This is a genomic window from Escherichia sp. Lx600-2 (genome assembly GCF_036662595.1).
GTDB classification, from domain to species: Bacteria; Pseudomonadota; Gammaproteobacteria; order Enterobacterales; family Enterobacteriaceae; genus Escherichia; species Escherichia coli.
Genome location: NZ_JAYQWM010000004.1, coordinates 1 through 115,343, shown reverse-complemented (window position 1 = coordinate 115,343; position 115,343 = coordinate 1). Strand labels below are relative to the sequence as shown.

107 protein-coding genes, 2 tRNA genes and 1 rRNA gene (1 of these 110 running past the window's edge) are annotated in these 115,343 nt (G+C 51.5%); 47 read left to right on the top strand and 63 right to left on the bottom strand.

Features of this window, described 5'->3' with window-relative positions; translation table 11 throughout:
- Together OQV04_RS02605 and ubiT are read right to left on the bottom strand one after the other, a co-directional pair.
- A protein-coding gene (locus OQV04_RS02605; RefSeq protein WP_032281653.1) for a GNAT family N-acetyltransferase crosses the window boundary here: on the bottom strand, nt 1–215 show its beginning. It extends 289 nt beyond the left edge of the window; 215 of the gene's 504 nt are visible here — the first part of the coding sequence; the start codon lies at nt 213–215; the stop codon falls past the left edge of the window.
- On the bottom strand, nt 209–733 hold the full coding sequence (gene ubiT / locus OQV04_RS02600; protein WP_001295552.1) for a ubiquinone anaerobic biosynthesis accessory factor UbiT: 525 nt from the start codon (nt 731–733) through the stop codon (nt 209–211). The genes OQV04_RS02605 and ubiT overlap by 7 nt, the downstream gene beginning before the upstream one ends.
- Nucleotides 734–941: 208 nt before the next feature.
- Between ubiT and ubiU the strand changes: the two genes are divergently transcribed.
- The 3 genes from ubiU (at nt 942) to OQV04_RS02585 (ending at nt 3,912) form a co-directional block, all read left to right on the top strand.
- Nucleotides 942–1,937 carry a ubiquinone anaerobic biosynthesis protein UbiU gene (gene ubiU / locus OQV04_RS02595; RefSeq protein ID WP_000421305.1) on the top strand — a complete coding sequence of 332 codons (996 nt, stop codon included), beginning with the start codon at nt 942–944 and terminating at the stop codon, nt 1,935–1,937.
- An 8-nt stretch (nt 1,938–1,945) separates the two neighbouring features.
- A complete protein-coding gene (locus OQV04_RS02590; protein ID WP_001297426.1) occupies nt 1,946–2,824 on the top strand; it encodes a U32 family peptidase in 879 nt (292 codons plus the stop codon).
- Between the two features lie 80 nt (nt 2,825–2,904).
- A complete protein-coding gene (locus tag OQV04_RS02585; protein WP_000130380.1) occupies nt 2,905–3,912 on the top strand; it encodes a luciferase-like monooxygenase in 1,008 nt (335 codons plus the stop codon).
- Between the two features lie 116 nt (nt 3,913–4,028).
- Here OQV04_RS02585 and mtr read toward each other — a convergent pair whose 3' ends face one another.
- The 12 genes from mtr to OQV04_RS02525 form a co-directional block, all read right to left on the bottom strand.
- Nucleotides 4,029–5,273 carry a tryptophan permease gene (gene mtr / locus OQV04_RS02580; RefSeq protein WP_000224350.1) on the bottom strand — a complete coding sequence of 415 codons (1,245 nt, stop codon included), beginning with the start codon at nt 5,271–5,273 and terminating at the stop codon, nt 4,029–4,031.
- A gap of 153 nt (nt 5,274–5,426) precedes the next feature.
- On the bottom strand, nt 5,427–7,316 hold the full coding sequence (deaD, locus tag OQV04_RS02575; RefSeq protein WP_001301504.1) for an ATP-dependent RNA helicase DeaD: 1,890 nt from the start codon (nt 7,314–7,316) through the stop codon (nt 5,427–5,429).
- Complete coding sequence (gene yrbN / locus OQV04_RS02570) at nt 7,309–7,389, bottom strand: protein YrbN (protein ID WP_010723222.1); 81 nt, start codon at nt 7,387–7,389, stop codon at nt 7,309–7,311. The genes deaD and yrbN overlap by 8 nt, the downstream gene beginning before the upstream one ends.
- Before the next feature lie 106 nt (nt 7,390–7,495).
- Nucleotides 7,496–8,380 carry a lipoprotein NlpI gene (gene nlpI, locus OQV04_RS02565; protein ID WP_000802080.1) on the bottom strand — a complete coding sequence of 295 codons (885 nt, stop codon included), beginning with the start codon at nt 8,378–8,380 and terminating at the stop codon, nt 7,496–7,498.
- A gap of 108 nt (nt 8,381–8,488) precedes the next feature.
- On the bottom strand, nt 8,489–10,624 hold the full coding sequence (gene pnp, locus OQV04_RS02560; RefSeq protein ID WP_001298330.1) for a polyribonucleotide nucleotidyltransferase: 2,136 nt from the start codon (nt 10,622–10,624) through the stop codon (nt 8,489–8,491).
- A 246-nt stretch (nt 10,625–10,870) separates the two neighbouring features.
- On the bottom strand, nt 10,871–11,140 hold the full coding sequence (rpsO, locus tag OQV04_RS02555; protein ID WP_000059466.1) for a 30S ribosomal protein S15: 270 nt from the start codon (nt 11,138–11,140) through the stop codon (nt 10,871–10,873).
- 148 nt (nt 11,141–11,288) lie between these two features.
- Nucleotides 11,289–12,233, bottom strand: coding sequence for a tRNA pseudouridine(55) synthase TruB (gene truB / locus OQV04_RS02550; RefSeq protein ID WP_032281656.1), 945 nt, complete (start codon nt 12,231–12,233; stop codon nt 11,289–11,291).
- Complete coding sequence (gene rbfA, locus OQV04_RS02545) at nt 12,233–12,634, bottom strand: 30S ribosome-binding factor RbfA (RefSeq protein ID WP_001040205.1); 402 nt, start codon at nt 12,632–12,634, stop codon at nt 12,233–12,235. The genes truB and rbfA overlap by 1 nt, the downstream gene beginning before the upstream one ends.
- A 163-nt stretch (nt 12,635–12,797) precedes the next feature.
- A complete protein-coding gene (infB, locus tag OQV04_RS02540) occupies nt 12,798–15,470 on the bottom strand; it encodes a translation initiation factor IF-2 (protein WP_000133044.1) in 2,673 nt (890 codons plus the stop codon).
- A gap of 24 nt (nt 15,471–15,494) precedes the next feature.
- Nucleotides 15,495–16,982 carry a transcription termination factor NusA gene (gene nusA, locus OQV04_RS02535; protein ID WP_001031057.1) on the bottom strand — a complete coding sequence of 496 codons (1,488 nt, stop codon included), beginning with the start codon at nt 16,980–16,982 and terminating at the stop codon, nt 15,495–15,497.
- Nucleotides 16,983–17,009: 27 nt separating this feature from the next.
- Entirely contained in the window at nt 17,010–17,462 is a 453-nt protein-coding gene (gene rimP / locus OQV04_RS02530; RefSeq protein ID WP_001300397.1) for a ribosome maturation factor RimP, read from the bottom strand.
- A gap of 206 nt (nt 17,463–17,668) precedes the next feature.
- A tRNA-Met gene (locus tag OQV04_RS02525) sits at nt 17,669–17,745 on the bottom strand.
- 347 nt (nt 17,746–18,092) lie between these two features.
- On the opposite strand from OQV04_RS02525, the gene argG reads away from it, so the two are divergent.
- Nucleotides 18,093–19,436, top strand: a complete 1,344-nt coding sequence (gene argG, locus OQV04_RS02520) for an argininosuccinate synthase (RefSeq protein ID WP_000207683.1) — start codon at nt 18,093–18,095, stop codon at nt 19,434–19,436.
- A gap of 7 nt (nt 19,437–19,443) precedes the next feature.
- Here argG and OQV04_RS02515 read toward each other — a convergent pair whose 3' ends face one another.
- From OQV04_RS02515 to rlmE, 7 genes are all read right to left on the bottom strand, one after another.
- Nucleotides 19,444–21,069 (bottom strand): phosphoethanolamine transferase, encoded by a 1,626-nt coding sequence (locus tag OQV04_RS02515; RefSeq protein WP_077628339.1) that lies wholly within the window; start codon nt 21,067–21,069, stop codon nt 19,444–19,446.
- 458 nt (nt 21,070–21,527) lie between these two features.
- Nucleotides 21,528–21,614: transfer RNA gene (locus OQV04_RS02510), tRNA-Leu, on the bottom strand.
- A gap of 14 nt (nt 21,615–21,628) precedes the next feature.
- On the bottom strand, nt 21,629–21,961 hold the full coding sequence (secG, locus tag OQV04_RS02505) for a preprotein translocase subunit SecG (RefSeq protein WP_001295556.1): 333 nt from the start codon (nt 21,959–21,961) through the stop codon (nt 21,629–21,631).
- A gap of 227 nt (nt 21,962–22,188) precedes the next feature.
- The gene (gene glmM, locus OQV04_RS02500; protein ID WP_032281658.1) at nt 22,189–23,526 is read right to left on the bottom strand and encodes a phosphoglucosamine mutase; all 1,338 of its coding nucleotides are present in this window, start codon (nt 23,524–23,526) and stop codon (nt 22,189–22,191) included.
- The gene (gene folP / locus OQV04_RS02495) at nt 23,519–24,367 is read right to left on the bottom strand and encodes a dihydropteroate synthase (protein WP_000764731.1); all 849 of its coding nucleotides are present in this window, start codon (nt 24,365–24,367) and stop codon (nt 23,519–23,521) included. Before folP ends, glmM begins: the two co-directional genes overlap by 8 nt.
- 89 nt (nt 24,368–24,456) lie before the next feature.
- On the bottom strand, nt 24,457–26,391 hold the full coding sequence (ftsH, locus tag OQV04_RS02490; RefSeq protein ID WP_001107467.1) for an ATP-dependent zinc metalloprotease FtsH: 1,935 nt from the start codon (nt 26,389–26,391) through the stop codon (nt 24,457–24,459).
- Nucleotides 26,392–26,490: 99 nt separating this feature from the next.
- The gene (gene rlmE / locus OQV04_RS02485) at nt 26,491–27,120 is read right to left on the bottom strand and encodes a 23S rRNA (uridine(2552)-2'-O)-methyltransferase RlmE (protein WP_000145975.1); all 630 of its coding nucleotides are present in this window, start codon (nt 27,118–27,120) and stop codon (nt 26,491–26,493) included.
- 125 nt (nt 27,121–27,245) lie between these two features.
- Here rlmE and yhbY point away from each other — a divergent pair, with 125 nt between their 5' ends.
- Entirely contained in the window at nt 27,246–27,539 is a 294-nt protein-coding gene (gene yhbY, locus OQV04_RS02480; protein ID WP_001054420.1) for a ribosome assembly RNA-binding protein YhbY, read from the top strand.
- Nucleotides 27,540–27,694: 155 nt separating this feature from the next.
- Here the strand turns inward: yhbY and greA are convergent, their stop codons facing one another.
- Complete coding sequence (gene greA / locus OQV04_RS02475; protein ID WP_001148001.1) at nt 27,695–28,171, bottom strand: transcription elongation factor GreA; 477 nt, start codon at nt 28,169–28,171, stop codon at nt 27,695–27,697.
- Between the two features lie 247 nt (nt 28,172–28,418).
- On the opposite strand from greA, the gene dacB reads away from it, so the two are divergent.
- On the top strand, nt 28,419–29,852 hold the full coding sequence (gene dacB, locus OQV04_RS02470) for a serine-type D-Ala-D-Ala carboxypeptidase (protein WP_032281659.1): 1,434 nt from the start codon (nt 28,419–28,421) through the stop codon (nt 29,850–29,852).
- Nucleotides 29,853–29,891: 39 nt separating this feature from the next.
- On the opposite strand, the gene cgtA is transcribed toward dacB, so the two are convergent.
- The 4 genes from cgtA to rplU form a co-directional block, all read right to left on the bottom strand.
- Nucleotides 29,892–31,064, bottom strand: a complete 1,173-nt coding sequence (cgtA, locus tag OQV04_RS02465) for an Obg family GTPase CgtA (protein ID WP_000673561.1) — start codon at nt 31,062–31,064, stop codon at nt 29,892–29,894.
- Between the two features lie 15 nt (nt 31,065–31,079).
- The gene (locus tag OQV04_RS02460) at nt 31,080–32,045 is read right to left on the bottom strand and encodes a DMT family transporter (RefSeq protein WP_000813037.1); all 966 of its coding nucleotides are present in this window, start codon (nt 32,043–32,045) and stop codon (nt 31,080–31,082) included.
- Nucleotides 32,046–32,171: 126 nt separating this feature from the next.
- A complete protein-coding gene (gene rpmA, locus OQV04_RS02455) occupies nt 32,172–32,429 on the bottom strand; it encodes a 50S ribosomal protein L27 (RefSeq protein ID WP_000940595.1) in 258 nt (85 codons plus the stop codon).
- Nucleotides 32,430–32,449: 20 nt separating this feature from the next.
- A complete protein-coding gene (gene rplU / locus OQV04_RS02450; RefSeq protein WP_000271401.1) occupies nt 32,450–32,761 on the bottom strand; it encodes a 50S ribosomal protein L21 in 312 nt (103 codons plus the stop codon).
- A gap of 258 nt (nt 32,762–33,019) precedes the next feature.
- Here rplU and ispB point away from each other — a divergent pair, with 258 nt between their 5' ends.
- Together ispB and sfsB are read left to right on the top strand one after the other, a co-directional pair.
- Nucleotides 33,020–33,991, top strand: a complete 972-nt coding sequence (ispB, locus tag OQV04_RS02445; RefSeq protein ID WP_001047336.1) for an octaprenyl diphosphate synthase — start codon at nt 33,020–33,022, stop codon at nt 33,989–33,991.
- 227 nt (nt 33,992–34,218) lie between these two features.
- Complete coding sequence (gene sfsB, locus OQV04_RS02440) at nt 34,219–34,497, top strand: DNA-binding transcriptional regulator SfsB (protein ID WP_032281660.1); 279 nt, start codon at nt 34,219–34,221, stop codon at nt 34,495–34,497.
- A gap of 47 nt (nt 34,498–34,544) precedes the next feature.
- Here sfsB and murA read toward each other — a convergent pair whose 3' ends face one another.
- The 7 genes from murA to mlaF form a co-directional block, all read right to left on the bottom strand.
- On the bottom strand, nt 34,545–35,804 hold the full coding sequence (gene murA / locus OQV04_RS02435) for a UDP-N-acetylglucosamine 1-carboxyvinyltransferase (protein WP_032281661.1): 1,260 nt from the start codon (nt 35,802–35,804) through the stop codon (nt 34,545–34,547).
- A 54-nt stretch (nt 35,805–35,858) separates the two neighbouring features.
- Nucleotides 35,859–36,113, bottom strand: coding sequence for a BolA family iron metabolism protein IbaG (ibaG, locus tag OQV04_RS02430; RefSeq protein ID WP_000429656.1), 255 nt, complete (start codon nt 36,111–36,113; stop codon nt 35,859–35,861).
- Between the two features lie 159 nt (nt 36,114–36,272).
- Nucleotides 36,273–36,566, bottom strand: coding sequence for a lipid asymmetry maintenance protein MlaB (gene mlaB / locus OQV04_RS02425; RefSeq protein WP_000004488.1), 294 nt, complete (start codon nt 36,564–36,566; stop codon nt 36,273–36,275).
- On the bottom strand, nt 36,566–37,201 hold the full coding sequence (gene mlaC / locus OQV04_RS02420) for a phospholipid-binding protein MlaC (RefSeq protein WP_000476484.1): 636 nt from the start codon (nt 37,199–37,201) through the stop codon (nt 36,566–36,568). Before mlaC ends, mlaB begins: the two co-directional genes overlap by 1 nt.
- An 18-nt stretch (nt 37,202–37,219) precedes the next feature.
- The gene (mlaD, locus tag OQV04_RS02415) at nt 37,220–37,771 is read right to left on the bottom strand and encodes an outer membrane lipid asymmetry maintenance protein MlaD (RefSeq protein ID WP_001296448.1); all 552 of its coding nucleotides are present in this window, start codon (nt 37,769–37,771) and stop codon (nt 37,220–37,222) included.
- A gap of 4 nt (nt 37,772–37,775) precedes the next feature.
- On the bottom strand, nt 37,776–38,558 hold the full coding sequence (gene mlaE / locus OQV04_RS02410) for a lipid asymmetry maintenance ABC transporter permease subunit MlaE (RefSeq protein WP_000925795.1): 783 nt from the start codon (nt 38,556–38,558) through the stop codon (nt 37,776–37,778).
- Nucleotides 38,559–38,565: 7 nt separating this feature from the next.
- The gene (gene mlaF, locus OQV04_RS02405; RefSeq protein ID WP_000438244.1) at nt 38,566–39,375 is read right to left on the bottom strand and encodes a phospholipid ABC transporter ATP-binding protein MlaF; all 810 of its coding nucleotides are present in this window, start codon (nt 39,373–39,375) and stop codon (nt 38,566–38,568) included.
- Between the two features lie 209 nt (nt 39,376–39,584).
- Here mlaF and OQV04_RS02400 point away from each other — a divergent pair, with 209 nt between their 5' ends.
- From OQV04_RS02400 to yrbL, 12 genes are all read left to right on the top strand, one after another.
- Nucleotides 39,585–40,562, top strand: a complete 978-nt coding sequence (locus OQV04_RS02400) for a calcium/sodium antiporter (protein ID WP_000922872.1) — start codon at nt 39,585–39,587, stop codon at nt 40,560–40,562.
- A 13-nt stretch (nt 40,563–40,575) separates the two neighbouring features.
- Nucleotides 40,576–41,562, top strand: coding sequence for an arabinose-5-phosphate isomerase KdsD (kdsD, locus tag OQV04_RS02395; RefSeq protein WP_032281662.1), 987 nt, complete (start codon nt 40,576–40,578; stop codon nt 41,560–41,562).
- A 20-nt stretch (nt 41,563–41,582) separates the two neighbouring features.
- Complete coding sequence (gene kdsC, locus OQV04_RS02390; RefSeq protein WP_000030005.1) at nt 41,583–42,149, top strand: 3-deoxy-manno-octulosonate-8-phosphatase KdsC; 567 nt, start codon at nt 41,583–41,585, stop codon at nt 42,147–42,149.
- The gene (gene lptC, locus OQV04_RS02385) at nt 42,146–42,721 is read left to right on the top strand and encodes an LPS export ABC transporter periplasmic protein LptC (RefSeq protein ID WP_000030537.1); all 576 of its coding nucleotides are present in this window, start codon (nt 42,146–42,148) and stop codon (nt 42,719–42,721) included. The genes kdsC and lptC overlap by 4 nt, the downstream gene beginning before the upstream one ends.
- Nucleotides 42,690–43,247 carry a lipopolysaccharide ABC transporter substrate-binding protein LptA gene (gene lptA / locus OQV04_RS02380; protein ID WP_000669785.1) on the top strand — a complete coding sequence of 186 codons (558 nt, stop codon included), beginning with the start codon at nt 42,690–42,692 and terminating at the stop codon, nt 43,245–43,247. Before lptC ends, lptA begins: the two co-directional genes overlap by 32 nt.
- A 6-nt stretch (nt 43,248–43,253) precedes the next feature.
- Complete coding sequence (lptB, locus tag OQV04_RS02375; RefSeq protein WP_000224099.1) at nt 43,254–43,979, top strand: LPS export ABC transporter ATP-binding protein; 726 nt, start codon at nt 43,254–43,256, stop codon at nt 43,977–43,979.
- Between the two features lie 47 nt (nt 43,980–44,026).
- On the top strand, nt 44,027–45,460 hold the full coding sequence (gene rpoN / locus OQV04_RS02370; RefSeq protein WP_000809051.1) for an RNA polymerase factor sigma-54: 1,434 nt from the start codon (nt 44,027–44,029) through the stop codon (nt 45,458–45,460).
- 22 nt (nt 45,461–45,482) lie between these two features.
- A complete protein-coding gene (gene hpf, locus OQV04_RS02365) occupies nt 45,483–45,770 on the top strand; it encodes a ribosome hibernation promoting factor (protein ID WP_001176599.1) in 288 nt (95 codons plus the stop codon).
- Nucleotides 45,771–45,887: 117 nt separating this feature from the next.
- Nucleotides 45,888–46,379, top strand: coding sequence for a PTS IIA-like nitrogen regulatory protein PtsN (gene ptsN / locus OQV04_RS02360; RefSeq protein WP_000183676.1), 492 nt, complete (start codon nt 45,888–45,890; stop codon nt 46,377–46,379).
- A gap of 45 nt (nt 46,380–46,424) precedes the next feature.
- On the top strand, nt 46,425–47,279 hold the full coding sequence (gene rapZ / locus OQV04_RS02355; RefSeq protein ID WP_000243741.1) for an RNase adapter RapZ: 855 nt from the start codon (nt 46,425–46,427) through the stop codon (nt 47,277–47,279).
- Nucleotides 47,276–47,548, top strand: a complete 273-nt coding sequence (npr, locus tag OQV04_RS02350; protein WP_000216791.1) for a PTS phosphocarrier protein NPr — start codon at nt 47,276–47,278, stop codon at nt 47,546–47,548. The genes rapZ and npr overlap by 4 nt, the downstream gene beginning before the upstream one ends.
- Before the next feature lie 212 nt (nt 47,549–47,760).
- Nucleotides 47,761–48,393 (top strand): PhoP regulatory network protein YrbL, encoded by a 633-nt coding sequence (yrbL, locus tag OQV04_RS02345; RefSeq protein WP_000620410.1) that lies wholly within the window; start codon nt 47,761–47,763, stop codon nt 48,391–48,393.
- On the opposite strand, the gene mtgA is transcribed toward yrbL, so the two are convergent.
- From mtgA to OQV04_RS02325, 4 genes are all read right to left on the bottom strand, one after another.
- On the bottom strand, nt 48,390–49,118 hold the full coding sequence (gene mtgA, locus OQV04_RS02340) for a monofunctional biosynthetic peptidoglycan transglycosylase (RefSeq protein ID WP_000047087.1): 729 nt from the start codon (nt 49,116–49,118) through the stop codon (nt 48,390–48,392). The two genes, yrbL and mtgA, sit on opposite strands and share 4 nt — an antisense overlap.
- Complete coding sequence (gene elbB / locus OQV04_RS02335; protein ID WP_001308080.1) at nt 49,115–49,768, bottom strand: isoprenoid biosynthesis glyoxalase ElbB; 654 nt, start codon at nt 49,766–49,768, stop codon at nt 49,115–49,117. The genes mtgA and elbB overlap by 4 nt, the downstream gene beginning before the upstream one ends.
- A 229-nt stretch (nt 49,769–49,997) precedes the next feature.
- Nucleotides 49,998–52,334 (bottom strand): aerobic respiration two-component sensor histidine kinase ArcB, encoded by a 2,337-nt coding sequence (arcB, locus tag OQV04_RS02330; RefSeq protein ID WP_000809774.1) that lies wholly within the window; start codon nt 52,332–52,334, stop codon nt 49,998–50,000.
- A 95-nt stretch (nt 52,335–52,429) separates the two neighbouring features.
- Complete coding sequence (locus OQV04_RS02325) at nt 52,430–53,359, bottom strand: TIGR01212 family radical SAM protein (protein WP_001362189.1); 930 nt, start codon at nt 53,357–53,359, stop codon at nt 52,430–52,432.
- A 674-nt stretch (nt 53,360–54,033) separates the two neighbouring features.
- Between OQV04_RS02325 and gltB the strand changes: the two genes are divergently transcribed.
- The 3 genes from gltB (at nt 54,034) to OQV04_RS02310 (ending at nt 61,236) form a co-directional block, all read left to right on the top strand.
- Complete coding sequence (gltB, locus tag OQV04_RS02320; RefSeq protein ID WP_032281679.1) at nt 54,034–58,494, top strand: glutamate synthase large subunit; 4,461 nt, start codon at nt 54,034–54,036, stop codon at nt 58,492–58,494.
- A gap of 12 nt (nt 58,495–58,506) precedes the next feature.
- Nucleotides 58,507–59,925 carry a glutamate synthase subunit GltD gene (gene gltD / locus OQV04_RS02315; protein WP_032281665.1) on the top strand — a complete coding sequence of 473 codons (1,419 nt, stop codon included), beginning with the start codon at nt 58,507–58,509 and terminating at the stop codon, nt 59,923–59,925.
- A 183-nt stretch (nt 59,926–60,108) separates the two neighbouring features.
- Nucleotides 60,109–61,236, top strand: a complete 1,128-nt coding sequence (locus tag OQV04_RS02310) for a PDDEXK nuclease domain-containing protein (protein WP_032281666.1) — start codon at nt 60,109–60,111, stop codon at nt 61,234–61,236.
- Between the two features lie 59 nt (nt 61,237–61,295).
- On the opposite strand, the gene nanQ is transcribed toward OQV04_RS02310, so the two are convergent.
- The 6 genes from nanQ to nanR all read right to left on the bottom strand — a co-directional run bounded on the left by nanQ (nt 61,296) and on the right by nanR (nt 66,771).
- Nucleotides 61,296–61,760, bottom strand: a complete 465-nt coding sequence (gene nanQ, locus OQV04_RS02305) for an N-acetylneuraminate anomerase (RefSeq protein WP_032281668.1) — start codon at nt 61,758–61,760, stop codon at nt 61,296–61,298.
- The gene (gene nanK / locus OQV04_RS02300; protein WP_000209064.1) at nt 61,757–62,632 is read right to left on the bottom strand and encodes an N-acetylmannosamine kinase; all 876 of its coding nucleotides are present in this window, start codon (nt 62,630–62,632) and stop codon (nt 61,757–61,759) included. Before nanK ends, nanQ begins: the two co-directional genes overlap by 4 nt.
- Nucleotides 62,629–63,318, bottom strand: coding sequence for an N-acetylmannosamine-6-phosphate 2-epimerase (locus tag OQV04_RS02295; RefSeq protein ID WP_001308081.1), 690 nt, complete (start codon nt 63,316–63,318; stop codon nt 62,629–62,631). The genes nanK and OQV04_RS02295 overlap by 4 nt, the downstream gene beginning before the upstream one ends.
- A gap of 47 nt (nt 63,319–63,365) precedes the next feature.
- On the bottom strand, nt 63,366–64,856 hold the full coding sequence (gene nanT / locus OQV04_RS02290) for a sialic acid transporter NanT (protein WP_000108458.1): 1,491 nt from the start codon (nt 64,854–64,856) through the stop codon (nt 63,366–63,368).
- A gap of 108 nt (nt 64,857–64,964) precedes the next feature.
- On the bottom strand, nt 64,965–65,858 hold the full coding sequence (nanA, locus tag OQV04_RS02285) for an N-acetylneuraminate lyase (RefSeq protein WP_000224714.1): 894 nt from the start codon (nt 65,856–65,858) through the stop codon (nt 64,965–64,967).
- A gap of 121 nt (nt 65,859–65,979) precedes the next feature.
- Nucleotides 65,980–66,771, bottom strand: coding sequence for a transcriptional regulator NanR (nanR, locus tag OQV04_RS02280; RefSeq protein ID WP_000523845.1), 792 nt, complete (start codon nt 66,769–66,771; stop codon nt 65,980–65,982).
- Nucleotides 66,772–67,150: 379 nt separating this feature from the next.
- On the opposite strand from nanR, the gene dcuC reads away from it, so the two are divergent.
- Nucleotides 67,151–68,518 carry an anaerobic C4-dicarboxylate transporter DcuC gene (dcuC, locus tag OQV04_RS02275; RefSeq protein WP_032281669.1) on the top strand — a complete coding sequence of 456 codons (1,368 nt, stop codon included), beginning with the start codon at nt 67,151–67,153 and terminating at the stop codon, nt 68,516–68,518.
- A 41-nt stretch (nt 68,519–68,559) separates the two neighbouring features.
- On the opposite strand, the gene sspB is transcribed toward dcuC, so the two are convergent.
- The 5 genes from sspB to zapE form a co-directional block, all read right to left on the bottom strand.
- Nucleotides 68,560–69,057 (bottom strand): ClpXP protease specificity-enhancing factor, encoded by a 498-nt coding sequence (sspB, locus tag OQV04_RS02270; RefSeq protein WP_000366129.1) that lies wholly within the window; start codon nt 69,055–69,057, stop codon nt 68,560–68,562.
- A gap of 5 nt (nt 69,058–69,062) precedes the next feature.
- Nucleotides 69,063–69,701, bottom strand: coding sequence for a stringent starvation protein SspA (gene sspA, locus OQV04_RS02265; RefSeq protein ID WP_000257293.1), 639 nt, complete (start codon nt 69,699–69,701; stop codon nt 69,063–69,065).
- 394 nt (nt 69,702–70,095) lie between these two features.
- Complete coding sequence (rpsI, locus tag OQV04_RS02260) at nt 70,096–70,488, bottom strand: 30S ribosomal protein S9 (protein WP_000829818.1); 393 nt, start codon at nt 70,486–70,488, stop codon at nt 70,096–70,098.
- 15 nt (nt 70,489–70,503) lie between these two features.
- Complete coding sequence (gene rplM / locus OQV04_RS02255; RefSeq protein WP_000847559.1) at nt 70,504–70,932, bottom strand: 50S ribosomal protein L13; 429 nt, start codon at nt 70,930–70,932, stop codon at nt 70,504–70,506.
- A gap of 218 nt (nt 70,933–71,150) precedes the next feature.
- Nucleotides 71,151–72,278: a cell division protein ZapE gene (zapE, locus tag OQV04_RS02250; protein WP_001192334.1), complete on the bottom strand. Its 1,128-nt coding sequence runs from the start codon at nt 72,276–72,278 to the stop codon at nt 71,151–71,153.
- Nucleotides 72,279–72,471: 193 nt separating this feature from the next.
- On the opposite strand from zapE, the gene zapG reads away from it, so the two are divergent.
- The 3 genes from zapG (at nt 72,472) to degS (ending at nt 75,548) form a co-directional block, all read left to right on the top strand.
- Nucleotides 72,472–72,870, top strand: coding sequence for a Z-ring associated protein ZapG (gene zapG / locus OQV04_RS02245; RefSeq protein WP_001295270.1), 399 nt, complete (start codon nt 72,472–72,474; stop codon nt 72,868–72,870).
- Between the two features lie 153 nt (nt 72,871–73,023).
- Nucleotides 73,024–74,391, top strand: coding sequence for a serine endoprotease DegQ (gene degQ / locus OQV04_RS02240; RefSeq protein ID WP_032281670.1), 1,368 nt, complete (start codon nt 73,024–73,026; stop codon nt 74,389–74,391).
- 89 nt (nt 74,392–74,480) lie between these two features.
- The gene (gene degS / locus OQV04_RS02235) at nt 74,481–75,548 is read left to right on the top strand and encodes an outer membrane-stress sensor serine endopeptidase DegS (protein WP_113813103.1); all 1,068 of its coding nucleotides are present in this window, start codon (nt 74,481–74,483) and stop codon (nt 75,546–75,548) included.
- Nucleotides 75,549–75,610: 62 nt separating this feature from the next.
- On the opposite strand, the gene mdh is transcribed toward degS, so the two are convergent.
- A complete protein-coding gene (gene mdh, locus OQV04_RS02230) occupies nt 75,611–76,549 on the bottom strand; it encodes a malate dehydrogenase (protein WP_001295272.1) in 939 nt (312 codons plus the stop codon).
- A gap of 434 nt (nt 76,550–76,983) precedes the next feature.
- On the opposite strand from mdh, the gene argR reads away from it, so the two are divergent.
- The gene (argR, locus tag OQV04_RS02225) at nt 76,984–77,454 is read left to right on the top strand and encodes a transcriptional regulator ArgR (RefSeq protein WP_001257846.1); all 471 of its coding nucleotides are present in this window, start codon (nt 76,984–76,986) and stop codon (nt 77,452–77,454) included.
- Between the two features lie 364 nt (nt 77,455–77,818).
- A complete protein-coding gene (gene yhcN / locus OQV04_RS02220; protein ID WP_000695690.1) occupies nt 77,819–78,082 on the top strand; it encodes a peroxide/acid stress response protein YhcN in 264 nt (87 codons plus the stop codon).
- A gap of 55 nt (nt 78,083–78,137) precedes the next feature.
- On the opposite strand, the gene OQV04_RS02215 is transcribed toward yhcN, so the two are convergent.
- From OQV04_RS02215 to aaeX, 4 genes are all read right to left on the bottom strand, one after another.
- Complete coding sequence (locus OQV04_RS02215; protein WP_001029005.1) at nt 78,138–78,410, bottom strand: barstar family protein; 273 nt, start codon at nt 78,408–78,410, stop codon at nt 78,138–78,140.
- Nucleotides 78,411–78,501: 91 nt separating this feature from the next.
- Complete coding sequence (gene aaeB / locus OQV04_RS02210) at nt 78,502–80,469, bottom strand: p-hydroxybenzoic acid efflux pump subunit AaeB (RefSeq protein WP_000510962.1); 1,968 nt, start codon at nt 80,467–80,469, stop codon at nt 78,502–78,504.
- 5 nt (nt 80,470–80,474) lie between these two features.
- On the bottom strand, nt 80,475–81,407 hold the full coding sequence (gene aaeA / locus OQV04_RS02205; RefSeq protein WP_000854033.1) for a p-hydroxybenzoic acid efflux pump subunit AaeA: 933 nt from the start codon (nt 81,405–81,407) through the stop codon (nt 80,475–80,477).
- Nucleotides 81,408–81,414: 7 nt separating this feature from the next.
- Nucleotides 81,415–81,618, bottom strand: a complete 204-nt coding sequence (aaeX, locus tag OQV04_RS02200; RefSeq protein ID WP_000051841.1) for a p-hydroxybenzoic acid efflux pump operon protein AaeX — start codon at nt 81,616–81,618, stop codon at nt 81,415–81,417.
- 182 nt (nt 81,619–81,800) lie between these two features.
- Here aaeX and aaeR point away from each other — a divergent pair, with 182 nt between their 5' ends.
- Nucleotides 81,801–82,730, top strand: coding sequence for an HTH-type transcriptional activator AaeR (gene aaeR, locus OQV04_RS02195; RefSeq protein ID WP_000440317.1), 930 nt, complete (start codon nt 81,801–81,803; stop codon nt 82,728–82,730).
- Nucleotides 82,731–82,863: 133 nt separating this feature from the next.
- On the opposite strand, the gene tldD is transcribed toward aaeR, so the two are convergent.
- The 8 genes from tldD to csrD form a co-directional block, all read right to left on the bottom strand.
- A complete protein-coding gene (gene tldD / locus OQV04_RS02190; RefSeq protein ID WP_332641593.1) occupies nt 82,864–84,309 on the bottom strand; it encodes a metalloprotease TldD in 1,446 nt (481 codons plus the stop codon).
- A gap of 155 nt (nt 84,310–84,464) precedes the next feature.
- Nucleotides 84,465–88,265: an AsmA2 domain-containing protein YhdP gene (yhdP, locus tag OQV04_RS02185; RefSeq protein ID WP_099145049.1), complete on the bottom strand. Its 3,801-nt coding sequence runs from the start codon at nt 88,263–88,265 to the stop codon at nt 84,465–84,467.
- 67 nt (nt 88,266–88,332) lie between these two features.
- Entirely contained in the window at nt 88,333–89,802 is a 1,470-nt protein-coding gene (gene rng / locus OQV04_RS02180; protein ID WP_000123197.1) for a ribonuclease G, read from the bottom strand.
- Nucleotides 89,792–90,385, bottom strand: a complete 594-nt coding sequence (gene yhdE, locus OQV04_RS02175; RefSeq protein WP_032281673.1) for a nucleoside triphosphate pyrophosphatase YhdE — start codon at nt 90,383–90,385, stop codon at nt 89,792–89,794. The genes rng and yhdE overlap by 11 nt, the downstream gene beginning before the upstream one ends.
- Before the next feature lie 8 nt (nt 90,386–90,393).
- Nucleotides 90,394–90,882 (bottom strand): rod shape-determining protein MreD, encoded by a 489-nt coding sequence (gene mreD, locus OQV04_RS02170; protein WP_000179409.1) that lies wholly within the window; start codon nt 90,880–90,882, stop codon nt 90,394–90,396.
- Entirely contained in the window at nt 90,882–91,985 is a 1,104-nt protein-coding gene (gene mreC / locus OQV04_RS02165; RefSeq protein ID WP_000802516.1) for a rod shape-determining protein MreC, read from the bottom strand. The genes mreD and mreC overlap by 1 nt, the downstream gene beginning before the upstream one ends.
- Nucleotides 91,986–92,050: 65 nt before the next feature.
- Entirely contained in the window at nt 92,051–93,094 is a 1,044-nt protein-coding gene (gene mreB / locus OQV04_RS02160; RefSeq protein ID WP_000913396.1) for a rod shape-determining protein MreB, read from the bottom strand.
- Between the two features lie 304 nt (nt 93,095–93,398).
- On the bottom strand, nt 93,399–95,339 hold the full coding sequence (csrD, locus tag OQV04_RS02155) for an RNase E specificity factor CsrD (RefSeq protein ID WP_001241419.1): 1,941 nt from the start codon (nt 95,337–95,339) through the stop codon (nt 93,399–93,401).
- 151 nt (nt 95,340–95,490) lie between these two features.
- Between csrD and acuI the strand changes: the two genes are divergently transcribed.
- The 10 genes from acuI (at nt 95,491) to OQV04_RS02105 (ending at nt 104,807) form a co-directional block, all read left to right on the top strand.
- Nucleotides 95,491–96,465, top strand: coding sequence for an acrylyl-CoA reductase (NADPH) (gene acuI / locus OQV04_RS02150; RefSeq protein ID WP_032281674.1), 975 nt, complete (start codon nt 95,491–95,493; stop codon nt 96,463–96,465).
- A gap of 977 nt (nt 96,466–97,442) precedes the next feature.
- The gene (gene accB / locus OQV04_RS02145) at nt 97,443–97,913 is read left to right on the top strand and encodes an acetyl-CoA carboxylase biotin carboxyl carrier protein (protein ID WP_000354622.1); all 471 of its coding nucleotides are present in this window, start codon (nt 97,443–97,445) and stop codon (nt 97,911–97,913) included.
- Between the two features lie 10 nt (nt 97,914–97,923).
- Complete coding sequence (accC, locus tag OQV04_RS02140; protein ID WP_000884639.1) at nt 97,924–99,273, top strand: acetyl-CoA carboxylase biotin carboxylase subunit; 1,350 nt, start codon at nt 97,924–97,926, stop codon at nt 99,271–99,273.
- A gap of 108 nt (nt 99,274–99,381) precedes the next feature.
- Nucleotides 99,382–99,624, top strand: a complete 243-nt coding sequence (locus tag OQV04_RS02135; protein WP_000381170.1) for a YhdT family protein — start codon at nt 99,382–99,384, stop codon at nt 99,622–99,624.
- On the top strand, nt 99,614–101,065 hold the full coding sequence (gene panF / locus OQV04_RS02130; RefSeq protein ID WP_032281675.1) for a sodium/pantothenate symporter: 1,452 nt from the start codon (nt 99,614–99,616) through the stop codon (nt 101,063–101,065). Before OQV04_RS02135 ends, panF begins: the two co-directional genes overlap by 11 nt.
- Before the next feature lie 11 nt (nt 101,066–101,076).
- Nucleotides 101,077–101,958: a 50S ribosomal protein L11 methyltransferase gene (gene prmA / locus OQV04_RS02125; protein WP_001145821.1), complete on the top strand. Its 882-nt coding sequence runs from the start codon at nt 101,077–101,079 to the stop codon at nt 101,956–101,958.
- A 328-nt stretch (nt 101,959–102,286) separates the two neighbouring features.
- Complete coding sequence (gene dusB / locus OQV04_RS02120) at nt 102,287–103,252, top strand: tRNA dihydrouridine synthase DusB (protein ID WP_001219652.1); 966 nt, start codon at nt 102,287–102,289, stop codon at nt 103,250–103,252.
- A 25-nt stretch (nt 103,253–103,277) separates the two neighbouring features.
- Nucleotides 103,278–103,574: a DNA-binding transcriptional regulator Fis gene (gene fis / locus OQV04_RS02115; RefSeq protein ID WP_000462905.1), complete on the top strand. Its 297-nt coding sequence runs from the start codon at nt 103,278–103,280 to the stop codon at nt 103,572–103,574.
- 85 nt (nt 103,575–103,659) lie between these two features.
- Complete coding sequence (gene yhdJ / locus OQV04_RS02110) at nt 103,660–104,544, top strand: adenine-specific DNA-methyltransferase (RefSeq protein WP_045177481.1); 885 nt, start codon at nt 103,660–103,662, stop codon at nt 104,542–104,544.
- 83 nt (nt 104,545–104,627) lie between these two features.
- Nucleotides 104,628–104,807 (top strand): DUF2556 family protein, encoded by a 180-nt coding sequence (locus OQV04_RS02105; protein ID WP_001295275.1) that lies wholly within the window; start codon nt 104,628–104,630, stop codon nt 104,805–104,807.
- A gap of 2 nt (nt 104,808–104,809) precedes the next feature.
- On the opposite strand, the gene acrS is transcribed toward OQV04_RS02105, so the two are convergent.
- Nucleotides 104,810–105,472, bottom strand: a complete 663-nt coding sequence (acrS, locus tag OQV04_RS02100) for a multidrug efflux transporter transcriptional repressor AcrS (protein ID WP_001603879.1) — start codon at nt 105,470–105,472, stop codon at nt 104,810–104,812.
- A gap of 398 nt (nt 105,473–105,870) precedes the next feature.
- Here acrS and acrE point away from each other — a divergent pair, with 398 nt between their 5' ends.
- From acrE to OQV04_RS02065, 7 genes are all read left to right on the top strand, one after another.
- Nucleotides 105,871–107,028 (top strand): multidrug efflux RND transporter periplasmic adaptor subunit AcrE, encoded by a 1,158-nt coding sequence (gene acrE / locus OQV04_RS02095; protein ID WP_000160336.1) that lies wholly within the window; start codon nt 105,871–105,873, stop codon nt 107,026–107,028.
- An 11-nt stretch (nt 107,029–107,039) separates the two neighbouring features.
- A complete protein-coding gene (acrF, locus tag OQV04_RS02090) occupies nt 107,040–110,144 on the top strand; it encodes a multidrug efflux RND transporter permease subunit AcrF (RefSeq protein ID WP_032281677.1) in 3,105 nt (1,034 codons plus the stop codon).
- Nucleotides 110,145–110,396: 252 nt separating this feature from the next.
- A complete protein-coding gene (locus tag OQV04_RS02085; protein WP_000825639.1) occupies nt 110,397–110,618 on the top strand; it encodes a membrane protein in 222 nt (73 codons plus the stop codon).
- A 430-nt stretch (nt 110,619–111,048) separates the two neighbouring features.
- On the top strand, nt 111,049–112,074 hold the full coding sequence (locus tag OQV04_RS02080) for an amino acid ABC transporter substrate-binding protein (RefSeq protein WP_000738568.1): 1,026 nt from the start codon (nt 111,049–111,051) through the stop codon (nt 112,072–112,074).
- A gap of 67 nt (nt 112,075–112,141) precedes the next feature.
- Complete coding sequence (locus OQV04_RS02075; protein ID WP_332641592.1) at nt 112,142–113,323, top strand: amino acid ABC transporter permease; 1,182 nt, start codon at nt 112,142–112,144, stop codon at nt 113,321–113,323.
- A 9-nt stretch (nt 113,324–113,332) separates the two neighbouring features.
- Nucleotides 113,333–114,436, top strand: a complete 1,104-nt coding sequence (locus OQV04_RS02070; RefSeq protein ID WP_101969534.1) for an amino acid ABC transporter permease — start codon at nt 113,333–113,335, stop codon at nt 114,434–114,436.
- A 7-nt stretch (nt 114,437–114,443) separates the two neighbouring features.
- Complete coding sequence (locus OQV04_RS02065) at nt 114,444–115,202, top strand: amino acid ABC transporter ATP-binding protein (RefSeq protein WP_000078338.1); 759 nt, start codon at nt 114,444–114,446, stop codon at nt 115,200–115,202.
- 62 nt (nt 115,203–115,264) lie between these two features.
- On the opposite strand, the gene rrf is transcribed toward OQV04_RS02065, so the two are convergent.
- Nucleotides 115,265–115,343, bottom strand: a 5S ribosomal RNA gene (gene rrf, locus OQV04_RS24990); the annotation flags it as partial.

Below are 115,343 nucleotides of genomic sequence, written 5' to 3'. Positions count from 1 at the left end.
ACCCATTGCAGGTCTTCGCCCTGCACATCAACCGGGCTAAATGCCACATAGCCAATGACCTGACCTTCGTCATCTGTCGCCACCAGCCCCAGCGTCAGAAAGCCATCTTCACGCAGATCGTGAACCAGCTTCGCTTCCGCATCACTTTCGAATGAACGACGCAGCAGGGCATCAATACCCGGGGCATCAATGGGAATTTCTACTCGAATTAGCATGGTTCACCTACCGATGTCTGTTTGGTTTCAGGCGCGGTTTTCATTCCCGCCTCAACAAAATCCGCCAGTTGCAGCAGCATCATGCGTAAGGCTTTCGGCATTTGCTCCAGTTCAATGGCGTCCATCAGGTTTTTCACATACAGCCCCAGCTCCGTATCGCCTTCAATCACCAGCCGACGCTGGAAGAAGAGCGTATCCGGATCCTGTTTACGCGCCGCAATCATCAGCAGATCGCTGGCGTCGGCACTAAAACTCACATCAGCTTGCGCGTTCTGGCTGACCACCAGTTTGCCATTCACCACCGAGGTAAACCATTGCAGGTCAATATCACGCACATGAATACTTAACCAGCGGCCTTCAAGAAACTCCAGCTCGCCATCATCCAGCGCCTGACGGAATTGCCAGCTTAAGACCTGCTCAAGAACCTGGCGTTTTAGCGCAAATGGCGTCAGTTTTACCGGTACACTCAACAGAGATGGCCCCAAATGCACAATACGGGAACGCAGTTTATCCAACACGAGTTTTACTCCCTGTTTCAACAATCATCCTATTTTGCCATATCAGAAAAATAACATAGCGGTATAAATCAACAATTCCATATGAAATTGCTGCTACCACCAATACAACTTTAACTGCCTTAAATCAAAAATTGTCGCAGCAAGGTTAACTAAAATCCCAGTTCGTTAACATTTTTGCGTTTTGATAGCGCAACCTTCAGGAAAAATTATGGAGCTGCTCTGCCCTGCCGGAAATCTCCCGGCGCTTAAGGCGGCCATCGAAAACGGCGCAGATGCTGTTTATATCGGGCTAAAAGATGATACCAATGCCCGTCACTTCGCCGGCCTTAACTTTACCGAGAAAAAATTGCAGGAAGCGGTGAGTTTTGTCCATCAACATCGCCGCAAACTTCACATCGCGATTAACACTTTTGCGCATCCGGACGGTTACGCCCGCTGGCAGCGCGCCGTGGATATGGCGGCGCAGCTGGGTGCCGACGCGCTGATCCTCGCCGACCTCGCCATGCTAGAGTACGCCGCCGAGCGTTACCCGCATATTGAGCGTCATGTGTCAGTGCAGGCTTCGGCGACCAATGAAGAGGCGATTAACTTTTATCATCGCCATTTTGACGTTGCTCGCGTGGTGCTGCCGCGCGTGTTGTCGATTCATCAGGTGAAACAACTGGCACGGGTCACACCTGTACCACTGGAAGTCTTTGCTTTCGGCAGCCTGTGCATTATGTCGGAAGGTCGTTGCTATCTGTCGTCGTATCTGACGGGTGAGTCGCCCAACACCGTAGGCGCGTGTTCTCCGGCCCGTTTCGTGCGCTGGCAACAAACGCCGCAGGGGCTGGAATCCCGCCTGAACGAAGTGCTGATCGACCGTTATCAGGACGGCGAAAACGCAGGTTATCCGACGTTGTGTAAAGGGCGTTATCTGGTGGACGGCGAGCGCTATCACGCGCTGGAAGAACCAACCAGTCTCAATACCCTGGAACTGCTGCCGGAGTTAATGGCGGCGAATATCGCTTCGGTGAAAATTGAAGGCCGCCAGCGTAGCCCGGCGTATGTCAGCCAGGTGGCGAAAGTCTGGCGTCAGGCTATCGACCGTTGTAAGGCCGATCCGCAAAACTTCGTACCGCAAAGCGCGTGGATGGAGACGCTCGGGTCGATGTCCGAAGGCACGCAAACCACCCTTGGCGCGTATCACCGTAAATGGCAGTGAGAAGAGCAATGAAATATTCCTTAGGGCCAGTGCTGTGGTACTGGCCAAAAGAGACGCTGGAAGATTTTTATCAGCAGGCCGCCACCAGCAGCGCCGACGTGATTTATCTTGGCGAAGCGGTATGCAGCAAGCGCCGGGCAACCAAAGTTGGCGACTGGCTGGAGATGGCAAAATCGCTCGCCGGAAGTGGTAAGCAGATAGTGCTCTCCACGCTGGCGCTGGTGCAGGCATCATCTGAACTGGGCGAACTGAAACGCTATGTTGAGAACGGTGAGTTTCTGATTGAAGCCAGCGATCTCGGCGTGGTGAATATGTGCGCTGAACGCAAACTGCCGTTCGTCGCCGGACACGCGCTGAACTGCTATAACGCGGTGACGCTGAAAATATTGCTCAAACAGGGCATGATGCGCTGGTGTATGCCAGTGGAGCTTTCCCGCGACTGGCTGGTGAATCTGCTTAATCAGTGCGATGAGCTGGGCATTCGTAACCAGTTTGAAGTGGAAGTCCTGAGCTACGGTCATCTGCCGCTGGCCTACTCCGCCCGCTGCTTTACCGCGCGTTCGGAAGACCGCCCGAAAGATGAGTGTGAAACCTGCTGCATTAAGTATCCGAACGGGCGCAACGTGCTGTCGCAGGAAAACCAACAAGTGTTTGTACTCAATGGCATTCAGACCATGAGCGGCTACGTTTACAACCTCGGTAACGAGCTGGCATCCATGCAGGGCCTGGTTGATGTGGTCCGCCTGTCACCGCAGGGTACTGACACTTTCGCGATGCTCGACGCCTTCCGCGCTAATGAAAATGGCGCTGCACCACTGCCGTTGACGGCGAACAGCGACTGTAACGGCTACTGGCGGCGGCTGGCAGGACTGGAGCTGCAAGCCTAAGTAAATAGCTCACTTTGTTAACAACTTTAACTACTCTTTAATGCAGTATTAAAGATTAATCGGTAACAAAGTGAGCTGTTATGACTGATAAAACCATTGCGTTTTCGCTACTCGATCTGGCCCCCATTCCCGAAGGTTCTTCAGCGCGAGAAGCATTCTCCCACTCTCTCGATCTCGCCCGTCTGGCTGAAAAGCGCGGCTATCATCGCTACTGGCTGGCAGAACACCACAATATGACTGGCATTGCCAGTGCTGCCACGTCGGTATTGATTGGCTATCTGGCGGCGAATACCACCACGCTGCATCTGGGGTCTGGCGGCGTGATGTTGCCTAACCACTCACCGTTGGTCATTGCAGAACAGTTCGGCACGCTCAATACACTCTATCCGGGGCGAATCGATTTGGGGCTGGGTCGTGCTCCGGGTAGTGACCAGCGAACCATGATGGCGCTACGTCGTCATATGAGCGGCGATATTGATAATTTCCCCCGCGATGTCGCGGAGCTGGTGGACTGGTTTGACGCCCGCGATCCTAATCCGCATGTGCGCCCGGTACCAGGCTATGGCGAGAAAATACCGGTGTGGTTGTTAGGCTCCAGCCTTTACAGCGCGCAACTGGCGGCGCAGCTTGGTCTGCCGTTTGCGTTTGCCTCACACTTCGCGCCGGATATGTTGTTCCAGGCGCTGCATCTTTATCGCAGCAACTTCAAACCGTCGGCACGACTGGAAAAACCATACGCAATGGTGTGCATCAATATTATCGCTGCCGACAGCAACCGCGACGCTGAATTTCTGTTTACCTCAATGCAGCAAGCCTTTGTGAAGCTGCGCCGTGGCGAAACCGGGCAACTGCCGCCGCCGATTCAAAATATGGATCAGTTCTGGTCACCGTCTGAGCAGTATGGCGTGCAACAGGCGCTGAGTATGTCGCTGGTGGGCGATAAAGCGAAAGTGCGTCATGGTTTGCAGTCGATCCTGCGCGAAACCGACGCCGATGAGATTATGGTTAACGGGCAGATTTTCGACCACCAGGCGCGCCTGCATTCGTTTGAGCTGGCGATGGATGTTAAGGAAGAGTTGTTGGGATAGTGTGTCTTAACGCGGGAAGCCTTATCCGAGCTGGCAACGCTATCCTACGTAGGCCTGATAAGCGAAGCGCATCAGGCATTGTGTAGGCAGCAGAAATGTCGGATAAGGCCCGCTGATTACTGATACACCGGCAGCAAATTAAAGCTCGATAAGATATGGACCAGTGCGTTGCCGACGCCAAACACCAGAATCAGCGCAATCATCGGCTTGCCACCCCAGACGCGGAATTTCGGGCTGCCAAAGCGTTTACGCGATGCACGGGCTAACAGCGCCGGAACAATTGCCGCCCAGATGGTAGCCGCTAAACCAGCATAACCAATGGCGTACAGGAATCCGTTCGGGAACAACAGCCCCCCCACAACTGGCGGGGCAAAGGTCAGCAATGCCGTTTTAAAGCGGCCCACAGCCGAGTCGTCGAAACCAAACAGATCTGCCAGATAGTCAAACAAACCCAGCGTTACGCCGAGGAACGAACTCGCTACCGCAAAGTTTGAGAACACGACCAGCAGCAGATCCAGACTACGGCTGTTCAGTACGCCGCTTAACGCCTGTACCAGCACATCAATATTACCGCCCTTCTCTGCAATACCGATAAACTCCGGACGCGGGATGTTACCCATCGTCGCCAGCAACCAGATGGTATACAGCGCCAGCGCCATCAGCGTACCGTACACCAGGCATTTCACGATGGTTTTCGGATCTTTGCCGTAATACTTCATCAGGCTTGGCACGTTACCGTGATAACCAAACGATGCCAGACAGAACGGCAGGGTCATCAACAGATACGGTGCATAAGACGCATTGCTTTCGGCGACGTTGAACAATGTCGCAGGCTGCACATGTCCCAGCAGGCTACCAAAGGTGAGGAAGAAGGTAATGACTTTCGCCCCCAGCACAATCGCTGTCATGCGACTGACGGCTTTAGTGCTCAACCACACCACAAACGCTACCAGCAATGCAAAACCAAAACCCGCCGCCCGTGCCGGGACGTTTAGTGACATCTCTGCGAAGGTGTGATGCAGAATCGAACCACTGGCAGAAATATAGGCATAGGTCAGGATATAGAGCACAAAGGCAATGGAAATGCCGTTGACCACGTTCCAGCCTTTGCCCAGCAAATCTTTGGTGATGGTGTCAAAACTCGAACCGATTCTGTAATTCAGGTTAGCTTCCAGAATCATCAAGCCGGAATGCAGCATACAGAACCAGGTAAAGATCAGCGCCGCCATTGACCAGAAAAACCACGCCCCGGACATGACCACTGGCAGAGAAAACATCCCTGCGCCAATAATGGTGCCGCCGATAATCACCACGCCGCCAAGCAGCGACGGTGACGTTTGGGTGGTGGTTAGTGTTGCCATGAGGGCTTCTCTCCAGTGAAAAATAGTGCGACTGCGTTGTTATGTATTGCACTGTACCAGTACACGAGTACAAAAGACAGAAAAAAAGCCCCGATGGTTCAAATCGGGGCTGTATATATTATTTTACAGACTGTGTTCGCTGTTCAGCGATGATTACGCATCACCACCGAAACGACGACGACCGGTAGAGTCATCACGACGCGGAGCGCGGCCTTCACGACGTTCGCCGCTAAAACGACGACCATCACCACGACCACCTTCACGGCGTTCACCGCTGAAGTTACGACCACCTTCACGACGCTCGCCACTGAAACCACGACCACCGCCACGACGCTCTCCGCCAGTATGCGGCTGTGCATCGCCCAGTAATTGCATATTCATCGGCTTGTTCAGAATGCGAGTACGTGTAAAGTGTTGCAGCACTTCACCCGGCATACCTTTCGGCAGTTCGATGGTGGAGTGAGAAGCAAACAGCTTAATGTTACCGATGTAACGGCTGCTGATGTCGCCTTCGTTAGCAATCGCACCAACGATATGACGAACTTCAACACCATCATCGCGGCCCACTTCAATACGGTACAACTGCATATCGCCAACATCACGACGTTCACGACGCGGACGATCTTCACGGTCGCCACGCGGACCACGGTCGTTACGATCGCGCGGACCACGGTCATCACGGTCACGGAATTCACGTTTCGGACGCATCGGCGCATCTGGCGGTACGATCAGAGTACGTTCACCCTGTGCCATTTTCAGCAGTGCCGCAGCCAGAGTTTCGAGATCCAGCTCTTCACCTTCTGCAGTCGGCTGAATTTTGCTCAGCAGTGCGCGGTATTGATCCAGATCGCTGCTTTCCAGCTGCTGCTGTACTTTAGCGGCGAATTTTTCCAGACGGCGTTTGCCCAGCAGTTCTGCGTTCGGCAGTTCTACTTCCGGAATAGTCAGCTTCATAGTACGTTCAATGTTGCGCAGCAGACGACGCTCGCGGTTCTCAACGAACAACAGCGCGCGGCCAGCACGACCCGCACGACCGGTACGACCGATACGGTGAACGTAAGACTCAGAATCCATCGGGATATCGTAGTTAACCACCAGGCTGATACGCTCAACGTCCAGGCCACGGGCTGCAACGTCGGTCGCAATCAGGATGTCCAGACGACCATCTTTCAGGCGTTCCAGTGTCTGCTCACGCAGCGCCTGGTTCATGTCACCGTTCAGCGCGGCGCTGTTGTAGCCGTTACGCTCAAGAGCTTCAGCCACTTCCAGAGTCGCATTTTTGGTACGAACGAAGATAATCGCCGCATCAAAATCTTCCGCTTCCAGGAAACGTACCAGTGCTTCGTTTTTACGCATACCCCAGACAGTCCAGTAGCTCTGGCTGATGTCAGGACGGGTAGTCACGCTGGACTGAATGCGCACTTCCTGCGGCTCTTTCATAAAGCGGCGGGTAATGCGACGAATCGCTTCCGGCATGGTTGCAGAGAACAGAGCGGTCTGATGACCTTCCGGGATCTGCGCCATAATAGTTTCAACGTCTTCGATGAAGCCCATGCGCAGCATTTCGTCAGCTTCATCCAGAACCAGACCGCTCAGTTTAGAGAGGTCCAGAGTGCCACGTTTCAGGTGGTCCAGCAGACGGCCCGGAGTACCGACAACGATCTGCGGCCCCTGACGCAGGGCGCGTAATTGCACGTCATAACGCTGGCCGCCGTACAGGGCAACCACATTTACGCCGCGCATGTGTTTAGAGAAATCCGTCATTGCTTCAGCAACCTGTACCGCCAGTTCGCGGGTCGGTGCCAGCACCAGAATCTGTGGTGCTTTCAGCTCAGGATCAAGATTTTGCAGCAGAGGTAAAGAGAATGCTGCAGTTTTTCCGCTCCCCGTCTGGGCCATACCCAGAACGTCGCGGCCATTCAGCAGATGTGGAATACACTCTGCCTGAATTGGAGATGGTTTTTCGTAACCCAGATCGTTAAGGGCTTCAAGGATAGGAGCCTTCAGGCCCAGATCTGCAAAAGTGGTTTCGAATTCAGCCATGTAGTACGTGTGCCTCAAAATTAATGGCGGCCAGTCTACATAACTCATCATGAAATTGATCAGCAATTTTCATTGAAAAGTGTGAACCGGCTCAAAGTAGGTGTATTAACGAACAACAACGCCCTCACCCGTTAAGGTGATGGCAATCAAAAAAGATTACGGGCTGATGTGTACGTCAGCTATTGCTGGTCCGATTCTGCCAGGTCATCTTGGTCCTGGCCCAGGAGCGATAATTCCAACAATGCGTATCGGTGCTCAACAAAGTTATGAACGTTGTTGGCAACCGCCAGTTTGAACAGTGCCGTGGCGCTGTCCAAATCCCCCAGACTTAGGTAGTACTTACCTAAATAGAAGTTGGTTTCACTGAGATGCTCAGCGAGCGAGGTGTTATCCGTTGCGTCCGCCTTGAGCCTTTCCATTAACGTTTGTTCGCTAATGTTGCCCAGGTAGAACTCGACAATGTTCCATCCCCACTGTTCCTTATCCGATTTTTCGAAGTGCTGTTTCAACACTTCTTTAGCCTGCTTCTCATCGAGCTTCTGCTCGGCGAGATAAAGCCACAGACTACGGAAAGGATCATTGGGATCGTCTTGATAAAACGCCAGCAGATCATCTTGCGCTAACTTGTCACGACCGCCGTAATATAATGCGATCCCGCGATTCAAGTGCGCGTAGTTGTAAGTTGGATCAAGCTCAAGTACAGAATCAAACGCTTCATAGGCAGCATCAAAATTGCCTGCCTGCGTTAAATATATGCCTAAGTAATTGAATACTTCAGGCATATCCGGTCGGATTGCCAGCGCTTGCGAAAAATCGTTACGCGCTAATGCCCTCAGACCGAGACTATCATACAACACTCCGCGCTCATATAAAAGCTGTGCGCGTTCGTCATCGGTTAAAGCCCGACTGGCAAGGATTTGTTCCATACGTGCCAGAATCACTTCCTGCTGTAAAGTCGGTTGCAATGGTACCGCGAGGACTTCACTTTTACGCCAGGAAGTATTACTGCATCCTGCAAGCGTAAGTGCTGTCGCAACGAAACACCAGCGCAAAAAAGGCTTCATTTCCCACTCCCGAAGACCACGGTTGAATGAACGTCCTGTTCCCGGTTGCTAACAAGGCGTCCTGCCCGGTTAAAAACCCCCCGCCGCAGCGGAGGGCAAATGGCAACCTTACTCGCCCTGTTCAGCAGCCGGAGCTTCCGGTGCTGCAGCAGGTTGAGACTGCTCAGTCGCTTCTTTAATGCTCAGACGGATACGGCCCTGGCGATCAACTTCCAGAACTTTCACCGGTACTTCCTGACCCATCTGCAGGTAATCGGTCACTTTCTCAACGCGTTTGTCAGCGATTTGAGAGATGTGTACCAAACCTTCTTTACCGCCGCCGATGGCAACAAATGCGCCAAAGTCAACGATACGGGTCACTTTACCATTGTAGACGCGGCCCACTTCGATTTCTGCAGTGATCTCTTCGATACGACGAATAGCGTGTTTCGCTTTCTCGCCGTCGGTCGCTGCGATCTTCACAGTACCGTCATCTTCGATTTCGATGGTGGTGCCGGTTTCTTCGGTCAGGGCACGGATAACAGAGCCGCCTTTACCGATAACATCTTTGATCTTGTCCGGGTTGATCTTGATGGTATGGATACGCGGTGCGAACTCAGAGATATCGCCACGCGGCGCGTTGATCGCCTGTTCCATTACACCCAGGATGTGCAGACGCGCACCTTTAGCCTGGTTCAGTGCAACCTGCATGATCTCTTTGGTGATACCTTCAATTTTGATATCCATCTGCAATGCAGAGATACCGTCGCGGGAACCCGCAACTTTGAAGTCCATATCGCCCAGGTGATCTTCGTCGCCCAAAATGTCAGACAGTACAACGTAGTTGTCGCCTTCTTTCACCAGACCCATTGCGATACCCGCAACGGCAGCTTTGATCGGCACACCTGCGTCCATCAGCGCCAGAGACGCGCCGCACACGGAAGCCATAGAAGAGGAACCGTTGGATTCAGTGATTTCAGACACAACACGTACGGTGTACGGGAATTTGTCCATATCTGGCATGACTGCCAGCACACCGCGCTTCGCCAGACGACCGTGACCAATTTCACGACGCTTCGGAGAACCGACCATGCCGGTTTCGCCTACGGAGTACGGAGGGAAGTTGTAGTGGAACAGGAAGGTGTCGGTACGTTCGCCCATCAGTTCATCAAGAACCTGTGCGTCACGAGCGGTACCCAGCGTTGCAGTAACCAGTGCCTGCGTTTCACCGCGGGTGAACAGCGCAGAACCGTGAGTACGCGGCAGCACGCCAGTACGCACATCCAGACCACGGATCATATCTTTTTCACGACCGTCGATACGCGGTTCGCCTGCCAGTACGCGGCTACGAACAACGTTTTTCTCGATCGCGTGCAGAATCTCACCCAGTTCGTTTTCGTCCAGGGTTTCGTCTTCAGCAAGCAGCGTTGCGATGGTTTCAGATTTGATGACATCAACCTGCGCATAACGCTCTTGTTTGTCGGTGATGCGGTAAGCATCGCTCAGACGAGCTTCAGCCAGTGCAGCAACGCGCGCGTTCAGCGCTTCGTTTACCGGCTCCGGCTGCCAGTCCCAACGCGGTTTACCGGCTTCTTTCACCAGTTCATTGATGTTCTGAATAACAACCTGCTGTTGTTCATGACCGAACACTACTGCGCCCAGCATCTGGTCTTCGCTCAGCAGTTCAGCTTCAGATTCAACCATCAGTACAGCGGCTTCAGTACCCGCAACAACCAGATCCAGTTTGCTCTCTTTCAGCTCGTCCTGAGTCGGGTTCAGTACGTACTGGTCATTGATGTAACCTACGCGGGCAGCACCAATCGGACCATTGAACGGAATACCAGACAGAGACAGTGCTGCGGAAGCACCAATCATCGCGACGATATCCGGGTTAACTTGCGGGTTAACAGAAACCACGGTGGCGATAACCTGAACTTCGTTGACGAAGCCTTCCGGGAACAGCGGGCGAATCGGGCGGTCAATCAGACGCGCGATCAGGGTTTCGCCTTCGCTTGGGCGGCCTTCACGACGGAAGAAGCTACCCGGGATACGACCAGCAGCGTAGGTACGCTCCTGATAGTTAACGGTCAGTGGGAAGAAATCCTGACCTGGTTTGGCTTTTTTCTGGCCAACAACGGTAACAAATACCGCGGTGTCATCCATGCTAACCATAACAGCGGCAGTAGCCTGACGAGCCATCATGCCGGTTTCCAGAGTCACGGTGTGTTGGCCGTACTGGAATTTACGAACGATCGGATTAAGCAATGTAATATCCTTTCTCTTTCTTAGACAGTACCTTACGGCACTGGTGTTAATACCCGATCTTCTGCGCATCCTCGCGACTAATGACAACCCTAACCCAGCCCAATGTGGGTAAAGCCTCTCATTAGCCGCGCGAACCTCTGCAACGGAAGATCATTCATAGCAACAATACATTAGTTTCCAGTGAATTGCTGCCGTCAGCTTGAAAAAAGGGGCCACTCAGGCCCCCTTTTCTGAAACTCGCAAGAATTAGCGACGCAGACCCAGGCGCTCGATGAGCTGGGTGTAACGTGCTACGTCTTTACGTTTCAGGTAGTCGAGCAGTTTACGACGCTGAGAAACCATGCGCAGCAGACCACGACGGCTGTGGTGATCTTTTTTGTGCTCTGCAAAGTGGCCCTGCAGGTGGTTGATCTGTGCAGTCAGCAGTGCTACCTGAACTTCGGTAGAACCGGTGTCGTTTGCGTCACGACCAAACTCAGAAACGATTTTAGCTGTTGCTTCAGTACTTAGAGACATTTTAAAACTCCAAAGTATATAGAATGAAAGGACGCCGATCTCTAATTCAGCGATCCCAGTGTACGTTACGCAAAGTGTTAAACAATTTACGCGACGTTAAGCGGCAGTATTCTACTCGTAGCGACCTGTTATCGCAAGACGGTTAACATTACGCCGGGTATTCAACCACCAGACGACGAGGCGCAACGCGGCCTTCATCGTCAATTTCGCCCATACCGATAAACTTGCCGTTCTCACCTTCCGTAACGCGAACCAGTCCTTCCAGCGGCGCGCCAGATGTACGAACCGGGTTACCATTTTTGAAGTAAACAGAAGACATTAACGGAAGATTCACCACCGTGTAGTCCGAAGCTGGACTGTCCATTGGCATCAGTAATGGATCAAGTAACTCCGCAGCCGGAATATCCTGCTGTTCGGCTTGTTCGACCAGTTCACGCAGATGTTCCAGGGTCACCATCCGTTCAACCGGATATTTACTTACCGCCAGACGACGCAGGTAAATAACATGCGCGCCACAACCGAGTTTTTCACCCAGGTCATCAATGATGGTGCGGATATAAGTGCCTTTTGAGCAGTGAATTTCCAGCTCCAACTCATTGCCTTCATGGCGAATAAACAGCAATTCATAAACGGTAATTGGACGCGCTTCACGCGGAACTTCAATGCCCTGACGCGCATATTCGTACAGTTTTTTGCCCTGGTATTTCAGTGCTGAATACATCGATGGGATCTGTTCGATATCGCCACGGAAAGTATCCAGTGCCGCCGCCAGTTGTTCTGCACTAAAGGTTACCGGACGCTCTTCAACGATTTGTCCGTCGGCGTCAGAAGTATCGGTACGCTGTCCAAGACGCGCAATAACCCGATAGCGTTTGTCGGAGTCCAGCAGATACTGGGAAAACTTCGTCGCTTCCCCGAGGCAAATCGGCAACATGCCGGTCGCCAGCGGGTCCAGCGCACCGGTATGCCCGGCACGGTTGGCGTTATAAATCCGTTTCACTTTTTGCAGCGCATCGTTGCTGGACATACCCTGAGGTTTATCCAGCAACAAAACGCCGTTAATGTCGCGACCGCGACGACGAGGACGACTCATTAGTCCTCCTTGCTGTCGTCCGGGTTAACACGACGTTCTTCGTCATGTTTGACCACGCTGGTCACCAGGTTTGACATGCGCATCCCTTCAACCAGAGAGTTGTCGTAGAAGAAGGTCAGTTCCGGCACGATACGCAGGCGCATCGCTTTCCCCAGCAGGCTGCGGATGAAACCAGAAGCTTCTTGCAACGCTTTGATGCCCGCTTTAACCGCGTCTTCATCTTTGTCGTTGAGGAACGTCACATATACTTTGGCATACGCCAGGTCGCGAGACATTTCGACACCGGAAACGGTGGTCATCATGCCCAAGCGAGGATCTTTAATTTCACGCTGCAGGATGAGAGCGATCTCTTTTTGCATTTCCTGCGCTACGCGCTGCGGGCGACCAAATTCTTTCGCCATAATAAATTCTCCTGACAAAAAAGGGGCTGTTAGCCCCTTTTTAAAATTAATTTCAGGTGGAAGGGCTGTTCACGTTGGCCTGATAAGACGCGCCAGCGTCACATCAGGCAATCCATGCCGGATGCGACGTAAACGCCTTATCCCGCATGGAACCCTAAAAACCTTAAGCGATGGTACGTTGGATCTCGATGATTTCGAATACTTCGATCACATCGCCAGTGCGGACGTCGTTGTAGTTCTTAACGCCGATACCACATTCCATACCGTTACGGACTTCGTTAACGTCATCTTTGAAGCGGCGCAGGGACTCCAGCTCGCCTTCATAGATAACCACGTTGTCACGCAGAACGCGGATCGGGTTGTGACGTTTAACCACACCTTCGGTAACCATACAGCCTGCGATGGCACCAAATTTCGGCGATTTGAACACGTCACGAACTTCCGCCAGACCGATAATCTGCTGTTTCAGTTCCGGAGACAGCATACCGCTCATCGCCGCTTTCACTTCGTCAATCAGGTTATAGATGACGGAGTAGTAACGCAGATCCAGGCTTTCCGCTTCAATCACTTTACGTGCAGAGGCATCAGCACGTACGTTAAAGCCAACCAGGATGGCGTTGGACGCCGCAGCCAGGGTGGCGTCGGTTTCGGTGATACCACCTACGCCAGAACCGATGATCTTCACTTTAACTTCGTCAGTAGACAGTTTCAGCAAGGAGTCGGAGATCGCTTCGACAGAACCCTGTACGTCTGCCTTGAGGACGATATTCACTTCGTGAACTTCGCCTTCGGTCATGTTGGCGAACATGTTCTCGAGTTTAGATTTCTGCTGACGCGCCAGTTTAACTTCGCGGAATTTACCCTGACGATAGAGTGCAACTTCACGCGCTTTCTTCTCGTCACGTACAACGGTAACTTCATCACCCGCAGCCGGAACACCGGACAAGCCGAGGATTTCCACCGGAATGGACGGACCCGCTTCCAGCACTTCCTGACCCAGTTCGTTACGCATCGCACGAACACGACCGTATTCGAAGCCACACAGAACGATATCGCCCTTGTGCAGAGTACCTTCACGTACCAGAACGGTAGCAACCGGACCACGACCTTTATCGAGGAAGGATTCGATAACCGCACCGCTCGCCATACCTTTACGTACCGCTTTCAGCTCCAGAACTTCCGCCTGCAGCAGGATAGCGTCCAGCAGTTCATCGATACCGGTACCCGCTTTCGCAGATACGTGTACGAACTGGCTTTCACCGCCCCACTCTTCCGGCAGGATGCCGTACTGGGAGAGTTCGTTCTTAACGCGATCCGGATCGGCTTCTGGTTTATCGATCTTGTTCACTGCAACCACCACCGGTACCTGCGCCGCTTTCGCGTGCTGGATTGCTTCGATGGTCTGCGGCATTACGCCGTCGTCGGCAGCAACAACCAGGACTACGATGTCAGTTGCCTGCGCACCACGTGCACGCATTGAAGTAAACGCGGCGTGCCCCGGGGTGTCCAGGAAGGTGATCATGCCGTTTTCAGTTTCAACGTGGTATGCACCAATGTGCTGGGTAATGCCGCCCGCTTCGCCAGAGGCCACTTTCGTTGAGCGAATGTAGTCCAGCAGAGAGGTTTTACCGTGGTCAACGTGACCCATGATGGTCACAACCGGCGCGCGCGGTTCAGCCGCAGCACCCGTGTCACGGTCGCTCATTACCGCCTCTTCCAGCTCGTTTTCACGACGCAGGATAACTTTGTGGCCCATCTCTTCAGCAACCAGCTGTGCGGTTTCCTGATCGATAACCTGGTTGATGGTTGCCATTGCGCCCAGTTTCATCATCGCTTTGATGACCTGAGAGCCTTTAACCGCCATCTTGTTCGCCAGTTCGCCAACGGTGATAGTTTCGCCGATCACAACGTCACGGTTAACGGCCTGAGCAGGCTTCTGGAAGCCTTGCTGCAGCGAAGAACCTTTACGTTTTCCGCCCTTACCGCCACGTACTGCTGCGCGTGCTTCTTCACGATCAGCTTTTGATTCAGCGTGTTTGTTGCCTTTCTTCGGACGCGCTGCTTTCGCGTTACGACCACGGCCACGGCCGCCTTCGACTTCACGATCGCTTTCGTCTTCTGCCTGGCGAGCATGTTGAGAAGTAGTGACGTGATAATCGCTGGAATCTTCAGTCGGTTCCGCGTTATCAGTCCATTTGTTTTCTTCCGCCATACGACGTGCTTCTTCAGCAACGCGACGTGCTTCTTCTTCGAGTTTACGACGCGCTTCTTCTTCGGCTTTACGCTTGAGCTCTGCAGCTTCCTGCTCACGGCGGGCTTTTTCAGCCTGGGCGTTTTTAGTCATATCGTCTTGTTGATTGCTCACTTTGTCTTTTTCCGCAGCTTCACGTTTCGCTTGTTCAGCAGCTTCACGCTTAGCTTGTTCTGCGGCCTCACGTTCAGCTTTTTGTTGCGCCTCGCGTTTAGCCGATTCTTCTGCCTCACGACGGGCTTGCTCTTCCGCTTCACGCTGCGCTTGCTCTTCCGCTGCAAGGCGTTCAGCCTCTTGCGGATCGCGTTTCACAAAGGTGCGTTTCTTGCGGACTTCGATTTGTACCGATTTGCTTTTTCCACCGGTACCAGGAATGTTAAGGGTGCTGCGTGTTTTACGTTGCAGCGTCAATTTGTCCGGGCCTGAATTTTTCTGATTCAGGTGGTCAATCAAAGTCTGTTTCTCTTGTGCAGACACAGAGTCGTCAGCAGACTTCCGGATACCTGCATCAGCAAATTGCTGTACCAGGCGTTCCACGGAGGTCTGTCGCTCTGCGGCCAGCGTTTTAATCGTTACATCTGTCATGCTGTTCCTTCCTGCTACAGTTTATTACGCTTCGTCACCGAACCAGCAAATATTACGGGCAGCCATAATCAGTGCTCCGGCTTTTTCGTCGGTCAACCCTTCGATATCAGCCAGATCATCAATGCCCTGTTCGGCGAGATCTTCCAGCGTACAAACGCCACGGGCGGCCAGTTTGAATGCCAAATCACGATCTACCCCTTCAAGGTTCAGCAGATCGTCAGCCGGTTTGTTATCACCGAGGCTTTCTTCCTGGGCCTGTGCAATGGTGGCCAGTGCATTTTTAGCACGCTCGCGCAGTGCTTCAACGGTCGGCTCATCAAGGCCTTCGATTTCCAACAGCTCTTTCATCGGCACATAGGCCAGTTCTTCCAGCGTCGAGAAACCTTCTTCTACCAGAACAGTCGCGAAGTCTTCGTCGATGTCGAGATATTTGGTGAAGGTGTCGATCGCTGCGTGCGCTTCCGCCTGATGCTTAGCCTGCAGGTCGTCAACGGTCATTACGTTGAGTTCCCAACCGCTCAGCTGCGAAGCCAGACGCACGTTCTGACCGTTACGGCCAATCGCCTGTGCCAGGTTACCGGCTTCAACGGCGATATCCATGGTGTGTTTATCTTCATCCACCACGATAGAAGCAACGTCTGCCGGTGCCATTGCGTTAATCACGAACTGCGCCGGGTTATCATCCCACAGGACGATATCGATACGCTCGCCGCCCAGTTCAGTAGAAACCGCCTGAACACGCGCGCCACGCATACCTACGCAAGCACCTACCGGATCGATACGTTTATCGTTGGTTTTCACCGCGATTTTCGCACGAGAACCCGGGTCGCGAGCCGCTGCTTTAATTTCAATCACTTCTTCGCCGATTTCTGGCACTTCAATACGGAACAGTTCGATCAGCATTTCCGGCTTGGAACGAGTGACGAACAGTTGCGCGCCACGCGCTTCCGGGCGAACGGAATAAAGCACGCCACGAACGCGGTCGCCAGGGCGGAAGTTTTCACGCGGCAGCATATCTTCGCGCAGGATCACGGCTTCAGCGTTGTTGCCCAGATCCAGAGAGATGTTGTCGCGGTTTACTTTTTTCACCACGCCGGTGATGATTTCACCTTCGTGTTCACGGAACTGATCAACCACCATCGCACGTTCGGCTTCACGCACTTTCTGCACGATAACCTGTTTTGCCGTCTGGGTGGTGATACGGTCAAAGGTAACAGACTCAATCTGATCTTCAACGTAATCGCCCAGGTTCAGGCTTTCATCTTCATAACGTGCGGCTTCAAGGGTGATTTCCTTGGTCGGCTGGGTGACTTCATCAACAACTAACCAGCGACGGAAGGTGTCAAAATCACCGCTTTTGCGATCGATCTGTACGCGGACGTCGATCTCTTGTTCATATTTTTTCTTTGTTGCTGTCGCCAGCGCGCTTTCCAATGCTTCGAAAATCTTCTCGCGAGGTAGCGCCTTTTCATTGGATACGGCTTCAACTACAGCCAAAATTTCTTTGTTCATCGCGGGCTTTTCACCTCATCCAGACTATTAAAAGTGGGGAACCAGGTTCGCCTTCTGGATATTACTCAGCGCGAACACTTCATCTTTACCTTCGACGGTAACTGTGATCATTTCACCGTCTACCGCTTTGATAACGCCCTGCCATTTACGACGGTTTTGTACCGCCATACGGAGAACCAGAGTCACCTCTTCTCCGACAAAACGGGCGTAGTGTTCAGCCGTGAACAGTGGGCGATCGAGACCCGGTGAGGAGACTTCCAGGTTATAAGCAACGGTGATGGGATCTTCAACATCCAGCACAGCACTTACCTGGTGGCTCACATCAGCACAATCATCAACATTGATGCCATCTTCACTATCAATATAGATGCGCAGTGTGGATGTGCGACCGCGAATAAATTCGATGCCAACCAGTTCAAAACCCAGGGCCTCAACTGGCGCAGTAATCATCTCTGTTAATTTTTGCTCTAATGTGGACAAGCCCACCCCCAAGACATAAAAAAAGGGCCTAAAGCCCAGTTATTCTGTAGTCAGATAACAAAAAACCCCGATAAATCGGGGCTTTATATAACTGAACCCTATAACCGCAACTGCGGTCTGGAGCACTTTCCAGAAGGATTTTTTCAAATCCCACTACGAAGGCCGAAGTCTTCACAGTATATTTGAAAAAGAACTCTAAGGGAAAGTGGTTGCGGGGGCCGGATTTGAACCGACGACCTTCGGGTTATGAGCCCGACGAGCTACCAGGCTGCTCCACCCCGCGCCTGAAACGTGGCAAATTCTACTCGTTTTGGGTAAAAAATGCAAATACTGCTGGGATTTGGTGTACCGAGACGGGACGTAAAATCTGCAGGCATTATAGTGATCCATGCCACATTTTGTCAACGTTTATTGCTAATCACGTGAATGAATATCCAGTTCACTTTCATTTGTTGAATACTTTTGCCTTCTCCTGCTCTCCCTTAAGCGCATTATTTTACAAAAAACACACTAAACTCTTCCTGTCTCCGATAAAAGATGATTAAATGAAAACTCATTTATTTTGCATAAAAATTCAGTGAGAGCGGAAATCCAGGCTCATCATCAGTTAATTAAGCAGGGTGTTATTTTATGACGACGATTCTCAAGCATCTCCCGGTAGGTCAACGTATTGGTATCGCTTTTTCCGGCGGTCTGGACACCAGTGCCGCACTGCTGTGGATGCGACAAAAGGGAGCGGTTCCTTATGCATATACTGCAAACCTGGGCCAGCCAGACGAAGAGGATTATGATGCGATCCCTCGTCGTGCCATGGAATACGGCGCGGAGAACGCACGTCTGATCGACTGCCGCAAACAACTGGTGGCCGAAGGTATTGCCGCTATTCAGTGTGGCGCATTTCATAACACCACCGGTGGCCTGACCTATTTCAACACGACGCCGCTGGGCCGCGCCGTGACTGGCACCATGCTGGTTGCTGCTATGAAAGAAGATGGCGTGAATATCTGGGGTGACGGCAGCACCTATAAAGGAAACGATATCGAACGTTTCTATCGTTACGGTCTGCTGACCAATGCTGAACTGCAGATTTACAAACCGTGGCTTGATACTGACTTTATTGATGAACTGGGCGGCCGTCATGAGATGTCTGAATTTATGATTGCCTGCGGTTTCGACTACAAAATGTCTGTCGAAAAAGCCTACTCCACAGACTCCAACATGCTTGGTGCAACGCATGAAGCGAAGGATCTGGAATACCTCAACTCCAGCGTCAAAATCGTCAACCCGATTATGGGCGTGAAGTTCTGGGATGAGAGCGTGAAGATCCCGGCAGAAGAAGTCACAGTACGCTTTGAGCAAGGTCATCCGGTGGCGCTGAACGGTAAAACCTTTAGCGACGACGTAGAAATGATGCTGGAAGCTAACCGCATCGGCGGTCGTCACGGCCTGGGCATGAGCGACCAGATTGAAAACCGTATCATCGAAGCGAAAAGCCGTGGTATTTACGAGGCTCCGGGGATGGCGCTGCTGCACATTGCGTATGAACGTCTGCTTACCGGTATTCACAACGAAGACACCATTGAACAGTATCATGCACATGGTCGTCAGTTGGGCCGTCTGCTGTACCAGGGACGTTGGTTTGATTCCCAGGCGCTGATGCTGCGTGACTCTCTGCAACGCTGGGTTGCCAGCCAGATCACTGGTGAAGTTACCCTGGAGCTGCGCCGTGGGAACGATTATTCAATCCTGAATACCGTCTCAGAGAACCTGACCTACAAGCCAGAGCGTCTGACGATGGAAAAAGGCGACTCGGTGTTCTCGCCAGATGATCGTATTGGTCAATTGACCATGCGTAATCTGGATATCACTGATACCCGAGAGAAACTTTTTGGTTATGCCAAAACTGGCCTGCTCTCCTCCTCTGCCACTTCAGGCGTGCCGCAGGTGGAGAATCTGGAAAACAAAGGCCAGTAATTCGACATCAACCCTGCCCTTCAGGGGTGGGGTTACCTTGCTTATCCTCTGTAAACTCCTTTCTGAGCATCACATAATCGAAAACATCATGGTTTGCATCCACAACCCGTGAGTCTCCTTTATAGTGTGCAATCACTTCCTCAAGCGTTTGCGGCTGTTCCGGCTTTGTTACCCCCATCCACGCATTAATAAGGTAATTATTGTAAGCTGTAGAAAAGATGTTGTTTTCCGTTGTGCGATCCACACCATCCCCAAGAACGGGGCTATACCAGATAAACATCGGAACATGATATGCCTGCTGGCTGGCCTCCCTGCCTCCATGAAAATAGACGTTCTTCTTCGTAGGGTCACGTTCCAGGCCGTGGTCGGCAAAATACATGACCGAGGCGCGGCGATCTTTTAATAATTCAAAAACCTGACCTAGCAAACTATCTGTGTAATGAATGGAGTTGTCATAGCAGGCATCCTGATCGTCCTGCGGTTGAAACACGGCGCTGGATTGCGGATAGGCGCTACAAGCCGGTTCATGGCTTCCATTTAAATGAAGAACAATCAGTTTCTTTTGCTGTGTATTTTGCTGTAATGCTTGCGATAAATGCGGCAACAACAATTCATCAAATCCTCTGACATAAACTGTTTCCATGGCGCGCATGGCGATACTGGTAACTGCTGTACCATTCTGCCGAAAAGCGGATTGCGAACTTAGCCAGAAAGTCTGAAATCCTGCTTGATTAGCCATATTAATAATGTTGTCGGGGTAATTATGAATGTCATGGCTCAAAACAGAATCAGCAGTTAAAGAAAGGGGAACCGACAGCGCAGTGTAAGGTGCACCGCTTATTGCTTGATTAAACAGTTTGATCTGTTTTCTTTGTGCTTCGATTTGCGGTGTCGTAGAGCGTGTATATCCATACAAAGACATATTGTCGACACGTACAGACTCCCCCACAATCAACACGTAGGTATCAATACCTGTATCCCTGACTGATAATTGAAAATACGGCACTGTGTTTGCAATTGAGAGTAATCTTTGATGCTCTTTCGCTGCTAAAGCAAAATAATTGAGATTGAAAAACGGCGTATAGGTAGCAAATCGCGACGCTAGTATATATGGACTGAACGCATTTTTATTTTTGGCATCTTTATAAGCAAATTGACAAGCGGAAAATAAACTTCCCGAAATGACAATCAGCAATAATATTCCTGTCACTTTTTTTGTCGGCAAGGAAACATCATATTTTATTATTACAGCCAAAAAAAGAAGGGATAAAAAGGCAAAAGCACATAGATAAGGGCTATACATTCCCAGCATTTTGACAACTTCATCCGGATCACTCTGCAGCACACTAATCGCAAATCCATCATTGAAAGTTGTACCAAAGGTACACCATGAATAGAGGCTAATACTCATGTCTGCCGCAGTCAGTAACACAAATGGTGCGGCAACAAGCAGGCGAAGCGGAAGGGATGATATACGTTTAACAACCAGGATGGTCAGAACGAAGAACAGCAATCGCTGAACCATATGCGCTCCGGAAGAGGCGACTAAGTTCGTAATACCAAAAACAATAACACTAAGATACAACAACCAATGAGATTTAAAACTTCTAGCAAATTTGTTGAATACTGTCATCCAGAAATCCAAGTTCACAACCAATATAAACAATTATCAACAATGTGCAATTTTATATCAGACATGTTTTTCAACTCTGATCCATATCAGAACGAAACACTGTTAGTTTTTTCTTTTTAAATGATGCGGCCATTGCGTTCTCAGTAATTAAATAACATTATCAATGCGTCTCTAAACATTACGCAGAACGTAGCCATCAGTAGTTATACTGACAGGAGCAGGATGGTTTATCGAGAAGTAAACATATCCGTATTCGTACCGGAACTGGAGTTGACACAATAAAGTGCCAATTATGTCAGCAGTAGGGAAAAGTTTATAACGAAGGCGTACCGGCAACATCGTTTCAAGGTACCAGCTACGAGTAAAGCAACTGGACGAGATACAGATACCTGACAACCATTCCTCAGACCAGGACCAAAACGAAAAAAGACGCTTTTCAGCGTCTCTTTTCTGGAATTTGGTACCGAGGACGGGACTTGAACCCGTAAGCCCTATTGGGCACTACCACCTCAAGGTAGCGTGTCTACCAATTCCACCACCTCGGCACGGAAACTACTTTTTAGTTCGGGATATCGCTGGTCGGCTTAGCCGGAGCAGCTGGCTGAGTTTGTTCGGTTTTCGCCGGCGCACTCAGGTTTTCCCATTCGCTACCTTTATTGGTTTTGTTGCTATTGATGTTACCCAGCACCAGACTGATGATGAAGAATAACGTTGCCAGCAGCGCCGTCATGCGGGTCATGAAGTTACCAGAACCACTTGAACCAAACAGCGTAGCGGAAGCGCCTGCTCCGAAGGAGGCTCCCATATCAGCGCCTTTACCTTGCTGCAGCATGATCAGACCAACAAGGCCAATTGCCACAATAAGGAAAACTACCAAAAGAGCTTCGTACATAATCAACCTGTTCCTTGCGGAGTTGCCGCGTACCAATGCTTCAACCAATAAAGCGGGAGTTTTTAATCTTTCCCACTGAAGCGGGTGTGAATACTAACCAAAGCGAATGACCTTCGCAAGGGCAATTTTATCGCATTGTATCAACTGCGGAAAAAAACAGCAAAACCGATGTGTTCGCCGAGAAAAAAGGCGACAATCGCCGCCTTTTTAGCCAGTTATCTAACGCTTTAAACGGCTTTTACTGCATCGGCGATGCGGTGTGCAAATTCAGTCACCTGCGCTTCGTCTTCGCCTTCCACCATCACGCGAATTAACGGTTCGGTGCCGGATTTACGCAACAGCACACGTCCACGGCTACCCAGCGCCGCTTCAACTTCTGCGGTCACCGCTTTGACTGATTCATGCTCCAGCGGATCGCCGCTACCTGCGGTGTAACGCACGTTTACCAGGATTTGCGGGAACATTTTCATGCCGCTGCAAAGGTCGTGCAGGCTCATATGGTTACGCGCCATCGCCGCCAGCACCTGCAAACCAGCAACGATGCCGTCACCGGTAGTGGTTTCATCCAGCAGGATCACATGACCGGAATTCTCTGCACCGATACGCCAGCCTTTCTCCTGCATTTTTTCCAGTACGTAGCGGTCACCCACTTTCGCGCGCGCAAATGGAATTCCTAACTGTTTCAGCGCCAGTTCAAGCCCCATGTTGCTCATCAATGTACCCACAGCGCCACCACGCAGCTGGCCCTGACGAAGACCTTCACGCGCGATGATATACATGATCTGATCGCCATCGACTTTATTGCCTTCATGGTCAACCATAATCACGCGATCGCCGTCGCCGTCGAAGGCAATACCGAGATCCGCTTTTTCAGCCAGCACACGAGCCTGGAGCGCGCGAACGTCGGTAGCCCCCACTTCGGCATTGATGTTTACACCGTTCGGCTCACAACCGATAGCGATAACGTTCGCCCCGAGTTCACGCAGCACGTTCGGCGCGATGTGATAAGTCGCACCGTTTGCACAATCCACCACAATCTTCAGTTCACTGAGGCTAAGTTCGTTCGGGAACGTGGCTTTGCAAAACTCGATATAGCGACCCGCGGCATCAACGATACGGCTGGCTTTACCCAGTTCTGCCGAATCAACGCAGCTGATCTCCTTTTCCATTTCCGCTTCGATGGCTTCTTCAACTGCATCCGGCAGCTTAGTACCGTCAATAGAAAAGAATTTAATGCCATTATCGTAGAACGGGTTATGCGATGCAGATATCACAATTCCGGCCTCTGCGCGGAAGGTACGCGTCAGATAAGCCACGGCCGGTGTTGGCATCGGGCCAGTGAAGAGTGCGGAAAGGCCCGCAGCCGCCAGCCCCGCTTCCAGTGCTGACTCCAGCATATAGCCAGAAATACGCGTATCTTTACCAATAATAATCTTACGGGAGCCGTGGCGCGCCAGCACTTTACCCGCGGCCCAACCCAGCTTAAGCACAAAATCAGGTGTGATCGGCGCATCCCCTACACGACCACGAATCCCATCGGTACCGAAATATTTACGATTACTCATAGCGTTTGTTTTCCTTTGCAGACAGAGTAGCTTCCACCACTCGCATCGCTTCTACGGTTTCTTTGACGTCATGAACACGAATAATGTGCGCGCCTTGCATTGCGGCAATGACCGCACAGGCCAGACTACCGCTCAGGCGCTCGGACGGCCCCACGTTCAGCAGCTGCCCAATCATCGATTTTCGTGACATACCCACCAACAGCGGCAGGTTGAAATGGTGAAATTCAGCCAGGCGCGCCAGTAATGAATAGTTATGGGAGAGATTTTTACCGAAACCGAATCCGGGGTCGAGCAACAATTTCTCTTTTGCGATACCCGCCTGCTCGCAACGTGCTATTTGCTCAATAAAGTAGCGATTCACTTCTGCAAAGACATCGTCATACTTCGGGGCTTCCTGCATGGTTTTTGGATTTCCCTGCATATGCATCAGACAAACCGGTAAACCGGTTTCTGCAGCCGCCTCCAGAGCGCCAGGTTCGGAAAGGGAGCGGATATCGTTAATAATGTGAGCGCCAACTTTCGCTGACTCACGGATGACTTCTGGTTTGGATGTATCGACCGAGATCCAGACTTCGAAGCGTTGAGCAATTGCCTCAACCACAGGAATAACACGTTGCAACTCTTCTTCAACGCTAACTTCCGCCGCCCCTGGCCGCGTGGACTCGCCACCAACGTCAATGATCGTCGCGCCAGCGTTGATCATCAGATTCGCATGTTTCACCGCATCTATCAGCGAGTTATGCGTGCCACCATCCGAAAAGGAATCAGGCGTGACGTTGAGGATCCCCATTACGTGAGGATGGCTAAGGTCCAGTGAAGTACCCTGGGCAAAGAGTTTCATGATGTTATCCCTGGTATGAATTGATAAGAAAAAACCCCGGAGCACGCCCCGGGGTTTTCGGTACAAATACAGTCATCTGATGCGGGAACTTACTTGTCGCCTAACTGCTCTGACATGGTGTTACCCGGGTTCGGCGTACGCGGTTCATCAACCGGACGAGGAGCCTTTGGACTACCATTGTCGCCAGAATTGTTAGAAGCGCCTGGTTCTTCCCAGCCCGCTGGCGGACGTACATCGCGACGTGCCATCAGGTCATCAATCTGCGGTGCGTCGATAGTCTCATATTTCATGAGAGCATCTTTCATCGCATGCAGAATATCCATATTGTCGGTCAGAAGCTGACGCGCACGATTATAGTTACGCTCAATCAGTGCTTTCACTTCCTGGTCGATGATACGTGCAGTTTCATCGGACATATGTTTCGCTTTCGCTACGCTACGGCCGAGGAACACTTCACCTTCTTCTTCCGCGTACAGCAGTGGACCCAATTTCTCAGAGAAGCCCCACTGAGTCACCATGTTACGTGCCAGGTTGGTCGCAACTTTAATATCGTTGGACGCACCGGTAGAAACATGTTCCGGCCCGTAGATGATCTCTTCTGCCAGACGACCACCGTACAGCGTAGAAATCTGGCTTTCCAGTTTCTGACGGCTGGCGCTGATTGCGTCGCCCTCAGGCAAGAAGAAAGTCACACCCAGCGCACGACCGCGTGGGATAATCGTCACTTTGTGCACCGGATCGTGCTCCGGCACCAGGCGACCGATAATCGCATGACCCGCTTCGTGGTAAGCCGTCGATTCTTTCTGCGCTTCCGTCATCACCATGGAGCGACGTTCCGCACCCATCATGATTTTGTCTTTCGCTTTCTCGAACTCAACCATCGACACAACGCGTTTGTTGCCACGAGCAGCGAACAGTGCCGCTTCGTTCACCAGGTTCGCCAGGTCAGCACCGGAGAAACCAGGAGTACCACGGGCAATGATTGCCGCGTCGATATCGGGTGCCAATGGTACGCGACGCATGTGAACCTTCAGGATCTGCTCACGACCGCGAACATCTGGCAAGCCAACCACAACCTGACGGTCGAAACGGCCAGGACGCAGCAGCGCTGGGTCGAGAACGTCCGGACGGTTAGTCGCGGCGATAACGATGATACCTTCGTTACCTTCGAAGCCATCCATCTCAACCAGCATCTGGTTCAGAGTCTGTTCACGTTCATCGTGACCACCGCCCAGACCTGCGCCACGCTGGCGGCCTACGGCGTCGATTTCATCGATAAAGATGATGCACGGTGCCGCTTTCTTCGCCTGTTCGAACATGTCACGAACACGGGATGCACCCACACCGACGAACATTTCTACGAAGTCAGAACCGGAGATAGTAAAGAACGGAACTTTCGCTTCGCCTGCAATCGCTTTCGCCAGCAGCGTTTTACCGGTACCCGGAGGACCGACCATCAGGACGCCTTTCGGGATCTTACCGCCGAGTTTCTGGAAGCGGCTCGGCTCGCGCAGATACTCAACCAGTTCAGCAACTTCTTCTTTTGCTTCGTCGCAGCCCGCAACGTCAGCAAAGGTCGTTTTGATCTGATCTTCCGTCAGCATGCGCGCTTTGCTCTTACCAAACGACATGGCACCTTTGCCACCGCCGCCCTGCATTTGACGCATGAAGAAGATCCAGACACCAATCAGCAACAGCATCGGGAACCAGGAGATGAAGATAGAAGCCAGCAGGCTTGGTTCTTCAGGCGGTTCACCGACAACCTTGACGTTCTTGGTCAACAGGTTATCCAGTAATTTCGGATCCTGAACCGGAATGTAAGTGGTATAACGGTTACTATCTTTCTTGGTAACGTTGATTTCACGTCCGTTGATACGCGCTTCACGAACCTGGTCGTTATTGACCTCTTGTAGGAAGGTAGAGTAATCCACCTTACGGCCATTAGACTCGCTGGGCCCAAAGCTCTGGAATACTGACATCAGCACAACGGCAATGACCAGCCAGAGTATTAGGTTTTTCGCCATGTCACTCAAGGGATTAACCTCTTATTACAACTGTGTTAAAAACAGCGTCAGGATACTCTATATCCAGCATCTTTCAAACTTTCGTCTGAAATCTCCCGGTTAGGGTTTACGCCCGGTCGCTACAATATACACTTCCCGCGAACGTGCACGAGAAGAGTCCGGCTTACGAACTTTGACCTTCGTAAACAGGGAGCGAATTTCCCTTAGATACTCATCGAAACCTTCGCCCTGGAACACCTTCACTACAAAACTGCCACCTGGCGCTAATACATCACGACACATTTCTAGCGCCAGTTCCACCAGATACATGGCACGGGGGATATCCACCGCCGGTGTTCCGCTCATGTTTGGTGCCATATCGGACATGACAACCTGGACTTTGCTGTCGCCAACGCGCTCCAGCAGTGCTTTCATCACCAGTTCATCACGAAAATCGCCCTGAAGAAAGTCCACACCAACGATAGGATCCATAGGTAAAAGATCGCAAGCGATGATGCGGCCTTTGCCGCCAATTTGGGTGACCACATATTGTGACCAACCACCCGGAGCAGCACCAAGGTCGACAACCGTCATTCCCGGTTTAAAGAGTTTGTCACTTTGCTGTATTTCATCAAGTTTAAACCAGGCACGGGAACGTAACCCCTTTTTCTGTGCCTGTTGAACATATTTATCGCTAAAGTGTTCCTGAAGCCAGCGGCTGGAGCTGGCAGAACGCTTCTTACCTGTCATTTAACTTTCCCATGGGGATAACTCATCGTAACCAATTGCGTAAATTTTTACGCGCCTATTTGGTGATATATGGGAGATGGCGGTAGAATGACCCGTTTTCAATCCCAACGTAAGCAAAAAATACGATGAATCTGAGTACTAAACAAAAACAGCACCTGAAAGGTCTGGCACATCCGCTCAAGCCAGTTGTTCTGCTTGGCAGTAATGGTTTGACCGAAGGGGTGCTGGCCGAGATTGAACAAGCGTTAGAGCACCATGAACTCATCAAGGTGAAAATCGCCACCGAAGATCGCGAAACTAAAACCTTGATCGTGGAAGCTATCGTGCGCGAAACCGGCGCCTGTAATGTACAGGTCATCGGTAAAACGCTGGTGCTTTATCGCCCAACTAAAGAACGTAAAATCTCGCTGCCACGCTAAGATTATCCTAAAGTTACACACATTTGCTGTGTAAAACGAGGGGTTTTCCGCAGGCAGGAGAGCAAAATGCCACGCTCTGTTCGTTGATAAAAGGCCGCATAGCGGCCTTTTTCCTTTCTTTACAATACATCAACATTTTGAGTATTGGGTAATTCTTACAGGTATTCCACCTTAATTACTTCAAATTCTACTTCGCCGCCCGGCGTTTTGATGACCACAACATCATCTTCTTCTTTGCCGATCAGGCCACGAGCAATAGGTGAGTTTACAGAAATCAGGTTTTGTTTAAAGTCAGCTTCGTCATCGCCAACGATGCGATAAGTCTGTTCTTCGTCAGAATCGAGATTCAGCACCGTTACGGTAGCACCAAAAATAACGCGCCCATTGTTGGGCATTTTGGTGACATCAATCACCTGCGCGTTCGACAGCTTGGCTTCGATGTCTTTAATACGGCCTTCGCAGAAACCCTGCTGTTCACGAGCTGCGTGGTATTCGGCGTTTTCTTTCAGGTCGCCATGCTCACGCGCTTCCGCGATAGCAGCAATGATTTCAGGACGGCGCACAGATTTCAGAAAATCCAGCTCTTCGCGTAATTTTTCAGCGCCGCGTAAGGTCATCGGAATAGCTTGCATTTGTTATACCTCTTGAATATTCCTGATGGGGCAAGTCTTCACCCACCCCGGCTGTTCGGCCTGCCCGGCATAACTCCTCACCGGGACCAGAAGCAAAAAAATACCGACCCGGGTACAAGTCCCAGGTCAGCTACAATTCACATTTTGATAGTCATTTTACCCTGAAGTTCCCGAAGGGTCATCGTTTACTTTATAGGGCGTTGCGCCGTAGTATGACGGCTCGATTCCAGGTTGTTAGCGCGAGATTATGCGATTTTCCAGATTTATCATCGGATTGACCAGCTGTATAGCGTTCAGTGTTCAGGCCGCGAATGTTGATGAGTACGTTACTCAACTCCCCGCTGGTGCCAACCTTGCCCTGATGGTGCAAAAAGTCGGCGCGTCGGCCCCCGCTATTGATTACCACAGTCAGCAGATGGCGCTGCCCGCCAGTACCCAGAAAGTGATTACTGCGCTGGCGGCGTTGATTCAACTCGGCCCCGATTTTCGTTTCACCACGACGCTTGAAACCAAAGGCAATGTGGAAAACGGCGTACTTAAGGGTGACTTAGTGGCGCGATTTGGTGCCGATCCGACGTTAAAACGTCAGGATATTCGCAATATGGTCGCGACTGTGAAAAAATCTGGCGTCAACCAAATCGATGGCAATGTGTTGATAGATACCTCCATTTTCGCCAGCCACGATAAAGCCCCCGGCTGGCCATGGAATGACATGACACAATGCTTTAGCGCTCCGCCTGCCGCTGCCATAGTTGACCGCAACTGTTTCTCCGTCTCGCTCTACAGTGCCCCAAAACCTGGTGATATGGCTTTTATACGCGTGGCATCTTATTACCCCGTTACGATGTTCAGCCAGGTACGCACCCTCCCCCGTGGTTCTGCCGAAGCGCAATACTGCGAACTGGATGTCGTACCAGGCGACCTGAACCGCTTTACGCTGACGGGATGCCTGCCACAACGTTCTGAGCCGCTCCCGTTGGCTTTTGCCGTGCAGGATGGAGCCAGCTATGCCGGGGCAATTCTGAAAGATGAGTTAAAACAGGCAGGTATCACCTGGAGCGGAACACTGCTGCGCCAGACTCAGGTTAACGAACCTGGAACGATAGTTGCCAGTAAACAGTCGGCCCCGTTGCACGATCTGCTTAAGATTATGCTGAAAAAGTCGGACAACATGATCGCCGATACGGTTTTCCGCATGATAGGCCATGCGCGCTTCAATGTGCCTGGAACATGGCGGACCGGGTCGGACGCTGTGCGTCAGATCCTGCGCCAGCAAGCCGGTGTCGATATTGGAAACACCATTATTGCCGATGGTTCAGGGCTTTCGCGGCATAACCTGATTGCCCCCGCCACCATGATGCAGGTGCTGCAATACATTGCCCAACACGACAATGAACTTAACTTTATCTCCATGCTGCCGCTAGCGGGCTATGACGGCTCTTTGCAGTACCGTGCAGGTCTGCATCAGGCGGGCGTGGATGGAAAAGTCTCAGCGAAAACCGGTTCGTTGCAGGGGGTATATAACCTGGCGGGATTCATTACCACAGCGAGCGGGCAACGAATGGCGTTTGTACAATATCTTTCTGGCTATGCAGTAGAACCGGCGGATCAGCGTAATCGCCGTATTCCGTTAGTGCGTTTTGAAAGCCGTTTGTATAAAGATATTTATCAGAACAATTAGTCAAAAAGAACCCCCGGCACATGGCCGGGGTTTTGCTGATTAACGCTTGTAAATGAACTCAACGCCTTCTTCGTCGTCTTCGTCCCAGTCGTCATCCCAGTCCTCATCATCCTCTTCAGCAATCTCTTCAAGCTGCTGGCGATGATAATCATCCCACATGAATTCGACTTTCTCTGGCTGTTTCGCTTCTTCAGCCTGCACGACCGGGTTTTCAATGATAAAGGTCATCACATCCCAGCAGAGATCTTTCACGCCCAGTCCACTCGCCGCAGAGATCAGATAATATTTATCTTCCCAGCCCAGCGCCTCAGCGATCGCTTTCGCTTTCTCTTCGGCTTCTGCCTTATCCAGCAGATCGATCTTGTTGAAGACTAACCAACGCGGTTTCGCCGCCAGATCCTGGCTGTATTTTTCCAGCTCGCTGATAATAATACGCGCGTTTTCAACCGGATCGGTGCCGTCAATCGGATCGATATCGATGAGGTGCAACAGGACGCGGCAACGTTCCAGGTGCTTCAGGAAGCGAATGCCCAGACCTGCGCCTTCCGCAGCGCCTTCAATCAGTCCTGGAATATCGGCAACAACGAAGCTCTTTTCGTTGTCCATTCGTACCACACCCAGACTTGGCACCAGAGTGGTAAACGGATAATCCGCCACTTTCGGTTTAGCCGCCGATACCGCACGAATAAAGGTCGATTTACCGGCGTTTGGCATCCCCAACATACCGACGTCAGCCAGCAGCATCAGCTCCAGCAGCAGCTCACGCTTATCGCCCGGCGTACCGTTAGTTTTCTGCCGTGGTGTACGGTTAACTGACGATTTGAAACGGGTATTGCCCAGACCGTGCCAGCCGCCCTTAGCAACCAGCAGACGCTGACCGTGTTTGGTCATATCGCCCATGGTTTCACCAGTACCCTGGTCGATTACACGCGTACCTACCGGCACTTTAATTGTGACGTCTTTACCGCGCTTACCGGTACAGTCGCGGCTTGCGCCATTCTGACCGCGCTCTGCACGGAAAGATTTTTCAAAACGATAATCGATAAGCGTGTTCAGGTTCTCGTCGGCTTCCATCCATACGTCACCACCATCACCGCCGTCGCCGCCATCCGGGCCGCCTTTCGGAATATACTTTTCGCGGCGGAAGCTCACGCAACCATTACCGCCATCACCTGCAACGACCAGAATCGATGCTTCATCAACAAACTTCATTTTATTCTCCGTAAATCATTCGCCTGCGCGGGGTTGCGATACCACCGTTGTATGCTTACGTAATCCGCCCCAAATACGATGACCAATGGCGGAATACATCGCGCCCGCAACCACGACAAACGCACCGAGATAACCTAAAAGGTTTAACATCGGTCTGGCGAAGAAATCGGGCCAGGCCAGTGATAAAAGATCTGAAAAAAACAGCGTAAACAGTGGGGTGAGCGTGATGATCGCGCTCACCTGCGCTGCCTGCCAGCGAGCCATCGCTTCCGCCAGGGCGCCATATCCTACCAAGGTATTCAGTCCGCAAAAAATTAAACATGCGAGCTGCCAGTGGCTAAGCTGCGCTATCACTCCAGGCTTTGCCAGAGGGAAGAGCGCAATTGTACATAAAGTGTACAGTAAAAACAGGATCTGCGGTGAGGCCAACCGACGCAATAAAACCTTTTGCGCCACGCCATAACTCACCCACACCGTCGCCGCACCGACCCCAAAGATTACTCCCCAGGTGTAATCGGTGAGCTTGGTAAATATCTCGACCAGACTGGTGTTAAAAAACATCACCAGGCCGCTCAGGAGCATCAATGCCCCTACAACCTGAGTGCTGCGCATTTTCTCTTTCAGGATAAATACGCTGGCAACCATCATGCCAACTGGCGAGAGTTGCCCAATCACCTGCGAAGCGGTCGGACTCAGGTATTGCAAGGATGAGCTGAACAGGATGAAGTTCCCAAACAGCCCGGCGGTCGCCACTGCCAACAAAATCAACCAGCGTGGCTTACGAAACACGCGTAATGGCGGCAACCTCTTCTTCACCGCAAGAATGGCACCAAGGCCAATACTCGCCATCAAGAAACGGTAAAACACGATTGTCGGAGGTTCCATCACCTCCAGCACCTGCTTCATTGCAATTGGCAACGCCCCCCAGCAAATTGCTGTGGTGAGCGCCAAAAGAATGCCAATGCCTGCCTGCTGCTTCATACCGTATTCCCTGCAAAGCGCATTTGCGGATTAACGTCGCACCATGCGCATTTTTACCGGTTATCGAATGTAAAAAGCCCCGCAACGTGTTGCGGGGCTTTCATCCGTTACCGGGACGCGAAAAACTTATTCAGCTTCGATGCTGATAAATTTACGGTTTTTCGGGCCTTTAACTTCGAATTTCACTTTACCGTCTGCTTTAGCAAACAGAGTGTGGTCACGACCGCAACCTACGTTAGCGCCAGCGTGGAATTTGGTACCACGTTGACGAACGATGATGCTACCCGCCAGAACGGATTCGCCACCGAAACGCTTAACGCCCAGGCGTTTAGCTTCTGAATCGCGACCGTTACGTGTGGAGCCGCCAGCCTTTTTATGTGCCATTTGAAATCTCTCCTCAGGTCTTAGGCGCTGATGCCAGTAATTTTCACATCAGTGAACCACTGACGATGGCCCTGCTGCTTACGATAGTGTTTACGACGACGAAACTTAACGATTTTAACTTTCTCGCCACGACCGTGAGCAACAACTTCAGCTTTGATTACGCCGCCATCAACGAAAGGAACGCCGATTTTGACTTCTTCACCGTTTGCGATCATCAGCACTTCAGCGAACTCAACAGTTTCGCCAGTTGCGATGTCCAGCTTTTCCAGGCGAACGGTCTGACCTTCGCTTACTCGGTGTTGTTTACCACCACTTTGGAAAACCGCGTACATATAAAACTCCGCTTCCGCGCACACCTTTTCAATGATTCAGAGTGCGCTATAAATATTCACAATAGGGCGCGAATATTACGCAAAACGCACGCCTTTGACAAGTGCTACAGTCAATACACGAAGAAAAAAAACACAACTTGTACGGTAACGTTTATCTGTGCCATTTTTTCAGTACAATCACCCTATATTCCTAACCATAAACCCTAAGTTGCCTTTGTTCACAGTAAGGTAATCGGGGCGAAAAGCCCGGCTTTTGCGATGAATTTAGAAAAAATCAATGAGTTAACCGCGCAAGATATGGCGGGTGTTAATGCGGCAATCCTTGAGCAGCTTAATTCCGACGTCCAACTGATCAATCAGTTAGGCTATTACATCGTCAGCGGCGGCGGTAAACGTATTCGTCCGATGATTGCTGTACTGGCTGCACGAGCTGTTGGCTATGAGGGAAATGCGCATGTCACCATTGCTGCCCTGATCGAGTTTATCCACACGGCGACTCTGCTACACGACGACGTTGTGGATGAATCAGATATGCGCAGGGGTAAAGCTACCGCCAACGCCGCATTTGGCAATGCCGCCAGCGTGCTGGTAGGCGATTTTATTTATACCCGCGCGTTCCAGATGATGACCAGCCTCGGTTCGCTCAAAGTGCTGGAAGTCATGTCAGAAGCCGTAAACGTCATCGCAGAAGGTGAAGTTCTGCAACTGATGAACGTTAACGATCCGGACATCACTGAAGAAAACTACATGCGCGTTATCTATAGCAAAACCGCGCGTCTGTTTGAGGCTGCCGCGCAGTGTTCCGGGATTCTGGCTGGCTGTACGCCGGAGGAGGAGAAAGGCCTGCAGGATTATGGGCGCTATCTCGGCACTGCTTTCCAGTTGATCGACGATTTACTCGATTACAATGCCGATGGCGAACAGTTAGGTAAAAACGTCGGCGACGATCTGAACGAAGGTAAACCGACGCTGCCGCTGCTGCATGCGATGCATCATGGCACACCAGAACAGGCACAGATGATCCGTACCGCCATCGAACAGGGTAACGGTCGCCATCTTCTGGAACCGGTTCTGGAAGCAATGAACGCTTGTGGATCTCTTGAATGGACGCGTCAGCGCGCCGAGGAAGAAGCAGACAAAGCCATCGCAGCGTTACAGGTGCTCCCGGACACCCCTTGGCGAGAGGCACTCATCGGCCTCGCGCACATCGCTGTTCAACGCGATCGTTAATCCCCTCCCCTCATCCCGCGCAGTGCGCGGGATGATTCCAGTAAACTCCATAAGAATACTTATTCAGCGTAATAATGCCTGAAAAACCAGTGTATACATCTTTATATATTCTGAATATTCACACTCTTTACAGGAACTTTTTAGAGCAATCGGCCATCAGGAGTATAGTGATGCTCGACAGAAGAAGTGTTCTGAATGAAAGCGACTAACTTAAGGAGTGAGGAAAGATGGAAAGTAATTTCATTGACTGGCATCCCGCTGACATCATTGCGGGTTTGCGCAAGAAGGGAACGTCAATGGCGGCGGAGTCTCGCAGAAATGGTTTGAGTTCCTCAACGCTGGCGAACGCATTATCGCGCCCATGGCCGAAAGGAGAGATGATTATTGCGAAAGCCCTGGGAACTGACCCCTGGGTTATATGGCCATCACGCTACGATGATCCGCAGACCCATGAGTTTATCGACAGAACGCAGTTGATGCGTAGCTACACTAAACCGAAAAAATGAGTGGTCTGGCGGTAGCCCCGCGAACGGGGCTGCCAGCTCTCAGACGATTACTCGCCTTTCACACGCTCAATATTTGCACCTAAAGCGCGCAGTTTGTCTTCAATGCGTTCGTAGCCACGATCGATGTGATAAATACGATCAACCACCGTCGTCCCTTCCGCAATACAGCCAGCCAGCACCAGGCTTGCTGATGCACGCAGATCGGTTGCCATAACCTGTGCGCCAGAAAGTTTTTCAACACCGTGACAAATAACGGTATTGCTTTCGATTTCGGCGTGTGCGCCCATACGGCTCAGCTCTGGCACATGCATAAAGCGGTTTTCAAAGACCGTTTCGGTGATGAATCCGGTCCCTTCTGCCACCAGGTTCAACAGCGTGAACTGGGCCTGCATATCGGTCGGGAATGCCGGATGTGGCGCGGTACGTACGTTAACAGCCTTCGGACGTTTGCCATGCATATCCAGGCTAATCCAGTCTTCGCCGACTTCGATGTCCGCTCCAGCGTCACGCAGTTTCGCCAGCACGGCGTCGAGAGTATCTGGCTGCGCGTTACGGCAGATAATTTTGCCGCGAGAGATCGCCGCCGCCACCAGGAAAGTACCGGTTTCGATACGATCCGGCAGCACGCGATAGACACCGCCGCCTAAACGTTCCACACCTTCGATGACGATACGATCGGTGCCCTGACCGCTAATTTTCGCACCCAGCGTAATCAGGAAGTTCGCGGTATCGACGATTTCCGGTTCACGCGCTGCGTTTTCAATAATCGTGGTGCCTTCCGCCAGGGTTGCAGCACACATGATGGTCACCGTTGCGCCAACGCTGACTTTATCCATCACGATATGTGCGCCTTTCAGACGACCATCGACGGAAGCTTTAACGTAACCTTCTTCCAGTTTGATGGTCGCGCCTAATTGTTCGAGGCCAGAAATGTGTAGATCAACCGGACGCGCACCGATCGTACAACCGCCAGGTAGTGAAACTTGCCCCTGACCAAAGCGCGCTACCAGCGGCCCCAGTGCCCAGATAGAAGCACGCATGGTTTTAACCAGATCGTAAGGTGCGCAGAATACATTAACGTCGCGGGCATCAATATGCACAGAACCATTACGTTCTACTTTCGCACCCAGCTGGCTTAGCAGCTTCATTGATGTATCGACGTCTTTCAGTTTCGGGACGTTCTGGATCTCTACCGGTTCTTCCGCCAGTAGAGCGGCAAAAAGGATAGGCAGAGCAGCATTTTTAGCGCCGGAAATTGTGACTTCGCCCTGGAGCGTCGTTGGCCCCTGAACACGAAATTTATCCATTTAGTTTGTTCTCAGTTAACAATTCATATCCGCTACCGGCGAATCGCCCATAGCTCAAAAGCCGTTCAGTTTGCGATCGCGCGCCCACTCCGCAGGGGTATACGCTTTGATCGACACAGCATGAATGCGGTTATCCGCAATATATTCCATCAGCGGACCATAGACCGTCTGCTGTTTTTTAACCCGACTCATGCCGTCAAACAACTCACCCACGGCAATAACCTGAAAGTGGCTGCCATCGCCGGAAACGTGGACTTCCTGGAGGGAGAGAGCGTTCATCAACACGCTCTGAATTTCATTATTTTCCATGGGATCTTCAATCATCAGTTAATAAACCAGCGAAACATCTTAGAGCAAAGCTGCGCTGGCATAAATAAGCAAAAAGCCTCGCTGATAAATCAGACAAGGCTCGACTTGCAGGCAGGTTTGCCGGACAGGCGGTTAACGCCATATCCGGCCTGAAAAAATTTAACGAGGCAGAACATCAGCAGGCAAATTATACAATTTCGCCAGGGTATACACTTTGTCGTTTACCCCCTGAAGCGTCACGTTGTTGCCCTGCTTTTTCGCCAGATCGATAAGATGGAGCAGCAGTGCCAGTCCACCCGTATCCACGCGGGACACACGGCTAAGATCGATGCAGGTAATCCCCTTCACCGCTTCCTCACGCATTTCCCAAAGCGGTAGCAGAACGTCCTGATCCAGCTCTCCGGATAACGCCAGCGTGTCACCCGTCTGCATCCAGCTCAGTGACTCGCTCATTATTTTTTCTCTTCCAGAGTGATTTTCTGTTGAGAAATCGATTTCAGTTGCGCAGTCAGGCCGTCGATACCTTTGGTACGCAGCAGCGTTCCCCACTCGTTTTGTTTGGTAGTGATCATACTGACGCCTTCAGCAATCATGTCGTAAGCCTGCCAGTTGCCCGTCTGGGAGTTTTTACGCCACTGGAAGTCCAGACGCACCGGCGGGCGGCCATTCGGGTCAATAATGGTAACGCGAATAGGCACAATGGTTTTATCGCCCAGCGGCTGTTCTGGCGCAATCTGATAGGTTTGACCGTGATACATCGCCAGCGCCTGACCGTAAGCCTGCTTCAGGTACTCACGGAAAGCGGCAAAGTAAGCATCACGTTGAGCTGGGGTCGCACTCTTGTAATACTGGCCCAGCACCAGCGCACCGGCGTATTTCACCTGTACGTATGGCAGCAGTTCCTGATCAACAATGGTACGCAGATAATCCGGGTTGGCCCGAATTTGCGGTTGCTCATTCTTCAGGCGATCGAACGTTTTCTGCGCCGCCTCGTCCATCAGCTTATACGGATTGGTTTGGTCTGCCGCGGTTGCCGCACTCAGCGGTGCAATCACCAGCAAAGCGACCATCATTAAACGTTTAAACATGCGTCGGTTCTCCTGAAATTATTTCGTTGTACCCACAGGTTCAGTGGTTTCATTATTACCTGGCGCAGCAGCTGGCGCATCGCCACTATTCTTATTGTCATCGCCTTTACTACCGTAAAGGAACTGACCAATGAGATCTTCCAGCACCATCGCAGACTTGGTGTCCTGAATTGTATCGCCATCCTTCAGGATAGCAGTCCCCAGTTCCGGGTCTTCAAAACCGACGTTTAATGCCAGATATTGTTCCCCCAGCAGGCCGGAAGTACGAATGCTCAGCGAACTGGTATCAGGAATGTGGTTATAACGTTGTTCAATTTCCAGCGTTACGCGCGGCAGATAGGTTTTCGGGTCCAGCGTAATATCCGCCACCCGGCCCACAACAACGCCACCAATGCTGACCGGAGAGCGCGCTTTCAGGCCGCCAATGTTATCGAACGTCGCATAAAGCGTGTAGGTCGGTTCAGTACGTATTGACGTCACGTTCGCCGCCTTCAGGCAAACAAACAGCGCCGCCAGCAGTGCTGCTAATAAAAAGATACCCACCCAAATTTCATTTTTTTTCGTTTGCATGAACTCAATTCCCAAACATCAATGCGGTCAGCACAAAATCCAGCCCCAGAACAGCCAGAGACGAGTGGACAACGGTGCGAGTGGTTGCCCGGCTAATCCCGGCAGACGTCGGGATGGCGTCGTAGCCGTTAAACAACGAAATCCACGTCACCGTGATGGCGAACACCACGCTCTTAATCAGACAGTTGACCAGATCCATACGCCAGTCGACGGCATTTTGCATTGCCGACCAGAAGAACCCGCTATCAATGCCTTTCCAACTGACGCCGACCAGCGATCCGCCCCAGATCCCCACGGCGACGAAGATAACCGTCAACAGTGGTAATGAAATAACCCCAGCCCAGAAACGGGGAGAAATAACCCGACGCAGCGGATCCACCGCCATCATCTCCATACTGGAGAGTTGCTCTGTAGCGCGCATCAGGCCGATTTCTGCGGTTAACGCCGAACCAGCACGCCCGGCAAACAACAGCGCGGCAACCACCGGCCCCAGTTCACGCAGTAGCGATAACGCCACCAGCATACCCAGACTGGTTTCCGCACTATAAGTGGTCAGAACCAGATAACCTTGCAGCCCCAACACCATTCCGATGAACACGCCAGAAACTACAATAATCAGCATCGACAGGACGCCGACATTATAGAGCTGGCGCACCAGCAGCGGCGCATGTTTACGAAATTCCGGTTTGCCGACCAGCGCATTGAATAACATTAACCCGGCCCGCCCGAACGTTCTCAGGGTTTTAATCCCTTTATGTCCGAGCGACGCCAGCGCATTTAACAGCATGAGTGGCTTAACTCCCTGGTAAAAGATCAGCGTGATAATCGCCGGCAGGATAGCGGAACGGAACAGGCCCGTCAGCTATCCCGTCCAGAAACTGACGTACGCGCGGATCAGGATTCGCCTGCAACGCCTTGGCACTGCCATGAGCGACAATTTTTTTGTCCGCCAGGATCCAGGCGTGATCCGCAATACTTAACACTTCCGGCACATCGTGAGAAACCACCACACAAGTCACGCCCAGCGCGCTGTTCAGCTCAGAAATCAGCTTCACCAGTACGCCCATGGTAATGGGATCTTGCCCAACAAAGGGCTCATCAAACATGATGAGATCCGGCTCCAGCGCAATCGCACGCGCCAGCGCTGCACGCCGCGCCATCCCACCGGAAAGTTCAGAAGGCATTAGTTTAGCCGCTCCACGCAGCCCCACGGCCTCCAGCTTCATCATCACCGTACTATGCAACAATGGCGCGGGAAGTTGGGTATGTTCGCGCAGTGGATAGGCGACGTTGTCAAATACGTTCATATCAGTAAACAACGCCCCGGACTGAAATAACATGCTCATCCGTTTGCGCACTGTATACAGGCGCGAACGAGACATCGCCGGAATATTCTCACCATCGAAAAGGATCTCACCATGATCTGGTGCGATTTGCCCGCCAATCAGACGGAGTAGCGTCGTTTTACCGATGCCCGATGGCCCCATGATCGCCGTGATCTTCCCTCGCGGCACGGTCAGGGAAATATTATCGAAGATGCAGCGATTGCCACGCGTAAAACTGACATCGCGCATATCGACTAAATTCGCCACAGACTGCTCCATAATTCACCCTTCGTCTTGCGTTGATTTTCTAAGCATGGCGCTCAATTTAACCTTGAACCCAACATATTTACAGAATATTACCCGCCGTGGTTAGCGAAAGCTGGCATTTGTTTTACTTTTTAGCCGCATAAAGTCAAAATTAAGAATCCGTTACGGCTTTCTGAAAATCTTCAGCGGACCGGCGAGTATACCTGAAGAAAGGACGTTAGATGCTTTTAGCTACGGCACTGTTAATTGTTGGTTTACTTTTGGTCGTTTACAGTGCCGACCGCCTGGTTTTTGCCGCGTCTATTCTTTGCCGAACCTTTGGCATCCCGCCGCTGATCATCGGCATGACGGTGGTCAGTATTGGTACATCGTTACCAGAAATCATCGTCTCGCTTGCCGCGTCTCTGCACGAACAACGCGATTTAGCCGTTGGTACAGCCCTCGGCTCAAACATTATCAATATATTGCTGATCCTCGGTCTGGCTGCGCTGGTTCGTCCTTTTACCGTCCATTCTGATGTTCTACGCCGTGAATTACCCTTAATGTTGTTGGTCAGCGTGGTGGCCGGTTCCGTACTCTATGACGGACAACTTAGTCGCAGCGATGGTATCTTTCTCCTCTTTCTGGCTGTGCTATGGCTGCTGTTCATTGTTAAACTTGCACGTCAGGCTGAACGTCAGGGGACTGACAGCCTGACCAGAGAGCAGCTTGCAGAGCTGCCGCGTGACGGCGGATTGCCCGTCGCGTTTTTATGGCTCGGCATTGCGCTTATCATCATGCCAGTGGCCACGCGGATGGTGGTTGATAACGCCACGGTGCTGGCGAATTACTTTGCCATCAGCGAGTTGACGATGGGGCTGACGGCAATTGCTATCGGAACCAGCCTGCCGGAACTGGCAACCGCAATAGCGGGGGTTCGCAAAGGTGAAAACGACATTGCTGTCGGAAATATCATTGGCGCAAACATTTTTAATATTGTCATCGTGTTGGGTTTACCCGCGCTGATAACGCCAGGAGAGATTGATCCACTGGCGTACAGTCGTGACTACAGCGTGATGTTGCTGGTGAGCATTATTTTTGCGTTGCTGTGCTGGCGGCGCTCCCCGCAACCGGGCCGTGGTGTAGGGGTATTATTAACTGGCGGATTTATCGTATGGCTGGCGATGTTGTACTGGTTATCGCCAATACTCGTTGAATAACTGGAAACGCATTATGTCGCACGTAGAGTTACAACCGGGTTTTGACTTTCAGCAAGCAGGTAAAGAAGTCCTGGCGATTGAACGTGAATGCCTGGCGGAGCTTGATCAATACATCAATCAGAATTTCACGCTTGCCTGTGAAAAGATGTTCTGGTGTAAAGGGAAAGTTGTCGTCATGGGGATGGGGAAATCGGGGCACATCGGGCGCAAAATGGCCGCAACGTTTGCCAGCACCGGTACACCTTCATTTTTCGTCCATCCTGGTGAAGCCGCGCATGGTGATTTAGGCATGGTCACCCCACAGGATGTGGTGATTGCTATCTCTAACTCAGGTGAATCCAGCGAAATCACTGCCTTAATTCCAGTGCTTAAGCGTCTTCACGTACCGTTAATCTGCATCACCGGTCGCCCGGAGAGCAGCATGGCGCGCGCCGCAGATGTGCATCTGTGTGTTAAAGTAGCGAAAGAAGCCTGTCCGTTAGGGCTGGCACCGACCAGCAGCACCACCGCCACGCTGGTTATGGGCGATGCCCTCGCTGTCGCGCTGTTAAAAGCACGCGGCTTTACTGCTGAAGATTTTGCGCTCTCACACCCAGGCGGCGTACTGGGTCGTAAACTTCTGCTGCGCGTAAACGATATTATGCATACGGGCGATGAGATCCCGCATGTTAAGAAAACGGCCAGTCTGCGTGACGCGTTACTGGAAGTTACCCGCAAAAATCTTGGTATGACTGTCATTTGCGATGACAATATGATGATTGAAGGCATCTTTACCGACGGTGATTTACGCCGTGTCTTCGATATGGGCGTGGATGTTCGTCAGTTAAGTATTGCCGATGTGATGACGCCGGGGGGAATACGCGTGCGCCCTGGCATTCTGGCCGTTGAGGCACTGAACTTAATGCAGTCCCGCCATATCACCTCCGTGATGGTTGCCGATGGCGACCATTTACTCGGTGTGTTACATATGCATGATTTACTGCGTGCAGGCGTAGTGTAAAGATTCAAGGATAAACAACAATGAGCAAAGCAGGTGCGTCGCTTGCGACCTGTTACGGCCCTGTCAGCGCCGACGTTATAGCAAAAGCAGAGAACATTCGTCTGCTAATCCTCGACGTTGATGGCGTACTGTCAGATGGCCTGATTTATATGGGCAATAACGGCGAAGAGCTGAAAGCGTTCAATGTTCGTGACGGTTATGGCATTCGTTGTGCGCTCACCTCTGATATTGAAGTCGCTATCATTACCGGGCGAAAGGCTAAACTGGTAGAAGATCGTTGTGCCACATTGGGGATCACTCACTTGTATCAGGGGCAGTCAAACAAACTGATCGCCTTTAGCGATCTGCTGGAAAAATTGGCGATTGCCCCGGAAAATGTGGCTTATGTCGGCGATGATCTCATCGACTGGCCGGTAATGGAAAAAGTAGGTTTAAGCGTCGCCGTGGCCGATGCGCATCCACTGTTGATCCCGCGCGCCGATTACGTGACGCGCATTGCTGGCGGTCGTGGCGCAGTGCGCGAAGTTTGCGACTTATTACTCCTGGCGCAGGGCAAACTGGATGAAGCCAAAGGGCAATCGATATGAGTAAAGCCAGACGTTGGGTTATCATTGTGCTATCACTGGCGGTTCTGGTGATGATCGGCATTAATATGGCCGAAAAAGACGATACCGCCCAGGTGGTCGTCAACAACAATGATCCCACCTATAAAAGCGAGCATACGGACACGCTCGTCTATAACCCAGAAGGGGCGCTAAGCTATCGATTGATTGCTCAACACGTTGAATATTATTCCGATCAGGCCGTTTCGTGGTTTACGCAGCCGGTACTTACCACGTTTGATAAGGATAAAATCCCGACATGGTCCGTAAAAGCAGATAAAGCCAAGCTGACCAATGACCGGATGCTCTATTTATATGGACACGTTGAAGTCAACGCACTCGTGCCGGACTCTCAACTTCGCAGAATCACGACGGATAACGCGCAGATCAATCTGGTGACGCAGGATGTTACCTCTGAAGACCTCGTCACGTTATACGGAACAACATTTAACTCCAGCGGTCTGAAAATGCGCGGCAACTTACGCAGCAAGAACGCCGAGCTGATTGAAAAGGTTAGAACATCCTATGAAATTCAAAACAAACAAACTCAGCCTTAATCTTGTGCTTGCCAGCTCACTTCTGGCCGCCAGCATTCCGGCATTTGCCGTAACCGGAGACACTGATCAGCCGATCCACATTGAATCGGACCAGCAATCTCTTGATATGCAAGGCAACGTGGTTACCTTTACCGGTAATGTCATCGTCACCCAGGGCACCATAAAAATTAATGCCGACAAAGTGGTCGTTACCCGTCCGGGTGGCGAACAAGGTAAAGAAGTGATTGACGGCTACGGTAAACCGGCAACGTTCTACCAGATGCAGGACAACGGTAAACCCGTTGAAGGTCACGCTTCCCAGATGCACTACGAACTGGCAAAAGATTTTGTCGTTCTGACGGGTAATGCTTATCTGCAGCAGGTCGATAGCAACATTAAGGGCGATAAGATCACTTACCTGGTAAAAGAGCAGAAAATGCAGGCTTTCAGCGACAAAGGCAAGCGCGTAACCACCGTTCTGGTGCCGTCGCAGCTGCAGGACAAAAACAACAAAGGCCAGACCCCGGCACAGAAGAAGGGTAATTAATTCGTTATGGCAACATTAACTGCAAAGAACCTTGCAAAAGCCTATAAAGGCCGTCGCGTGGTAGAAGACGTCAGCCTGACCGTCAACTCCGGGGAAATTGTCGGTCTGCTGGGGCCAAACGGTGCCGGTAAGACCACCACTTTCTATATGGTTGTTGGCATTGTGCCGCGCGATGCGGGCAACATCATTATTGATGATGACGATATCAGTCTGCTGCCTCTGCATGCACGCGCGCGCCGCGGTATCGGCTATCTGCCGCAGGAAGCCTCCATTTTCCGTCGCCTCAGCGTTTACGATAACCTGATGGCGGTACTGCAAATTCGTGACGACTTGTCTGCTGAACAACGTGAAGACCGTGCGAACGAGCTGATGGAAGAGTTTCACATTGAGCACCTGCGTGACAGCATGGGGCAGTCACTCTCCGGGGGTGAACGTCGCCGCGTAGAAATTGCCCGCGCACTGGCTGCGAATCCGAAATTTATTCTGCTCGACGAACCGTTTGCCGGGGTTGACCCGATCTCGGTTATCGACATTAAACGCATCATTGAGCACCTGCGCGACAGCGGCCTGGGCGTGCTGATCACTGACCACAACGTGCGTGAAACACTGGCGGTTTGTGAACGCGCTTATATCGTCAGTCAGGGGCATTTGATCGCCCACGGCACGCCTACAGAAATCTTACAAGACGAACACGTTAAGCGTGTATACCTTGGGGAAGACTTCAGACTCTGATAGGGTAGAAGTTTGCGACGTTTTAGCAGGAGAGTACGATTCTGAACATGAAGCAAGGTTTGCAACTCAGGCTTAGCCAACAACTGGCGATGACGCCACAGCTCCAACAGGCAATTCGTCTGTTGCAGTTGTCGACGCTGGAACTTCAGCAGGAGCTACAGCAGGCGCTGGAGAGTAATCCGCTGCTTGAGCAAATCGACACTCATGAAGAAATCGACACCCGCGAAACGCAAGACAGTGAAACGCTGGACACCGCCGACGCGCTCGAACAAAAAGAGATGCCGGAAGAGCTGCCGCTCGATGCCAGTTGGGACACCATTTACACCGCTGGTACACCATCCGGCACCAGCGGTGACTACATTGACGACGAGCTACCGGTCTATCAGGGCGAAACGACGCAGACCTTGCAGGATTACCTGATGTGGCAGGTCGAGCTGACACCGTTTTCCGACACTGACCGCGCTATTGCTACCTCTATCGTCGATGCCGTTGATGACACCGGTTATCTGACTGTCCCGCTGGAAGATATTCTCGAAAGTATGGGCGATGAAGAGATCGACATCGACGAAGTTGAAGCCGTCCTTAAGCGGATCCAACGGTTTGATCCGGTCGGTGTGGCGGCAAAAGATCTGCGTGACTGCCTGCTGATCCAACTCTCCCAATTCGATAAAACCACGCCGTGGCTGGAAGAGGCCAGACTGATTATTAGCGATCATCTCGATCTGTTAGCCAATCACGACTTCCGCACTTTAATGCGCGTCACGCGTCTGAAAGAAGATGTGCTGAAAGAAGCCGTCAATCTGATCCAGTCGCTCGATCCGCGCCCCGGACAATCGATCCAGACTGGCGAACCTGAGTATGTCATTCCAGATGTGCTGGTGCGTAAGCATAACGGTCACTGGACGGTAGAACTCAACAGTGACAGCATTCCGCGTCTGCAAATCAACCAGCACTACGCCTCGATGTGCAATAACGCGCGCAACGATGGTGATAGCCAGTTTATCCGCAGCAATCTGCAGGATGCCAAATGGTTGATCAAGAGTCTGGAAAGCCGTAACGATACGCTACTGCGCGTGAGTCGCTGTATCGTTGAACAGCAGCAAGCCTTCTTTGAGCAAGGTGAAGAATATATGAAACCGATGGTACTGGCCGATATCGCCCAGGCTGTCGAAATGCATGAATCGACGATATCTCGCGTGACCACGCAAAAATACCTGCATAGTCCACGAGGCATTTTTGAACTGAAGTATTTCTTTTCCAGTCACGTCAATACCGAGGGCGGCGGCGAAGCTTCCTCCACGGCGATTCGTGCGCTGGTGAAGAAATTAATCGCGGCGGAAAACCCGGCGAAACCGTTGAGCGACAGCAAGTTAACCTCTTTGCTGTCGGAACAAGGTATCATGGTGGCACGCCGCACTGTTGCGAAGTACCGAGAGTCTTTATCCATTCCGCCGTCAAACCAGCGTAAACAGCTCGTTTGACCCAACCGATAAGGAAGACACTATGCAGCTCAACATTACCGGAAATAACGTCGAGATCACCGAGGCACTGCGCGAATTTGTTACAGCCAAATTTGCCAAACTTGAGCAATATTTTGACCGAATCAACCAGGTCTATGTTGTTCTGAAAGTGGAGAAAGTCACCCACACCTCAGATGCAACACTGCATGTAAACGGTGGTGAAATTCATGCCAGCGCGGAAGGTCAGGACATGTACGCTGCCATTGATGGCTTAATTGATAAGCTGGCACGCCAGTTGACCAAACATAAAGATAAACTGAAACAACACTAATTGTCCGGGCAATTAGCATGTGCATGGCGGCCTGTTGTGCGGCACAACGGGCCATTTGTACGGTTAATGCTCCGAGCCTGTTCCACTGTTTGAGTGGGCAGGTTCTTAGGTGAAATTATGACAAATAATGATACAACTCTACAGCTTAGCAGTGTTCTTAACAGGGAATGTACGCGAAGCCGCGTCCACTGTCAGAGCAAAAAACGCGCCCTGGAAATCATCAGCGAGCTGGCGGCGAAACAACTTAGCCTGCCGCCTCAGGTGGTTTTTGAAGCTATCCTGACGCGGGAAAAAATGGGCAGTACCGGTATCGGCAATGGTATTGCCATTCCGCATGGCAAACTGGAAGAAGATACTCTGCGTGCCGTTGGCGTTTTCGTTCAGCTCGAAACGCCTATAGCTTTCGATGCCATCGACAACCAACCGGTGGACTTACTTTTTGCCCTGCTGGTGCCGGCAGACCAAACTAAAACGCACCTGCATACTCTGTCGCTGGTGGCAAAACGTCTGGCGGACAAAACCATCTGCCGCCGTTTACGCGCAGCCCAGAGCGATGAAGAGCTGTATCAAATCATTACGGATACCGAAGGTACTCCGGATGAAGCGTAGTTATTCGGTAATGTCTCTTTTAGACGTTGTGAGGAGAAACAGTACATGGTACTGATGATCGTCAGCGGACGTTCAGGTTCAGGTAAATCTGTCGCCCTGCGTGCGCTGGAAGATATGGGTTTTTACTGCGTGGATAACCTTCCCGTAGTGTTGTTACCCGATCTGGCTCGAACCCTGGCCGATCGCGAGATTTCTGCCGCCGTCAGCATTGATGTTCGTAATATGCCGGAGTCACCAGAAATATTCGAACAGGCGATGAGTAACCTGCCTGACGCTTTCTCACCGCAACTACTGTTCCTGGATGCCGACCGTAATACCTTAATTCGTCGTTACAGTGACACGCGCCGACTGCATCCGCTTTCCAGCAAAAACCTGTCGCTGGAAAGTGCTATCGACAAAGAAAGCGATCTGCTGGAGCCTCTGCGTTCGCGAGCGGATCTGATTGTCGATACCTCAGAAATGTCCGTTCACGAGCTGGCAGAAATGCTGCGTACCCGTCTGCTGGGTAAACGTGAACGCGAACTGACAATGGTCTTTGAGTCTTTCGGCTTCAAACACGGTATCCCTATCGATGCAGATTACGTCTTTGACGTGCGCTTCTTGCCGAACCCGCACTGGGATCCGAAACTGCGTCCAATGACAGGTCTTGATAAGCCTGTCGCCGCGTTCCTCGACCGCCACACAGAAGTACACAATTTTATCTACCAGACGCGAAGCTATCTTGAGCTATGGTTACCTATGCTGGAAACCAACAACCGTAGCTACCTGACGGTCGCCATTGGTTGTACCGGCGGGAAGCACCGTTCGGTGTATATTGCAGAGCAACTGGCTGACTACTTCCGCTCGCGCGGTAAAAACGTCCAGTCACGCCATCGTACGCTGGAAAAACGTAAACCATGACCGTCAAGCAAACTGTTGAAATCACAAACAAGCTGGGCATGCATGCCCGGCCTGCAATGAAGCTGTTTGAATTAATGCAGGGTTTTGACGCTGAAGTGCTGTTACGTAATGACGAAGGCACCGAGGCTGAAGCCAACAGCGTTATTGCGCTGCTGATGTTGGATTCTGCCAAAGGACGGCAGATTGAAGTTGAAGCGACCGGTCCACAGGAAGAGGAAGCACTGGCCGCCGTTATCGCCCTCTTTAACTCTGGTTTTGATGAAGATTAATCTTCATCACTTTGACATTCAAATCCCTTCAAGCTCCCCCGGCAATAAGAAAAGCGCGTACTGAAATCGTTCTCAATCAACGTCAATTGTACATTTCGTGCGCTTTTTACTTTCAGAAGAACCTTAAGAAAACCTTAAGAAGCATTGTTTAGGTTTCGTTTAAGTTAATCGACCATACTGGAGATCGTCAGAAAATATTTCCAGGAGATGGCATGATTCGCTTATCTGAACAAAGTCCCCTGGGCACCGGAAGACATCGGAAATGTTATGCGCATCCGGAAGATGCCCAACGCTGTATCAAGATTGTCTACCATCGTGGCGATGGTGGCGATAAAGAGATCCGTCGTGAGTTAAAGTACTACGCGCATCTTGGTCGCCGGTTAAAAGACTGGAGTGGAATACCGCGCTATCACGGTACCGTTGAGACGGATTGCGGAACCGGTTATGTCTACGATGTGATTGCCGATTTTGACGGCAAGCCCTCCATTACGCTGACCGAATTTGCTGAACAATGCCGTTACGAAGAAGACGTTGCACAACTGCGCCAATTACTGAAACAGCTGAAGCGTTATTTGCAGGATAACCGTATCGTGACGATGTCGCTGAAGCCGCAGAATATCCTCTGTCACCGCATTAGTGAGTCAGAGGTTATCCCCGTCGTCTGCGACAACATTGGTGAAAGCACATTGATTCCACTGGCGACCTGGTCCAAGTGGTGTTGTCTGCGTAAGCAAGAGCGGTTGTGGAAACGATTTATCGCCCAACCGGCGCTGGCTATTGCCCTGCAGAAAGATCTGCAACCTCGTGAGAGCAAAACGCTGGCCCTCACTTCGCGCGAAGCTTAATCCAGCTGGTGTTGTTGCATAAACGGCTCACCGCCTAACTGATACATCTGCCGTAAAATCCACGCCTGACGGCTGCGCACGTAGCCCGATGGCGCGGAGACTTTGAAACGAAGTGGATTAGGTAATACAGCTGCCAGTAAGGCAGCTTCCGATCGGGTAAGTTTGCTCGCGGGTTTGTGGAAATAGCGTTGTGCCGCAGCTTCGACGCCAAACACACCGTCGCCAAATTCGGCGATATTCAGGTAAACCGTCAGGATACGCTTTTTGCTCCAGACTGTTTCTATCCCCAGCGTTAATCCGGCTTCCAGCCCTTTTCGAACCCAGCTACGCCCATCCCATAAAAAGAGATTTTTGGCCGTCTGCTGAGAAATCGTTGAAGCACCGCGAATACGGTTTTCATTGCGCTCGTTGTGCGCCAGGGCTTTCTCAATGGAAGCGACATCAAAGCCCCAGTGCTCAGGAAATTTCTGATCTTCTGCGGCAATCACCGCCAGTCCCATCCACGGCGAGATTTGATCCATACTGACCCAGTCAGAATGTGCCACGTAACGAAAATTGCCATGCAGCCAGGCGCTGACCTGTCGCTCGACCATTACCGCTGAGAAAGGAACAGGAGCAACGCTAAACAACGCGATGCCCCCGCCCCAGAAAACGGCGAGGACAACCATTAACCGCAGAAGAAAACGGCGAACGAAACTAAACACCGTTAAGCGGCTTTTACTCATTCAGCCAGAACCAGCACGCGGGAAACCAGCTTATCAATGCCGCTCGCCGCTTCTGCAATGTTCTGCGCCAGCATATATGCCGGGGTGGTGACAATCTTATTGTCTTCATCAACCACGATATCATCGACAGGACACGGCACATGCTCCGCGCCCATCTCTTCCAGCACTTCTGCGGTATCGATATCAGTACCGATGGTCAAACGCAGCGGGAAATCGAAAATTTTCGGCAGCATCGCCGGGGCAATACACATAAAACCAAGCGGTTTTCCGGCCTGATGCATCGCTTGTGCCAGCACCTTTAATTCACGGTCAACGGTGCATTGGCTACCAAGACTGGCAAAATTGCTTAAATTCTTCGCCGCGCCAAAACCCCCTGGCACAATCAACGCATCCAGTTCAGCGGCATCGGCCTGGGCCAGAGGACGGATTTCACCGCGCGTTATTCGTGCCGCTTCAATCAGCACATTGCGCGTTTCCGTCATCGCTTCGCCAGTTAAATGGTTGATAACATCAACCTGCTGCTTATCCGGTGCAAAGCAGACCGCCTGCGCACCGCTGCGTGAAATAGCTAACAACGTCAACACCGCTTCATGAATTTCAGAACCGTCATAGACGCCGCATCCGCTCAGAATTACGCCAATTTTCTTCATTGTGATCATCCTTTCGCAATTGACTGAAACACATTAATTTTTTTAATAAAAATGGTACGCATCACACATTTAACTGATTCATGTAACAAATCATTTAAGTTTTGCTATCTTAACTGCGTGCGGCCTGAAAAACAGTGCTGTGCCCTTGTAACTCATCATAATAATTTACGGCGCAGCCAAGATTTCCCTGGTGTTGGCGCAGTATTCGCGCACCCCGGTCTAGCCGGGGTCATTTTTTAGTGGCTTTTGCCACCCACGCTTTCAGCACTTCTACGTCGTGACGCCACTCTTCTTTCATCTCTTCAATCCATTCACCGACGTTATCTTCCCAGGCAGGAAGGTCAGGAGACTGAATTTGCTGACCTAGCTGTTGCAGATGGCGTAACCCCACTGACCCCGCCGCACCTTTAATTTTATGTCCTTCCTCAACAATGCCTTTTTTATCCTGCGCCGTCAGATTCGACTCCAGCACGCTGACATAGCCCGGCATCATCTTCTCAAACACCGCTAACCCGTCGGTGATCAGCTTCGGTCCTACAAGTTCGAGATACTGTTCCAGCATGGGAATATCGAGCAATGCTTCTGATTTACTGTTCTCTTCTGTCGTCACCGTACTCTCCTCATCATCCTGGGTATCCCAGAATTTCTTGATCATCGCGGTTAGCGCCGGAACAGAAAGCGGCTTACTCAGCACATCATCCATTCCAGCATTGAGGTACTCTTGCTTGTCTTTCAGCACGTTAGCGGTTAAAGCCACCAGCGGCGGTAAATCCTCGCGCGGATAACGCTTCGTCAGTTCACGAGAGATATCCAGCCCGGTCATATCTGGCAACTGAATATCCAGCAACACCAGGTCGTATTCGCCCGGTTTAAACATCTCCAGCGCCGCCTTGCCGGTCATGGCGACATCAACGCTGTTACCTAATTTTTCCAGCACAGAACGCGCGACAATCACGTTCAGTTCAATGTCTTCCACCAGCAGCACATTCAGCGCCGGTAAAGGCATATCGTCTTCATCAAACGCATCATCGACCTCTTCTGCCACCGACGGTGCGTGGATCGTCAACGTAAAGGTTGAACCTTTGCCCTGTTCGCTGGTAACCGTAATATCGCCGCCCATATTTTTCGCCAGACGACGAGAAACGGCCAGACCAATACCGGTGCCGGTGGCAGGTTTACCGCCATGACTGTCTTTCACCTGGTAATACATGGCGAAGATTTTATCCAGCTCATCCTGCGGAATGCCGATACCAGAATCTTCCACTTCAAAATGCAGCATATCGCCTTCATCGTAACGCACGCGCACGGTAACCTGGCCTTGCTGGGTGAATTTGACGGCGTTACTGATGAGGTTCCACAGGATCTGCCGTAAACGCGTCCCGTCGGTAATGACCTGATGCGGTAATGGCAGCGTAGGCTCCAGGTTAAAGCGCAATCCTTTTTGTTGCGCCTGCAAGGCGGAGAGATTTTCCAGATCGGCAAGGAAGCTGGTGAAATCAACCGGCTGATTATCAAGCTGGACCTTGCGCCGTTCCATCTTATCCATGTCGATAATATCGTTGAAGATATTCCCCAGCGTGACGGCCGAAACATGGATAGTTTTGAGATATTTTTCCTGCTCGGCGGTGAGTTCGGTATCCAGTAGGATGCGGCTCAGGCCGACGATACCGTTCAGCGGTGTACGCAATTCGTGACTGATGGTGGAGATAAACGTCGTTTTGTCGCGGCTGGCGCGTTCAAGCGCATCCTGATACCGCTTACGCTCGGTAATGTCGCGACCAAAGCCCATCAAACCGTGACGTTTACCCACGCGGTCGTAGTACGGCACTTTACGGATTTCAAAGCAGGCTTTGCGCCCGTCGGGATAATCCAGCCACTGCTCATAGGTCAGTGACACATTATGACGGAACACTTTTTCATCGGTTTCAATGACTTTTGCGGCGGCTTCCGGTGAGTAAACATCAGCAGGTTTCAGGTGAACCAGTTGTTTTTCGCTTTTTCCGGTCAGCAGCTCCATCGCGCGGTTACAGCCGGAAAACTCTTTATCTTCGTTACGATAAAAAACCAGGTCGGGTGAAGCATCAAGGAAGGAACGTAAGAATGAGGATTGCTGCTCGAGCTGAATTTGTGTCTCTTCGCGCTCTTTGATTTCAATTTTCAGTTGGCCGAAGGTTTCCTGCAGTTCTGCTTCCGCTTTTTCACGAACGGCAATTTCCTGATTTAGCTGGGCAATATTATCTTTTAACTGAACGTTGAGGCTCAAATCGCGCTCGCGCATCTCCTCCAGTTTTTGCACCAGCCGTGACAGACGTTGCCGTGACTCCTCCAGTTGCTCGACGACCACCGATAGAAAGTAGACCGCCCACGGCGTAATCAGCAAACCAAAGAAGATAGAACGAATAACATCAATGCTTTCGACCTGACCATGCAGCACCATGGTTACCGCCATTTGTACCACAATGGCAAGAACGACGAGGGCCAGCGCCAGCAACATTGAGAAGCGCACCAGACCTAACTTCATCATCAGGTCAACATAATACTGCGCCAGCAGACGAATTTGCTTCATTAGGGAATTCCTTCACGACAACCTGCCCCAATAATACCCAATTCTGACAGTTACGTTATAAATTGTGTGAGAAATGCGGAATTCCCCTCAACGACCTACTCCGTTGGAGGTATCCACGGACGTCCCAGCGCCGATCCCTGTACGCCATGTTCATTCAGATAGCGATCCAGCTCGACCATTCCCGTCCATCGATTTTCGCACCACAGTGGAGCAAGCAGCGTCGGGCGACGGGCGCTGGCGGAAATGCGGTGGTAGATCACTTCCGGTGGCGTATGGCGAATCATTTCTCCGGCAGTGAGCGTGTAATCCTCCAGTTCAATACCGTTCAAACGCCCCGCTTCCCAGGCTTTCGCCATAATGCTGCCTTTCACAATATGCAGCGGATGCAGCTTTATGCCGTCCACGCCGGTTTCAACCACTCGCTCCAGCGTTTGCAAACATTCAGCCTGCCCTTCGCCAGGCAGGCCGACAATTAAGTGAGAACACACCTTCAGCCCGCGCTGACGTGCCAGCTGGGTTGTACGCTGATAACAGGCAAAATCATGGCCGCGATTAATGCGATGCAGGGTTTTGTCGTGGGCGGTTTGTAGCCCCAGCTCCAGCCACACTTCGTAGCCCTGGTCCTTATATTCGCAAAGCAGATCCAGCACCGCATCCGGCACGCAGTCCGGGCGAGTACCAACACACAAACCGACAATATTGGCCTGGCTCACCGCCTGCTGATACATAGAACGCAGCACCTGAACTTCCGCAAAGGTGCTGGTATACGCCTGAAAGTAGGCCAGATAGCGTTTAGCGCGGTTAACTAAATTCGCCTGGTGCGCCAGTTGCTCGGCAATGGAACGATGTTGCTGCGCTTCATCGGCAAACGAGGCAACATTACAGAATGTGCAGCCGCCACGCCCGATGGTACCGTCACGGTTAGGGCAGCTAAAACCGCCGTGCAGCGTCAGCTTATGCACCTTTTGCCCATAACGACGGGTGAGATCACCACCAAACATATTGACTAATTTCTGTAACTGCATAATCTGATAGACCGCGCCTTGAAAAGAGGCCAAAGCCTGCCATTTTTAGCTCATTTCGGCGATGACCTGGATCAATCGTCCCGGCCTGCCTTTACCAACTGCATAATCAATCAAAATTACCGAAATTTCATGCATAATCATATAAATCACTTTTGCTTATCTTGTGTCAGATTTTTTTATCTCCTTATGGATTTTAGGCAAAAACAGTAGCATGAAACGTCATCACCAATTAAGGCAGTATAAAATGCTGGTTTTCTCGTCAGTTCAAGGCAGGATAAGGGTTAACACGCCTTAATGACAGTCAGGAATTGGCTGTTTCTCTAACGACGCTCCTTTTAGCCTTAATTAGAAAATCTATTTTAATTTCAGTCAATTAATAAAGAATTTTGCGCTAAAGCACATTTCTGTACCAATAAGCTTGCCATTTGACCTGTATCAGCTTTCCCGATAAGTTGGAAATCCGCTGGAAGCTTTCTGGATGAGCAGCCTGCTCATCATATTTATGCAGTAATTGAGATCCCCTCTTCACCGTATTAACCGATGCGAAAAGGACAACAAGGGGGCGAATGCGAGGCGCGCGCATGACACGCAAACCCCGTCGCCACGCTCTTTCTGTGCCCGTGCGCAGCGGTTCGGAAGTGGGGTTCCCGCAGAGCCTGGGGGAGGTTCACGATATGTTGTACGATAAATCCCTTGAGAGGGATAACTGTGGTTTCGGCCTGATCGCCCACATAGAAGGCGAACCTAGCCACAAGGTAGTGCGTACTGCAATACACGCACTGGCCCGCATGCAGCACCGTGGCGCGATTCTCGCCGATGGTAAAACCGGTGACGGTTGCGGCTTGCTGTTACAAAAACCGGATCGCTTTTTTCGCATCGTTGCGCAGGAGCGCGGCTGGCGTTTAGCGAAAAACTACGCCGTCGGGATGCTATTCCTGAATAAAGATCCTGAACTCGCCGCTGCCGCACGCCGCATCGTTGAAGAAGAACTGCAACGCGAAACCTTGTCGATTGTGGGCTGGCGTGATGTCCCCACTAACGAAGGCGTGCTGGGTGAAATCGCCCTCTCCTCTCTGCCACGCATTGAGCAAATTTTTGTGAACGCCCCGGCAGGCTGGCGTCCGCGCGATATGGAGCGCCGTCTGTTTATCGCCCGCCGCCGCATTGAAAAGCGTCTCGAAGCCGACAAAGACTTCTACGTCTGTAGCCTGTCGAATCTGGTGAACATCTATAAAGGTCTGTGTATGCCGGCGGATCTGCCGCGCTTTTATCTGGATCTTGCGGACCTGCGTCTGGAATCGGCCATTTGCCTGTTCCACCAGCGCTTCTCCACTAACACCGTACCGCGCTGGCCGCTGGCGCAACCGTTCCGCTACCTGGCGCATAACGGTGAAATCAACACCATCACCGGTAACCGCCAATGGGCGCGTGCGCGTACCTATAAATTCCAGACACCGCTTATCCCTGACCTGCACGACGCCGCACCGTTCGTCAACGAAACCGGCTCTGACTCCAGTTCGATGGATAACATGCTGGAACTGCTGCTGGCAGGCGGGATGGATATCATCCGCGCCATGCGTCTATTAGTACCACCCGCCTGGCAGAACAACCCGGATATGGACCCGGAACTGCGTGCCTTCTTTGACTTTAACTCCATGCATATGGAGCCGTGGGATGGCCCGGCGGGCATCGTGATGTCTGACGGTCGTTTTGCTGCCTGTAACCTCGACCGTAACGGTCTGCGTCCGGCGCGCTACGTCATCACCAAAGATAAGCTCATCACCTGCGCCTCTGAAGTCGGTATCTGGGATTACCAGCCTGACGAAGTGGTCGAAAAAGGCCGCGTCGGGCCAGGCGAACTGATGGTGATCGACACTCGCAGTGGGCGTATTCTGCACTCGGCAGAAACCGATGACGATCTGAAAAGCCGCCACCCTTATAAAGAGTGGATGGAGAAAAACGTCCGCCGACTGGTACCGTTTGAAGATCTGCCCGATGAAGAAGTGGGTAGCCGCGAACTGGACGACGACACGCTTGCCAGCTACCAGAAACAGTTTAACTACAGCGCGGAAGAGCTGGACTCCGTAATTCGCGTACTGGGCGAAAACGGTCAGGAAGCGGTCGGTTCGATGGGCGATGATACCCCATTCGCCGTGCTCTCCAGTCAGCCGCGCATTATTTACGACTACTTCCGCCAGCAGTTTGCCCAGGTGACTAACCCGCCAATCGACCCGCTGCGTGAAGCGCATGTTATGTCGCTCGCCACCAGTATCGGTCGTGAAATGAACGTCTTCTGTGAAGCAGAGGGCCAGGCGCACCGTTTAAGCTTTAAATCGCCGATTCTGCTCTACTCGGATTTCAAACAGCTCACGACGATGAAAGAGGAGCACTACCGCGCAGATACGCTGGATATCACCTTTGACGTCACTAAAACCACGCTCGAAGCGACGGTCAAAGAGCTGTGCGACAAAGCAGAACAGATGGTGCGTAGCGGCACCGTGCTGCTGGTGCTCTCCGACCGGAATATCGCGAAAGATCGCCTGCCGGTTCCGGCTCCGATGGCGGTTGGCGCGATCCAGACCCGTCTGGTCGATCAAAGCCTGCGTTGCGATGCCAACATCATCGTCGAAACCGCCAGCGCCCGCGATCCGCACCACTTCGCCGTGTTGCTGGGTTTCGGCGCGACGGCTATTTATCCGTACCTTGCCTATGAAACGCTGGGCCGTCTGGTAGACACCCACGCGATTGCCAAAGATTATCGTACCGTGATGCTCAACTACCGTAACGGCATCAACAAAGGCTTGTACAAAATCATGTCCAAAATGGGCATCTCCACCATCGCCTCTTACCGCTGCTCGAAACTGTTTGAAGCGGTCGGTCTGCACGATGATGTAGTGGGCCTGTGCTTCCAGGGGGCGGTCAGCCGCATTGGGGGGGCGAGCTTTGAAGACTTCCAGCAGGATCTGCTGAATCTGTCGAAACGTGCCTGGCTGGCGCGCAAGCCCATCAGCCAGGGCGGCCTGCTGAAATACGTCCACGGCGGCGAATACCACGCCTACAACCCGGACGTGGTGCGCACGCTGCAACAGGCGGTACAGAGCGGCGAGTATAGCGACTATCAGAAATACGCGAAGCTGGTTAATGAGCGTCCGGCAACCACGCTGCGCGATCTGCTGGCAATTACGCTGGGTGAAAACGCGGTCAACATTGCCGATGTTGAACCGGCAAGCGAACTGTTTAAACGCTTCGATACCGCGGCGATGTCTATCGGCGCGTTAAGCCCGGAAGCTCACGAGGCGCTGGCGGAAGCGATGAACAGCATCGGCGGTAACTCTAACTCCGGTGAAGGTGGTGAAGACCCGGCGCGCTACGGCACCAACAAAGTGTCGCGCATCAAGCAGGTGGCTTCCGGTCGCTTTGGGGTTACTCCGGCGTATCTGGTCAATGCCGACGTCATTCAGATTAAAGTCGCCCAGGGCGCGAAGCCGGGCGAAGGCGGTCAGTTGCCGGGCGACAAAGTCACTCCTTACATTGCCAAACTGCGCTATTCGGTGCCGGGCGTGACGCTGATCTCCCCGCCGCCGCACCACGATATCTACTCTATCGAAGACTTAGCGCAGCTCATTTTCGACCTCAAGCAGGTTAACCCGAAAGCGATGATCTCCGTGAAGCTGGTTTCCGAACCGGGCGTTGGTACCATCGCCACCGGTGTGGCGAAAGCTTATGCCGATTTAATCACCATCGCAGGCTATGACGGTGGCACCGGCGCAAGTCCGCTTTCATCGGTGAAATACGCAGGTTGCCCGTGGGAGCTGGGGCTTGTTGAAACCCAGCAGGCGCTGGTTGCCAACGGCTTGCGTCATAAAATCCGTTTGCAGGTCGATGGCGGCCTGAAAACGGGTGTCGATATCATCAAAGCGGCGATTCTCGGCGCAGAAAGCTTCGGCTTCGGCACTGGCCCAATGGTCGCGCTCGGCTGTAAATATCTGCGTATTTGCCACCTGAACAACTGCGCAACGGGTGTGGCAACTCAGGATGACAAACTGCGTAAGAATCACTATCACGGCCTGCCGTTCAAGGTGACGAATTACTTTGAGTTTATCGCCCGTGAAACCCGCGAGCTGATGGCACAGCTTGGCGTAACACGTCTGGTGGATCTGATTGGTCGCACCGACCTGCTGAAAGAGCTGGACGGGTTCACCGCCAAACAGCAGAAACTGGCGCTGTCGAAGCTGCTGGAGACTGCCGAGCCGCATCCAGGTAAGGCACTCTACTGCACCGAAAACAATCCGCCGTTTGATAACGGCCTGCTGAACGCGCAGTTGCTGCAACAGGCGAAACCGTTTGTCGATGAACGCCAGAGCAAAACCTTCTGGTTCGATATCCGCAACACCGACCGTTCTGTCGGCGCGTCGCTTTCAGGCTATATCGCCCAGACGCACGGCGATCAGGGGCTGGCAGCCGATCCTATCAAAGCGTACTTCAACGGCACCGCAGGCCAGAGTTTCGGTGTGTGGAACGCGGGCGGCGTGGAACTGTACCTGACCGGGGATGCCAACGACTATGTCGGTAAAGGCATGGCGGGCGGCTTAATCGCCATTCGTCCTCCGGTTGGTTCCGCCTTCCGCAGCCATGAAGCAAGTATTATCGGCAACACCTGCCTGTATGGCGCGACCGGTGGTCGTCTGTATGCCGCAGGCCGCGCGGGTGAACGTTTCGGCGTGCGTAACTCCGGTGCAATCACCGTGGTAGAAGGCATTGGCGACAACGGCTGTGAATATATGACGGGCGGTATAGTCTGTATTCTGGGTAAAACCGGCGTGAACTTCGGCGCGGGCATGACTGGCGGCTTCGCTTACGTTCTCGATGAAAGCGGCGATTTCCGCAAACGCGTTAACCCGGAACTGGTGGAAGTATTAAGCGTTGACGATTTGGCGATCCATGAAGAGCATCTGCGTGGTCTTATCACCGAGCATGTGCAGCATACCGGTTCCCAGCGTGGTGAAGAGATTCTGGCGAACTGGTCAACCTTCGCCACTAAATTTGCGCTGGTTAAACCGAAGTCCAGTGATGTAAAAGCACTGCTGGGTCACCGTAGTCGTAGCGCAGCAGAGTTGCGCGTGCAGGCGCAGTAAGGGGTAGCAACAATGAGTCAGAATGTTTATCAATTTATCGACCTGCAGCGCGTTGATCCGCCTAAGAAACCGCTGAAGATCCGCAAAATTGAGTTTATTGAAATTTACGAGCCGTTTTCCGAAGGCCAGGCCAAAGCGCAGGCTGACCGCTGCCTGTCGTGCGGCAACCCATACTGCGAGTGGAAATGCCCGGTACACAACTACATCCCGAACTGGCTGAAGCTCGCCAACGAGGGGCGTATTTTTGAAGCGGCAGAACTGTCGCACCAGACCAACACTCTGCCGGAAGTATGCGGACGTGTCTGCCCGCAAGACCGTCTGTGCGAAGGTTCCTGCACCCTGAACGATGAGTTTGGCGCGGTGACCATCGGCAACATTGAGCGTTATATCAATGATAAAGCGTTCGAAATGGGCTGGCGTCCGGATATGTCCGGCGTGAAACAGACCGGTAAAAAAGTGGCGATTATCGGCGCAGGCCCGGCGGGTCTGGCGTGTGCAGATGTCCTGACGCGCAACGGCGTAAAAGCGGTCGTCTTCGACCGTCACCCGGAAATTGGCGGCTTGCTGACCTTCGGTATTCCGGCTTTCAAACTGGAAAAAGAGGTAATGACGCGCCGCCGTGAAATCTTCACCGGCATGGGTATTGAATTCAAACTCAATACCGAAGTGGGCCGCGACGTACAGCTGGACGATCTGCTGAGTGATTACGATGCCGTGTTCCTTGGCGTCGGGACTTATCAGTCAATGCGCGGCGGGCTGGAAAACGAAGACGCTGATGGCGTGTACGCAGCGCTGCCGTTCCTCATCGCCAACACCAAACAGTTAATGGGCTTTGGTGAAACCAACGACGAACCGTTCGTCAGCATGGAAGGTAAACGCGTGGTAGTACTTGGCGGTGGCGACACTGCGATGGACTGCGTGCGCACGTCTGTACGCCAGGGAGCGAAGCACGTAACCTGTGCCTATCGTCGTGATGAAGAGAACATGCCGGGTTCCCGCCGCGAAGTGAAAAACGCGCGGGAAGAAGGTGTTGAGTTCAAATTCAACGTCCAACCGCTGGGGATTGAAGTGAACGGTAACGGCAAAGTCAGCGGCGTAAAAATGGTGCGTACCGAAATGGGCGAACCGGACGCCAAAGGCCGTCGCCGCGCGGAGATCGTTGCAGGTTCCGAACATATCGTTCCGGCAGATGCGGTGATCATGGCGTTTGGTTTCCGTCCACACAGCATGGAATGGCTGGCAAAACACAGCGTCGAGCTGGATTCGCAAGGCCGCATCATCGCCCCGGAAGGCAGCGACAACGCTTTCCAGACCAGCAACCCGAAAATCTTTGCTGGCGGCGATATCGTCCGTGGTTCCGATCTTGTCGTTACCGCTATTGCCGAAGGTCGTAAGGCGGCAGACGGCATTATGAACTGGCTGGAAGTTTAAGCTCTGTCCCAGCGCCGCCTCCTCAGAAAAGAGTCGGCGCTGAAATTCTCCTTTCGTTCTGGAAAGCGCCTCGCATAATCTGAAGAAAACCAATGTAATACGCACATCTGGATTGTTACCGGCAGATGCCCGGCGTATAGCTGATTCCATTATTCAACACTGCGCCATATTAAGGGACAGATAATGGAATCGCTCTCAGAAGGAACCACAGCAGGCTACCAGCAAATCCACGACGGCATTATTCATCTGGTCGATAGCGCCCGGACGGAAACGGTACGTAGCGTTAACGCGCTGATGACCGCGACATACTGGGAAATTGGCCGACGAATTGTCGAATTTGAACAAGGTGGCGAGGCCAGGGCTGCGTATGGTGCGCAGCTAATCAAGCGACTATCAAAGGATTTAAGTCTAAGGTATAAGCGTGGGTTCTCTGCAAAAAACTTACGCCAAATGAGGCTTTTTTACCTCTTTTTTCAACATGTTGAAATTCGCCAGACAGTGTCTGGCGAATTAACACCATTGGGAATTCCGCAGACACCATCTGCAGAATTCCCATCGGCAAAGATTTGGCAGACGCTGTCTGCCAAATCTTTCCCCCTGCCCTGGTCCACCTACGTCCGTTTACTTTCCGTTAAAAACGCTGACGCCCGCAGCTTTTATGAAAAAGAGACGCTCCGCTGTGGCTGGTCTGTTCGCCAGCTAGAACGGCAAATTGCGACCCAATTTTATGAGCGAACACTGCTGTCACATGACAAATCAGCCATGCTGCAACAACACGCTCCTGCCGAGACGCATATTCTTCCGCAACAGGCGATACGCGATCCCTTTGTGCTCGAATTTCTGGAATTGAAAGATGAATACTCAGAATCCGATTTTGAGGAGGCGCTGATCAACCACCTGATGGATTTCATGCTGGAACTTGGGGATGATTTTGCCTTTGTTGGTCGGCAGCGAAGGTTACGCATTGATGACAACTGGTTTCGTGTCGATCTGCTGTTTTTCCACCGCCGTTTACGCTGCCTGCTAATCGTCGATCTAAAAGTGGGCAAATTCAGCTATAGCGATGCCGGACAGATGAATATGTATCTCAACTACGCCAAAGAGCACTGGTCACTACCGGATGAAAATCCGCCCATCGGTCTGGTTCTCTGTGCAGAGAAAGGAGTCGGAGAAGCGCATTATGCACTGGCTGGTTTGCCTAACACCGTTCTGGCGAGTGAATATAAGATGCAACTACCTGATGAAAAACGACTCGCGGATGAACTCGTTCGAACACAGGCGGTGCTAGAAGAAGGCTATAGACTCCGTTAATTTCAGCGGTTTCGAATTCTGCAGACACTGTCTGCAGAATCTTTAAAACGAACTAAGTTTTAAGCCATTAAATCAGCCTTAACCTTCACCACAACCTTTTTAATCTCACCAGGTTCGCCGACAACGCATCCTGGTTTATGCGGTTCTCCTAGCATAAACACGGCGAACATTCCCGGTTTTAAGTTGATGGTTTGCTCGTTTTCAATGGCGCTGCAAAGCTGGTAATCATCTTCATGGTGGAACTCTTCACACTGGCGCGCAGTGCCTGCCATGCCAAACAGAATCCGTTCCTCACCTTTTAATAACAGCTGGATATCAATGTATTGCTCGTGCAATTCCGCTTTTTTCTCGACGGGCGATTGAGTGTTAAACGTCATGACATTCATAAAGATATCGTCGCCCTGTAATTCGTAACGACCCGGTGCTTTTTCTTGCGGCCTGGCGGCTAAGGCTAGTGTTAACGCGTCCTGTAACGCAGGATGTAACCCAGCAGACGGTAATGACTGTACTTCACCCATCATCATAATATTTCTCCCTGGGCCAACAGCGCAGCCCCAAGTAAACCTGCATCATGGCGGTAGTGCGCCGCCAGTAAATCAACATGAAATGCCGCTGGCTCCTGCGCCAGATACGTTTCCACCAGCGCCAGATACCCTTCTGCCAGACCAACGCTGCCACCGACCACCACGCACTGACAATCAGTTGTGGCTTTAATATCAGCGATCAGCCTTGCCAGCACATGTGCGGAGCGGTGAATCAGCTGCTGCGCCTGCTCGTCGCCCTGCCCGGCGCGCATGAAAATAGTTTTCGCATCCGCGCCAGCCAACTCCCCCTGCGCTGCCGCTGCAATACCGCGACCAGAAGCAATCGCTTCCACGCAACCTGTGCGTCCACAGCCGCAGACTGGGCCGTGTGGATCGGCTAGCGTATGCCCGATGTGCCCCGCCAGACCGCCAGGGCCGGTAAGCAGTTTGCCGCCGCTCACTACACCGCCGCCGACGCCAGTGGAAACGGTGATAAACACCATCTCGGTTACATCGCCTTCCAGCGCCTGATACTCTGCCCATGCTGCGGCCTGCGCGTCGTTAATGGCAATGGTCGGCAAATTGGTAAGTTGTTCCAGCGTTTTGACTAACGGAAAGTGTAACAATCCACCAAGATTATGCGGATTCAGCGCCAGCAAGCTGCCGTCGCGAATAATCCCGGTTGAAGCGATGGCAACCCGCTGCGCATGAGCTTGCAACGGAGAGACTAATGCGGATAAGGCATCACGCAGTGCCTGCGGAGTCTGGCTGGCAGGCGTAGGAAGTTCTCGGCGATCGCGGATCTGCCCGTCAGCGCCAATCAGCGCGGCGGCAAGTTTAGTACCGCCGATATCAATCGCCAGCGTGGTCATAGCACCGCCTTTTTCATCGCTGTGTTGTACCACTGACAAATGTGTTCAAGACGCGTAATGGCAGAACCGACCGTCACCGCCCACGCGCCGTGGCGCATCGCATCAGCCGCCTGAGCAGGCGTGTTGTAACGCCCTTCGGCAATCACTCGACATCCGGCGTCACTCAACCTTTTCACCAGCGTCAGATCCGGCTCTTCTGGCGTTTCAGGCGTGGTATAGCCAGAAAGCGTAGTGCCAATAATTTCGGCTCCCAGCTTTTGGCATGCCAGGCCGTCTTCCGGCGTTGAGCAGTCGGTCATCGCCAGTAAACCGTGATGATGGATACGTGCCAGCAGCGTTTCAACAGGCACCGGACGCGGGCGGTCGGTGCCGTCAATAGCGATAATGTCCGCGCCCGCCTGCGCCAGCGCATCAACATCTTCAATATAGGCCGTGATGCGTACCGGAGAATCCTCCAGATCGCGTTTCACAATCCCGATAATCGGCACGCTCACCACCGCACGCGTAGCTTGCAGATTTGCCACACCTTCGATGCGAATGGCAACCGCGCCCGCCTGCTCTGCCGCTAATGCCATGGCAGCGACAATGTCGGGTTTATCGAGCGGGCTGTCCGGAACCGGCTGGCAGGAGACAATCAGGCCACCGTTAGCAGCGATTTTTTGATCCAGTTGTGCAAGTAACGACATACATCTTCCCTTAGCGAAAGGCCCGGTACAGAGACCGGGCAACAGGATTAACTTTTGGTTTTGACTAAATCGTTTTTGGCGCGGCCAAATGGCACGGCACCGCTAAATGGTTTGCCGTCGATAGCGTCATGAGTACGCAATGCTTCCGGGCGCAGCCAACGCTGAACACGGGAAGGCATATCCAGACCAATCAGCAGGATCACCACAAATGTCAGACTGAACGAGAGCGATGCCAGCGCAGTACCCAGATCCAGACGTTGAGCGATCAACGCGCCGATGATTGGGGCCAGTGCGCCACCCAATGCGCCAACGTTATAGGTAAAGCCCAGGCCCGCTGCACGCTGGTCGGTATCGAAATAACCGCCAATCAGTTTCGGTAAGATCCCGGCGATCCCTTGTCCAAGCATTTGCTGGAAGAACAGTAACAGACCGAGCACCCAGACGTTTGCGCCGCCAATCGCAAATACCGGAATAATCAGCAGCTGCGAGGCCAACAGACTACAAACGTACGCTTTGCGGGTTCCCAGCCAGTCACCGAGGAAGCCACCGACGCAGCACCCCACCGCCGCGCCAAAGCCACTAAAGAACAGCACATTGGCGACAGTATGCGGGTTATAAGCCAGATCGGTTTTCAGATACGTTGGCAGCAGCGCCTGAATCGGCCATGAGTAGAGGAAAGCAAACAACACGACCACCATCAGCATTACGCCAGTTGGCCAGCGTTTGCCCGTACTCTGCACCATAAAGCTGATAAAGATTGCGGCGCATAACAGCCCAAGAACAGCGACGATCGCGGCATTTTGCAGGTTACCGGCGAAGCAGAACCACAGCGCAGTAGCCGCCGCCAGTGTCATTACGATATTGGCAATGCGATGTTCACCACGGTAGAGAATATCCACCATTGTGCGTACTGGTGCTTTACCTGCGTGTTTCTCTTTCCAGTCTTCCGCTTCCGGGATGTTTTTACGCAGCCAGAGAGCAAAGATGATTGGCAAAATGCCGATAAAGAACAGCGCACGCCAGCCCCAGACCGGAACCACCAGGCTGTAGACCTGAGCGGCAACGACGGCCCCTACAGAGAAGCCTGAAATCAGAAAGCCACTGGCTTTGTTACGCAGATGTTTTGGCCAGCTTTCAATGACATAGGTGGCGCTGGAACCGTATTCACCCGCCATCCCCATGCCGATGACCAGACGAGCGATAAACATGGTGATGTAGCCTGGCGCAAAGCCGCAGGCCAGCGTCCCGGCCGAGAAGAGAACGATGCTGGTGACCATTGCCAGACGACGCCCGTAGCGGTCACCCATAGCGCCGAGCATCAGGCCGCCGAACCAGCGAGAGATAAAGGCTGCGGAGATCAGACTTGCCGCCTGCACCGTCGTCAGCCCGAATTCACCTTGTACTTCGGTGAGTACCAGGGCGATTAAAACGAAATCAAAACCGTCAAGCAGATATCCCAACCAGGCAGCGGAAAATGCCCGCCATTGTGCACGATTGAGATGGCGATACCACGGGATATTCTGGGTTGTAGTACTCATTGTGAGTCTCCCGCGGTGGGCGATGCCCACACGCTTTGGTATGAAAATTGTAGGGTACAGATGCGTTTATTTCCCCTCACCCGGTAGGGGCGAGCGAGGGGAAACAACTCACCCGCGCTCTTGCATCAACTGCTGGGCCAGCGCCTTCAGTTCTGGCAGATATTTTTCATCTACCGGACCAAACGGTTTGCGGCACAGCGGCACAGACACGACATCCATATAATGCAGAACAGTTTTCAGGCCGCGGAATACGCCCGTTTTGATCAGTAAATCAATGACTTTATTGCACTCAGTTTGCAGTTTCTGCGCGGTCTGGATATCGCCTTCTTTCAGCGCCTTCACGATCCCCTGATATCGCCAGCCCATGATATTGTAAGTACTGCCGATACCGCCGTCTGCGCCCGCCAGCAAGCCGGAAGCGAAGATTTCGTCGTAACCGTTATAGAGCACCAGATCAGGATGTTCACGACGGATCTGTTCCATCTGATAGAGATCGCCAGAGGTCTGTTTCAGCGCGCCGACACCAGGCAGCGTAACCAGTGTGTTGATCTGATCCAGGGTCAGTTTTACCCCGCTCAGGGCTGGAATGTTGTACACCACCATCGGCAAACCATCCGCCGAATCAATAATTGCCCGATAGTGATCGCAGTGTTCTTCAAAGCTGAAAGGATAGTAGAACGGCGTGACGGCGGAGACGGCATCGAAGCCATAACGTTTAGCCGATGCCGCAAGTTGTTGGCTTTCGGCGGTGCTGACGCAACCGACGTGGGCGATGAGTTTAATCTTACCTTTCGCCTCTTCGGCGACGATTTCCAGTACCTGTTCACGCTCGGAAAGGCTTTGTACAAAGGCTTCGCCGGTCGAACCACCCACGTATAAACCGTCGATGCCCTGCTGAATATTGAACTGAACCAGGCGGCGCAGACTCGCTTTATCCAGTGCTTGTTGTTGGTCAAAAGGAGTCAGGAGTGCAGCCATTACGCCACGTAAATTCGTTGCCATAAATACCTCTGAAGTGATGCTTGTCTGATAAACGATATACCTTTATACCTGTTATACCAGATCAATTAAGCAACACCCCATACAGAAAGCTTATAATGCGATCTGCTTCACTAAAGTTGCATTATTTCTTTTTGTTGGTGGTCTGACCGAAGGCGTGCCAGGTAGCAGAGACGCTGTTGAGATGCGATTGCAACGCACGATCGGCTTCATCGGGATCGTGGCGGCGGATCGCATCAACGATCGCAATATGCTGTTGATAACTAACGTTGTTATGTTCGTGCAGTGCCTGATCGGTAACCGTTGGGCGTGCGGCAATAAGCCAGTCGAGCAGGGCAACGTGGATCGCCATGAAGATTGGGTTACCGGGGATCTCCGCCAGCACGCGGTGGAAATCCACGTCTGAACGAATGAATGCCGCGTTGTTATCCAGCGACTGACTGTTGATTTCCAGTGCTTTTGCCAGCAAATCGATTTGCTCATCGGTGGCATGTTCAGCCGCATAGCGCACCAGGCTGGATTCAAAGAACAGACGTAATTGTTCGAAATGGGCAATCCCACCAGGATGAGAAAGGAAATCTTTCGCCATGCCGGAAAGCTCGCCGATGATGGTGTCCGCAGAAGGACGTGAGACGCGGGCACGTTCGCCGTTGTTTATTTGCACCAGACCTTTGCGTTTTAACGCTGCCAGCGCTTCACGCACCGAAGGACGCCCGACGTTAAAGAACGCCATCAGTTCGCGTTCAGACGGTAATTGTTCACCTTCGCCAAATTCACGACGGCGGATCATCTGTTCCAGCTCTTCTTCCACCATTTCGGAGAGTTTTTTACGCGCCAGCGGGCGGCTACGCAAGTTGCGACCAATTGCAGGTGAAGAATCTTCGGTTTGCGAATCAAATGCGTTCATAAGGCCCATTCTGTAAGGTCAGTGTGATTAACATCATCAGTGACATCCTATCACAGGATTGAAAGTAGGGGAAAATGGCAGGGTTTTCTCTTTGTGCCTCATCATTACCATAATTAACGGAATAATTAACTATTGCGAAAAATTAATGTAACGCAGATAAAAACATCCCGATTGAATTATTTACAAGACTATTCAAGAGCATTATGAATATTATGAATGTGTTCTTACAAAATAATCATAAGCACATATTTTTTAATGAAAAATCACCTCACCTACAATTAAAAACACGACATCAGCACCATAAATAGACTTGCAAAAAATATAACATCATTGTTTTCAATCTGCCATTTATGGGATTGACCGTTTTCTTTTGACACGGAGTTCAACAATGTTCGGCATAATTATATCTGTCATCGTATTAATTACGATGGGCTATTTGATCCTGAAAAACTACAAACCTCAGGTGGTGCTGGCTGCCGCAGGTATCTTCCTGATGATGTGCGGTGTCTGGTTAGGGTTCGGTGGTGTACTCGATCCCGCCAAAAGCAGCGGCTACTTGATCGTCGATATTTATAATGAAATCCTGCGCATGCTGTCCAACCGCATTGCCGGATTGGGGCTGTCGATTATGGCGGTGGGCGGTTATGCCCGCTACATGGAGCGCATAGGGGCCAGTCGCGCGATGGTGAGCTTGTTAAGCCGCCCGTTAAAACTCATTCGCTCGCCGTATATTATTCTGTCGGCAACTTACGTCATCGGCCAAATCATGGCGCAGTTTATTACCAGCGCCTCCGGCCTGGGTATGTTGCTGATGGTCACCTTATTTCCGACACTGGTGAGTCTGGGAGTAAGCCGTCTCTCTGCGGTGGCGGTTATCGCAACCACAATGTCCATTGAGTGGGGGATTCTGGAAACGAACTCCATTTTTGCTGCCCAGGTAGCGGGAATGAAAATTGCCACTTACTTCTTCCACTACCAGCTTCCGGTCGCCTCTTGCGTCATTACCTCGGTGGCGATCTCCCACTTTTTCGTGCAACGCGCTTTTGACAAAAAAGATAAAAATATCAATCACGAACAGGCAGAGCAAAAAACTCTCGATAATGTCCCGCCGCTCTATTACGCCATTTTACCTGTGATGCCGTTAATCCTGATGCTCGGCTCGCTGTTCCTCGCCCACATCGGGCTGATGCAGTCAGAACTGCATCTGGTGGTGGTGATGTTACTGAGTTTGACGGTGACGATGTTTGTTGAGTTCTTCCGCAAGCATAAATTACGCGAAACAATGGACGATGTGCAGGCGTTTTTTGACGGCATGGGTACGCAGTTTGCCAACGTGGTAACGCTGGTGGTCGCGGGTGAAATATTTGCGAAAGGCTTAACGACGATTGGCACTGTCGATGCGGTTATCAGGGGTGCGGAGCATTCTGGTCTGGGCGGTATTGGCGTGATGATTATTATGGCGCTGGTCATTGCCATTTGTGCCATTGTGATGGGCTCTGGCAATGCGCCGTTTATGTCATTTGCCAGTCTTATTCCGAATATCGCAGCCGGACTACATGTACCAGCGGTTGTAATGATTATGCCGATGCATTTTGCCACGACGCTAGCGCGCGCGGTTTCGCCGATTACTGCGGTGGTGGTCGTTACGTCAGGAATTGCAGGCGTTTCGCCTTTTGCGGTGGTGAAGCGGACAGCGATCCCCATGGCAGTCGGTTTCGTGGTGAATATGATTGCCACAATCACGCTATTTTATTAAGTCATTAAAAGATAAAACAGGCCGCCAGGGCCTGTTTTGTATTACTTCACAACGCGTAATGCCGGTCGACCACCGCGTGGTGGCTGCGGAGGTTCATCGTCAGGATGAGTGTCATCATCGTGATCTGGCTTATCGCCATCAATAACCGACATAACGGTTTCGTTGTCTGCCGATGCCTCTTCATCATTCATGATGCTGGTATCTTCATCGTAGGCAGCTTCAGGCTCAAACATCGTGCCTGCGCCATTTTCACGGGCGTAGATAGCCAGCACGGCAGCCAGCGGCACAGAAACCTGACGCGGAATGCCACCAAAGCGCGCATTAAAGCGCACCTCATCATTCGCCAGTTCCAGATTGCCGACAGCACGCGGCGCAATGTTGAGTACGATTTGCCCGTCACGCGCATATTCCATAGGAACCTGCACGCCAGGGAGCGTCACATCCACCACCAGGTGCGGCGTGAGCTGGTTATCCAGCAACCACTCATAGAATGCACGCAGCAGATAGGGACGACGTGGTGTTAGCTGTGACAAATCCATACAGATTAACTCCGGCCCAGACGCATTTCACGTTCTGCTTCAGTTAAAGAAGCAAGGAAAGAGTCACGCTCAAAGACGCGGGTCATATAGCCTTTCAGCTCTTTCGCACCCGGGCCGCTGAACTCGATACCCAGTTGCGGCAGACGCCACAGCAGCGGAGCAAGGTAGCAATCGACCAGGCTGAACTCATCGCTCAGGAAGTACGGCTTCTGACCGAAGACCGGCGCAATCGCCAGCAGTTCTTCGCGCAGTTGCTTACGTGCGGCATCTGCTTCAGAAGCTGAACCGTTGATGATGGTGTTCATCAGCGTGTACCAGTCTTTTTCGATGCGATGCATGTACAGACGGCTTTCACCGCGAGCTACCGGGTAAACAGGCATCAGTGGCGGATGCGGGAAACGCTCATCCAGATATTCCATAATGATGCGAGATTCCCACAGGGTCAGCTCACGATCCACCAGGGTCGGAACGCTCTGATTCGGGTTGAGGTCAATCAGATCCTGAGGCGGATTGTCCTTTTCCACGTGTTCGATCTCGAAACTTACACCTTTCTCAGCCAGCACAATGCGGACCTGATGGCTATAGATGTCAGTAGGACCGGAAAACAGCGTCATTACCGAACGTTTGTTGGCAGCGACAGCCATGAAAACCTCCAGGTATAGTCAGAATTTTTACTGCTACCAGCCACCAGGTGGCCAGTCAGAAGTTGTGTTACCCAGTAAGGAACGACTCTCTTTGTTCGAAAATCAAACAAAAAATGAGCAATACCCGACATTTGGGCAGAAAATTGGATGATAGTTTACCAGATTTTGCGACCTTTGTGGTGAGTCGATGCCGGAAATGGGGAAAAAGAGATGCGCTTTAGTCTGAAATAGTTGACTTAGTCCCTTATTGGCGATGTGGTTTTTGTTTTGCCTGTCTGTCAGACGGCAGCAAAAAGCAACTTTCCATTTTTTACGCTGATTCAGAATTTAACCATAAAAAAACCCGCCGAAGCGGGTTTTTTCGCAAATTGTTTTCTGCCGGAGCAGAAGCCAATTAACGTTTGGAGAACTGCGGACGACGACGTGCTTTACGCAGACCGACTTTCTTACGTTCAACCTGACGAGCGTCACGAGTAACGAAGCCAGCTTTACGCAGTTCAGAACGCAGGGACTCGTCGTATTCCATCAGAGCGCGGGTGATACCGTGACGGATCGCACCAGCCTGACCAGAGATACCACCACCTTTAACGGTGATGTACAGGTCCAGTTTCTCAACCATGTCGACCAGTTCCAGCGGCTGACGAACTACCATGCGAGCAGTTTCACGACCGAAGTACTGTTCCAGAGAACGTTGGTTGATTACGATTTTACCGTTGCCCGGTTTGATGAAAACGCGAGCTGCGGAACTTTTGCGGCGACCAGTGCCGTAGTATTGATTTTCAGCCATTGCCTATAATCCCGATTAGATGTCAAGAACTTGCGGTTGCTGTGCCGCGTGGTTGTGCTCGTTACCCGCGTAAACTTTCAGTTTACGGAACATAGCACGACCCAGCGGGCCTTTTGGCAACATGCCTTTAACCGCGATTTCAATCACACGCTCAGGACGGCGAGCAATCATCTCTTCAAAGGTCGCTTGTTTGATACCACCGATGTGGCCGGTGTGGTGATAGTACACTTTGTCAGTACGCTTGTTGCCGGTTACAGCAACTTTGTCAGCGTTCAGAACGATGATGTAATCACCGGTATCTACGTGCGGAGTGTATTCCGCTTTGTGCTTACCGCGCAGGCGACGAGCCAGTTCAGTAGCCAGACGGCCCAGAGTTTTACCGGTCGCGTCAACAACATACCAGTCGCGTTTTACGGTTTCTGGTTTAGCTGTAAAAGTTTTCATTAAAAGCTTACCCAATAAATAGTTACACGTTGGTGAACACCCAAACGTCTTCAATTGTTGAGGTTCACACGACAAAGTCCGGCAAACCTACCCCTTCGAATAGCCTATGCCAGCACACAAAAAGTTTTGGGAAAAAAACTTTCTTGTAACGTGGGGTCGCAGGATTATAGAGAAGTCGGGGTCAAAGATCGACCCCTTTTTGTGATTTGTGCCAGGTTTTAACCCGCTAAATGCTCGCGCTTCAGATACTCTTCGCTTTGCATCTCTTGCAGACGTGACAGGCAACGCTGGAACTCAAATTTAAGTCGCTCGCCCTGATAAATTTCATACAGCGGCACTTCTGCACTCACCACTAATTTGACATGGCGCTCGTAAAACTCATCCACCAGCGCAATAAAGCGCCGCGCTTCGCTCTCCATCAACCGCGTCATAACTGGTACATCAAACAACATGACCGTATGAAAGAGACGTGAGAGCGCAATATAGTCATGCTGACTGCGGGCGTCGACGCACAGCGTAGTAAAAGAGACCGCCAGCGTCTGGTTCTCGACGCCCATTGTCGCTAATGGCCGATGGTTGATTTCTAACGTCGGTGAATTTTCTCGTTTCCCCCCCGCCAGCGCCAACCATAGTTTATCCATTTGCGCCCGGGTTTCATCGTGGAGTGGCGAAAGCCACAGATGCGCCTGAGTGAGTGTACGCAGTCGATAATCAACACCAGCGTCCACGTTCATTACATCACAATGCTGTTTAATGGCATCGATTGCAGGCAGAAAACGCGCACGTTGCAGGCCATTTCGATAAAGTTCATCCGGCGGAATATTTGACGTCGCTACCAGGGTAATACCGCGGGCGAACAGGGCTTTCATCAGACCGCCAAGTAGCATGGCGTCGGTAATATCAGAAACAAAAAATTCGTCAAAACAGAGCACGTCAGTTTCGGCTTTAAAGCGATCGGCAATAATTTCCAGCGGATCGGTCTGCCCCTGTAAGGCAGTTAGCTCTTCGTGCACCCGCAGCATAAAACGGTGAAAGTGCAGGCGCTGTTTCCGCTCTCCCGGCAGGCTTTGATAGAAAAGGTCCATCAGCCAGGTTTTCCCGCGTCCTACACCGCCCCACATATATAAGCCACGCACTGGCGTATGCTTTGTGTCTTCGCGTTTACCCCACAGCTTACCGACCCGCGCCATTAGCCCACTCGTCCTGGGGGCTGGTGGCGTGCTATTGATGAGTTCCTGATAAATAATTTCCAGGCGGCTGACGGCCTCTTTTTGAACGTCGTCGGGTTGATGGCTGCCTTCATTGAGCGCCTTCAGGTATTGCGATGTTGGGGTAACGCTTTGCATGATCTTATTGTTATTCCTTGAATAATCGGTGCGCCGTTGTTCACGGTTGACGAAAAAAAGGCCGTTCTACACTACGCGATATGCAGTCGGGATTCCACTTCTGTGGAATTAACGGTTATAGTGGCATAATCAGCCGCAGGCATGGAGCCTGAAGCCAACACCCTACGGAAACAAAAGACAACGGGAGATGTTCATGACCTGGGAATATGCGCTAATTGGGTTAGTCGTCGGCATCATTATTGGTGCTGTGGCCATGCGTTTTGGTAATCGTAAACTACGCCAGCAACAGGCGTTGCAGTACGAACTGGAAAAGAATAAAGCTGAACTGGACGAGTATCGCGAAGAGCTGGTTAGCCACTTTGCCCGCAGCGCGGAATTACTGGATACCATGGCGCACGACTATCGCCAGCTGTATCAGCACATGGCGAAAAGCTCCAGCAGCCTGCTGCCGGAACTGTCTGCTGAAGCAAACCCGTTCCGTAATCGTCTGGCAGAGTCTGAAGCCAGCAACGATCAGGCACCGGTGCAGATGCCTCGCGACTATTCTGAAGGCGCATCCGGCCTGCTGCGTACTGGCGCGAAGCGCGACTAATTTATTTTTCGGGCGCAGCCATTGCGCCCTCCTCTTCTCTCCCTCCCCGACTATCATTTAATCTGGTGTCTCATTGTTAGCCGTCTGAAAATTCAATAACATCAAACTGTTTTGAATCTCTTTTCTTATCATTCAGGTACGAGAGCAGGAATAATGAAAAAACAAACCCAGCTGTTGAGTGCATTAGCGTTAAGTGTCGGGTTAACTCTCTCGGCGTCATTTCAGGCCGTCGCGTCGATTCCAGGCCAGGTTGCCGATCAGGCCCCCCTCCCCAGTCTGGCTCCAATGCTGGAAAAAGTGCTTCCGGCAGTGGTGAGCGTACGGGTGGAAGGAACGGCCAGTCAGGGACAGAAAATCCCGGAAGAATTCAAAAAGTTTTTTGGTGATGATTTACCGGATCAACCTGCACAACCCTTCGAAGGTTTAGGCTCCGGTGTCATCATCAACGCCAGTAAAGGCTATGTGCTGACCAACAACCATGTGATTAATCAGGCACAGAAAATCAGTATTCAGCTCAATGATGGGCGCGAGTTTGATGCAAAACTGATTGGTAGCGATGACCAGAGCGATATCGCCCTGTTGCAAATTCAAAACCCGAGCAAATTAACGCAAATCGCTATTGCCGACTCCGATAAATTGCGCGTCGGTGATTTTGCCGTGGCGGTCGGTAACCCATTTGGCCTTGGGCAAACCGCCACCTCTGGCATTGTTTCCGCATTAGGACGCAGCGGGTTGAATCTTGAAGGTCTGGAAAACTTTATCCAGACAGATGCATCCATTAACCGCGGTAACTCCGGCGGTGCACTGTTAAACCTTAACGGTGAGTTAATTGGCATCAACACTGCAATCCTTGCGCCTGGCGGCGGGAGCGTCGGAATTGGATTTGCCATCCCCAGTAATATGGCGCGAACACTGGCGCAGCAGCTTATCGACTTTGGTGAAATCAAACGCGGTTTGTTAGGCATCAAAGGCACCGAGATGAGTGCCGATATCGCCAAAGCCTTCAACCTTGACGTGCAGCGTGGCGCGTTTGTCAGCGAAGTGTTGCCAGGTTCTGGCTCGGCGAAAACGGGCGTCAAAGCGGGCGATATTATTACCAGCCTCAACGGCAAACCGCTGAATAGCTTTGCTGAGTTGCGCTCTCGTATCGCGACCACCGAGCCGGGCACGAAAGTGAAGCTTGGCCTGCTGCGTAACGGCAAACCACTGGAAGTAGAAGTGACGCTCGATACCAGCACCTCTTCGTCGGCCAGCGCTGAAATGATCACGCCAGCGCTGGAAGGTGCAACGTTGAGCGATGGTCAGCTAAAAGATGGCGGCAAAGGTATTAAAATCGATGAAGTTGTCAAAGGAAGCCCAGCTGCTCAGGCTGGCTTGCAAAAAGACGATGTGATCATTGGCGTCAACCGCGATCGGGTGAACTCGATTGCTGAAATGCGTAAAGTGCTGGCGGCAAAACCGGCCATCATCGCCCTGCAAATTGTACGCGGCAATGAAAGCATCTATCTGCTGATGCGTTAATGTCGTAAACCGGGCATCAGGCTGACGTGTGATGTCCGGTTAACTCGTGGTATGCTGCTGCCGTTCCCTTTTTTAATGACGCCTCCATCATGTTTGTGAAGCTCTTACGTTCCGTTGCGATTGGATTAATTGTCGGCGCTATTCTGCTGGTTGCCATGCCTTCGCTGCGCAGCCTTAACCCGCTTTCCACTCCGCAATTTGACAGTACCGATGAGACGCCTGCCAGTTATAATCTGGCGGTTCGCCGCGCCGCGCCAGCGGTGGTTAACGTTTACAACCGTGGTTTGAACACCAACTCTCACAACCAGCTTGAGATCCGCACCCTGGGATCCGGTGTAATCATGGATCAACGCGGTTATATCATCACCAATAAACACGTCATCAACGACGCCGATCAGATCATCGTCGCCTTACAGGATGGACGTGTATTTGAAGCATTGCTGGTGGGATCTGACTCTCTAACCGATCTGGCGGTACTTAAAATTAATGCCACTGGCGGTTTACCTACCATTCCGATCAATGCACGTCGCGTACCGCACATTGGCGACGTGGTACTGGCGATCGGTAACCCGTACAACCTCGGGCAGACCATTACCCAGGGGATTATTAGTGCCACGGGTCGAATCGGTCTGAACCCGACCGGGCGGCAAAACTTCCTACAAACCGATGCTTCCATTAACCACGGTAACTCTGGCGGCGCGCTGGTGAACTCGCTGGGAGAACTGATGGGCATTAACACGCTGTCGTTTGATAAGAGTAACGATGGCGAAACGCCGGAAGGTATCGGCTTTGCGATTCCTTTCCAGTTAGCAACCAAAATTATGGATAAGCTGATCCGCGATGGTCGCGTGATCCGCGGCTACATTGGTATCGGCGGACGCGAGATCGCACCACTGCACGCGCAGGGCGGTGGTATAGATCAACTGCAAGGGATCGTGGTTAATGAAGTGTCACCTGACGGCCCGGCGGCGAATGCGGGTATTCAGGTCAACGATCTGATTATTTCGGTGGATAACAAACCGGCCATCTCTGCTCTGGAGACGATGGATCAGGTGGCAGAAATTCGCCCTGGCTCGGTGATCCCGGTTGTAGTGATGCGTGATGATAAGCAGTTAACGCTGCAGGTCACCATTCAGGAATATCCGGTAACCAATTAAGTCGAGTGCTCAAAACAAAAAACCGGAGTCTGTGCTCCGGTTTTTTATTATTCGCTAATCAATTACTTATTAACGAACTCTTCGCCCAGGGCGATATCTTTCTTGAGCGTATCCAGCATACCTTCCAGCGCGTTCTGTTCAAATGCGCTCAGGGTACCGATAGATTTACGCTCTTCCACGCCGTTTTTACCCAGCAGCAGCGGTTGAGAGAAGAAACGGGCGTACTGACCGTCGCCTTCAACGTAGGCACATTCGACAACGCCTTGTTCGCCCTGCAGTGCACGAACCAGAGACAGGCCAAAACGTGCAGCTGCCTGGCCCATAGACAGGGTTGCAGACCCGCCACCGGCTTTCGCTTCAACCACCTCAGTACCCGCGTTCTGGATACGTTTGGTCAGATCAGCCACTTCCTGCTCGGTAAAACTAACGCCAGGAACCTGTGACAGCAGCGGCAGAATGGTAACACCAGAGTGACCGCCAATAACCGGCACTTCAACTTCGCCTGGCTGTTTGCCTTTCAGTTCCGCAACAAAGGTGTTGGAACGAATGATATCCAGCGTGGTAACGCCGAACAGTTTGTTTTTGTCATAAACACCGGCTTTTTTCAGCACTTCAGCAGCAATTGCAACTGTGGTGTTAACCGGGTTAGTGATAATACCAATGCACGCTTTCGGGCAGGTTTTCGCAACTTGCTGTACCAGGTTTTTCACGATGCCGGCGTTAACGTTAAACAGGTCGGAACGATCCATACCCGGTTTACGCGCTACACCTGCAGAGATAAGAACGACATCTGCGCCTTCCAGCGCCGGAGTCGCATCTTCACCAGAAAAACCTTTGATTTTCACAGCAGTAGGGATATGGCTCAGATCGACAGCCACACCGGGAGTCACTGGAGCGATATCATACAGAGAGAGTTCTGAACCTGAAGGCAGTTGGGTTTTTAACAGTAGTGCAAGCGCCTGGCCAATACCGCCAGCAGCGCCGAGGACTGCGACTTTCATCCTAAACTCCTTATTATATTGATAAACTAAGATATGTTGCTCCGCTGCCGCGACCTTAATCCACAAAATTGCCGTTTACAATGACCACATCTCAAGAATGTGTAGTCACGCAAGTTTAGCGTTTATGCATTTAATTGCCGTAATCAGGAACCTAACTTACGTAATTAACAGTCGCTTATGCATTAGCGCAACATTCCAACAGGTGGTGACAATATACCCTACCGTTCAGCCAAAACAACATCAATTTGATAACAATTAATTTACTTTTAAGCAGAATTTGCATGCCGTGACGCAGGCATGTTTCTCAATAACGAAATTTGATAAAATCCCGCTCTTTCATAACATTATTTCAGCCTTCTTCAGGGCTGACTGTTTGCATAAAAATTCATCTGTATGCACAATAATGTTGTATCAACCACCATATCGGGTGACTTATGCGAAGCTCGGCTAAGCAAGAAGAACTAGTTAAAGCATTTAAAGCATTACTTAAAGAAGAGAAATTTAGCTCCCAGGGCGAAATCGTCGCCGCGTTGCAGGAGCAAGGCTTTGACAATATTAATCAGTCTAAAGTCTCGCGGATGTTGACCAAGTTTGGTGCTGTACGTACACGCAATGCCAAAATGGAAATGGTTTACTGCCTGCCAGCTGAACTGGGTGTACCAACTACCTCCAGTCCATTGAAGAATCTGGTGCTGGATATCGACTACAACGATGCAGTTGTCGTGATTCATACCAGCCCTGGCGCGGCGCAGTTAATTGCTCGCCTGCTGGACTCACTGGGCAAAGCAGAAGGTATTCTGGGCACCATCGCTGGCGATGACACCATCTTTACCACCCCTGCTAACGGTTTCACCGTCAAAGACCTGTACGAAGCGATTTTAGAGCTGTTCGACCAGGAGCTTTAATCTCTGCCCCGTCGCTTCTGGCGGCGGGGAAAATGTTGCTTATCCCTCTCAACCCCCTGCTTTCCCCTGCGATTAATTTAACGAATAGTGCGTTTTACTGCGACATATCATTCACACAATGAATACATACGGTAAAAAAAGCACATTATGCAAAATTCATTATCTAATTGAAAATACTAGAATTAAAAATAAATAACCGTGTTTTTAATTCTTTTTTGTTATTAAAATTCACATTTTTAACACTTAGTATCAACTGAAACAGTTAGTGTGGTATTAATTAGTTCAATAATTAGTGTATACTTGATTTTGTGATATGGGTCACGAAACAAAGGCCCAGCTAAAAGATTATGTCGAGGTAAAAATCATGAAAATCAAAACCACTGTTGCTGCATTAAGCGTACTTTCTGTTCTCTCTTTCGGTGCATTCGCTGCCGACTCCATTGATGCTGCACAAGCACAAAATCGTGAAGCAATCGGGACCGTATCCGTAAGTGGTGTGGCGTCTTCGCCAATGGATATGCGTGAAATGCTGAACAAAAAAGCGGAAGAGAAAGGCGCAACGGCCTACCAGATTACGGAAGCTCGTAGCGGTGACACCTGGCACGCTACGGCTGAACTGTACAAATAAACCCTCATCGTCTTGTCCGACGATATTGCCCCCGGTTCGGGGGCTTTTTTTTGCGCTAATGACGAACATTAAAACGCAAATGCCCTTCCAGCTCTTCCTCTGCCTCATCAAACAGCAATATTAACGCGCCAAAACGGCGACGCGTTTTCTCTCCCAGATGAACAAATTCAATCTCAAGTGGTAGCGGCAGGACATCGTTCATTAACACATCCCATAGTGAGTCGAGATCGCGTACCTTATCTTTCGCCAGACCAAAGGCTTGGCTGAAGTCGCGATAAAAATCCTCCTGACTCTCAATCTCATCAAAATCAAAGGTATAAATATTCATCTGTTGCCACCGTCACGTTTCGCGGCGAGTTCTGCCGTTCATCGCTAAGTATAGCCATGAAAAAACCGACGCTTTTGGCGTCGGTTTTGACTTAACTATCGGTCAACGCATGTTGATACTTATGGAGCATCCCCGCCAGCCGATGAACCGGTTCCGTCACCTGCGGTGGCGCTTGCCAGATGCGTAACTTTTCCTGGTAGATTTCAAGTTCTTCCAGCAACTGGCCAAAGTACCGACGACGTTTATCATCGCTACGGGCAGATATCACATGGTCTGCTGTGCGGCGCATTTGTCGGTGAAACGCTGATAAATCCTCGTTAACCGGGATCGGCGCATCACGCAGGCGCTGGTGCGCGATAATCATCGTCAGCGCCAGGCGAAATTTCGGCAAATCCCCTGGGAACTTATTCATCAGCAAAAACAGCTGCTGATAAAGTGCCGGGAGGTGGTTCTCTTTACGACGTGCCACATTGGTAGTCATCGCGGAAACAGCGGCAGAAACAAACTGATTAAGCAGTACACGTCCAGTCCTGTCGCGCGATTTATCCCGCACCAGCAAAATAACGGTGAACGCGAGCACACAGCCGACGATTTGCCCTAATGCGCTGTCGAGAAACTGACTGAAATGGAAAGTCATCGGGTTATCCAGCACGATAATATTTATGGTGCTGGCCAGTGCCCCCATCGAGCCCAGTCGCCGTTTCTGTACTTCTATACCGAGGAAGAATCCCAGCACAGCCAGGCTAATACACAGCAGCAACATGCTCTGTTGGGTATTAGGGATAATCACCAAAAAGTAGAGCAGCCCTAACGGCAGCGCGGCCAGCGTCCCGTAGATAAAGTCGATCGCCACCATGCGTGGATTCGGCAAACGCATTGCCAGTGACGTCACTACCGCAATCATCACCATTGCACCACTACCGGAAGTCCAGCCCGTCCACAGCCAGAAAAGCGTTCCCAGAATGCAGGAAAGTGTGGTTCGCCAGAAGTTAACCATTGCATGATGACGTTCGGCTGACTCTACTTTTACTTCCGGTTCACCTTGCAGGATCTCTTCTTCGGTGGCGTTGATTTTTGTGTTACTGATAACGCCGCGCTTGAGAAGCTGATAACGCGTTGCCGCCGCGACCCAGCTATAAATGGTGACAGGCGTTTCCCGTTCCCCGGTCCAGGCGATAACTCTTCGCAGGCGTTTGAGCTGCTTGTGGACGTCCTGCGCGGTTTCTACCGGCGTGTCAAAAAATTCGCGGAAAGTATCAGTGATCAATTCCGGGCGCGTATTCTGAATAAGATAAGTTTCGCAGGATTGGGTAATCAGCGTCAGCGATAGCGTATTGATCGCTTTTAAACGTCGATTGGCCCGCGCCCAGCGGGAAGATTCCATATTCAGGTTGCTGCGCATGCCTTGTAGCGCCGTGGTGCGTCGCACCAGGTCGCCCCAGGCTTTATCGACAACTTCACCATCGCCATGCTTGATACAGAGTTGCATTAATTGATATTGCGCGACCAGCAAACTTTCCAGCTCTCGATCCACTTCTTGTTTGATCGATCGCGGAGAAAAGAGCAAATCCGCCATAATCGCACACACAATACCGATAACGATCTCGCTACAACGTTCGACGGCAAACTGCGGCGTAAGCAATGGTTCCGGCTGAATGGTGATCACAATGATCAGCGCGGTATAACCGGCCAGCCCCCACGCATACGAGTTTTCTATTCGTACCAGCGAGGATATCCAGGTACAAAAACCGGCCCAGATACAGCACACCAGAATCATCAATAATGGTGCGCGGATCATCGCAATGATGATCACCAGTCCGGCAATACAGCCAATAAATGTGCCGATGATGCGCAAAAAGCCACGATAGCGAATAGCGCCAGAATACGGTTCACCTCCCGCAGCAAAGGCCGGACCGGCGGCAACAATCGCCGCTGTCAGTACCGCCCAGCGTGGCGTTTCCAGCTGGAAGTGAAAGCCAACAAACAGCGCCAGTACAATGGCGGTCGCCAGTTTTACCGCAAAGCGAATATGTTGATTAGCAATGGAGAAAATACCCATCGTGATTAACCAAACTCACGCAGGCGATGGGCCATTTTACGGAAGAACGAATCCTGGCTTTCGTCGCGATCTTGTTTGCCAGTGACCACCACTGTAGCAGTGGTGCCCGCAGGCCAGATGTTCTCTTGCTGGTTGTCGAGACGAATACGAACCGGAACACGTTGCGCCAAACGCACCCATTCAAGGTTAGAGTCGATGGTCGCCATCCCTTTGTCGTCACGCGTGCTGCTGGCGTTGGTGACCCCAGCGGCAACACTATCAACAGTCCCTTTCAGCACTTTGTTACTGCCAAGCGGCGTGATCTCTGCACGATACCCAGGGCGCACCCCTTCCAGCTTAGTTTCTTCCATATAGGCCAGTACATAGAAAGAGTTCTGTTTCACCAGCGCAACCGCCGTTGATCCACGAGTAATAAACTCACCGGTATAGACGTTGAGGTTGGTCACCCAGCCATCCGCTGGCGCGCGGATCACCGTGCGTTCAAGATCCAGTTTTGCCAGATCGCGGGTCGCCTGCGCTTTCGCTAACTGATGCAGAACCGTTTGTAGTACGTTGTTGGCCTGGTCGATCTCTTCGCGAGACATCGCCTGCACACCGAGACGGTTACGACGTCCGGCCTCCTGGCGTTTCTCCTGTGCCAGTACCTGATAATAAGCAACATCGGCTTGCGCTTCCTCAAGCGCCTTTTGATAGCGCGGCTGGTCGATGGTGAACAGTACCTGTCCTTTTTTCACCAGCTGGTTATCATGAACATTCACCTGGGTAATGAGTCCAGAAACGTCCGGCGCGATCGCAACGACGTCAGCGCTAAAGCGCGCGTCACGCGTCCACGGGGATTCGGTGTAATAGACCCAGGCATTAAAAATTGCGATGAAGGCCAGAATGACTAATACGACCGTGATGGCCGTACGGGAGAATTTTCTTATTAGTGTTTTCACTTCAACCTCAAACGAACAGTCGCGATATCAAATAAAACAAGCAGCAATAGAGCGCGGTGTTGAACAGCGCCGGATGCCAGACAAAGTCGTAGATACCTGTTGGCACAAGTACCCGGCGCACCAGCCAGAAAATCGCCAGTGATAAAAGCAATTCAAAAAATATCGGTGGGAAGGACAGCCCAAACACCACGATAACGGGAAACAGACTCATGTTGACCTTGGTTGTATAGAGAGAGCAGGCGTTATTATTTTCAGCATCTGTCGCCGCAGAGAAGGGCATGGAAAGCCGGGCGAGAGCAACATTGCTGTAGATTGATATTTAATATATTAGCGTAACTGTTATGCTGTTATCTATATTATGTGATCTAAATCACTTTTAAGTCAGAGTGAATAATGGAACGACTAAAACGCATGTCGGTGTTTGCCAAAGTAGTTGAATTTGGCTCTTTTACCGCCGCCGCCAGACAGCTACAGATGAGCGTTTCGTCCATCAGTCAGACGGTGTCAAAACTGGAAGATGAGTTGCAGGTAAAGCTGTTAAACCGTAGTACACGCAGCATTGGCCTGACCGAAGCCGGTAGAATTTACTACCAGGGCTGCCGTCGGATGCTTCATGAAGTGCAGGATGTTCATGAGCAACTGTATGCCTTCAATAACACCCCCATCGGGACGCTGCGCATTGGCTGTTCTTCAACTATGGCACAAAATGTTCTTGCCGGGCTGACAGCAAAAATGTTGAAAGAATACCCAGGTTTGAGTGTCAATCTGGTTACCGGAATTCCTGCCCCCGACCTGATTGCCGACGGTCTGGATGTGGTGATCCGCGTCGGCGCGTTGCAGGATTCCAGCCTGTTTTCCCGCCGTCTTGGCGCGATGCCAATGGTGGTGTGCGCCGCGAAAAGCTATCTCACACAATACGGCATACCGGAAAAACCCGCCGATTTAAGTAGCCATTCATGGCTTGAATACAGCGTGCGGCCCGACAATGAATTTGAACTGATTGCACCGGAAGGGATCTCGACTCGCCTGATCCCGCAAGGGAGATTTGTGACTAATGATCCGATGACGCTGGTGCGCTGGCTAACGGCGGGTGCCGGGATCGCCTACGTGCCGCTGATGTGGGTAATCAACGAGATCAATCGTGGGGAGCTGGAGATCCTGCTGCCGCGTTATCAGTCAGATCCACGCCCGGTTTATGCGTTATATACCGAAAAAGATAAGCTGCCGCTGAAGGTACAGGTCGTGATCAACTCGCTGACGGATTATTTTGTTGAGGTCGGTAAATTGTTTCAGGAGATGCACGGGCGCGGGAAAGAGAAGTAATTCATATTGTACTGTTACGTTGTTCAAAACTGTGCCAACGGGTTCCCCTCACCCTAACCCTCTCCCCAAAGGGGCGAGGGGACCGTTCGTGCACGAGGTAGGATTAATTATCCTTCTGAAAATACTGAAATTATTACGCAGTACCGCCAACAGTCAGGTTATCAACTTTCAGCGTTGGCTGGCCCACGCCAACCGGCAAACTTTGCCCTTCTTTACCGCAGACACCCACGCCGTTATCCAGTTTCAGGCCGTTGCCAACCATCGAAATCTGCTGCATGGTTTCGATACCGGAACCAATCAACGTTGCGCCTTTCACCGGCTTCGTTACTTTACCGTTTTCAATCAGATATGCTTCTGAAGTGGAGAAAACGAATTTGCCGGAGGTGATATCCACCTGACCGCCACCAAAGTTCGGTGCATAGATACCGTACTCAACGGATTCAATAATTTCCTGCGGGGTCGATTTACCCGGCAGCATATAGGTGTTGGTCATACGCGGCATGGGCAGATGGGCGTAGGATTCACGGCGACCGTTGCCAGTCGGCGTCATCCCCATCAAACGCGCGTTGAGTTTATCCTGCATGTAGCCTTTCAGAATGCCGTTCTCAATCAGCACGTTGTACTGGCCTGGCGTACCTTCGTCATCAATCGCCACCGAACCTCGGCGATCGACCATCGTGCCATCATCAACCACGGTACACAGTTCTGAAGCCACCAGCTCCCCGACCTGTCCACTAAATACTGAAGTGCCACGGCGGTTGAAGTCGCCTTCCAGACCGTGACCTACCGCTTCATGCAACAGCACGCCCGGCCAACCTGCGCCAAGTACTACCGGCATGGTGCCCGCTGGTGCAGCAACGGCAGAAAGATTGACCAGCGCCATACGCACTGCTTCTTTTGCCCATGCATCCGCACGGACTTCGCCGTCGAGATCGGCAAGGAAGAACTCATAACCAAAACGACCGCCGCCGCCACTGGCACCGCGTTCGCGTTTGCCATCTTCTTCGACCAGAACGCTCACGGAAAGACGCACCAGCGGACGGACATCCGCCGCTAGCGTGCCGTCGGTGGCCGCAACCAGAATTAATTCATAGACACCACTGAGGCTGGCAGTCACTTCCTGTACGCGCTTGTCCGCTTCGCGGGCAACCTTATCGACGCGACGCAGGATATCCAGCTTCTCTTCACGGCTCATGCTTTGCAGCGGATCTACCGAGGTATACAACGGGCTATGCTCTACCGCGCCCAGCGTCTGTACTTTGCCATCACCGCTATCACGGACGATGGTGCGCGCCGCTTGCGCACTCTGTTCCAGCGCCAGCAGGCTGATTTGGTCAGCGTAAGCAAATCCGGTTTTTTCACCGCTGATTGCACGCACACCAACGCCCTGATCGATGTTGTAAGAACCATCTTTAATAATGCGGTCTTCTAAAACCCAGGATTCGTGATAGCTCGACTGAAAATAGAGATCGCCATAATCAAGGCGACGTTCGGCCAGTTGACCGAGGATCGCGAACAAGTCCTGATGTTTCAGGCCGTTCGCCGCTAGCAATTGTTCACTTACCAGGTTCAGACTCATCGTTTTTGCTACTCGTTAGTTACTGCAGTAGAGGATTTTTTACGGCTGCCGGATGCGGCGTGAACGCCCTGTCCGGCCTACGGTTATGTTCTGGCTCGTTGGCCTTTGGCAACGATTATCCTATGAGATTGGGGCAATTACGCGCCCTCGTCAAATCATTGCGCTTTTTCTTTACGCGGTTGGCGCAACACTTCGTTGATTTGCGGATCGTCCAGCGGACCCGAAATGTGATAGCGCAAAATGGAGACTTTGCTCCACAGCGGCCCCAGCACTTTACTGGCGGCAAACACTGCCGCGCCAACAATGGGGTTAACCGCAAAAGCCGCAGCCACGCCCACCGTCGCAGAAATCTCTGGTGCGACAACCGCTTCCATATTCAGGTCGCGACGTACCAGATTTACCGACCCTTTCATGGCGATATCCGCCTCCAGGCCATCCACCAACGTGTCGTCGGTGTGCATAACGCCGTCTTTAATCCACGCGGTGCTGCGAATGGAGTCAAAATAGAACCCTTCGCCAAAAGTGTCTCTGAAATCAAAACGCAGCTTACGCATCAGGGCATCTACGCTCAATAAGCGCAGCAATTGCCCAGCATGTCCGGTATTGATTTCGGTAATTTCGCCTTTACCCAGTTGAGTATGAATGATGCCATTCAACGTCGCCTCATCTGGCTGCCACGGTGCTTTACGCCAGTGTAAATCGTAATCCACATTAAATGACGACTGCCGTATGGGCGTCGTGACACCAAAAAATTCTGCGGCGGCATCAATTTTCTGCCCGCGCAGTTTTCCTTTCAGCGAGGTACGTTCATTCCCCGGATTATTAACCCATTCACCATCGGCAGTAATCCGCGAGAAACCGGTATCAATCAGTCCATTGGTCAGCGTTAATGTATCGCCAGAAATGGTGAGATCACTGTCAATGCGACCGAATTTTTGCCCCCAGAACCAGCACTCTGTGCATCGTATTTGTGCGTCCGGCCAGCCACGGAAGTTAATGCGCTCCGTTGTCGGGAAAGGTGATGACGGCGTTGAATCACCACGAGTTTTCGCCACGCTCGGGTTGTAATAAAGATATTTGATATTCGCCAGCCACGGCGCGTTATTACGCATCGCCAGCGTGGCGTTGATTTCACGCCCTTGCGCCTCAACCAGGGTGCCATTTGCCGTCGGTTGCGAAACAATACTCAGGTTATTCCATTGCTGATTTCCCAGCGACAACATAGGCGTACGTAACGTTATGTGTTGTGGGAAACTCGCTGCACCACCGACACTCTCCGCCGCGCCTTTCTGGAACAGGGCCAGCCACTCGGCACCATTCATCGGCGGCATATTGAGTTCAACACCACTTTGTTCCGGCAACGGCGGGAGCGTTTTACTGTCTGCCGCCCAAATAACACGATCGAGCGTCAGCTTTTGACCAAGCAACCAGCGGCTATTGAAATGGTTATCCGCACCAGCCTGTCCGGTTAATTCAAAGCTGTTGAGATTGCCATCAACCTTAACGTTTACCGCTAGTGGTTCACCCGCAGGTTTGGCTAACGGTGAAGGTAAGTGACTGCTCACATTCTTCAGATCGCCATTCAGCTCTACGTTATAGGTCGCGCCAGCATGATAAGGCAGATCAATGCCCACTTTACCATCCCACGCCACGCTGCCACTCAATGCTTCGTTCACCGCTTCAGGCAGAACGCCGGTTTTCGCTGGTTGCCAGTTACCGTTGAGATTCACCGCGACCTGGTAGGCTTTTGCCCCTTCTTTTGTGGAAAAATCCACGTTCAACGGCTGATTAAACCAGCTTGCTGTCAGTGGTTCACTTTGCAGATCGCCATTGATAAAGCTGAATTTACCGCTCAAATTTTTCAGGGTGCTGTCGAGTGGTTTGATAAACAAACTGTTATTACGCAGCGTCACATCACCTTTCGCGGTTACCAGTTCGCCATTCAGCGGGATATCAAGATGTAAGCGAGCATTCACATCGCCGTCGAGCTGGAGTTCTTGCAGGGTCGCCCCCAGAGAATCTTTCAGCGGTGTCTCATCAAAGTAAGGGCCAACGGCTTTACCCGGACCTTTAATGTCAGCGTCAATCAGCAGTTTTTCTTTCGAGTAGTCAGGGATCACTGCGGTGAGATTACTCGCGCGCACGCCGCCCAGATTAACGCCATCGGTTTTCATCCATAAACCGTCGTTAATAAAGTCCAGTTCAATATCAAGGTTAGTTAATGCAGGCCAGTCCGGCTGGAAGGCAAACTTCGCGTTGCGCAGCGGCACCAGCACTTCAAACTGACCTTCGTTGTGTTTATAGGGGAAGAGTTGCGGATTGCCACCATAAACCAGCGTCGCGTTATCCGCTTCACCGCCCTGAATCGCGCCACTTAAGTAATCAACCAGGTCTTTACCCATCAAGTTTTCCGGGAAATAGCGCCAGGCTTGTGAACCATCATCGGTACTGATGCCAGCCAGAATACCCAGCCAGGGTTCATCGTTAGCAGGTTGCAGGTAACGAAAACCGCCGCGCGCATGGACGGCTTTGGCTTTAACGTCAATATTACGCCCATCCAGCTGGAAACCTTTGTCATTGTTCAGCCAGCTTATAGTTGCCTGGCCGTCGGCGATTTCCAGTGGCGCACGGAATACCGTTTCGTAAGGCATCTTTGCCTGCTTCATCGACGCGGTAAGCAAACCATTTTCAACGCTGCCGGAAAGCGTCCCGGAGAAGTGTTCCGCACCCGGTAATAATTTCCATTGCTTCCAGGCCAGATCGCTCCACGATGCCTGAAAACGGGTCTTGTCTGCCGCCTGAAGCGGGATATCCAGCGCCAGAGTGTTAATCTTGCCGCTCGGTTGTGTGGAGCGCCAAACATCACCCAGTGCAGGTGAAAGTTTCGCGGCCAGCGGGCGTATGCCCTCCAGGCCTGCCAGCTCCAGATTACTGGCGCGAATCCGGAGTTCGTCACTGCGTTTATTGTCTTTGCCGCCAACGTCCTGTTCCGGTATCCAGGCCAGCGTCAATGCTCCGCTCGGCCAGGGTTTGCCGTCCATCGTGATCCGTGTATCGGGAATAGAGAACTGCCAGCCCGGATTTTCACGCGTAATATGCGCGGTCAGATTATCCACCGACAGCGTATGCGTTTGCTTCTCGCCCAACCAGCTGGCACCGCCCTGTTTCAGCCAGACGTCACCGCCGGTTACATCGCCTTTGTCGATCGTCATCCAGCCTTCAAGGGAGAACTGTGCCGTTTCCAGCGCAATATTGTCCTGCATCCATTTACCGAGCCACGGCTTCAGGTCGATGTCATCCGCCTGGAGCCAGACGCGACCATTGCTTAACAACCCCTCATCATCGCGCAAATCCATGCGCACCTGCATCACGCCGTGCTGTCCGGTAAGGCTGGAGAGGCTTACCAGGCCTTCCGCACGGTGTCGACGTGGATCGTTCAGCCAGGTGAGTTGTGGGATCGCCAGCTCGGCGCGCTGACCGGATGGCGTCAGGAAACTGACTTCACTGTCGCGGAGATCGAAATGGTCAAATTGACGAAGAAACAGATCGCTGATGTGACTGGCTTCCAGACTGTCATCGCTACCACCGCTGGTGATAGGAGTGTTGGTGCGAAAGCGCAGCTGCCAGAAAGTGAGGTCGCGAAACTGCCAGCGCATATGTAACAGGCTCTGCCAGACATCCAGCGCCAGAGTAACGCGTTTAACCGAAAATTCGCCGCCATCTTTTAGTTCTGCACGGATGTCGTGTGCTTCAAGCGTCGGGCCAAAATTCTGCCAGCTGGCTGAGAGCTGACTGGCTTCAACCGGCATGCCAGTCGCGGATTCTATTTTGTTGAGGATTTCCGGACGCCAGGCGTCAAGATGCGGTAAAGCAATACGCAGGCCGCTAACCAGCAGGGCAGCGATCACAACGAGCGCGGCTCCAGTAAGCAGTAAAATCCCCGGCAATCGCCTCACCCGTCACTCCTTGTCTGCTAAATATGTGACTCAAAAACCCTTTGCCGGATGGCGGCCCAGCATCTGTTTACATCATTACGACGTCAAACTGCTCCTGGTTATAGAGCGGTTCAATTTGTACTTTAACCTGTTTACCAACGAAAATTTCCACTTCCGCCAGCGAGTGTGACTCTTCGCCTTTCAAGGCTTCAGCTACTGCCGGAGAAGCATAGACCAGGAAACGGTCGGAGTCGTAAGCATGGTGGACACGAACAATCTCGCGCATGATTTCATAGCATACCGTTTCCACGGTTTTCACCGTTCCGCGACCGTGGCAGGTTGGGCATTCGTTACACAGTACGTGCTCAATGCTTTCGCGGGTGCGTTTACGCGTCATCTCCACCAGCCCCAGCGCCGAAAAACCATTAACGCTGGTTTTCACCCGGTCTTTGCTCAACGCTTGCTCCAGCGAATGCAGCACGCGGCGGCGGTGATCTTCATTATTCATATCGATGAAATCAATAATGATAATCCCGCCCAGATTGCGCAACCGTAACTGGCGAGCGATAGCCTGCGTCGCTTCAATATTGGTATTGAAAATGGTGTCGTCCAGATTGCGATGACCGACAAACGCTCCGGTATTGATGTCCACGGTGGTCATCGCTTCGGTCTGGTCGATAATCAGATAACCACCGGATTTCAGTTCTACTTTGCGTTCCAGCGCTCGCTGGATTTCGTTTTCGACATCAAAGAGATCGAAAATCGGCTGGCGTCCGGTGTAATGCTCCAGCTTGCTGGTCATCTCGGGAATGTACTCCGAGGTGAACTCAAGTAATGCTTCGTAAGTCAGGCGTGAGTCAACGCGAATGCGGTCCAGTTCGGCATCGGCGAAATCACGCAGAACACGCTGCGCCAGCGCCAGTTCGCCGTACAGCTGATAACGGGTCTGCGGGCGTTTTTTACGCTCCATAACTTTGGTCCAGACGCGTTTCAGATAAGCGGCATCGGAGGCCAGTTCAGCCTCGCCAACCCCTTCCGCTGCGGTACGGATGATAAACCCGCCCTGCTCGTCGCAATACTCTGCGACCACTTTTTTCAGGCGTTCACGTTCTGATTCGCTTTCAATACGTTGGGAAACACCAACGTGAGAAGCCCCTGGCATAAAGACCAGATAGCGAGAAGGCAGCGTGATATCGGTGGTCAGGCGCGCCCCCTTAGTGCCAAGCGGATCTTTCACCACCTGCACCATCAGATCTTGCCCCTGACGAACCAGTTCCGAGATGTCGCGCACCGTGAATTGCTTTTGTTCTTCACCCGCCACACATTCGGTGTGCGGCATGATGTCAGATGCATGAAGAAACGCGGCTTTATCCAGCCCAATATCTACAAAAGCCGCCTGCATACCCGGAAGTACACGACTTACACGACCCTTGTAGATATTGCCTACTATTCCGCGTCGCGCCTCACGTTCAATATGAATTTCCTGCAGAATACCGCCATCAATATACGCCACTCGCGTTTCCGAAGGCGTTACGTTTACTAACAATTCAGCCGTCATGTTTATCCCTTTTCTCACGCAGTGCGTTAAAATTACTTAATAATTCATACGTTTCAACCAGCGGTAAGCCGACTACGGCGTGATAGCTGCCATTTATCTTCCTGACAAAACAGCCACCCAGCCCCTGAATACCGTATGCACCTGCTTTATCTAACGGTTCACCGCTGGCGACATAGCCCGCGATGTCTTCGTCTGTTAACGTTCTGAAAGTCACATCGGTGACCACCAGGCAATCGAGAATGTGCTGGCTGTCGGCCAACGCCACTGCCGTCATCACCTGATGGGTCTGACCCGATAATTTGCGCAACATCTGCGCCGCATGCTCTGCGTCGCGCGGTTTCTCCAGCACTTCTCCGTTCAGGATAACGATAGTATCCGCACCCAGCACCGGGAGATCCTGCGCCGTTTGCGTGACACCCGCCCGTGCTTTCTCGCGCGCCAGACGCACAACATACTGCTGCGCGCTCTCCTGCGGCTGACGCTGCTCCTCAATGCCCGTAACAATACGTTCAAAGGTCACGCCAAGTTGCGCAAGTAACTCCTGACGACGCGGAGAACCGGAAGCTAAATACAGAGAAGTCATAGAAACCTTTATTGCACTGCAAACTGCTGACGGACTTTACGCATCAGCAAGAAAATCCACGGCCAGAGCACCCCATTGACTACACTACTCCAGAACACTTCCGGTCTGAAAGAGACGTTAATCACTAAAAACTCTGCCCAGAAAACAATAATATCCACCACCAGCGAAAGCAACATGACGACCAGCGCCTGCTGCCATAATGCGAGGTTACGGAAAAGCTGGTATTTCAGCGCCACCAGGTAAGCAATGATGCTCATCGCCAATACGCGTACGCCAAGCGTCGAGCCGCTGATCAGATCCAGTATGGCACCCATCACAAAACCTGTGCCCACATTTACGCGATGGGGCAAGGCCAGGATCCAATACAACAAGATGAGTAACACCCAGTTTGGCCGGAAAACAATCAGGTTATCCGGCCAGGGCATGATTTGCAGCAAAAGCGCAATGAGGAAAGAGAGCCAGATTACCCAGCGTCCCTGGCTACGATAGCTCGCCACTATTGCCCTCCCGGCGCACGCGCAGGCGGTTGAGCACCACTTTGCGGCGGCGTAGCCCTTTGTGGAGAGCGATTAGCAGCGGGCTGTGTCGGCGCAGCAGGCGCAGTAGCTGCATTTCCTGTCGTGGGTTGCTGCGGAGTCGGCTGAGCGATCCCCGTTGCCGGTTCAGGTAACTTTGGCCCCATCGCGTCTGGCGAAGGCAATACCTGCGGCATCATCTGCATCAGACGTTCATTAGCAACACGATGCACCTCTTCCGGCGTCATCGGGTTAGCGCCGTTACGATCTGCCCCCCACAGCAGCAGCAGATAACGCAAACGTTGCAGCCCTGCAGTCGGACGCGCCTGAATCACAGTATAAGCGCGCTGGGTATCGAGTTTTACGGAAGAGACAACCGCGACCGGATAGCCTTCCGGGAAACGACCGCCCAGACCGGAAGTCACCAGCACATCACCAACACGAATATCCGTATTCGCCGGCAGATGCTCAAGCTGCAAATCATCCGTACAACCGTTACCGGCTGCAATTACGCGGATATCGTTGCGCAGCACCTGGATTGGCAGCGCGTGGGTCGCATCACAAATCAGCAGCACGCGACTGGTCAGTTTAGCGACGGCCACCACCTGACCAACAACACCTTTGTCGCTGATGACCGGCTGGCCTTCATAAACGCCATTAACGCTACCTTTATCGATAACAACTTGATCGCTATAAGGATCGTTAACCGTGGAGATAACCTGAGTCACCATTTTCTGCTCATCCTGACGCAGCGGGGAACCCAGCAGCTCGCGCAGACGCGCGTTCTCCTGTTTGTATTGTCCAAGCATCAGCAGTTCACTGTTTTTCAGCAACAGTTCCTGACGTAACGCCCGGTTTTCAAGTTCTAGTTGGTCACGCGAGGCCAGCGTCTGCGATACGCCATCCAGCAATTCACGAGGAGCATTGGAAACAAAGTAGAAAGGACTGACGGCGGTATCCATATAAGTACGGATTTGACTGAACGTCCCCAGGCGGCTGTCGGCAATAATAATGCCGAGCGCCACCAGCACCGCCAGAATAAGGCGAATCTGTAGCGACGGGCCACGGCTAAAAATTGGCTTCATAAGTTATGCGTATTCTCGTATCAGACCAGGCAGGGTAAACAGACGCTTCCCCTGCCTGCATCCGATTACTCTTCGCTGAACAGGTCGCCGCCGTGCATGTCGATCATTTCCAGCGCTTTGCCGCCACCGCGCGCCACACAGGTCAGCGGGTCTTCAGCAACAACGACTGGAATGCCGGTTTCTTCCATTAACAAACGGTCAAGGTTACGCAGCAGTGCGCCACCACCGGTGAGTACCATGCCGCGCTCGGAGATGTCGGAAGCCAGTTCCGGCGGGCACTGTTCCAGTGCAACCATTACCGCGCTCACAATACCGGTCAGCGGTTCCTGCAGTGCTTCGAGGATTTCGTTGGAGTTCAGGGTAAAACCGCGTGGAACACCTTCTGCCAGGTTACGGCCACGAACTTCGATTTCACGGACTTCATCGCCCGGGTAAGCCGAACCGATTTCGTGCTTGATACGTTCTGCGGTGGCTTCACCGATCAGAGAACCGTAATTACGACGCACATAGTTGATGATAGCTTCGTCGAAACGATCACCACCAATGCGCACGGAAGAGGAGTAAACCACGCCGTTCAAGGAGATAACAGCAACTTCAGTGGTACCACCACCGATATCAACCACCATAGAACCGGTCGCTTCAGAAACCGGCAGGCCAGCACCAATTGCGGCAGCCATCGGTTCTTCAATCAGGAAGACTTCACGGGCACCAGCGCCCTGCGCGGATTCACGAATTGCGCGGCGTTCAACCTGGGTCGCGCCAACCGGTACACAAACCAGAACGCGCGGGCTTGGACGCATAAAGCTGTTGCTGTGCACTTGTTTGATGAAGTGCTGGAGCATTTTTTCAGTCACGAAGAAGTCGGCGATAACGCCGTCTTTCATTGGGCGAATGGCAGCAATATTGCCCGGCGTACGGCCCAGCATCTGCTTCGCGTCATGACCTACTGCAGCTACGCTTTTCGGTGAACCGGCACGATCCTGACGAATGGCCACCACGGAAGGCTCATTCAATACGATGCCTTGTCCTTTTACATAAATGAGGGTATTCGCAGTACCCAGGTCAATGGACAAGTCATTGGAAAACATGCCACGAAATTTTTTCAACATACTAAGGGATAATCCTGAAAGCTGGGGCGGAAAAGAAAATCCGCTTACTTTACCAACCACACGCAGCAGCGACAAGGCGCAAAAATCATCTGCTACGGTGAAAATTAGTGCAGTTCGTTTCCTTTGTTACAAATCTCTGCCTGAGTCCAGAAAGGCTTAATGCATCAGCAGCATTCCTCGCCTGTTTGCAACCGCGTAAGGTCATTCATCTGCATATGTGCTGCAACAATCTGGCGAGCAGACAAGCACACTCCCATGAGACGCAGCGCGCGTTATTCTACGTGAAAACGGATTAAACGGCAGGTTAAACCGAGTATCTTTGTGAATATTTTTTCACGTTAGTATCAAGTGGCTGTGAGGACGCGAAAAAATCCCCTTGCCCGCCTGTAACACCGCGCTGAATCAGGGTCTGCCACTCGCTTCGCGAACGCACGCCGGTGGCGTAAACCTGAGTGCTGGTCCCGGAGCAGGCTTCCACCAGGCTTTGAACCAGCAGCTGGTTCTCCGTTCGCTTCTCAATGTTTCTGACCAGCCCCGGATGGAGCTTGAGTAACTCAACATTAAGTTCTTTGATCCAACTGGTGCTTACCAGCGTCAAACCAGCCTGGTTGACGGCTACCCGTACCCCTAAAGCATTCACTAAACGAATAACAGGTTGTAAACGACTGATATGTTGACCTACATCGGCCTCTGCAAGTTCAATAATTATGCGTTTTCGTTGTGATTTTTCACATTGCATTAACGTATCGCGCAGCCAACGCTGAAAACGCGGGCGAATCAGCGACTCAACGGTAACCTGAATCGCCAGATTTTCCTCTGGCCAGTAACGCAATAGTGGAATAAGACGGCTGATTTGCAGACGGTCATACTCTTCCGATAAGCCAAACTGCAAGACCATCGGCATATACTCCGCCGAGCTAACCTCTTCATTACCATCAAAGATGCGGCACATGAGTTCGCGATGATGAACCTGACCTTCGCGAGTAACCGCCGGTTTTTGATAAAGGCGCGGGCCGCCGCGACTGAGCATTTGCTCGATAAGCGTACGCCAGCGAACATTACCGCGTCCTTTTTCAGGCAACGAGTCATCGTAAATAGCCCAGCTATTGCCGCCCTGCAATCCCGCATTACGCGTGGCAGACTCTGCATGTTCCATTACCTGCTCGGTATCCTGACCACTACGCCAGGCGCAGATACCAATGTGGATCATATCGTCGCGATCGAGCATTTTATTGTTCGGCAAGGTATCGACGGCTTTGATTAACTGACCGGCGATGCTCTCTGCCTCTTTTAACGTCCGGTGCGGTAACAGCGCAGCAAAATCACTGCGGTGGTAACGCGCCAGCAGTGCGCCAGGGTAGCGCATCATAAATGTCGACAGCAGATTCGTCAGAGTGAAGAACTGTTCTTCAACCTGGCTGTGCCCCCAGGTATCACTCAACATATTGAAATCCGGCAGACGAATCATCATCACGATCCCGTGGGTACCTACTTTCTCCTGATCTTCCAGTAACGTTGCTAACTGATTATCGAAAAAGAGTCGGTTATTGAGGCCGGTTTTCACGTCCTGTGCGGCATAAGAGCGGATCAGCGTATCAAGACGGCTGTGTTGTTCGCGTGCGTTCTGAATTTCACGAAGCAGCGTATCCAGCGCACTGCTGGTTGTGGGCGGCCATTCATAGATGGTTCCCAACACATTAGAGCCACGCTCACCGTTTAAGATACGAGTAGCCCGGGTTTCCAGCAATTCTTGCCCGGCAAGTTGCCGTTGTAACCAGCGTACCGCCAGAAAGAGCATAAGAATGATAAAGCCAATCGCCCCCGTGAGCGGCGCGGTGGTCATCAACGAATGGAAATAGTTGCCCATCGGATCCTGATAAACCAGACGCAACGACATCCCCGGATGCTTTATCAACGGAACGCTCAGTTCACGAAACAGATCGCTGGTGCCAACCGGACGATAACTACCATTTCTGGCCAGGGTATAAACCTGTTTATCACCATGCAGCAGGTCTACACGAACGATATCTGCTGACACCATTAATTCGGTAATTTGTGGCCTTAATGCGCTGAAGTCATTCGACACAAGGTGGGTATCAATCGCCGTCGCCACCGCCTGAACGCGATGACTAAACTTATACTGAATGGCGTTGTAGAAACTTAGCGAACAGCCCAGCAAAGTCACAAAAATTGTTAACCCGGTGAGCAGCGTAACAAAGGCCGAAAATTTCGTCGTTAATCTCATCCTTGTGTTAACTCCGATAGTGAGGAAGCGGGCATACTAGCAAATCAGATTTATCTCGCAATTTATTGCGCTTCATCGGCTTTGCTTTTCCATTAGCGAGTATAGTCTTCAGAAATTATTTTCCAATCCATCATGCACATGAGGACCACTTATGCAGGCGTTACTTTTAGAACAGCAGGACGGCAAAACTCTCGCATCAGTACAGACTCTGGACGAAAGTCGCCTGCCGGAGGGCGATGTCACGGTCGATGTTCACTGGTCGAGCCTGAACTATAAAGATGCGCTGGCGATTACCGGTAAGGGAAAAATCATCCGTAATTTTCCGATGATTCCTGGGATCGATTTTGCCGGAACTGTACGCACCAGCGAAGATCCGCGTTTTCATGCCGGTCAGGAGGTGTTACTCACTGGCTGGGGCGTTGGTGAAAACCACTGGGGTGGGCTGGCGGAGCAGGCGCGAGTGAAAGGTGACTGGCTGGTTGCCATGCCGCAAGGGCTGGACGCGCGTAAAGCAATGATTATCGGTACTGCCGGTTTTACCGCCATGCTGTGTGTGATGGCGCTGGAAGATGCCGGTGTTCGCCCGCAGGACGGGGAGATTGTTGTGACGGGTGCCAGTGGTGGCGTCGGCAGTACCGCCGTAGCGCTGCTGCATAAGTTGGGTTACCAGGTCGTTGCCGTTTCCGGTCGCGAAAGTACCCATGAATATCTGAAAAGTTTAGGTGCCAGCCGTATTCTCCCTCGTGATGAGTTTGCCGAATCCCGTCCTCTGGAAAAACAAGTGTGGACTGGGGCAATTGACACCGTTGGCGACAAAGTGCTGGCAAAAGTGCTGGCGCAAATGAATTACGGCGGCTGCGTGGCGGCCTGTGGTCTGGCGGGTGGTTTTACTCTGCCAACCACGGTCATGCCATTTATTCTGCGTAATGTCCGTTTGCAAGGGGTGGATTCAGTAATGACGCCACCAGAACGCCGCGCACAAGCCTGGCAGCGACTGGTCGCCGATTTACCGGAATCATTCTATACCCAGGCGGCAAAAGAGATATCTCTGTCAGAGGCACCGAACTTTGCCGAGGCCATCATTAATAACCAGATCCAGGGTCGCACGCTGGTGAAGGTTAACTAACCATTTAGCAAGGAATAATAAGAGAGGGAACTCATTTTGAAATCATTATTCAATCGGTTAACGGGAAAAGCGGTTAGCCGGACAGCTTTAGTCGAACACCTTGGTCATGAAGTTGTACAACATCATCCAAACTGGAAAGTCATGATTTCGACTGACCATAAATTGATGCGCATTGATACTCCACTAAACAGCTATTATTGATACGCCTCCGTCGCCTGTTAGGTTTATGGTGCTTTGCCTGGGCGACGCTACGCTTAACCCCTTACTTATTTCTGGTACCATGGGGTGAATAATCTGATTTTATTTGACTACAAATTAATCACTCGGACGTATTTAATGCTGAGCATTGTCAATCGGTTAATTTTGCGTGCTTTAGCATTCACATCTATCCAGACGATGCAGTGAAAATTGGGTAATCCCCAGCAACCGCTGCGTAATGTCGTCTATCTTGTCGCGATCCTGGCATCCCTACATTATTTGTGGTCTGTGAAGATTATCTCATTGCAGCCCCTCATCTTCGCAGGGCTGGCTTTACAGCTTTTCACCTTACGTTATAAGAAGTTCCGTCGATGATGGCGCTAATTTCGTGAATTGTGCGGCTTGTTGCAAATTACACGGTGTTGAAGGTTATTTACATGTTAGCTGTTGATTATCTTCCCTGATAAGACCAGTATTTAGCTGCCAATTGCTACGAAATCGTTATAATGTGCGACCTCGTCCTCCCTGACGCAGTTTTTGCGCTGCGGAAAAGGTGACATTGGCGCAACGAAGGTATATTTTGTTTTTTGCCGGAGGATAGCAGCAGATCGCTGCACAATGTCCGTCAAGTCTAACATTGACACTCTGGGGCAAAATAGACCGGCGTCCCGGCCTGCTGGAATTTATCGCTATGCATACAGCTGTCGGGGCATACGCTTTACAGACGGCGGTGAAACGCCTGTCACAATCACACTAAACAAAGAGTACGGAACCCACTCATGGATATTCGTAAGATTAAAAAACTGATCGAGCTGGTTGAAGAATCAGGCATCTCCGAACTGGAAATTTCTGAAGGCGAAGAGTCAGTACGCATTAGCCGTGCAGCTCCTGCCGCAAGTTTCCCTGTGATGCAACAAGCTTACGCTGCACCAATGATGCAGCAGCCAGCTCAATCTAACGCAGCCGCTCCGGCGACCGTTCCTTCCATGGAAGCGCCAGCAGCAGCGGAAATCAGTGGTCACATCGTACGTTCCCCGATGGTTGGTACTTTCTACCGCACCCCAAGCCCGGACGCAAAAGCGTTCATCGAAGTGGGTCAGAAAGTCAACGTGGGCGATACCCTGTGCATCGTTGAAGCCATGAAAATGATGAACCAGATCGAAGCGGACAAATCCGGTACCGTGAAAGCAATTCTGGTCGAAAGTGGACAACCGGTAGAATTTGACGAGCCGCTGGTCGTCATCGAGTAACGAGGCGAACATGCTGGATAAAATTGTTATTGCCAACCGCGGCGAGATTGCATTGCGTATTCTTCGTGCCTGTAAAGAACTGGGCATCAAGACTGTCGCTGTGCACTCCAGCGCGGATCGCGATCTAAAACACGTATTACTGGCAGATGAAACGGTCTGTATTGGCCCTGCTCCGTCAGTAAAAAGTTATCTGAACATCCCGGCAATCATCAGCGCCGCTGAAATCACCGGCGCAGTAGCAATCCATCCGGGTTACGGCTTCCTCTCCGAGAACGCCAACTTTGCCGAGCAGGTTGAACGCTCCGGCTTTATCTTCATTGGCCCGAAAGCAGAAACCATTCGCCTGATGGGCGACAAAGTATCCGCAATCGCGGCGATGAAAAAAGCGGGCGTTCCTTGCGTACCGGGTTCTGACGGCCCGCTGGGCGACGATATGGATAAAAACCGTGCCATTGCTAAACGCATTGGTTATCCGGTGATTATCAAAGCCTCCGGCGGCGGCGGTGGTCGCGGTATGCGCGTAGTGCGCGGCGACGCTGAACTGGCACAATCCATCTCCATGACCCGTGCGGAAGCGAAAGCTGCTTTCAGCAACGATATGGTTTACATGGAGAAATACCTGGAAAATCCTCGCCACGTCGAGATTCAGGTACTGGCTGACGGTCAGGGCAACGCTATCTATCTGGCGGAACGTGACTGCTCCATGCAGCGCCGCCACCAGAAAGTGGTCGAAGAAGCGCCAGCACCGGGCATTACCCCGGAACTGCGTCGCTACATCGGCGAACGTTGCGCTAAAGCGTGTGTTGATATCGGCTATCGCGGTGCAGGTACTTTCGAGTTCCTGTTCGAAAACGGCGAGTTCTATTTCATCGAAATGAACACCCGTATTCAGGTAGAACACCCGGTTACAGAAATGATCACCGGCGTTGACCTGATCAAAGAACAGCTGCGTATCGCTGCCGGTCAACCGCTGTCGATCAAGCAAGAAGAAGTTCACGTTCGCGGCCATGCGGTGGAATGTCGTATCAACGCCGAAGATCCGAACACCTTCCTGCCAAGTCCGGGCAAAATCACCCGTTTCCACGCACCTGGCGGTTTTGGCGTACGTTGGGAGTCTCATATCTACGCGGGCTACACCGTACCACCGTACTATGACTCAATGATCGGTAAGCTGATTTGCTACGGTGAAAACCGTGACGTGGCGATTGCCCGCATGAAGAATGCGCTGCAGGAGCTGATCATCGACGGTATCAAAACCAACGTTGATCTGCAGATCCGCATCATGAATGACGAGAACTTCCAGCATGGTGGCACTAACATCCACTATCTGGAGAAAAAACTCGGTCTTCAGGAAAAATAAGACTGCAAAAGCGTCAAAAGGCCGGATTTTCCGGCCTTTTTTATTACTGGGGATCGACAACCCCCATAAGGTACAATCCTCGCTTTCTTCACCCATCAGGGACAAAAAATGGACACTCGTTTTGTTCAGGCCCATAAAGAGGCGCGCTGGGCGCTGGGGCTGACCCTTTTGTATCTGGCAGTTTGGTTAGTAGCCGCTTACTTACCTGGCGTTGCCCCCGGTTTTACCGGCTTTCCGCGCTGGTTTGAGATGGCCTGCATCCTGACGCCGCTGCTGTTTATTGGACTGTGCTGGGCGATGGTGAAATTTATCTATCGCGATATCCCACTGGAGGATGACGATGCAGCTTGAAGTAATTCTACCGCTGGTCGCCTATCTGGTGGTGGTGTTCGGTATCTCTGTTTATGCGATGCGTAAACGGAGCACCGGCACCTTCCTTAATGAGTATTTCCTCGGCAGCCGCTCTATGGGCGGTATTGTGCTGGCGATGACGCTCACCGCGACTTATATCAGTGCCAGTTCGTTTATCGGCGGGCCTGGAGCTGCTTATAAATACGGCCTGGGTTGGGTATTGCTGGCGATGATTCAGCTTCCTGCAGTCTGGCTTTCACTCGGTATTCTCGGCAAGAAGTTTGCGATTCTTGCGCGCCGCTACAATGCAGTGACGCTGAACGATATGCTGTTTGCCCGCTACCAGAGTCGTCTTCTGGTGTGGCTGGCGAGTTTGAGTTTGCTGGTTGCGTTCGTTGGTGCGATGACCGTGCAGTTTATCGGCGGTGCGCGCCTGCTGGAAACCGCGGCGGGTATTCCTTATGAAACCGGGCTGCTGATTTTTGGTATCAGCATTGCGTTATATACCGCCTTTGGTGGCTTTCGCGCCAGCGTGCTGAACGACACCATGCAAGGGCTTGTGATGCTGATTGGCACCATTGTGCTGCTTATTGGCGTGGTACATGCCGCTGGCGGCTTAAGCAACGCAGTACAGACCTTGCAAACCATCGATCCGCAACTGGTTACGCCACAAGGCGCTGACGATATTCTGTCGCCTGCCTTTATGACGTCGTTCTGGGTACTGGTGTGCTTTGGCGTTATAGGCCTGCCGCATACTGCGGTGCGCTGTATCTCTTATAAAGACAGCAAAGCAGTACACCGGGGGATCATCATCGGTACGATTGTAGTCGCAATCCTGATGTTCGGTATGCACCTGGCCGGAGCGTTAGGTCGTGCAGTGATCCCCGATCTCACCGTACCGGATCTGGTGATCCCGACGTTAATGGTAAAAGTGCTGCCACCGTTTGCTGCCGGGATCTTTCTGGCTGCACCTATGGCTGCGATCATGTCGACAATTAACGCCCAATTGCTACAAAGTTCCGCTACGATCATTAAAGATCTCTATCTGAATATCCGTCCGGATCAAATGCAAAACGAGACGCGTCTGAAGCGGATGTCGGCGGTAATTACGTTAGTTCTCGGCGCGTTGCTGCTGCTTGCCGCCTGGAAGCCGCCAGAAATGATCATCTGGCTGAATTTGTTGGCCTTCGGTGGGCTGGAAGCCGTTTTCCTGTGGCCGCTGGTGCTGGGTCTTTACTGGGAACGCGCCAACGCCAAAGGCGCGCTAAGTGCGATGATCGTTGGCGGCGTGCTGTATGCCGTACTCGCGACGCTGAATATTCAGTACCAGGGCTTCCACCCTATCGTGCCCTCGTTACTACTAAGTTTGCTGGCTTTCCTGGTCGGAAACCGTTTCGGTACATCCGTCCCGCAAGCTACCGTTTTGACTACTGATAAATAAAGAGTTTTGCCATGCCTTGGATCCAACTGAAACTGAACACCACCGGCGCGAACGCGGAAGATCTTAGCGATGCGCTGATGGAAGCGGGTGCCGTTTCTATCACTTTTCAGGATACCCACGATACGCCAGTATTTGAGCCGCTGCCGGGCGAAACGCGCCTGTGGGGCGACACCGATGTGATTGGTCTGTTCGACGCTGAAACCGATATGAACGACGTGGTGGCGATTCTGGAAAACCATCCGCTGCTCGGCGCAGGCTTCGCGCATAAAATCGAACAACTAGAAGATAAAGACTGGGAGCGCGAATGGATGGATAATTTCCACCCGATGCGCTTTGGTGAACGACTGTGGATCTGCCCTAGCTGGCGTGATGTGCCGGACGAAAACGCCGTCAACGTGATGTTAGATCCAGGGCTGGCGTTTGGTACGGGTACCCATCCAACCACCTCTCTGTGCCTGCAATGGCTCGACAGCCTCGATTTAACCGGTAAAACAGTCATCGACTTTGGCTGTGGTTCCGGCATTCTGGCGATCGCGGCGCTGAAACTGGGTGCAGCAAAAGCCATTGGTATTGATATCGATCCGCAGGCGATTCAGGCCAGCCGCGATAACGCCGAACGTAATGGCGTTTCTGACCGTCTGGAACTCTACTTACCGAAAGATCAGCCAGAAGACATGAAAGCCGACGTGGTGGTCGCTAACATCCTTGCAGGCCCATTACGTGAACTGGCACCGTTAATCAGCGTCCTGCCGGTTTCAGGCGGTTTGCTGGGCCTTTCCGGTATTCTGGCAAGCCAGGCAGAGAGCGTTTGCGAAGCTTATGCCGACAGCTTCGCACTGGACCCGGTCGTGGAAAAAGAAGAGTGGTGCCGTATTACCGGTCGTAAGAATTAACCTTCGCATCGCCGTAGGGTGACGCGGGGCGAAGTGCGAGCAAGCTCACAAAAGGCACGTAAATTTGCCGATTATTTACGCAAATTTGCGTGCCAAAATTTTCATTCATAAAGAAAAATTGAGAACTTACTCAAATTTCTTTGAGTGTAAATTTTAGTCACTATTTTCTAATATGATGATTTTTATGAGTAATTATCGCACCACGCTCATTTTAAATGCAATTCTTTGATCCATCTCAGAGGATTGGTCAAAGTTTGGCCTTTCATCTCGTGCAAAAAATGCGTAATATACGCCGCCTTGCAGTCACAGTATGGTCATTTCTTAACTCATGCGCATCGGACAATATCAGCTCAGAAATCGCCTGATCGCAGCGCCCATGGCTGGCATTACTGACAGACCTTTTCGGACGTTGTGCTACGAGATGGGAGCCGGATTGACAGTATCCGAGATGATGTCTTCTAACCCACAGGTTTGGGAAAGCGACAAATCTCGTTTACGGATGGTGCACATTGATGAACCCGGTATTCGCACCGTGCAAATTGCTGGTAGCGATCCGAAAGAAATGGCAGATGCAGCACGTATTAACGTGGAAAGCGGTGCCCAGATTATTGATATCAATATGGGTTGCCCGGCTAAAAAAGTGAATCGCAAGCTCGCAGGTTCAGCCCTCTTGCAGTACCCGGATGTCGTTAAATCGATCCTTACCGAGGTCGTCAATGCAGTGGACGTTCCTGTTACCCTGAAGATTCGCACCGGCTGGGCACCGGAACACCGTAACTGCGAAGAGATTGCCCAACTGGCTGAAGACTGTGGCATTCAGGCTCTGACCATTCATGGCCGTACACGCGCCTGTTTGTTCAATGGAGAAGCTGAGTACGACAGTATTCGGGCAGTTAAGCAGAAAGTTTCCATTCCGGTTATCGCGAATGGCGACATTACTGACCCGCTTAAAGCCAGAGCTGTGCTCGACTATACAGGGGCGGATGCCCTGATGATAGGCCGCGCAGCTCAGGGAAGACCCTGGATCTTTCGGGAAATCCAGCATTATCTGGACACTGGGGAGTTGCTGCCCCCGCTGCCTTTGGCAGAGGTTAAGCGCTTGCTTTGCGCGCACGTTCGGGAACTGCATGACTTTTATGGTCCGGCAAAAGGGTACCGAATTGCACGTAAACACGTTTCCTGGTATCTCCAGGAACACGCTCCAAATGACCAGTTTCGGCGCACATTCAACGCCATTGAGGATGCCAGCGAACAGCTGGAGGCGTTGGAGGCATACTTCGAAAATTTTGCGTAAACAGAAATAAAGAGCTGACAGAACTATGTTCGAACAACGCGTAAATTCTGACGTACTGACCGTTTCTACCGTTAACTCTCAGGATCAGGTAACCCAAAAACCCCTGCGTGACTCGGTTAAACAGGCACTGAAGAACTATTTTGCTCAACTGAATGGTCAGGATGTGAATGACCTCTATGAGCTGGTACTGGCTGAAGTAGAACAGCCCCTGTTGGACATGGTGATGCAATACACCCGTGGTAACCAGACCCGTGCTGCGCTGATGATGGGCATCAACCGTGGTACGCTGCGTAAAAAATTGAAAAAATACGGCATGAACTAATTCAGGTTAGCTAAATGCTTGATTAAAAAGGCGCTACTCGGCATGGGGAAGCGCCTTTTTTATAGGTGTCACAAAGGGAGTGACCATGAAAACAGGATGTGAACCAACCCGATTTGGTAATGAAGCTAAGACCATTATTCACGGTGATGCCCTTGCCGAACTTAAAAAGCTACCTACTGAAAGCGTCGATCTGATCTTTGCCGACCCACCGTATAGCATCGGTAAAAATTTTGATGGTCTGATCGAAGCCTGGAAAGAAGATCTGTTTATCGACTGGCTGTTTGAAGTGATTGCAGAGTGCCACCGCGTTCTGAAAAAGCAGGGCAGCATGTACATCATGAACAGTACGGAAAACATGCCCTTTATCGATCTCCAGTGCCGCAAGCTTTTTACCATCAAAAGTCGCATCGTCTGGTCATATGACAGTTCTGGAGTGCAGGCGAAAAAACACTACGGTTCCATGTATGAACCCATCCTGATGATGGTGAAAGACGCAAAGAACTACACGTTCAACGGTGATGCTATTCTGGTAGAAGCCAAAACCGGATCGCAGCGCGCGTTGATCGATTATCGCAAAAATCCTCCACAGCCTTACAATCATCAAAAAGTACCGGGTAACGTCTGGGATTTTCCGCGCGTGCGTTATTTGATGGATGAATATGAGAACCACCCGACGCAAAAACCGGAAGCCTTACTGAAACGCATTATTCTCGCCTCTTCCAACCCAGGCGATATCGTTCTCGACCCGTTTGCCGGTAGCTTTACTACCGGTGCCGTAGCCGTCTCCAGCGGGCGAAAATTCATTGGTATTGAGATCAACAGCGAGTACATCAAAATGGGGCTTCGACGGCTGGATGTCGCGTCGCATTACTCTGCGGAAGAACTGGCGAAAGTGAAAAAAAGAAAGACCGGCAACCTGTCAAAACGAAGTCGGTTAAGCGAAGTTGACCCCGATCTCATTGCAAAGTAAAGGAAGTGTAAGCCTGGTTTTCAGATTATTCATTTCGTGTATATTTCCTGCCAGACTTGGTTAAACATGCACAGGCTCAGGTAATGATTCGCAAGTATTGGTGGCTCGTCGTTTTCGCTGTCTTCGTTTTTCTGTTTGATACTTTACTGATGCAGTGGATTGAACTGCTGGCAACAGAAACAGACAAATGCCGCAATATGAACTCAGTTAATCCACTAAAACTGGTTAACTGTGACGAACTGAATTTTCAGGACAGAATGTGAATTTATATGACACTTAATTCATTCGTTTGATGAATTAATTTCGTTATGTTTTCATCTGGCATGAACATTCTTAATACGTTATCGACCAGTGCGGGTGCTTGTTTATAAAGATCATAACCCGCCATATTCATTAACCAGTTTTGAACAATTCCGCTGAAGGCACCATCAATAATAATCATCACAACATCTAAATCGAGATTATTTGCTATACAACCTTGTTGCTGACATGCCTGCAATACTTCGCGGAGAGTCTGCGGATTAAAGCCCATCTTTTCGCGTATCACTCCCTCGGCCAGCATCTCATCATTAAATTCACATTTGTGATATAAGATTTTCAGCAACGCCTGCTGGCGGGGAATTTTGGCAATATATTGCAAGCCGACAATCAATTTTTCACGCAATTGTTGAAACGGGTCATGCTCTAATCCAGCCGTCAAGTGTTCCTGGATTAACTCCCGCAATGAAGGCTGTTGCAACCACATCTCATTAAACAGTTGAGTCTTGTTTTCGAAGTGCCAGTAGATAGCGCCACGCGTAACGTTAGCGGCGTCGGCAATGTCGTTGAGCGTCGTCTTGCTTACGCCATGCTGCGCAAACTGGGCGATGGCAGTTTCAATCAGTTCTTGCCGGGTCTTCAGAGCTTCGGCTTTGGTTCTTTTTGCCATGATTAATTATTCAGGAAATAAATATATTCGACACAGAGTGAGAAAATAGCGAAGGTTAATCTATCACCTAATGTGTATTTATACGAGAGGCTAATATTGAGTTGCTATAGATCGTTAAATAAATAATATATATTATTTACCTAAGATACATTCACTACATCAATATATATTTCAATTTACGAGGTTTTAATTCTGCCTCTTTCAACCCGCGTCAAAATAAAACAGTAGAATATTAATCTTTTTTTGTGTTTATGTGCCTTGAGACGCCTGTATTCATAACTATTCCTTACATCGACGAATGATAATTTGTAGGATAGCGAACTGTATTTTTCTTTCTGCGAGTTAACGCGTTGCCTTTTTGGGTAAATAACGCGCTTTTGGTTTTTTGAGGAATAGTAATGACGAAACATGCCAGGTTTTTCCTCCTGCCCTCCTTTATTCTGATCTCCGCGGCTTTAATCGCCGGTTGTAACGATAAGGGAGAAGAGAAAGCTCACGTCGGTGAACCGCAGGTTACCGTTCATATTGTAAAAACGGCCCCGTTAGAAGTTAAGACTGAATTACCAGGCCGCACCAATGCTTATCGTATAGCCGAAGTTCGCCCACAGGTTAGCGGGATCGTACTGAATCGCAATTTCACTGAAGGCAGCGATGTGCAAGCAGGCCAGTCCCTGTACCAGATCGATCCCGCGACCTATCAGGCAAATTATGACAGCGCGAAAGGCGAACTGGCGAAAAGTGAAGCCGCCGCCGCCATCGCGCATTTGACGGTAAAACGTTACGTTCCGCTCGTGGGTACGAAATACATCAGCCAGCAGGAGTACGACCAGGCCATTGCTGATGCTCGCCAGGCCGATGCCGCCGTGATTGCCGCAAAAGCCACAGTCGAAAGCGCTCGCATCAATCTTGCTTATACCAAAGTGACTGCGCCAATTAGCGGACGTATCGGCAAATCGACTGTGACCGAAGGCGCTCTTGTCACTAATGGGCAAACGACTGAACTGGCAACTGTCCAGCAGCTCGATCCTATCTATGTTGATGTGACCCAATCCAGCAACGATTTTATGAGGCTGAAGCAGTCCGTAGAGCAAGGAAATTTGCATAAGGAAAACGCCACCAGCAACGTAGAGTTGGTCATGGAAAACGGTCAAACCTATCCCCTGAAAGGTACGCTGCAATTCTCCGATGTGACCGTTGATGAAAGCACCGGCTCCATAACCCTACGTGCTGTCTTCCCTAACCCGCAACATACGCTTTTGCCGGGTATGTTTGTGCGTGCACGGATTGATGAAGGCGTCCAACCTGACGCCATTCTCATCCCGCAACAAGGCGTTAGCCGCACACCGCGTGGTGATGCAACCGTGCTGATTGTTAACGATAAAAGTCAGGTGGAAGTGCGCCCTGTCGTTGCCAGTCAGGCGATTGGCGATAAATGGTTGATTAGCGAAGGTCTGAAATCTGGCGATCAAGTCATTGTCAGCGGCCTGCAAAAAGCGCGTCCGGGAGAGCAGGTTAAAGCCACTACCGATACCCCCGCAGATACTGCATCGAAGTAAGGTAATCTGACATGGCAAACTTTTTTATTCGACGACCGATATTTGCATGGGTGCTGGCCATTATTCTGATGATGGCGGGCGCACTGGCGATCCTACAATTGCCCGTCGCTCAGTATCCAACCATTGCACCGCCTGCGGTTTCTGTTTCAGCAAACTATCCGGGCGCTGATGCGCAGACCGTGCAGGATACGGTGACGCAGGTTATCGAACAGAATATGAACGGTATCGATAACCTGATGTATATGTCCTCCACCAGCGATTCCGCCGGTAGCGTGACAATTACCCTTACCTTCCAGTCCGGGACCGATCCTGATATCGCGCAAGTGCAGGTGCAGAACAAACTCCAGCTCGCCACGCCGTTGCTGCCGCAGGAGGTTCAGCAGCAGGGGATCAGTGTTGAAAAGTCCAGTAGCAGCTATTTGATGGTGGCAGGCTTTGTCTCTGATAACCCAGACACCACACAGGACGATATCTCGGACTATGTGGCCTCTAACGTTAAAGATACGCTTAGCCGTCTGAATGGCGTCGGTGACGTACAGCTTTTCGGCGCACAGTATGCGATGCGTATCTGGCTGGACGCCGATCTGCTAAACAAATATAAACTGACACCGGTTGATGTGATTAACCAGTTGAAGGTACAGAACGATCAGATCGCTGCCGGACAGTTGGGCGGAACGCCAGCGTTACCAGGGCAACAGTTGAATGCCTCGATTATTGCTCAGACGCGGTTAAAAAATCCGGAAGAATTCGGCAAAGTGACCCTGCGCGTAAACAGTGACGGCTCGGTGGTGCATCTGAAAGATGTCGCACGGGTTGAACTTGGCGGTGAAAACTATAACGTTATCGCTCGCATCAACGGAAAACCGGCGGCGGGCCTGGGTATTAAGCTGGCAACCGGCGCGAATGCTCTCGATACCGCGAAAGCCATTAAGGCAAAACTGGCGGAATTACAGCCATTCTTCCCGCAGGGAATGAAGGTTCTCTACCCTTATGACACCACGCCATTCGTCCAGCTTTCTATTCACGAAGTGGTAAAAACACTGTTCGAAGCTATTATGCTGGTGTTCCTGGTGATGTATCTGTTCTTGCAGAATATGCGAGCAACGCTGATCCCCACCATTGCGGTACCCGTGGTGTTGTTAGGGACGTTTGCCATCCTCGCCGCTTTTGGTTACTCCATCAACACACTAACGATGTTCGGGATGGTGCTTGCCATCGGGCTGCTCGTCGATGATGCGATAGTGGTGGTGGAGAACGTCGAGCGCGTGATGATGGAGGATAAGCTCCCGCCAAAAGAAGCGACGGAAAAATCAATGTCGCAAATACAGGGCGCACTGGTGGGTATCGCGATGGTGCTGTCAGCGGTATTTATTCCGATGGCATTCTTCGGCGGTTCTACTGGGGCAATTTATCGTCAGTTCTCTATCACCATCGTTTCGGCAATGGCGCTTTCTGTTCTGGTGGCATTGATTCTTACCCCTGCGTTATGTGCAACACTGCTCAAACCCACCTCAGCTGAGCATCACGAAAATAAGGGTGGTTTCTTCGGCTGGTTTAATACCACCTTCGATCATAGCGTTAACCACTACACCAACAGCGTCGGCAAAATCCTCGGTTCCACAGGACGATATTTACTGATCTATGCGCTGATTGTTGCAGGAATGGTGGTGTTGTTTTTACGTCTTCCGTCTTCCTTCTTACCTGAAGAGGATCAGGGTGTCTTTCTGACCATGATTCAGTTACCCGCTGGCGCGACGCAAGAGCGGACGCAAAAAGTGTTGGATCAAGTGACGGATTACTATCTGAAGAACGAGAAAGCAAATGTTGAAAGTGTCTTTACGGTTAACGGCTTTAGCTTCAGCGGCCAGGCACAAAACGCCGGTATGGCCTTCGTCAGTCTGAAACCGTGGGAAGAGCGTAATGGTGATGAAAACAGTGCGGAAGCGGTAATCCATCGTGCCAAAATGGAGTTGGGCAAGATCCGCGACGGTTTTGTCATTCCATTCAATATGCCAGCCATTGTTGAACTGGGCACGGCAACGGGTTTCGACTTTGAGTTAATTGATCAGGCTGGGCTGGGTCACGATGCCCTAACCCAGGCCCGTAACCAGTTGCTTGGTATGGCGGCGCAACATCCTGCCAGCTTAGTCAGCGTGCGTCCCAATGGCCTGGAAGACACCGCGCAGTTTAAACTGGAAGTTGACCAGGAAAAGGCGCAGGCATTAGGTGTTTCACTTTCTGACATCAATCAGACCATTTCAACGGCGTTGGGTGGGACTTACGTTAACGACTTCATCGACCGTGGTCGCGTGAAAAAGGTGTATGTTCAGGCGGATGCCAAATTCCGTATGCTGCCAGAAGATGTCGATAAACTTTATGTCCGCAGCGCCAACGGCGAAATGGTGCCATTCTCTGCCTTTACCACTTCACATTGGGTGTATGGCTCTCCGCGACTGGAACGCTACAACGGTCTGCCGTCAATGGAGATTCAGGGGGAAGCCGCGCCAGGAACCAGTTCCGGCGATGCCATGGCGTTGATGGAAAACCTTGCGTCAAAATTACCTGCGGGCATTGGTTATGACTGGACGGGTATGTCGTATCAGGAACGCTTATCGGGAAACCAGGCTCCCGCTCTGGTAGCAATTTCCTTTGTGGTTGTTTTCCTGTGCCTTGCTGCACTCTATGAAAGCTGGTCAATTCCTGTCTCGGTTATGTTAGTCGTGCCGTTAGGGATTGTCGGCGTGCTGCTGGCGGCGACACTCTTTAATCAAAAAAATGACGTCTACTTTATGGTGGGCTTGCTAACGACAATTGGCTTGTCGGCCAAAAACGCTATTTTGATTGTTGAGTTCGCTAAAGATCTCATGGAGAAAGAGGGTAAAGGTGTTGTTGAAGCGACACTAATGGCAGTACGTATGCGTCTGCGTCCTATCCTGATGACCTCTCTCGCCTTTATTCTCGGCGTATTACCGCTGGCTATCAGTAACGGTGCCGGCAGTGGCGCGCAGAACGCAGTGGGTATCGGGGTAATGGGCGGAATGGTCTCTGCAACGTTGCTGGCAATCTTCTTCGTACCAGTGTTCTTTGTGGTGATCCGCCGTTGCTTTAAAGGATAAATCAGAAACATAAAGGCGCTTTCGGGCGCCTTTATTATTTCCAGTGAAACCCATAAAAATTAATAAAATATTCTTCCACTCACTCTTTAAAAACTTTCTATAGTTCCCGCTCCCTTCACTATTTTTACAATTCACATAATTTGTCATTATTCATTCCGTAAGATTTATAACCTCCGGTGATAAAATGGCATTCAGCTCGTTAATAAGAGAGTTAACTTATTAAGCGTTAGCGTTTATTACTGAGGTAACACCATGAAAAGATTAATTCCTGTGGCATTGCTCACCGCATTGCTGGCGGGCTGTGCTCACGATTCGCCCTGCGTTCCGGTTTATGACGATCAGGGGCGTCTGGTTCACACCAATACCTGTATGAAAGGCACAACTCAGGATAACTGGGAAACGGCTGGGGCTATTGCTGGCGGAGCAGCAGCTGTTGCTGGCCTGACGATGGGGATCATCGCTCTGTCGAAATAACTGAACAGGGCGCGGAGTTTCGCGCTCTGTTTAACGATACAGTATCTTTACATAAGATAAAATATTGCTATATTCTGCTGGCTAATTCTCTGCTGATTTAGCATGTTATATCGCGTTATTTCGCTGCTTTCGAAATAACGCATCAATTTAACTTTCGCACTTCCCACCAGAAATATACTCACGCTAACAATCATTATTCTGCTTAGTAAAACACGCGTAAATATTTTGCGCCAAAATGTGGCGCATGTTTCATTTTCGCACCATTGCGGGGCGCTGTTTTTATTATTTCCTGTCTACACTCAGCTTATTGCGACGCGAAATCGTGCGCAAAAGCTGGCACTACTTTTGCTTATAAGAGGATGGCCACAGACAGGTAAAAGACGTTTCCCAAACGTCCTATAACGATAATTTTCGCCTCACAGGAAGCATTATGAAAAAGATGATGATAGCCACACTGGCTGCCGCCAGCGTGCTGCTTGCCGTTGCTAATCAGGCGCATGCTGGCGCGACGCTTGATGCCGTACAGAAAAAAGGTTTTGTGCAATGCGGGATCAGTGATGGATTACCTGGGTTCTCTTATGCCGATGCTGACGGTAAATTTTCAGGTATTGATGTTGATATTTGTCGTGGTGTTGCCGCTGCTGTATTTGGTGACGACACGAAAGTGAAATATACCCCGCTCACTGCAAAAGAACGCTTCACCGCTTTACAGTCAGGGGAGGTGGATTTGCTCTCCCGTAATACGACCTGGACTTCATCTCGCGATGCCGGGATGGGAATGGCATTTACTGGCGTCACTTATTACGACGGCATTGGCTTCCTGACGCACGATAAAGCGGGGCTAAAAAGCGCGAAAGAACTGGATGGCGCTACCGTCTGTATTCAGGCGGGTACTGATACCGAACTCAACGTCGCCGACTATTTCAAGGCAAACAATATGAAGTACACACCAGTGACTTTCGATCGCTCTGACGAATCAGCGAAGGCACTGGAATCTGGTCGCTGCGATACGCTGGCTTCGGATCAATCCCAACTGTATGCCCTGCGCATCAAATTAAGCAACCCGGCTGAATGGATTGTCTTACCGGAGGTTATCTCTAAAGAACCGCTTGGGCCGGTAGTTCGTCGTGGCGATGATGAATGGTTCTCGATTGTACGCTGGACGCTTTTCGCCATGCTAAATGCTGAAGAGATGGGCATCAATTCCCAGAACGTCGATGAAAAAGCGGCTAATCCAGCAACGCCTGATATGGCACATCTGCTGGGTAAAGAAGGCGATTACGGCAAGGATCTGAAGTTGGATAATAAATGGGCCTATAACATCATCAAACAGGTGGGTAACTACTCGGAAATTTTTGAGCGTAACGTAGGTTCAGAAAGCCCGCTGAAAATTAAACGTGGGCAAAATAATCTCTGGAATAACGGCGGTATTCAGTACGCGCCGCCCGTGCGTTAAGTCGGTGTGAGGTAACGAGCGTCGCTACGGCGGCGCTCTCTTCAGCGTTATGCTTTCCGAGGTTTCTATGTCTCATCGCCGCTCAACCGTTAAAGGCTCACTCTCCTTTGCCAACCCTACGGTTCGTGCCTGGTTATTCCAGATCCTTGCCGTTGTTGCTGTTGTCGGCATTGTTGGTTGGTTATTTCACAACACTGTAACGAATCTCAATAATCGTGGCATTACTTCAGGTTTTGCCTTTCTGGATCGCGGCGCTGGCTTCGGTATTGTCCAGCATTTGATCGATTACCAGCAGGGCGACACCTACGGACGCGTTTTTATTGTCGGCTTACTCAATACGCTACTGGTTTCTGCATTGTGTATTGTGTTCGCTTCTGTTTTGGGCTTCTTTATCGGTCTGGCGAGACTTTCGGATAACTGGCTGCTACGAAAGCTTTCCACAATTTATATTGAGATCTTCCGTAATATTCCCCCGCTGCTGCAAATCTTCTTCTGGTACTTTGCCGTGTTGCGCAATTTGCCCGGACCACGCCAGGCTGTGAGCGCGTTTGATCTGGCCTTTTTGAGCAATCGTGGGCTTTATATTCCGTCACCGCAGCTGGGAGACGGATTTATTGCGTTTATCCTGGCTGTTGTTATGGCTATAGTCCTTTCTGTTGGGCTATTCCGCTTTAATAAAACATACCAGATAAAGACCGGACAACTGCGCCGCACCTGGCCGATCGCCGCAGTGTTGATCATTGGTTTGCCTTTACTGGCGCAATGGCTTTTTGGCGCAGCACTACACTGGGATGTCCCAGCCCTACGAGGCTTTAACTTCCGCGGCGGGATGGTTTTAATTCCTGAACTGGCAGCCTTAACGCTGGCACTTTCGGTTTATACATCTGCATTTATCGCCGAGATTATCCGCGCTGGGATCCAGGCAGTGCCTTATGGTCAACATGAAGCGGCTCGGTCACTGGGATTACCCAACCCGGTTACGCTACGCCAGGTCATTATTCCCCAAGCATTGCGGGTGATTATTCCACCGTTAACCAGCCAGTATCTCAACATCGTCAAAAACTCCTCTCTTGCCGCCGTTATTGGCTATCCCGATATGGTTTCGCTGTTTGCCGGCACCGTGCTGAATCAGACGGGGCAAGCCATCGAGACGATAGCCATGACCATGTCGGTCTATCTGATTATCAGCCTGACTATCTCGCTGCTGATGAATATCTATAACCGCCGCATCGCGATCGTTGAACGCTAAGGAGTCATGATGACAAAAGTATTGCTGTCTCATCCCCCGCGCCCGGCGAGCCATAACTCAAACCGCGCGATGGTGTGGGTGCGAAAAAATCTGTTCTCCAGCTGGAGCAATAGCCTGCTGACTATTGGCTGCATATGGTTGATGTGGGAACTGATCCCACCGTTGCTGAACTGGGCATTTTTGCAGGCTAACTGGGTTGGCTCAACGCGTGCCGACTGCACAAAAGCCGGTGCCTGTTGGGTCTTCATCCACGAACGATTTGGTCAGTTTATGTATGGGCTTTACCCACACGACCAACGCTGGCGAATTAACCTCGCATTACTGATTGGGCTTGTGTCGATCGCACCAATGTTCTGGAAAATACTCCCGCATCGCGGTCGCTATATTGCGGCCTGGGCGGTGATTTACCCACTGATTGTCTGGTGGCTGATGTATGGCGGTTTTTTTGCTCTTGAGCGGGTTGAAACCCGGCAATGGGGCGGGCTGACGCTAACTTTAATTATTGCATCAGTTGGGATTGCGGGGGCGCTACCGTGGGGGATCTTACTGGCGTTAGGTCGCCGCTCCCATATGCCGATTGTGCGTATCTTATCGGTCATTTTTATCGAGTTCTGGCGCGGCGTACCGCTGATTACCGTATTGTTTATGTTTTCGGTCATGCTGCCGTTGTTTATGGCAGAAGGCACCAGTATCGACAAACTGATCCGCGCGCTGGTTGGCGTGATCCTGTTTCAGTCAGCATATGTTGCGGAAGTCGTGCGAGGCGGATTACAGGCGCTGCCTAAAGGGCAATATGAAGCGGCAGAGTCGCTGGCGTTGGGTTACTGGAAAACTCAGGGGCTGGTTATTCTGCCACAGGCGTTGAAGCTGGTAATTCCTGGGCTGGTAAATACCATCATCGCACTCTTCAAAGATACCAGCCTGGTGATCATCATCGGCTTGTTCGATCTTTTCAGTAGCGTTCAGCAGGCAACCGTTGATCCCGCCTGGTTGGGTATGTCGACGGAAGGGTATGTTTTCGCCGCGCTGATCTACTGGATCTTCTGTTTCAGCATGTCGCGCTATAGCCAGCATCTGGAAAAACGTTTTAACACCGGGCGTACACCGCATTGAGGACACTATGAGCCAAATTTTACTGCAACCTGCTAACGCGATGATTACGCTGGAAAACGTCAATAAATGGTATGGACAATTCCATGTTTTGAAAAATATAAATTTAACCGTGCAACCGGGAGAACGGATCGTTCTGTGTGGCCCTTCAGGTTCCGGTAAATCGACAACCATTCGTTGTATTAATCATCTGGAAGAACATCAACAGGGACGGATCGTGGTAGATGGCATCGAACTTAATGAAGATATCCGCAATATTGAGCGCGTCAGGCAGGAAGTGGGAATGGTCTTTCAGCATTTCAATCTCTTCCCTCATCTGACCGTTTTACAGAACTGTACCCTGGCACCGATTTGGGTACGCAAGATGCCAAAGAAAGAGGCTGAAGCTCTGGCGATGCATTACCTTGAGCGGGTGAGAATTGCCGAACATGCGCATAAGTTTCCCGGACAGATTTCAGGTGGTCAGCAGCAACGCGTTGCCATTGCGCGCTCGCTGTGTATGAAGCCGAAAATTATGTTGTTTGATGAGCCCACATCGGCGCTCGATCCGGAGATGGTGAAAGAGGTGCTGGATACGATGATTGGGCTGGCGCAATCGGGTATGACAATGTTGTGTGTAACGCATGAGATGGGGTTTGCGCGAACCGTCGCTGACCGGGTGATTTTTATGGATCGTGGCGAAATAGTGGAGCAAGCTGCACCTGATGAATTTTTTGCGCATCCTAAATCAGAGCGTACGAGGGCATTTTTATCGCAGGTAATCCATTAATTGAATGTTAGTTCGAAAAGCAAAAAGGCCATCCTTTCGGATGGCCTTTCGCTTGATTTGATGTCTGGCAGTTCCCTACTCTCGCATGGGGAGACCCCACACTACCATCGGCGCTACGGCGTTTCACTTCTGAGTTCGGCA

Coding starts and splice junctions, on each gene's coding strand:
- ubiU (WP_000421305.1), top strand. CDS start 942: ATGGAGCTGCTCTGCCCTGCCGGAAATCTCCCGGCGCTTAAGGCGGCC.
- OQV04_RS02590 (WP_001297426.1), top strand. CDS start 1,946: ATGAAATATTCCTTAGGGCCAGTGCTGTGGTACTGGCCAAAAGAGACG.
- OQV04_RS02585 (WP_000130380.1), top strand. CDS start 2,905: ATGACTGATAAAACCATTGCGTTTTCGCTACTCGATCTGGCCCCCATT.
- mtr (WP_000224350.1), bottom strand. CDS start 5,273: ATGGCAACACTAACCACCACCCAAACGTCACCGTCGCTGCTTGGCGGC.
- deaD (WP_001301504.1), bottom strand. CDS start 7,316: ATGGCTGAATTCGAAACCACTTTTGCAGATCTGGGCCTGAAGGCTCCT.
- yrbN (WP_010723222.1), bottom strand. CDS start 7,389: ATGAAAATTGCTGATCAATTTCATGATGAGTTATGTAGACTGGCCGCC.
- nlpI (WP_000802080.1), bottom strand. CDS start 8,380: ATGAAGCCTTTTTTGCGCTGGTGTTTCGTTGCGACAGCACTTACGCTT.
- rpsO (WP_000059466.1), bottom strand. CDS start 11,140: ATGTCTCTAAGTACTGAAGCAACAGCTAAAATCGTTTCTGAGTTTGGT.
- truB (WP_032281656.1), bottom strand. CDS start 12,233: ATGAGTCGTCCTCGTCGTCGCGGTCGCGACATTAACGGCGTTTTGTTG.
- rbfA (WP_001040205.1), bottom strand. CDS start 12,634: ATGGCGAAAGAATTTGGTCGCCCGCAGCGCGTAGCGCAGGAAATGCAA.
- infB (WP_000133044.1), bottom strand. CDS start 15,470: ATGACAGATGTAACGATTAAAACGCTGGCCGCAGAGCGACAGACCTCC.
- nusA (WP_001031057.1), bottom strand. CDS start 16,982: ATGAACAAAGAAATTTTGGCTGTAGTTGAAGCCGTATCCAATGAAAAG.
- argG (WP_000207683.1), top strand. CDS start 18,093: ATGACGACGATTCTCAAGCATCTCCCGGTAGGTCAACGTATTGGTATC.
- OQV04_RS02515 (WP_077628339.1), bottom strand. CDS start 21,069: ATGACAGTATTCAACAAATTTGCTAGAAGTTTTAAATCTCATTGGTTG.
- secG (WP_001295556.1), bottom strand. CDS start 21,961: ATGTACGAAGCTCTTTTGGTAGTTTTCCTTATTGTGGCAATTGGCCTT.
- glmM (WP_032281658.1), bottom strand. CDS start 23,526: ATGAGTAATCGTAAATATTTCGGTACCGATGGGATTCGTGGTCGTGTA.
- folP (WP_000764731.1), bottom strand. CDS start 24,367: ATGAAACTCTTTGCCCAGGGTACTTCACTGGACCTTAGCCATCCTCAC.
- ftsH (WP_001107467.1), bottom strand. CDS start 26,391: ATGGCGAAAAACCTAATACTCTGGCTGGTCATTGCCGTTGTGCTGATG.
- rlmE (WP_000145975.1), bottom strand. CDS start 27,120: ATGACAGGTAAGAAGCGTTCTGCCAGCTCCAGCCGCTGGCTTCAGGAA.
- yhbY (WP_001054420.1), top strand. CDS start 27,246: ATGAATCTGAGTACTAAACAAAAACAGCACCTGAAAGGTCTGGCACAT.
- greA (WP_001148001.1), bottom strand. CDS start 28,171: ATGCAAGCTATTCCGATGACCTTACGCGGCGCTGAAAAATTACGCGAA.
- dacB (WP_032281659.1), top strand. CDS start 28,419: ATGCGATTTTCCAGATTTATCATCGGATTGACCAGCTGTATAGCGTTC.
- cgtA (WP_000673561.1), bottom strand. CDS start 31,064: ATGAAGTTTGTTGATGAAGCATCGATTCTGGTCGTTGCAGGTGATGGC.
- OQV04_RS02460 (WP_000813037.1), bottom strand. CDS start 32,045: ATGAAGCAGCAGGCAGGCATTGGCATTCTTTTGGCGCTCACCACAGCA.
- rpmA (WP_000940595.1), bottom strand. CDS start 32,429: ATGGCACATAAAAAGGCTGGCGGCTCCACACGTAACGGTCGCGATTCA.
- rplU (WP_000271401.1), bottom strand. CDS start 32,761: ATGTACGCGGTTTTCCAAAGTGGTGGTAAACAACACCGAGTAAGCGAA.
- ispB (WP_001047336.1), top strand. CDS start 33,020: ATGAATTTAGAAAAAATCAATGAGTTAACCGCGCAAGATATGGCGGGT.
- sfsB (WP_032281660.1), top strand. CDS start 34,219: ATGGAAAGTAATTTCATTGACTGGCATCCCGCTGACATCATTGCGGGT.
- murA (WP_032281661.1), bottom strand. CDS start 35,804: ATGGATAAATTTCGTGTTCAGGGGCCAACGACGCTCCAGGGCGAAGTC.
- ibaG (WP_000429656.1), bottom strand. CDS start 36,113: ATGGAAAATAATGAAATTCAGAGCGTGTTGATGAACGCTCTCTCCCTC.
- mlaB (WP_000004488.1), bottom strand. CDS start 36,566: ATGAGCGAGTCACTGAGCTGGATGCAGACGGGTGACACGCTGGCGTTA.
- mlaC (WP_000476484.1), bottom strand. CDS start 37,201: ATGTTTAAACGTTTAATGATGGTCGCTTTGCTGGTGATTGCACCGCTG.
- mlaD (WP_001296448.1), bottom strand. CDS start 37,771: ATGCAAACGAAAAAAAATGAAATTTGGGTGGGTATCTTTTTATTAGCA.
- mlaE (WP_000925795.1), bottom strand. CDS start 38,558: ATGCTGTTAAATGCGCTGGCGTCGCTCGGACATAAAGGGATTAAAACC.
- mlaF (WP_000438244.1), bottom strand. CDS start 39,375: ATGGAGCAGTCTGTGGCGAATTTAGTCGATATGCGCGATGTCAGTTTT.
- OQV04_RS02400 (WP_000922872.1), top strand. CDS start 39,585: ATGCTTTTAGCTACGGCACTGTTAATTGTTGGTTTACTTTTGGTCGTT.
- kdsD (WP_032281662.1), top strand. CDS start 40,576: ATGTCGCACGTAGAGTTACAACCGGGTTTTGACTTTCAGCAAGCAGGT.
- kdsC (WP_000030005.1), top strand. CDS start 41,583: ATGAGCAAAGCAGGTGCGTCGCTTGCGACCTGTTACGGCCCTGTCAGC.
- lptC (WP_000030537.1), top strand. CDS start 42,146: ATGAGTAAAGCCAGACGTTGGGTTATCATTGTGCTATCACTGGCGGTT.
- lptA (WP_000669785.1), top strand. CDS start 42,690: ATGAAATTCAAAACAAACAAACTCAGCCTTAATCTTGTGCTTGCCAGC.
- lptB (WP_000224099.1), top strand. CDS start 43,254: ATGGCAACATTAACTGCAAAGAACCTTGCAAAAGCCTATAAAGGCCGT.
- rpoN (WP_000809051.1), top strand. CDS start 44,027: ATGAAGCAAGGTTTGCAACTCAGGCTTAGCCAACAACTGGCGATGACG.
- hpf (WP_001176599.1), top strand. CDS start 45,483: ATGCAGCTCAACATTACCGGAAATAACGTCGAGATCACCGAGGCACTG.
- ptsN (WP_000183676.1), top strand. CDS start 45,888: ATGACAAATAATGATACAACTCTACAGCTTAGCAGTGTTCTTAACAGG.
- rapZ (WP_000243741.1), top strand. CDS start 46,425: ATGGTACTGATGATCGTCAGCGGACGTTCAGGTTCAGGTAAATCTGTC.
- npr (WP_000216791.1), top strand. CDS start 47,276: ATGACCGTCAAGCAAACTGTTGAAATCACAAACAAGCTGGGCATGCAT.
- yrbL (WP_000620410.1), top strand. CDS start 47,761: ATGATTCGCTTATCTGAACAAAGTCCCCTGGGCACCGGAAGACATCGG.
- mtgA (WP_000047087.1), bottom strand. CDS start 49,118: ATGAGTAAAAGCCGCTTAACGGTGTTTAGTTTCGTTCGCCGTTTTCTT.
- elbB (WP_001308080.1), bottom strand. CDS start 49,768: ATGAAGAAAATTGGCGTAATTCTGAGCGGATGCGGCGTCTATGACGGT.
- arcB (WP_000809774.1), bottom strand. CDS start 52,334: ATGAAGCAAATTCGTCTGCTGGCGCAGTATTATGTTGACCTGATGATG.
- OQV04_RS02325 (WP_001362189.1), bottom strand. CDS start 53,359: ATGCAGTTACAGAAATTAGTCAATATGTTTGGTGGTGATCTCACCCGT.
- gltB (WP_032281679.1), top strand. CDS start 54,034: ATGTTGTACGATAAATCCCTTGAGAGGGATAACTGTGGTTTCGGCCTG.
- gltD (WP_032281665.1), top strand. CDS start 58,507: ATGAGTCAGAATGTTTATCAATTTATCGACCTGCAGCGCGTTGATCCG.
- OQV04_RS02310 (WP_032281666.1), top strand. CDS start 60,109: ATGGAATCGCTCTCAGAAGGAACCACAGCAGGCTACCAGCAAATCCAC.
- nanQ (WP_032281668.1), bottom strand. CDS start 61,760: ATGATGATGGGTGAAGTACAGTCATTACCGTCTGCTGGGTTACATCCT.
- nanK (WP_000209064.1), bottom strand. CDS start 62,632: ATGACCACGCTGGCGATTGATATCGGCGGTACTAAACTTGCCGCCGCG.
- OQV04_RS02295 (WP_001308081.1), bottom strand. CDS start 63,318: ATGTCGTTACTTGCACAACTGGATCAAAAAATCGCTGCTAACGGTGGC.
- nanT (WP_000108458.1), bottom strand. CDS start 64,856: ATGAGTACTACAACCCAGAATATCCCGTGGTATCGCCATCTCAATCGT.
- nanA (WP_000224714.1), bottom strand. CDS start 65,858: ATGGCAACGAATTTACGTGGCGTAATGGCTGCACTCCTGACTCCTTTT.
- nanR (WP_000523845.1), bottom strand. CDS start 66,771: ATGGGCCTTATGAACGCATTTGATTCGCAAACCGAAGATTCTTCACCT.
- dcuC (WP_032281669.1), top strand. CDS start 67,151: ATGTTCGGCATAATTATATCTGTCATCGTATTAATTACGATGGGCTAT.
- sspB (WP_000366129.1), bottom strand. CDS start 69,057: ATGGATTTGTCACAGCTAACACCACGTCGTCCCTATCTGCTGCGTGCA.
- sspA (WP_000257293.1), bottom strand. CDS start 69,701: ATGGCTGTCGCTGCCAACAAACGTTCGGTAATGACGCTGTTTTCCGGT.
- rpsI (WP_000829818.1), bottom strand. CDS start 70,488: ATGGCTGAAAATCAATACTACGGCACTGGTCGCCGCAAAAGTTCCGCA.
- rplM (WP_000847559.1), bottom strand. CDS start 70,932: ATGAAAACTTTTACAGCTAAACCAGAAACCGTAAAACGCGACTGGTAT.
- zapE (WP_001192334.1), bottom strand. CDS start 72,278: ATGCAAAGCGTTACCCCAACATCGCAATACCTGAAGGCGCTCAATGAA.
- zapG (WP_001295270.1), top strand. CDS start 72,472: ATGACCTGGGAATATGCGCTAATTGGGTTAGTCGTCGGCATCATTATT.
- degQ (WP_032281670.1), top strand. CDS start 73,024: ATGAAAAAACAAACCCAGCTGTTGAGTGCATTAGCGTTAAGTGTCGGG.
- degS (WP_113813103.1), top strand. CDS start 74,481: ATGTTTGTGAAGCTCTTACGTTCCGTTGCGATTGGATTAATTGTCGGC.
- mdh (WP_001295272.1), bottom strand. CDS start 76,549: ATGAAAGTCGCAGTCCTCGGCGCTGCTGGCGGTATTGGCCAGGCGCTT.
- argR (WP_001257846.1), top strand. CDS start 76,984: ATGCGAAGCTCGGCTAAGCAAGAAGAACTAGTTAAAGCATTTAAAGCA.
- yhcN (WP_000695690.1), top strand. CDS start 77,819: ATGAAAATCAAAACCACTGTTGCTGCATTAAGCGTACTTTCTGTTCTC.
- OQV04_RS02215 (WP_001029005.1), bottom strand. CDS start 78,410: ATGAATATTTATACCTTTGATTTTGATGAGATTGAGAGTCAGGAGGAT.
- aaeB (WP_000510962.1), bottom strand. CDS start 80,469: ATGGGTATTTTCTCCATTGCTAATCAACATATTCGCTTTGCGGTAAAA.
- aaeX (WP_000051841.1), bottom strand. CDS start 81,618: ATGAGTCTGTTTCCCGTTATCGTGGTGTTTGGGCTGTCCTTCCCACCG.
- aaeR (WP_000440317.1), top strand. CDS start 81,801: ATGGAACGACTAAAACGCATGTCGGTGTTTGCCAAAGTAGTTGAATTT.
- tldD (WP_332641593.1), bottom strand. CDS start 84,309: ATGAGTCTGAACCTGGTAAGTGAACAATTGCTAGCGGCGAACGGCCTG.
- rng (WP_000123197.1), bottom strand. CDS start 89,802: ATGACGGCTGAATTGTTAGTAAACGTAACGCCTTCGGAAACGCGAGTG.
- yhdE (WP_032281673.1), bottom strand. CDS start 90,385: ATGACTTCTCTGTATTTAGCTTCCGGTTCTCCGCGTCGTCAGGAGTTA.
- mreC (WP_000802516.1), bottom strand. CDS start 91,985: ATGAAGCCAATTTTTAGCCGTGGCCCGTCGCTACAGATTCGCCTTATT.
- mreB (WP_000913396.1), bottom strand. CDS start 93,094: ATGTTGAAAAAATTTCGTGGCATGTTTTCCAATGACTTGTCCATTGAC.
- csrD (WP_001241419.1), bottom strand. CDS start 95,339: ATGAGATTAACGACGAAATTTTCGGCCTTTGTTACGCTGCTCACCGGG.
- acuI (WP_032281674.1), top strand. CDS start 95,491: ATGCAGGCGTTACTTTTAGAACAGCAGGACGGCAAAACTCTCGCATCA.
- accB (WP_000354622.1), top strand. CDS start 97,443: ATGGATATTCGTAAGATTAAAAAACTGATCGAGCTGGTTGAAGAATCA.
- accC (WP_000884639.1), top strand. CDS start 97,924: ATGCTGGATAAAATTGTTATTGCCAACCGCGGCGAGATTGCATTGCGT.
- OQV04_RS02135 (WP_000381170.1), top strand. CDS start 99,382: ATGGACACTCGTTTTGTTCAGGCCCATAAAGAGGCGCGCTGGGCGCTG.
- panF (WP_032281675.1), top strand. CDS start 99,614: ATGCAGCTTGAAGTAATTCTACCGCTGGTCGCCTATCTGGTGGTGGTG.
- prmA (WP_001145821.1), top strand. CDS start 101,077: ATGCCTTGGATCCAACTGAAACTGAACACCACCGGCGCGAACGCGGAA.
- dusB (WP_001219652.1), top strand. CDS start 102,287: ATGCGCATCGGACAATATCAGCTCAGAAATCGCCTGATCGCAGCGCCC.
- fis (WP_000462905.1), top strand. CDS start 103,278: ATGTTCGAACAACGCGTAAATTCTGACGTACTGACCGTTTCTACCGTT.
- yhdJ (WP_045177481.1), top strand. CDS start 103,660: ATGAAAACAGGATGTGAACCAACCCGATTTGGTAATGAAGCTAAGACC.
- OQV04_RS02105 (WP_001295275.1), top strand. CDS start 104,628: ATGATTCGCAAGTATTGGTGGCTCGTCGTTTTCGCTGTCTTCGTTTTT.
- acrS (WP_001603879.1), bottom strand. CDS start 105,472: ATGGCAAAAAGAACCAAAGCCGAAGCTCTGAAGACCCGGCAAGAACTG.
- acrE (WP_000160336.1), top strand. CDS start 105,871: ATGACGAAACATGCCAGGTTTTTCCTCCTGCCCTCCTTTATTCTGATC.
- acrF (WP_032281677.1), top strand. CDS start 107,040: ATGGCAAACTTTTTTATTCGACGACCGATATTTGCATGGGTGCTGGCC.
- OQV04_RS02085 (WP_000825639.1), top strand. CDS start 110,397: ATGAAAAGATTAATTCCTGTGGCATTGCTCACCGCATTGCTGGCGGGC.
- OQV04_RS02080 (WP_000738568.1), top strand. CDS start 111,049: ATGAAAAAGATGATGATAGCCACACTGGCTGCCGCCAGCGTGCTGCTT.
- OQV04_RS02075 (WP_332641592.1), top strand. CDS start 112,142: ATGTCTCATCGCCGCTCAACCGTTAAAGGCTCACTCTCCTTTGCCAAC.
- OQV04_RS02070 (WP_101969534.1), top strand. CDS start 113,333: ATGACAAAAGTATTGCTGTCTCATCCCCCGCGCCCGGCGAGCCATAAC.
- OQV04_RS02065 (WP_000078338.1), top strand. CDS start 114,444: ATGAGCCAAATTTTACTGCAACCTGCTAACGCGATGATTACGCTGGAA.